Below are 112,960 nucleotides of genomic sequence, written 5' to 3'. Positions count from 1 at the left end.
GGCGCCGCGCAGGTCCTGGTGCTGCTGGGCGGGGTGCTGCTGCTCAGCTGGACCGATTCCTGGCCGAAGGTCGGCACGTTCTTCAGCACGCTGACCGTCGGCGGCGTGAGCGGGGTGCTCGCCGTGCTGGTCTGCCTCGCGGGGGTGGGCGGATTCGCCACGATGCGCCGCGTCACGGTCTGAAACCATTCCACACCAAGGAGTTCCGTGATGGCCGTGACTCATGTGGTGCTGTCGGTACTGCTGGCCGCGATCTTCGCCGTGCTGGGGGTGGCGAAGATCCTGCGTCAGCAGGCGTTGGTCTCCCGGACCGGGAGGCTCGGCTTCTCGGTCCGGGAGATCCAGGGGATCGGCGCGCTCGAACTCGCGGGAGCGGCGGGCCTGGTGGCCGGGTTCTTCTGGCGGCCGCTCGGGGTCGCGGCGGCGATCGGCCTGATGGCGTTGCTGATCGGCGCGGCGGTCTTCCACGTGCGGGCGGGCGACGGGATCAAGGACGTCGCCCCGCCGATCTGGCTCGCGCTGGTCTCGGCTGCGGCCGCCATCACCGCGATCGTTTCCGCTTAGGCCGTGTCCGGCAAGTCTTGCCCGCGGTCTCCGCGCCCAAGTGGTCCCTGACGGCACGGGCGGACGCGGCCGAGTACGACCCGACACGAGGCCGATCCGCCCGCACCGCCAGGCACCACCTGGATCACGAAGCCCATCGAACAGACTTACCGGACACGGCCTAGGCCACAAGCGTTTCACGGGCTCGGTCGCGAACGCGTCCGACCACGACGGACCGCCGCCAGGCGCGCGTGACCTCCACCAGCCACGCCGCTTCGGTGGCGATGTCCGGCTCGTCGAGGTAGGTCGCCGGAACGTCGTCGGGGGCGTACCGGCGGCCCGCCTCGGAGGCGACGAGCGCGGCGGCCAAGGCCGCGGCCTCGACCGTCGCGGCGATCCGGGCTTCGGGGATCTTCGCCTTGCGCGCTTCGGCTTCCGCGACCGCCGGGACCTCCGGATCGAAGTAGGGCCGCAACGCGAGAAGACCGTCCCGGATCTCGATGACCCTGCGGTACAACGCGAATTCGACGCCGCCCGGCATACCGGGGCCCGGATCCAGCGCGATTCCCGGGACGGCTTCGCGCAGCGCGGTCCACAACGGTTCGATCCGGCGGTACGTCCGGTACGCGCCGATCAGCCGGAACGGCGCGGCCAGCGCGGGCCCCCACACGCTGAGCGTCGCGCCGGCCCCGGCGAGCCCGACACTCAGCGCCGCCAGGATCGCCGAGAACGTGTCCTCACCGGCGTCGACCGCACCGGTCGTGGCGAGGATGTAGATGTCGTCGACGTCCCAGAAAGTCCAGCCCAGCGCGGAAACCCCGCCACCGACGAGCAGCCACAGCCCGATCCGGAGCGGACCGGGGTCGGCATGACGCGCGAAGCGGGCGAAGACGATCGAGAAGGTCAGCAGGCTGATCAGACCGTAGACGAGGAAAAGGACGTTGTACGCGACGAACCAGCCGAGCTTGCCTGGCCCGGCGGCGGTGTGGTCGCCTACCCGGTAGCTGTCGGACAGGAAGAAGAGCGCGGTTTCGGCGACCACCACGGTCCAGGAAAGCACCGCGTGCCAACCGATCCGCTTGCCCTCCCCCAGTTTCAGCGAACGCGCGAACGCGACCGCGAAGGCCATCGCGCCGATCTTGAGCAGGTCGGCCGCCAGGTTGAGGAGGCTGCCGATGGGTTCTTCGACACCGACGGCGTTCTCCATGGCCGGGGTGAGCAGCATGATGCCGCCCGCGATGCACATCCCGAAGCCGCTGAGGAACCACATCCGCCGTGACGGCTGGGTGTGGCGGGCCTGGATCAGCTTGTAGCCGAAGCCCGCGAAGGCCACCACGCAGCAGAAGTACGCGATGGTCTCGGTCACGGCAGGCGCCGTTTCCGGCTGCCGAAGAGGTCGTCGACCCTCGCCATCCCGCCGGCGAGATCGCTCCCGCTCTCGTCGGGACGCGCGGCGCCGCGCACCGTCGTCCGCGCGACACGGTGCGCGAGGAGACTGGCGAGCAGTTCGGCCTCCTGCTCCTCGACGGCGCTGTAGCTCGTGCGGCCGAGGACACGGCGGACGAGGTCCGGCGACAGGTTCGGCATGAGGGCCTTTCCGGCGGCGGCGTCGAGCACGATCCCGTCGGCCCCGGCGTCGGAGCCGACGTGGCCGCACACCAGGTGGCCGACCTCGTGCAGCAGGATATGCCGTCGGTGCAGGGCGGTGGTGTTGGTCGGATAGAGGATGTAGTCCGCGCGTTCCGTGCTCATCAGCAGCCCGCACGGGCCGCTTGAAGGGACGCTGACCTGCATCAATTCGATGGGGCGGCCGCGTTCGGCCGCCAGTTCCGCGACGAAGGACTCGGCGTCGAAGGGCTCGGGAAGAGTGACGCCGTCGGCGAGACTCCGGCAGCGGCGCCACAACTCCTTACGGCGACGGTCCACTCACGACTCCTTCTTCGGGCCGCCCCGTCCGGATTCCCTGCGGGCGATCGCGTCGATCATGTCGCTGATGGTGTCGAGTCCGTCGGGGGAAAGCGTTACGGCCCGCAGCGCGACGTCGCGGACTCCCGCGTCGCGAAGGGCGCCGAGGAGCGCGAGTTCCTCGGCGATCTTGGCGCTCTGCTCGTCGTCGAAGAAGTACGCGGGCGAGACGCCGAAGAACTGCGCGAGCGCCTCGAGATGGCGTTTCGTCGGATTGTCGCGACGCCCCGTGCGCAGCTGCCACAGGTACGTCGTCGAGAAGCTTTCGCCGGTCGCCTCGCGGCAGGCCTTGGCGACCTCCTCGTGGCTGTACGGCTCGCGATCGGGTCTCAGCACGATCCGGAACAGCTTGTCGATCTTCTCGGCGAGCGTCGTCTTACCGGGCTCGGTCGCGGCCACCATCCCACTCCCTACATGTCGTGCCCGTTCATGCTAGTTGACGCGGAGCCCGCGGCGTACACGACAGTTTTCACCTCGCGCGCGGCTTCGGCTGGCACCGCGGGCAGGAGAACGACGACCGGTTCATGAAGGGGTCGCGCCGGATGGCCGTCCCGCAGCGGCCGCAGGGCAGTCCTTCCTGGCCGTAGGCGTCGAGTGACCGGTCGAAGTAGCCGGACTCGCCGTTGATGTTGACGTAGAGCGCGTCGAACGACGTCCCGCCGGCGACCAGCGCCTCGGCCATCACGTCACTGGCGGCGGTGAGCACGGCGCGGCCGTGTGCCGCGGTGAGTCTGTCGGTCGGGCGGGCCCAGTGGAGCTTGGATCGCCAGAGTGCCTCGTCGGCGTAGATGTTGCCGATCCCGGAGACGAGGGTCTGGTCGAGCAGGGCGCGTTTGAGCTCGGTCCGCCTCGACCGCAGCGCGCGGACGGCCTGGTCGAGGTCGAACCGCGGATCCATCGGGTCGCGGGCGATATGCGCGATGGTGCCCGGCAACGCCGTCCCGTCGACTTCGGTGAGTTCCGCGAGCGCCAGCCCTCCGAAGGTCCGCTGGTCGACGAAGCGCAACTCCGGCCCGTTGTCGGCGAAGCGGAACCGCACGCGAAGGTGTTTCTCGTCGGGGGCGTCATCGGGCTGGACGAGCATCTGGCCGCTCATGCCGAGATGCGCGAGCATGGCCTGACCGTCGGAAAGCTCCAGCCACAGATACTTGCCGCGGCGGCGGGCGGCGGCGATCTTCACCCCGGAAAGCCGTCCGCCGAAGTCCTCGGCGCCGAGTTCGTGGCGGCGGATCGCGCGGGCGTGGAGGACTTCGACCTCGGTGATCGTCCGGCCCGAGACATGCGCCTCGAGCCCGGCACGGACCACCTCGACCTCGGGGAGTTCGGGCATGCCGTCGATTCTCCCACCGGCCCTCGTGAGTGGTGAGGACGGTCGGAAAGCAAAGTCCCGCTGAGGAGGACTCAGGTCGTCTTCGGGGCCTGTTCGACGTCGAGCTCGGCCGAAAGCTGTCGCCAGGCCGTCTCGGCGGCCTTCTGCTCGGCTTCCTTCTTGGTCGTTCCCGAGCCGTAGCCGAGTTCACGCCCGCCGACGAGGACGGTGGCGCTGAACTCCTTGCGGTGATCGGGCCCGGTGTCCTCGACCTTGTACTCGGGCACGCCGAGCCCGGCCGACGCCGTCAGCTCCTGGAGGCTGGTCTTCCAGTCCAGACCGGCGCCACGCAGCGGCGCCTCGGCGAGCAGGTCGTCGAACAGGTGGTGCACGAGCTTGCGCGCGACGTCGATGCCGTGCTGCTGGTACGCGGCGCCGATGACGGCTTCGAGCCCGTCGGCGAGGATGCTCGCCTTGTCCCGGCCGCCGGTGAGCTCTTCGCCCTTGCCCAGCAACAGGTGCTTGCCCAGCCCGCCCTCACCGAGGCCGCGCGCGACCCTGGCCAGCGCGTGCATGTTGACCACGCTGGCCCGGAGCTTCGCGAGCTGTCCCTCGGCCAGTTCGGGATGGGTGTTGTAGAGGTGGTCGGTGACGACCAAGCCCAGCACCGCGTCGCCGAGGAACTCCAAACGCTCGTTCGGCGGCAACCCACCGTTCTCATAGGCATAAGAACGGTGGGTCAGCGACAGCGTCAGCAGCTCGGGTTCGATCGTGATCCCGAGAGCTTCGAGCAGTGGTGCGGGGTCCGCGGGTGGTCCACCGGCAGATTTGCCCCCCATGTCGTCGGCTGCCGATCAGGCGGGCTCGACGACCTGGCGACCGTTGTGCTGGCCGCAGGCCGGGCACGCGATGTGCTGGAGCTTCGGCTGCTTGCAGGCGCGGTTGGAGCAGGGCACCAGCTGAACCGGAGCCGCCTTCCACTGGCTGCGGCGCGCGCGGGTGTTGGATCGCGACATCTTCCGCTTCGGGACGGCCACGAGTAGATCTCCTTCAGACGGTCTGCCCGCGGTCGCGAGCGAACTTGCTTCTCCGGAACGAGCTGGTGCTCGTCAGGCTTGCTTTCCGGGGCCATCGGCCTGGTCGTCGTCCGTTTCGTCATCGAAACGATCGACCAGCGCGGCCCACCGAGGGTCTATCTTCTCATGCCCGTGCCCGGGCTCGAGATCGGCCCACTTGACACCGCATTCGGTGCACAGTCCCCGGCAGTCCTCGGTGCACAGCGGGGCCAGCGGCAGCGCCAGCACCACCGCGTCTCGGACCGTCGGCTCGAGGTCGATCCGGTCGTCCACCAGGCGAGGGATCTCGTCCTCGTCGGTGGTCTCCTCGGTCGCGGAGCCGGGGTAGGCGAAGAGCTCGGTCAGGTCGACCTCGACGTCCTCGGTGATCGGGTCGAGGCACCGCGAGCAGTGCCCCGTCGCGACGGCGGACGCCGTGCCGCTGACGAGCACGCCCTCGACGACGGACTCGAGGATCAGGTCGAGTTCGAGGGCGGAACCGGCGTCGATGGTGATGACGTCGGGCACACCGAGCGCGGTCTCGATGGGGATCGAGCGTTGGACGGCCTTGCTCAGGCCGGCGTGACGGCCGAGTTCGCGGGTGTCGAGCACCCACGGGCTCCGGCCGTCCAGTTGCGCAGGCCTGGCCTGCGGCGACTTGTTCTCAGACATCGATCACCAGGGTACGCAGTGCCCGCCACTTACTTTCGGGCGCGGTCGGCGAAGTCCGTGAAGGCCTCCTTCACGACCTCCCTCGCGAGGGGCCTTCAGGTACTTCGGCGATCAGGACTGGTAGTCGTACAGCGACGTCCGGCTGTTGCCCGGCAGGTTGACCGGGGACCGCAGGTGGTTGCGCCCGGAGTCGACCGTCCGCAGCGTGGTCGCCAGCAGCTCGGAGAACTCGGCCAGCTTCCCGTCGACGTAGGCGTCGCAGTCGCCGCGCTGCTTGTCGGCCTCGACGTGCGCCTCGTCGACGATGCGGGCCGCCTCGCCGTGCGCGGCCTGGACGACCTCGGTCTGGGCGACGAGCCGGGCCTGTTCGGCGCGGCCGTCCTCGATGGCGCGCTCGTAGGCGTCGCGGCCGGCCTGGATCATCCGCTCCGACTCGGCGCGGGAGCGGTCGGTGAGATTCTGGAACTCGGCCTGCCCGGCGGCGACCATGCGCTCGGCCTCGGCGTGCGCGTCGCCCATCATCTGCTCGGCGCGGGCGCGGGCGTCCGCGAGGATGCGCTCGGCCTCGGCCTGCGCGTCGGAGACCGTGCGGTCGGCCTCGGTGTTCGCCGTGGCGACCGTCTCGGCCGCTTCGGTGCGGGCGGTCTGGATCAGCTGATCACGCTTGTCGAGGACGTCCTGGGCGTCGTCCACCTCGCCCGGCAGCGCGTCGCGGATGTCGTCGAGCAGTTCCAAGGTGTCCCCACGCGGGACGACACAACTGGAGGTCATCGGCACGCCGCGGGCTTCCTCCACGATGGTGACGAGCTCGTCGAGCGCCTCGAAAACCCGGTACACGGCCCACTCCCTACCTACTGCTACAGCGATCCCCACATTCCCTGAGATCAGTTTGCCCTCATCGCCGCCGTAAGGGGTGAAAGCGCGCGGTACCGGGCGTGTCCCCGCCGGTACCGCGCGCCGCCTACCGCAGGTCGAGCCCGGGATCGGTGACCAGTCTGATCAGCTGGTCGTCGGACGATGGCGAGCCACCGTCGATCGCGCTGTCCGTCACGGTCACCGACGTGCCGTCGGCCCGGTACACGACCGCCCCGCGCGTCGCCTCGACTTCACCGGGAGGCAGTGACGGGACGATCCCGGAGAGGACGACGGTGCTTCCGTCGGCTTGGGGCAGCTTCACGCAGTCCACCGGTTCGCCGCTCGTCACGCCGGAGATGTCCGCGTCGAGCCCGGCGACGGCCTTTCGTCCCGGCTTACAGCTGTCTGCGAGGGAGAAACCCAGCTTGGCCGCCTCGGTACCGCTGATCGTGAGGACGAGGACACGGGCGAAGCCGCCGGCGTCCCGGTACCCGGCCGTGGCGACGAGGACGTCCCAGTCCTTCACGGTCCGCAGCTGGTGGACGGAGCGGACCTGAATGTCACGGGCCCCGGTCAGCACGGCGGGCAGGATGGCCGTCAGATGCCTGGTGATCCGCGCTTTCTCAGCCGTCAAATCCAACTTCGGCGATATCGGCGGCTTCGCTGGAACAGTGACTTGAGATGTCGGCCCGGCGGGCGTGACCACGGGATCGTCTCCCGGCGCCGCGAACACCACCGCCGCCGCGATCACCGCCAGCGTGGCTCCCCCGGTCAGCGCCACCGCCCGCCGGTTCCGCGTCTTCTTCGCCGCCGTCACGGCGACCTCGTCCGGGTCGAAGCCGAGCGGGGGCTCGGCCAGGGTGATCCCGCGCAGCCTGTTCTCGAGTTCGTCCATCACGCGCTCCTCCCGGAGACAGCCTCGTCGTGCTGTCTCTGCAGGGCCGCGCGGAGGACATCGAGTCCTCGCGCGGCCTGGCTCCTGACCGTCCCTTCCGAACAGCGCAGCGCGACGGCGACCTCCGCGACCGGGAGATCGGCGCAGTAGCGCAGCACGACGGCGGCGCGCTGTTTCGGGGGAACTTCGGCGAGGGCGCGAAGCAGCGAATCCGAGATCCCGGCATCGGCCGGGACGGCCGGCTCTTCGGGGACGACGCCATCGCGGTTCTCTCTGCTCCGCCATGGTCGTCGCCGCTCGTCGAGCCAGCAGCGCATCAGGATCTGCCTCGTGTAGTTGTCGACGGGCCCTTTCCGGCGGACCTTCGACCAGACCCGGTACAGGCGTATGAGCGCGGTTTGGACCAGATCCTCCGCGAGGTGCCAGTCGCCGCAGAGCAGGTATGCCGTCCGCCGGAGCGGTAGCGCCTTCTCCCTGGCGAACTCCCTGAAGCTCGCATCGTCCCCAGACCGCATCGTGCCTCCTCGTCCGTGTTCCGGTGTATCTCACGGACGGGGAGGCGCGAAATGTTGCACGGAGCGGATCAACCGGCGAGGTTCACCAGTTTGAAGGTCGTGTAGCGGTCCGGCGTGTAGACGATTTCGCCGCCCTTGCCGGAGATCACGCGGTCGCTCGTGCCCACCGGGAACAGCTGGTAGTACCCGGCGGCGCACGACGGCAGCACGCCTTCGCGGTTCTCGTAGACCGTGCCGGTCGCGCCGCCGCGCGCGGAGTCCACCACGGACTTCGCCGCGGAGGACAGCGTCGAGTAGCCGATCTTCGTCAGCTTCGAGGTGTCGCCGCAGGACGGCGCCGGGGTGCCGTCGGCGTCGATCACGGAGAAGGTCTTGTAGTGGTCGGCGGTGTAGAAGTGCTCGCCGGCGTTACCGGTGACGATGCGGCGCGCACCGCGATCGGGCGAGCCCGGCGTCGGGACCGTGTACTCGCGGTAGTAGCCCGACGCGCACTTCGGAAGGATGTTCTCGCGGTTCGAGAAGACCGTGCCGTCCTTGTCCGGGTACGGGAACGGGCCACCCTTCTGGATGAGGTCGTAGGTCGTCGTCGCCTCGGCGGGCAGCGACGACAGCGACACGTGCTTGAACCCGGTGAGATCCCCGCACGGGTTCTGCTGGATGGAGACGGGGGCGGCCGTGGCCTGCGCGGCACTCAGCCCACCGAAGAACGTGACAAGCAGAACGAGCAGCGCGGCGGCGATCCGCGATCGTTTGTTGGTCATTTTCGGACCGTAACCCGATCGTGTATTCACCAGAAGGCGCCGAGATGAACTCTCGCCGCCTACCGACCAACGGCTTCGGCCGTTCGGGTCAAGCTCGTTCGGAGTACTTCTCCGAGAGGCGTTTGAACACTACCGGCGGCACCAGGTGCTCGATGTCGCCACCGAGCGCGGTGACCTCTTTGACCAGCGAGCTCGACACGAACCCGTACGTCGGATTGTTGGCCATCAGCAGGGTTTCGAGCCCGGTCAGCTCGCGGTTCATCTGCGCCATCTGGAGCTCGTAGTCGAAGTCGCTGACCGACCGCAGGCCCTTCGCGACCGCGATGATGTCGTTCTCGCGGCAGTAATCGACCAGGAGTCCTTGCCACGAGTCGACGCGCACGTTCGGCAGCTTCGCGGTGATCTCGCGCAGCATGTCCATCCGCTCCTCGGTGGTGAACAGGCCCTTCTTGCTCTTGTTCACCCCCACCGCGACGACGACCTCGTCGAACAGCTTGGCCGCCCGCTCGATGATGTCGAGATGTCCATTGGTGGCCGGGTCGTAGGACCCGGGACAGACTGCACGCCGCATGGCGCGGACGCTACCAAGGCCGACGGTCTCCTGCGCGCTTTCCCGGTGCGGCGTCACACCTGATATTCGGCCCAGTAGAGCGCGGTGTCGCCGTAGCGCTTCGTCCGCATCGGCTCGAAGCCCGGCGGCCAGTCCGGCTCGCCGTCCCGCGCGGCGCGCTCGATCACCACCAGCGCGCCGTCCGTGACCCACCGGCCCGCCGCGAGCGCGGCCATGACCTCCCCCAGACGGGTGGAATCCACAGCGTAGGGCGGATCGGCGAGGACGATGTCGAACGTTTCCGTCGCCGGAGCGGCCACGACCGACTCGACGGCTCCGGCCCGGACCGTGCCGCCGAGCCCCAGCGCGGCGACGTTCCCCTTGAGCACTTCGACCGCGCGCCGGTCCGACTCGACGAACAGCGCGCCGGACGCGCCGCGGGACAACGCCTCCAGCCCGAGCGCGCCCGAACCGGCGTAAAGGTCGAGGACCTGGGCGCCCTGCAGCTCGCCGGCGACCTCCAGCGCGTTGAACAGCGCCTCGCGCACGCGTTCCGACGTGGGTCTCGTGCCCTTCGGCGGGACCTTCAGCCGCCTGCCGCCCGCGGTCCCCGCCACGATCCTGGTCATGCGTGCATCGTGCCTCAACGCCTTCCGCCGTGACGTTGGCCGGGACTTGGTGAAGCCGCCGCCCAGCTCGCGTAGAGTCGTCCTTCGCCCTCGGAGGCGATAGAAGCGTTTAGGAGCGTTGCGTGTCCGAACCTCGGGTCAGACGGGCCGAGATCGCCATCGAGCAAGCCCATGTGGACACCGTCTACACCCGGCTCGCCGAACTGCGAGCCCAGGCTGAGGCCATGCGTACCAAGGGCTATGAGATCGGCCATGGCGCCGGGCGGGAAGCCATTTTCGAGCAGGCGTCCATGCTGTTCGAACGGGACATGATGGTGTTCCACGCCAATCAGACCCTCCAGACCCTCGACGCGGAGTACGAGGGGCTGGTGTTCGGCAGGCTCGACCACCTCGACAACGACCACATCTACGTGGGCCGCCTCGGTATCCGCGACGCCGAGTTCGACAACCTCGTCACCGACTGGCGCGCGCCCGCGGCCGCGGCGTTCTACCAGGCGACGGCCGAGGAGCCGATGGACGTCGTCCGGCGCCGGGTGATCCGGTGCTCCGGCCAGAACGTGCTCGACGTCGACGACGACGTCCTGATCGCCGACGCGGTCCCCGACAGGATGCAGATCGTCGGCGAAGGCGCGCTGATGGCCGCGCTCGGCCGGTCGCGTGGCGAGAAGATGCGGGACATCGTCGCCACCATCCAGAAGGAACAGGACGAGGTCATCCGGGCGCCGTGGCGCGGGGTCACGGAGATCACCGGCGGCCCCGGCACCGGCAAGACCGCGGTCGCGCTGCACCGCGCGGCGTACCTGCTCTACCGTCACCGCCGCCAGCTCGGCGGCGCGGGTGTCCTGGTGATCGGCCCGTCCGGGGTGTTCACCAGCTACATCTCGCGGGTGCTGCCGTCGATGGGTGAGACGAACGTCGAACTCCGGGCGCTCGGTGAGGTCCTCGACGGCCTCGAAGCGACGCGCCAGGACCCGGCTCCGCTGGCGGCGATCAAGGGATCGCTGCGGATGCGCAAGATCCTGCTGCGCGCGCTGCGGGACACGCCGGAAGAGGCGCCCCAGGACATGAAGATCGTCTACCGCGGCGAGGTGCTGCGGCTCGACGCGCGCGAGCTCGACAAGGTGCGCCGCAAGGTGCACACCGCGGGTGGGCCGCCGAACCGGTCGCGGATCCGCGCCGCCGAACTGCTGCTCGACGCGCTCGCCGCGAAGGCCGAGCAGCACGCGAAGGACGACGGCCGTCAGCTCGACAAGGCCGAGCTGATCACCGAACTCGGTGAGCGCATCGAGTTCCACCGGTTCCTGGTGGTCTGGTGGCCGATCCTGTACCCGGCGCAGATCCTGCGCTGGCTCGGCACCGAGAAGCGGCTCGCGGCCGCGGCGAAAGGCCTGCTCAACCGCGGTGAGATCAGCCTGCTCGCGGCCGATTTCGCCGATCGCTCGCGCGGCTGGACCATCGCGGACATCGCGCTCCTCGACGAGCTTCGCGTCCTGATCGGCCCGCCGCCGAAGAGCAGGCGGACCCGCCAGAGCATCGAGGTCAACCCGGAGCGCGGCGGCGCCCCGACCCGGCCCGAGCACTACGACGAGTACTCGCACGTGGTCGTCGACGAGTCGCAGGACCTCTCGCCGATGCAGTGGCGGATGGTCGGGCGGCGCGGCAAGTACGCGAGCTGGACCGTGGTCGGCGACCCGGTGCAGAGTTCGTGGCCGGATCCGGCCGAGGCCGCGATGGCGCGGGACCAGGCCTTCGGGCTCAAGACGACCCGGCGCCGGTTCACCCTGCGCACCAACTACCGGAACTCGGCGGAGATCTTCGACCTGGCCGCGAAGGTCGTCGCCGGGCACGCGGAGGCCGACGAGCTTCCGCGCGCGGTGCGGCAGACCGGCATCACGCCGGAGGTGCGGCCCGTCGAGGCCGCCGGGCTGGAGGCGGCGACGCAGGCCGCGGTGAAGGAAATGCTGGGTGTCGTCGAAGGCACCGTCGGCGTGATCACCGCCATGGACCGGGTGCCCGAGGTCGAAGGCTGGCTCGACGGGCTGTCGGACGAGCGGCTCAAGGTCGTCGGCAGCCTCGACTCCAAGGGCCTCGAGTACGACGCCGTCGTCCTCGTGGAACCCAACGACCTCATCACGGAGTCGACCACCGGGCGCCGGGTGCTGTACGTCGCGCTGACCCGCGCGACCCAGCAGCTGACGGTCCTGGCCTCGAACCCGGACTGGATCCCGGCCGTCTGACCCCTCACGCGTTTCGTCCTCTGGATGCGCGAGTTCGCCGCCCAATCACGTGAGATACGTGCCTGATCACGCGAGTTACGTCCCTGATCACATGAGTTACGTCCCCAAGCACGCGAGTTCGGCGGCCCGGGATGGACGACACACGTGATCGAACGGACGACACACGTGACTGGACGGACGACACACGTGATTAGACGGACGACACACGTGACTGGATGGACGACACGCGTGATTGGGGGCGTAGCTCGCGTGACGGGGGTGGAAAAGCTGAAGGGCTCCTTCAGGACACTGGTGAATGCCCTGAAGGAGCCCTTCAGACCCCCGGTGAGTGAACGATGTGGGGACGCATCGCACGTCCAGGGGTATTTCTAGCGCCTCTTCGTTGTTCGGTGTCACGGCGATCTCACCGAACAACAACGCCGAACAACGAATCGACCGTGGTCACGGGCACGGAGGCCGGTAATCGAGCCCCGGCAGGTGTTGTTCCCACTCCTCGGCCGTGATCCGCGGGTACACCGTCGCGCAGATCCGTTCGGCGGCCCGTTCGGGACTGGTCTCCCACAACCGCACGCTGCCGTCCGCCACCGAGCCCGCGAGGGTGTGGCCATCCGGCGCGAACGCCACGGCGTTGACCCGGTCGACGTCGTCGGTCAGGTTCGCCGATTCGCGGACCGATCCCGGATCGGAGACATCCCATAGTCGCACGGACCGGTCGTAGCTGCCGGTCGCGAGGGTCTTCCCGTTCCCGCCGAAGGCGACGGAGATGACGTTGTCGGTGTGCCCGGCCAGCAGCGCCGCCTCCCGCGGGGCCGCGGGATCCGTCACGTCCCACAGCTTGCCGGTGCGATCGGCGCTGCCGGTGGCCGCGAATTTGCCGTCCGGGCTGTAGGCGACCGAGAACACCGTGTCGGAATGCCCCTTCAGCACCGACAGTGGCTTCGGTGTCTTCGCCATCGAGACGTCCCACAGCCGGGCGGTGTGGTCCCACCCGCCGCTGAGCAGCGTGCGGCCGTCCGGGCCGAACGCGAGCGAATGGACGTCGTCCTCGTGTCCGGTGAGGGTCGCGAGTTCGACCGGCCGCCGGATGTCGGCGACGTCCCACAGTTTCACGGTGTGCCCGCTGCCCGCGGTCGCGAGCGTCCGGCCGTCCGGGCTGAACGCGACGGGGTCGATCTCCTCCGACGGCCGGTAGAAGACGCCGGTGTCGACCGGCTTTCGCGGATCGCTGACGTCGATCAGCCGCATCGTGTGGTCCCAGGAGCCGGCGGCGAGCGTCCGCCCGTCCGGACTGAGCGCGAGACCGCAGACGCCCTGGCCGAAGCCCGCGACCTTGCCCACCTCACGCGGGTTCCGGGTGTCGGAGACGTCGACCAGGCGCACCACTCCGTCCTGGCTGCCGGTGGCCAACAGCCTCCCGTCGGAGCTGAACACCGCCCGGCAGGCCGACCTCGAGGGGCCGCTGATCGCGGGACCCGGCAGATCCCACATCCGTACCGTCTGGTCGTCGCTCGCGGTCACCAGCGTGCGGCCGTCGGGCGAGAACACCGCCCAGACCACGGCCGCGGTATGCCCGACGAGCGCCGGTTTCTCGCGCGGTTTCGCCGGGTCGGTCACGTCCCACAGCCGTGCGGCGCGGTCGAAACCGGTCGTGACCAGCGTCGCCCCGTCCGGGCTGAACGCCACGGACCGCACGATGGTCTTGTGCGCGGCCGTGGTCCCCAGCGGCGACGGCGACATCGGGTCGGCGACGTTCCACAACCGCGCGGTCTGGTCGATGCTCGCGGTGGCGAGCGTCCGGCCGTCCGGGCTGAACGTCGCGGAGTGGACACCGGCGGTGTGCCCGTTCGCCACGCCGAGCGGCCTGGCCTTGAGCGGGTCGGCGACGTCCCACAACCGCGCGGTCTTGTCGGCGCCACTCGAGACGAGCGTCCGCCCGTCGGGGGCGTAGGCGAGACCGTTCACGTTGCCGGTGTGCCCGGGGAGGGTGGCCGCCAGAACCGGTTTCGCGGGATCGCGGACGTCGAACAGGCGCACCGTGCCGTCACCGTCCGCGGTGGCGAGCACCGCCGCCTTCGGGCTGAACGCCACCGCGTTGACCCGGCTCGGATGCGCCCCGACCAGGACGCCCGGCCCGGGTTTCGCCGGATCGGCGACGTTCCACAGCCGCGCGGTCTTGTCCCAGCCCGCCGTCGCGACCACGGCGCCGTCGGCGCTGAAGGACACCGAGTTGACGTTGGCGGTGTGCCCGGAGAGCGTGGCCAGTTCGTTCGGGCGGTGGGGGTCCTTGATGTCCCACAGTTTGGCGGTGTGGTCCCAGCTGCCGGTGACCATCACCTGGCCGTCCCCGCGCAGGGCGGTCGCGTTGACGCGGTGACCGTGCCCGCGGACCCGGGTCGAGTACGGCGACTCGAACATCCCGAGCACGCTGCCTCGGGTGTCCACACTCGGATCGACGCGGTACGCCGCCAGCGCGAGCTGCGCGGCCAGCGCCGGATTCGTCGTGCGCATCTCGATGGCCTGTCCGGCGACCTTCTGCGCCAGGGCGCTGTTGCGCTGGCTGGTGGCGGTCTGTTCGGCGCGGACGGCGTACGCCATCGCGGCCGTCGCCAGTACCAGCAGGACGGCCAGGAGGGCGACGAGCTGACGCAGCCGCCGGGTGCGGCGCCGGGCGACGGCCTGCTCGTGGTTCTCGATCGCGACGCTCGCGTCGAGAAACCGGCGTTCACGCTGGGAAAGCGCGCTGTCGTGCTCCGCCGCCCACTCCCTGGCGATGGCCAGCCGCGCGCCGCGGTAGAGCCAGCCGTCGTCGCGGCCGACGGATTCCCACGCGTCGGTCGCCTCGGTGAGCTGGCGGTGCACGCGCAGGCCTTCACGGTCCTCGGCGAGCCATTCGCGCAGGCGCGGCCAGCCCCGGATCAGCGCCTCGTGCGCGATCTCGATGCCGTTGTCGTCGAGCGTGACCAGCCGCGAAGACGCCAGCCTGTCCAGCACGACGGCGACGTCCGGGTCGTCGGCGTCCACCTCGTCGCGGGTGATGCGGCGTTTGGTGTCCTCGGTGCCTTCGCCGAGCGCGGTCATCCGCAGGAAGATCTGGTTCGCCAGCCGCTGCTGGTGTTCGGTCAACGCGGTGAAGGTGTGCTCGGAGGTCTGCGCGACCGACCGTTCGATCCCGCCGGTGGACTCGTAGCCGGTGAGGGTGAGGGTGTTGCCGTGACGGCGGCGCCAGGTCTCCAGCAGCGCGTGCGAGAGCAGCGGCAGGACACCGGGCTGCCCGGTCGCGTCGGCGACGAGCCGCGAGACCAGCGCGTTCTCGACGCGGTACCCGGCGTCGATCGCCGGCCGCGAGATGGCCTGCCGCAGCTCTTCGGTGCTCATCGGGCCGACGAGGATCTGCGCGTCCTGCATGGCCTCGACCAGCTCGGGATGCCGCGCGCAGTGGGTGTAGAAGTCGGTGCGGATACCGAGGACGACCCTGGTCCGGCTCTCCGGCTCGGTCGTCGCGGTGACCAGCGCCGACAGGAAGGCCGTCCGTTCGTCGGCGTCCTGGCAGAGCGTGAAGACCTCCTCGAACTGGTCGACGACCAGCACGACGTCTCCGTCGCGGTCGGCGACCAGCTGACGGGCGGCGAGGCCGAGGTTGCGCGGATGCCCGGTGAATTCCGCGAGCAGCCCGCCGGGCGCGAGGCCGAGCGCGGCGCCGAACTGGACGGCGCACTCCTGCAGCGGCCGCGATCCGGGAGTCATCAGCAGGGTGACGGAAGTCTCGGCGAGCGCCGGGAGGAGACCCGCCCGGAGCAAGGACGACTTACCGGAACCCGAAGCCCCCAGAACGGCCAAGAATCGTTGGCCCGAAAGCCTCGTGACGAGTTTTCCGACAAGTCGTTCGCGACCGAAGAATCGGCTCGCGTCATCCGGCCCGAATGCGGTCAGACCGATATAAGGGACCGATTCCCCATTCAGCGGGGCAACCGGTGAATCGCCGACTCCGGGGCGCGTCCGCTCGGTCACGTCGTGCCATCGCGCCTCCCACTCCTCCTCGGGGCCGCCGCACGCCCGGACATAGGCCAACGTGACCGCCAAGCTGGGCATCTTCTTCCCGCCGGCGGCTTCGGAGAGGGTGCCCGCGGAGTAGTGGGCGCGCCTGCCCAGCTCCCGGTACGTCGGATTTCCGGCCTTCTCCCGCAGACGCCGGAGATCGGCGGCGAACCCCAGCAACGGATCGTCCCCGGGGTCCAGCGGTCGTTCCGGACGCGGCACCTTCAATCCTTTCTTTTCAGTGGTTTTCCCACGCTCGCATTAGGGGGCAACCGTACCGTGGAAACGGGAGAACTCCGCCCAGTACCGGGTACGTCGAGTCGGTTAATTTCGATCGATCGACAGGCACGGGAAGGGATCGGGGGCCCGCGGCGTTGTACCGACGCGTGACCTCCTTGCCTGACATCCCGCTGTCCGTGCTCGACCTCTCGCCCGTCGTGGCCGGAGGCGGTGTCGCGGATTCACTGCGCAACACCCTCGACCTCGCGCGCCGGACCGAAGCCCTCGGCTACCACCGGTACTGGCTCGCCGAGCACCACAACATGCCCGGTATCGCGAGTTCCGCGACCGCCGTGATGATCGGCCAGGTCGCGGCCGCCACCGAACGCATCCGGGTCGGCTCCGGCGGGGTCATGCTGCCGAACCACGCGCCGCTGGTGGTGGCCGAGCAGTTCGGCACCCTGGAGGCGTTCCACCCCGGCCGGATCGACCTCGGCATCGGGCGTGCCCCGGGCACCGACCAGCGGACCGCGCTCGCGCTGCGCGGCCCCGGCGGGCTCACTGCGGAGAACTTCCCGCAGCAGTTCGCGGAGCTGCTGGCCTACTTCGAGCACTCCGACCAGCGCGCCGTCAACGCCGTGACCGCCGAAGGCAACAAGCCGCCGGTGTGGCTGCTCGGGTCGAGCGGCTTCAGCGCTCGGATGGCGGGCGAACTGGGCCTGCCGTTCTCGTTCGCGCACCACTTCAGCGCCGAGAACACGCTCCCCGCCGTGGCGCTCTACCGCGACTCGTTCAAACCGTCGGACGTCCTCGACGAGCCGTACGTGATGCTCGGCGTCTCCGTGGTGGCGGCCGAGACCGACGAACGCGCCCAGTACCTCGCCGCCCCCAGCGGCCTGACGTTCCTCAGCCTGCGCAAGGGCCGCCCCATCCCGCTGCCGACGCCGGAAGAGGCCGCGGCCTACCCGTACACCGACATCGAGCGCGTGTTCATCGAGGACCGGGCCGCGAGCAGCATCATCGGCTCGCCCGAGACGGTCCACAAGGGACTCGAGACCCTGCTGGCCGACACCGGCGCGAACGAGCTGATGATCACTACCATGGTGCACGACCAGGCGGACCGGGTGCGGTCGTACGAACTGGTCTCCGAACTGGCTCGCTGAGGCGGCCGTCCCCCGTGCCATGAAAGGTCCTTTCCTTGCGAATTTTGCAAGGAAAGGACCTTTCATGGCATCCGGAGGCGGGCCGGCGGCGCGTCCAAGCGACCCAGGCGGACCGGCTCTCACCCACCCCCGCGCCACGAATGGACCAACGCGCCGCCGGACACGAAAGAACGGACAAGGCCCGAGCCCGCCTTTGTCAGAAAAGGACAAGAATTCTCCGGTTACCAGGACGTGACGTCTTGATCACACCGAAGTTCTTGTCACCAGGCAGGCGCGTGATTAGCGTACCGACCAGTAGCAAACAGCACGGTAACGCCCCGTTGATACTGTTCAACGATTCCGTTCCGCCATTCGGAGCAAAGGAATTGCGCAAGCTGGGGTGTATTCGCCGTGCCCGGAAAACGGGAGGGTCGGCGTGGGCGTCCGGACTAACGCACCCTCATTCCCCGGCGCGGGTGCGATCCGGGAGACCGGAAGGCTCTACTCACTCGGCCTCGATGTCGTCCGCCTGACCTTCCGGCGGCCGTTCCAGGCACGCGAGCTGATCCAGCAGTTCTGGTTCATCGCGAGTGTGTCGATCCTGCCGACGGCGCTGGTCGCGATCCCGTTCGGTGCGGTGATCGCGCTGCACATCGGTTCGCTGACCGCGCAGATCGGGGCGCAGTCCTTCACCGGCGCGGCCAGTGTGCTGGCGATCATCCAGCAGGCCAGCCCGATCGTGACGGCGTTGCTGATCGCGGGCGCCGGCGGCTCGGCGATGTGCGCGGACCTCGGGTCCCGCACGATCCGCGAGGAGATCGACGCGATGGAGGTGCTCGGGGTCTCCCCCATCCAGCGCCTGATCGTGCCGAGAGTGCTCGCCGCGATGGGGGTCGCCGCATTCCTCAACGGAATGGTCAGCGTGGTCGGCGTCCTCGGCGGCTATTTCTTCAACGTCATCATGCAGAACGGGACACCGGGTGCGTATCTGGCCAGTTTCTCCGCTCTCGCGCAGCTTCCGGACCTCTGGATCAGCGAGATCAAGGCGGTCATCTTCGGTTTCGTCGCGGCGATCGTCGCCTCTTATCGCGGGCTCAATCCGAAAGGCGGCCCGAAAGGCGTCGGTGACGCGGTGAACCAATCCGTGGTCATCACCTTCCTCCTCCTGTTCCTGTTGAACCTCGTGCTGACGACGCTTTACCTGCAGCTCGTCCCGGCGAAGGGCAGCTGATGGTCACGACGACACCTCCCCCCACGAGCACCCGGGCGACGCGGGTCCGCGAGGCCGTCGATCGCCGGTTCGGGTTCCTGGACACGCTCGGCGACCAGATCCTCTTCTTCCTCAAGGCGCTCGCCTGGGTGCCGCGCGCGGTGCGCCGCTACCTGCGCGAGATCACCCGCCTGCTGGCCGAAGTCAGTTTCGGCAGCGGCGCGCTCGCGGTCATCGGCGGCACGATCGGCGTGATGATCGGGATGACCGTGTTCACCGGCACGGTCGTCGGGCTCCAGGGGTACTCGGCGCTCAACCAGGTCGGCACGTCGGCGTTCGCCGGGTTCGTCTCCGCGTACTTCAACACGCGCGAGATCGCGCCGCTCGTGGCCGGGCTGGCGTTGTCGGCCACGGTCGGCTGCGGTTTCACCGCGCAGCTGGGCGCCATGCGGATCTCCGAGGAGATCGACGCGCTGGAAGTGATGGGCATCCCCAGCGTCCCGTACCTGGTGACCACCCGGATCATCGCGGGTTTCCTCGCGGTCATCCCGTTGTACGCGATCGGCCTGCTGACCTCGTATCTCGCGTCACGCCAGATCACCGTCTGGTTCTACGGCCAGTCCGCGGGCACCTACGACCACTACTTCCTGCTGTTCCTGCCACCGGGTGACGTGCTCTGGTCGTTCGGCAAGGTGCTGGTGTTCAGCGTCGTGATCGTGCTCGCCCACTGTTACTACGGCTTCCGCGCGAGCGGCGGCCCGGCGGGCGTCGGCGTCGCCGTCGGACGCGGGGTGCGGACGGCGATCGTGGCGGTCAGCGTGCTCGACTTCTTCCTCAGCCTCGCGATCTGGGGCGCGACCACGACGGTGCAGGTGGCCGGATGAGCCGGCGCGGGCTGCGCAAAGCCGGGGTCAGGACGGCCGGGGTGCTGTTCCTCGTGGTGATGTCCGCCCTCGTGCTGCTGTCGATCAAGATCTACCGGAAGGATTTCGTCGACTCCGTGCCGGTGACACTGCAGGCGGACCGCGTCGGCAACCAGTTGCGCACGGGCGGGCAGGTCAAGGCCCGCGGCGTGGTGGTCGGCGAGATCCGTGACGTCCGCGCGACGCCGGGCGGCGCGGAGATCGATCTGGCCATGGAGCCCGGCAAGATCTCGAAACTGCCCAAGAACGTGTCCGCGCTGCTCGTGCCGAAGACGCTGTTCGGCGAGCGGTACGTGCAACTGTCCATTCCGGACGGTTCGACCGCGGCACCGCTGGCCTCCGGCGACGTGATCGGCCAGGACCGTTCGGCCAACGCGATCGAGCTGGAGCGGGTGTTCGACAATCTGCTGCCCCTGCTCAAGGCCGTGCAACCGCAGAAGCTCGCGACCACGCTGACCACCGTCGCCACCGCGCTGGAAGGCCGGGGCGACCAGATCGGCGACACGCTCGCCACCGCGGCCGCCTATCTGAAGGACTTCAACCCGAACCTGCCGAAGCTGAACGACAACATCCGCGATCTGGCCACGGTTTCGCGGCTGTACGGGGACATCGCGCCGGATCTGCTCGACGCGCTGAGCGCTTCGGCCGTCACCCTCGACACCGTCAAGGAGAAACGGGCCGAGCTGGCTACGGTGTACCAGCAGGTGACGGCGTCCTCCCAGCAGATAACGACGTTCCTCGCCAACAACCGCGCCAACATCATCGCGCTCGCCGCCGACAGCCGCGCACCGCTGGAGGTCGCCGCGAAGTACTCGCCGAGTTTCGCCTGCACGCTGGACGCGCTCGCCAAGCTGAAACCGCAGATGGACAAGGTACTGGGCGCCGGAACCGACGAACCGGGCCTGCACGCGGAGATCACCGTCACCGAGCCCCGCGGCAAGTACCTACCGGGCAAGGACGACCCGGTCTACAACGCCACCGGCGAACCGCGCTGCTACCCGTCGAACGGCCTGATGAGCCAAGGGATCGTGGCGACCGGTGAGCGGACCGCGGCGCTCCCTGGCGCGCAGGGCGATCTCGGCCTGGCGAATTCGCCGCAGGAACGGGAACTGATCTCCACCCTGGTCGCGCCGTCCATCGGCGTCCCGGCGGCGCAGGTCCCCGCCTGGGGCAGCGTGCTCGTCGGCCCGCTCTACCGGGGCACGGAGGTGACCCTGCGATGAGGAATTTCGTGAGCCCGCTGATCAAGGGGCTGATCTTCGTCGTCGTCACGACGCTGGCCACGGTGCTGCTGGCGGTGTCCATCACGAACACCGGCCTCGGTGACACGAAGACCTACAGCGCCAAGTTCCTCGACGCCACGTCGCTCAACGTCGGCGACGACGTCCGGATCTCCGGGGTCCGGGTCGGCCAGATCGAGGAACTCGAGATCGCTGACCACAGCCTGGCGCGCATCCGGTTCTCCCTCGACTCCCAGCGCAGGCTGCCCGCCGACGTGACCGCGGTGATCAAGTACCGCAACATGGTCGGCCAGCGCTACATCGCGCTCGAACGCGGCAAGGGCACCCGCGAGTTCCTGGAACCCGGCGCGGAGATCCCACTGGAGCGCACGACGCCCGCGCTGGATCTCACGGAACTGTTCAACGGCTTCAAACCGCTGTTCCAGGCGTTGTCGCCCAAGGACGTCAACCAGCTCTCCGGCGAGATCGTGCAGGTGCTGCAGGGCGAAGGCGGCACGGTGGAAAGCCTGCTGGCGCACACCGGTTCGCTGACCACCACGCTCGCCGGCCGCGACAAGGTGATCGGCGACGTGATCACGAACCTGGACACCGTGCTGAAGAGCATCAACGGCAAGGGTGACGCATTGTCCACTTTGGTCTCCACGCTGAAGGAGCTGGTGGCCGGGCTCGCCGGTGACCGCACCGAGATCGGGGAGGCCGTGTCCGGGCTCGCGGATCTCACCACCGCCACGGCCGGTCTGCTCGAACAGGGCAGGAAACCGCTCAAGGACAGCATCGAAGGCCTCGGCCTGCTCTCCGGTCAGCTGACGACCGACGAAGGCAAAGCCGAAGTCGACCGCGTCCTGACCGAGCTCCCGGGGAAGCTGAACGACCTCGGCCGGATCGGCTCCTACGGATCGTGGATGAACTTCTACCTGTGCTCGTCCGTCCTGCGGACCCAACCTCCGCGCGGGGTACCGGCGACGGCGGAGAGGTGCACGTCGTGAAACCCTTCAAGGAGCGGAATCCGATCGTCATCGGCGTCGTCGGCAGCGCCGTCGCGGCCGCGCTGCTGACCGCGACGCTCAACTACGAGAACCTCCCGATCATCGGCTCCGGAACCACCTATCAGGCCGAATTCTCCGAAGCGGCAGGGTTGCAGGAGGACGACGAGGTCCGCATCGCCGGGATCAAGGTCGGCGAGGTGAGCGACGTCCGGCTCGCCGAAGACCACGTGGTGGTGAGCTTCCGGGTCAAGGACGCCTGGATCGGCGACAGGACCGCCGCCGAGATCAAGATCAAGACCTTGCTGGGCCGGAAGTTCCTCGCCCTGCGCCCGACCGGCGAGACGGTGCAGAACCCGAGGCAGCTCATCCCGCGTACCAGGACCGTGACACCGTACGACGTCACCGAGGCGTTCAACGGGCTGGCCGACACCGCGGGCGCCATCGACACCGACCAGCTCGCGGAGAGCTTCACCACGCTGAGCGACACGTTCAAGAACTCGCCCGCGCATATCAAGAAGGCGCTCGAAGGGCTGACCTCGTTGTCGAAGACCGTGTCCTCCAGGGACACCGAGCTCGCCAGCCTGCTGTCCAACGCGCACGGCCTCACCACGACGCTCGCGAACTCGAACGACGACTTCGCCAAACTCCTCTCGGACGGCAACCTCCTGCTGACCGAACTGGACAACCGGCGGCAGGCGATCCACGACCTGCTGACCGGCTCGCAAGAGCTCGCCACCCAGCTTTCGGGACTGGTGAAGGACAACAAGGACCAGCTCGGCGGAGCGCTCAGACAGCTCGGAGAGGTGACCGACATCCTGCGGCGGCAGAACGACAATCTCGCCAAGAGCCTCGACCTCGCCGCGCCGTACTTCCGCGTGGTGAACAACTCGCTCGGCAACGGGCGCTGGGTGGACGGCTATCTGTGCGGGCTCGTCCCGGAGAACCGGGATCCCTGCACCGCGCCGATCCCTGGAGGTGGCCGGTGACCAGCAGATTCGTCACCCTCGCGCTCGTACTCGCGCTGGCCGTCGTCGGCGGTCTCTGGTGGATCTTCTCCGGCAGCGGGCTCGACCGTGTCACCGTGTACTTCTCACGCGCCGTCGGCGTCTACAGCGGATCGGACGTGCGGGTGCTCGGCGTCCGCGTCGGCCAGGTCGAATCGGTGGACCCGGAAGGGGAGCGGGTCAAGGTCGTCCTGACCGTCGAGGGGTCGACCCCGATCGCCGCCGACACGAACGTCCTGGTCGTGGCGCCGAGCGTGGTGGCCGACCGCTACGTCCAGTTCACCAAGCTCACCCGCGCCGGGAACCGGCTGGACGACGGCGCGGTGATCCCGGTCGAGCGCACCGGAACGCCGGTGGAACTCGACCAGCTCTACTCCAGCCTCGACACCCTCGCCAAGGCGCTCGGCCCCAAGGGCGCGAACGCCGACGGCGCCCTCTCGGAGCTGCTCCGCACCGGCGCGAAGAACCTTCAGGGCAATGGCAAGCCGTTCAACGAGTCGGTGCGCAACTTCGCCGACCTCGCCAGGACCCTGTCGGGGAACTCGCAGAACCTGTTCGCCACCGTCGACGAACTGCAGCGGTTCACCTCGATGCTGGCCACCAACGACCGGAACGTCAGCGAGGTCAACAAGCAGCTCGCCTCGGTGACCGGCACGCTCGCGCGGAACAAGGACGAGCTCGCCCGTGCCCTCAACGGCCTCGGCGGCGCGCTGGCGGAGATCCAGCAGTTCATCAAGGACAACCGCGCGCTGATCAAGTCCAATGTGGACAAGCTCACGGTGACCACCGGGACGCTGGTCGACAAACGCGCGGCGCTGGCCGAAACCCTCGACACGATCCCGCTGGCGGTGACGAACGTGCTCGAAGCCGTCGACCCGAAGACCGGCAAGCTGCAGACCCGCGGCAACCTGCTCGAATACGCCCCGCTCCCGCTGCCCGTCGCCGGCGCCACCTACACCGGGGGGCGTTGATGGCCACGAACCGGGCGATCGCCGCGCTCGCCGCGTGCTGTGTCGCGCTCACCGCCTGTTCCTCGGATTTCAAGGGCGTCTACGACCTGCCGCTGCCCGGCGGCGCGGACATCGGCGACCATCCGTACCGGGTGACCGTGCGGTTCGCCGACGTCCTCGACCTGGTCCCGCAGGCCGCGGTGAAGGTCGGTGACGTCCCGGTCGGCCGGGTCGAGACGATCAAGCTCGGCGAAGACGGCTGGACGGCCGAGACCGTTCTGGCGGTCAACGGCGACGTCCACCTGCCCGCCAACGCCATCGCGCGGCTGCGGCAATCCAGCCTGCTCGGCGAGAAGTTCATCGAACTCGCCCCGAGCGCGGCGAAGGCCGAGGGCAGGCTGGGTGAAGGCGGGGTGATCCCCGTCGCGAGCACGAACCGCAACCCGGAGTTCGAGGAGATCTTCGGCGCGCTGTCCCTGCTGCTCAACGGCGGCGGGATCGGTCAGTTGCAGACCATCAACCGGGAGCTGTCGAAGGTGATGGACGGCAACGAGGAGGAGATCCGCTCGTTCCTGTCCACTGTGGAACAGCTGGTGTCCAACCTGGACACACATCGCTCCGACATCACCTCCGCCCTCGACGGGCTCAACCGGCTCTCGACGACCTTGGCGAACCGGAAAAAGCAGGTCGAAGGCGCACTCACCGATCTCACGCCCGGCCTCCAGAGCCTGTCCGACCAGCGCACCCAGCTCGTCTCGATGCTGCAGGCGCTGGATCGGCTCTCCGGGGTCGGCGTCGACGTGATCAAGAAGAGCCGGGCCGACCTCGTCGCGGACCTCACCGCGCTCGCGCCGATCCTCAAGCGGCTGGCCGACGCCGGTGAGAGCCTGCCCAAATCGCTGGAGATCCTGCCGACGTTCCCGTTCACCGACGCCGTCCGCGACGGCATCAAGGGCGACTACCTGAACGTCTACGCCTCGGTCATCCCCGCGCCGGGCGTCGAACTCCCTCCGCCGGGCGAAGGGGTCCCGCCGGGGCTCCCGACCTTGCCGCTGCCGTCATCCGGAGGTAGCTGATGCTCACCACCCGTGTCCGGATCCAGGTGATCGCGTTCGTCATCCTCGCGCTGGCGACGACGGCGTTCGTCGGCGCCAGCTACGCGGGACTCGACCGGCTCTTCGGGGCGAGCGGGTACACCGTGAAGCTCGCGCTGACCGACGGCGGCGGTCTGTTCACCAACGGCGAGGTGACCTACCGGGGCGTCGCCGTCGGCCGGGTCGGCGAACTGCGGCTCACCGACGGCGGCATGGAAGCGGATCTGCTGATCGACGACGACGCGCCCCCGATTCCCGCGAACTCGCGGGCCGTCGTGGCGAACCGGTCCGCGGTGGGCGAGCAGTTCGTCGACCTCCAGCCGCGGACCGGCGACGGGCCGTACCTCGCCGAAGGTTCGGTCATCCCGCGCGAGGCGACGGCCCTTCCGCTGCCGGTGCAGCATCTGCTGACGGACCTGGACTCGCTGACCGCGTCCGTGCCGACCGAGGATCTGCGGACGGTGGTCGACGAACTCGACAACGCCCTGCGCGGTTCCGGCGCGAACCTCCAGGTGCTGCTGGACTCCACCACCGACTTCACGAAACAGGCCGCGAACCACCTGCCGCAGACGGAGAAGCTGATCACCGACGGCTCGACCGTGCTGAAGACCCAGGTCGACTCGTCGCAGGCGTGGCGGCAGTTCAGCGGCAACGCCAAACAGTTCGCCGAACAGCTGTCCCGTTCGGACGGTGACCTGCGGCGGCTGATCGTGACCGCGCCCGACGCGGCGACCCAGCTCTCCGGGCTGCTGCGGGACAACGAGCCGGGCCTGCCGATCCTGCTGGCGAACCTGCTCACCACGTCGCAGGTGTTTTCGGCGCGTACCGACGGCCTCCGTCAGCTGCTGATCAACACCCCGAAGGCGGTGTCCGCGGTCGACGCCGCCGTCGACGGGGGGTCCGTGAGGACCGAGATGGTCCTGACCTTCTTCGATCCGATGCCGTGCACCAAGGGCTATGAAGACACAACGATCCGCGACAGCAGGGATCTCTCGCCGCTGTCGTTCAACACCGGTGCCGCGTGCACGCTCGAAAGGGGCAACGCGAGTTCGGTCCGCGGCTCGCAGAACGCGCCGAAGGGCGGCGTCCCGCCCGCCGCGATCCCCGGCGGTTTCGGCGCGAACGGCCAGCCGACGTCCACCAGCCTCGAGGAGATGTTGTGGCTGCGCAACTGAAGATCGCGATCGCCGTGTTCGCCGCGGCCTGCGCGTTCGCCGGATGGGCCGGGTACACCTGGTTCACCGCGACGGGTTCCGAGGCCGTGGCCTACGGGAATTCGCGCGACGAAGCCCTGAAGTCCGGGCGCGAACTCGTCGCCCGGCTGACGAGCCTCGACCACCACCGCGTCGACCAGGGCATCGCCGACTGGCTCGCCGCGTCCACCGGCCCGCTGCGCGATCAGCTCGGCAAGGCCGACGACGCGACGAAACGGACGCTCACCAAGGACGCGACCGTCTCGACGGGCAAGGTGCTCGACGCGGCGATCAGCGAACTGGACGACCACGCGGGGACGGCCAAGATGCTGGCGTCGGTGGAGATCACGATGGCGAAGGAGGGCGCGGCGCCGGCGGCGAAACGCAACCGGTTCGCCGCCGGGCTGACCAGGACGGACGAGGGCTGGAAGCTCAGCGCGCTCGACCAGCTGCCGGTGGGTGCGCGATGACCGCCACCGCCGACGCTTCCGTCGAACCCGATGCCGGACCCGATGCCGAAACCGACGCCGAGGTCGTCGCCGAAAAGCGGCCGCGCCGCCCGAAGGTACCGTTGATCCTGCTGGTCGCGGCGGCCGTCCTGGTGGCGGCCGGGGTGTGGTTCGCGCTGGAGGCGAGGTCGATCTCGGCGACGCCGTCGGCGGCCAACACCGCGCTCACCGACGTCGGCGCGACCGCCGAGGTGAACTCCGCGGTGACCGTGGCGCTCGACAAGATCTTCTCCTATTCCTACGACCGGACCGACGCCACCGAAAAGGCGGCCGCGTCTGTGCTCAGAGGCAAGGCGCTGGAGTCGTACAACCAGTTGTTCGCCCAAGTCCGGGAAAAGGCCCCGGCGCAGAAACTCGTCCTCACCACCCGCGTCTCCTCATCCGCCGTCCAGGAACTCGGCGGCGGTAAAGCGAGGCTGCTGGTATTCCTCGATCAAGCGGCCACCCGAGCCGACAACAATTCTTCGACAACGGCCGCGGCCCAGCTTTCGATCACCGCGGAACGCGAAGGCGACAACTGGGTCATCACCGATCTCGTCCCCCGGTAACCCTCATTCGTCCGCTTTGTAAACCAGGAGAGAAAACGAGGAGAAACCCATGTTCGGTCGAACGCGCCCGAAAACCGCCCGTCGCCGTCTCGGCACGGTCGTCGCGCTCACGTCCGCGCTCGCCATGGCGGGCAGCCTCGCCGCGACCCCCGCCCTCGCGGACGATCCGGTGGAGATCCCGGTGTCCTACACCGTCACCGGGAAGACCACGGTGAAGAAGACCGGCGGCACCCTCGACCTCGGCCCCGGCCAGCTCGACGGCGCACTGGTCATCGACGGTGACAACGTCGGCATCCGCGGAAACCTGTCCCTGCCGCCCTCGACGGCGAACATCTCGCTGGTCTCGGGTGTCTTCAAGATCAAGGCCCGCGTGCGGATCGAGCCGACCGGCCCGGTCACCGGCACGCTCGCCAACGGCGACCTGACCACCCACTCGCAGGCGAACATGCTGATCGACAACATCGTGGTCGGCCTGTTCTGGCCGGTCATCCCGCTGCCGACGGTGCCGAACGCCTGCAAAACGGTCAAGCCGCTGGACCTGACCCTGGTGTCGAAGAACGTCGACCTGTTCGCGCCGACCATCCCGTCTTCGGGGACGTTCACCATCCCGGAGTTCAAGGACTGCTTCATCAACGACCTCGCGCTGGGGGCGTTGATCTCGGGGCCGGACAACACCATCAACCTGAGCATGAAGTCCAACCTGTCCTGACGCCCAGGTCCGTGAAGGCCTCCTTGGCTACCCTCAAGGTAGGGAAGAAGGCCTTCACGGCCGGTCAGCAGAAGTACGGAGCCGTCGGGTCCACCAGGGCGACCCCAGTGCTGTCACCAGCGGAAACGGAGTAGACCGGAGCGCACACGCCGGAGAACTTCCAGAAATCCGTCGGCGGTTCCGTGCTGGTGTCACGGCTTTCCGACTTCACGTTGCTGCCCCAGGCGAAGACGCTCCCGTCGGCTTTCAGCGCGACGTTGTGGTTGAAGCCCGCGTCGATGGCGACCACGCCGGACTGCGCCTCCGGCGGAACCGTGGCCTGGCCGTAGAAGTTGTCGCCCCACGCGAGGACGCCGCCGTTCTTCAGCGCGATGCTGTGCCGGAATCCGGCGGAGACCGCCGACACCCCGGACGTGGCCGCCGCGGGCACGGTGATCTGGCCTTTCCCGTTGCTGCCCCAGGCGACGACGCCGCCGTTCTTGAGCGCCAGCCCGTGATCGCCGCCCGCCGAGATCGCGGTGACCCCGGACGAAACCGTCGTGGGCACGGCCGTCCTCGAACCCCAGCTCAGCACGCTGCCGTTCGTTTTGAGCGCCAGGTTGAAGTACGCGCTGGTGGAGATCGCCGTGACCCCCGACGTCGCGGCCGGCGGCACCACGTTCTGACCGTAGAAGCCGTTGCCCCAGGCGATGACGCCGCCGTTCTTCAGCGCGAGTTCGTGCGCCCAGCCGGCGGCGATCGCCGAAACCCCGGACGTGGCCGCGGACGGGACGGCCAGCTGACCGTAACTGTCGTTCCCCCAGGCGATCACCCCGCCGTCCTTGAGCGCGAGGTGGGTGATCGCACCCGCGGAGACCGCGCTGGCGCCGAGCGCCGCGGCCGGTATGGTCCCCTGCCCGTAGTCGTTGCTTCCCCATGGCCGCGCTTCGCCGGTCGGCGCGGCGCTTGCCGTACCGGAAAGGGAAACCGTTGCGATCATTACGGTAATCGCGACGCCCGCTACCCGCCGTGATCGGATTCGTCGATTCTCGGAAGACATGGGCGGAATGTTAACCCGGTTCCACCGGTCGGCCGCCTCTTTGTCACCCGCGGACAAACTTCATAATCGAATTCAGCGCACGCTGACAAGAAAGAACGGGCCCCGCACCCACTCCGAAACATGTCGACATGAATCCTTGTTACGTACATAACTCGCGGGTAACCTCGGTTTACCCCACCACCGAGAAAGCCGCTCGAGTCGAGCATATTCGATCAGAAAAATCCGCCGAAAGGCGCATGGGGAAAGCCACCCGAGACGTAAACTGGATCAAAGGAGATGACAGGTATGTCCCGCAGACTTGGCAAGTTGTCAGCCGGCGTCGCCACCACCGGCATCGTGTTCGGCGCCGTCGCCGTGCTCACCGCCGGCACGGCCGCCGCCGCGACCACCTACGCCACCGGCACCGTCGCCTACATGTGCAACTTCCCCGGAATCGGCCAGCAGCAGCTGGACGTGAAGGCGAACTTCACCGGACCGGACTCGGTCGCCGCCGGCGGCACCTTCACCCCGGCGTCCGTCGCTGGCTCCGCCACCATCAACGCCACCATCAACGCGCTGCTCAACGCCGCCAACTACGACGGCGTGCGCGGCAAGGCGAACATGCCGGTCACGGTCACCAACGCCTCACCGGCTTCGGCGACGGTGACGAACCTGGACGTCCCGACGCAGATCAACCCGTATGTGCCGGGTCCGCGGACGTTCAACATCGTCCAGGACGCGGGCACGGGCGTCCCGACGTTCACGGCGGGCACCCCCGGTTCGTCGACCGCCTCGCTCGGTACCACGATCAACGCGCCGCTGGACTTCCACAAGAAGGACGGCACCTGGACGGCGTGGAACTTCAACTGCACCGTGAAGAACACCAACCCGGCGCAGAACCGCGCGTTCAGCCCGGCGATCACCATCACCTGATGAACCATCCGTGCGGGGCGGGGACGCCCGCCCCGCACGGCCTCCACCACGTGACGTGAAGGGAATCCCCATGGGACGGCAGGTCCGCCGAGCCGCCACGGCCGCGACCGTCGTGTTCGGCGCGGCGATCCCGATCACGTGACACACCAGCGCAAGGCAGGAGAGGAACACTCATGACGCAGCAGGTTCGCCGGGCACTCGGGAGGTTTCCCGTTCTGGCGGGCGTGATCCTGCTCGCAGGCGTGAGCGGCGCACTGTCCTCTTCGGCCGCCACCGATCCGGCCACACCACCGCCGGAACCGCTGCAAGGCGCCACGTCCGCGCACCAGAGTCTCGCGAACACCTGTGTCTTCCCGGATCCCGCCGGGAAACGACCGGTCACCATGGACGTCAAGGCGACGCTGCCGAAGGTCGTCCAGACCGGAAAGCCCGTACAGGTCAAGGACTTCTCACTGACCTTCACGATCGGCGAAGGATCACTCGGCCCCGTCACCGAGGTCACGGGCGGCGCGACCGTCGAGCTCACCGCCGCGAACGGGGACAAGAAGACCCCGATCCCGGTGACCCTGACGATCCCGACGACGAAGGTGCCCGCCACCGGCGAGCTGAAGCTGATCGCGACCGGCACCGTCCCCGACATCCTGCTGAACGTGCCGTCCGAGCTGCGGCTGAGCACGGGCGCGCCGTCGCTCGCGCTGACCGCCGCCGAGACGCCGCTCGAACCGATCACCTGCACCCAGGCGCCGGACCAGAACACGCTGCTCGGCAGTGTGGCGCTCCTGCCACTCGGGAAGCCCAAGCCACAGTCCGGCAAACCCGGGGAGCCGAACAAGCCCGGGGCCGACGTGCGGGCCGCGGAAGACGTCCACGCCAGCGGCCTGTATCCCATCGCGTTGCAGCCGTTCGAACTTCAGGGCACGTCGTCGATCACGAAACTCGGCGCCTTCGCCCGGTTGAAGCCCGCGTTCATGGTCAACGCGGTGTGGCACGTCGACCTGGAGAACACCGAAGGGCCCGGCAAGATCACCGGCTCCGTGATCATGCCGCCGAGCAAGGTGACCTTCCTCGGGTTCGGCTTCGTCCCGATCACCGCGACCATGGAACTGCTTCCGGAGGACCACGCGACCGGCAATCACATCATCGACGTCGACGGCGTCTCGATCCCGGAACCGGAGGGCAGCTCGACCGTCCTCACCCCGCTCAAGGTCTACGGGAAACTGAGCGGTGTCACCATCAACGGGGTCGGCCTCGACGTCGGTGACAACTGCCTCACCGCCGAGCCGATCAAGATCAATCTCCGCGGGGAGAAGTACGGCATGTTCACCGGTGGCGTCGTGCGCACCGATCCGAAGTGGACGGATCCCGCCTATCAGGACTTCACCCTGCCCCCGTTCTCGGGCTGCGGCGTGAAGGAGGATCTCGACTCGCTGTTGAGCGGGATGGCGTCAGGGCCGGGGAACCAGGCTTGTGTCGGGGTCAACCAGGTGGGGTTGCCCTGGGACCTGGAGCGCAAGTGCCCGAACGTCGATCCGCCGGTGGCGCGCCGCTGACTCGTTCGACCCCGATGTTCCGTAAAGGCCTCCTTCCCTACTCTCAAGGTAGGGAAGGAGGCCTTCACTGCGAGGCCTAAGATCCACTCGGTGTCCACTGTGGACTCTTGCGCGGCACCGGAAGCACCTCCGGCAGCGTGAATCCCGCTGACGCCGAAGAAGGACTGACACCAGCCCGCAGTGCGAGTTCCATCTCGAACCGCGCCCCCGGGTCACGCAGGTGCTCGCCGAAGGTCGCCTGCAGCTGCCGCATGCGGTATCGGACGGTCTGCGGATGCACCTGGAGACGCTCGGCGATGTCGACGACGTTGCCTTGGCTGTCGAGCCAAGCCCGCAGGGTTTCGAGCAGCCGTTCCCGCTGCTTCCCGGTCATCTCCGCGAGCGGGGCGAACAGGCGATCTCGGAGCTGGCAGGTCAGCGCGGCGTCGGCGTTCACGAGCAGGGTGGCGAGGTGTTCTTCGGCGCGGATCACCCGGCGGGCCTGGATGATGCCGCGTTCGGACAGGTGCAGGGCCTCGCGTGCCCAGCGGAGGGAATCGGCGACGGAGTCCAGCGGCCGGCACGGGCCGATCGAGAGCCGGTAGTCCGGCAGCGCGGCCTGCAAAGTGGCCAGGCGGGCGATGGAGAGCTCGCCGGGGACGAGCACACGCGGCTCGGCGCAGTCGAGTTCGGCGAGGACGTCCGAATCCACCGCGTTGTGCCGCCGGGGCCTGACGGTGTCGCCGATCGGGTGCAGCACCACCGGCGTCGCGCGCTCGGGCACCGGCCAGCCGGTCAGCTGCGCGAGTTCCGCGATCGCCTTCGACGGCGCGGGCGGTGTTTCCAGCACCAGGTGCAGCAGTTTGCGGCGCCACGTGTCCAGTGCCCCCGCGGTGCGCGCCTTCGCTTCGAGGTACCCGTCCAGCGCGACGGACGCGAGTTCGTCCATGAACGCGAGCATCGCGTCGGCCAGTTGCGACATCACCGCCGACGAAAGGCCGCTGCGGCGGCCGACCCGCATGATGCGCCGCCACGAAACCCTGGCGCCGACCCGGTACGCCGACTGGAGGGTGTCGAGGCTGCGACCTTCCCGCATCTCGTTCTGCCCGAGCCGGTGGTGGACCTCGTGCGACTGTTCCTTGGAGACGCTCGGATCGGCGATCTGGGCGACGAACAACGTGATCGCGTACTCGACGCCCGCGCGGATCGACTTGCCGTACGGCCCGTCGAGCGGGCGCGCGTACGCGGGGATGGTCGCCCGGATCTCGTCGACGATCTCGTTGGCGAGACTGCCCAGTTCCGGTCGCAAAATGTCGGCGAGCTTGCGGGGAAGGGCCGCAGGGGGCTGCGCAGCGTGTTCGATTCCGCGCTCCACCGACATCGCAGCTCCTTTGCTCCGCCCAGCGTCCGGACATCCCACGATCGTCGTGGGGTGACAACGAACACATCGTGAAGTCGCTCGTGAATGTGTCACCTTTCGCAGAAGAAACCGATTTCTTGTCATCATCGTGACAAAATCACGGGTCGTCCCTGAACTTTGATGACAAGTGCCCGGCAAACGCCTCGCACGGTTCGTACGAACGGCCGATGAGTACGGAGCGTCACTGCTTTCCGGTGAGCAATTCCCCGAGTACTTCGAGCACGGGCTCCAGCACGCGGACCTCGGTGCCGGCGCATTCGGTGATCCCCGCGCCGACGACCTCGAACCCGCTCAGCCCGCGAAGCATCGCCACCAGGCGCTCGATCGTCAAGCCGCCGGGCTCCGGATAGTTCAGCCCGTCGAACTCCGCCGGGTCGAGCACGTCGAGGTCGAGATGGATGTAGACCTTGTCCGCTCCGGCCAGGCCGGAAGCGGGATCGGTCTCGACGACGAGCCCGCGCTCGACCACGGCCCGCTCGGCGTCGTCGAAGGCCCTCGTTCCCGCGAGGACGACGCGCCCGGGTTCGACCGGCGGATCCGCGGCGAACTCCGGGTCGCCCTCGCCGAGCAGTGACCGCAGCACCATGCCGTGGAACGCGCCCGACGGCGACGTCTCCGCGGTGTTGAGGTCGGAATGCGCGTCGAACCAGGCGACGCCGAGCCCCGGCCCGAAGCGGTAGCGCGCGACCCCGATCGGGATCAGCTCGACGCCGCAGTCCCCGCCGATGGTGAGCACCGGTCCGCCCGGTGCCTCCAGCGCGGCGAGCTGCGCGGCCCGGTTCGCGCCGGTGAGCACCGCGCGGTTGGCGATGCCGTCGACCACGGGCGACGTCTCGCGGCTCTGCCGGATGTGGTGCACCGGCGCGCCCAGCACGTGGCCCGCCAGCTCGGCGAGCGCGACACAGCCTTCGGGCAACTCCGGCGCGCGCTCGGTCAGAGCGCCCTGAAACTGAGGTACGGCGTTGATCAGCACCGGTCCACGTTAGCGGCGGCCGCAAGCGCGTGAAGGCCCCCTTCCCTCGGCTGAGCCGAGGGAAGGGGGCCTTCACGCGCAACGGCGGCTACTCCAGGACGAGGAGCAGGTCCCCGCCTTCCACCTGCTGGACGGCGTTGATCGCGCGCCGCGACACCTTGCCGCCGGTCGCCGCGGTGATCGACGCCTCCATCTTCATCGCCTCGATGGTCGCGACCGTCGCGCCGGCCTCGACCTCGTCGCCCTCGGACACCTGCAGCGTGACCACCCCCGCGAACGGCGCGGCGATCTGCTTCGGGTCGCCCTTGGCGGCCTTCTCCGTCGCCGGGATGTCCGACGCGATCGAGGTGTCGCGGACCTGGATCGGGCGCAGCTGGCCGTTGAGCGTCGACATCACCGTGCGCAGCCCGCGCTCGTCGGCCTCGCCGATGGCTTCCAGCTCGATCAGCAGCCGGACACCCTGTTCCAGGTCGACCGAGTACTCCTCGCCCGGCCGCAGGCCGTAGAAGAAGTCCTTGGACGGCAGGACGGAGGTGTCACCGTACTGCTCGCGGTGCGCCTCGAAGTCCTTCGTGGGCCCGGGGAACAGCAGCCGGTTCAGCGTCGCGCGCCGGTTCTCCGCCAGCCCCTTGAGGTCCTCTTCGGACAGTTCCTGCACCGGCTTCGGCTGCGCGCGGCCTTCGAGGGCCTTGGTGCGGAACGGCTCCGGCCAGCCACCGGGCGGGTCGCCCAGTTCGCCGCGCAGGAAGCCGATCACCGAGTCGGGGATGTCGAACTTGTTCGGCTCCGCTTCGAAGTCGGACGGCGAGACACCCGCGCCGACGAGGTGCAGCGCGAGGTCACCGACCACTTTGGACGAAGGCGTGACCTTGACCAGGTGCCCGAGGATCCTGTCCGCGGCCGCGTACATCGCCTCGATGTCCTCGAACCGCTCCCCGAGACCGAGCGAAATCGCCTGGGTGCGCAGGTTCGACAGCTGACCGCCGGGGATCTCGTGGTGGTACACGCGTCCGGTCGGGGAGGAGAGCCCCGCCTCGAAGGGCGCGTAGATCTTGCGCACGCTCTCCCAGTACGGCTCCAGGTCGCCGATGGCCTGCAGGTCGAGCCCGGTCGGCCGGTCCGAGTGGTCGGTGGCAGCGACGAGCGCGGAAAGCGACGGCTGCGACGTCGTGCCCGCCATGGACGCGACGGCACCGTCGACGGCGTCCGCCCCGGCCTGGATCGCGGCCAGGTACGTCGCCAGCTGGCCACCCGCGGTGTCGTGCGTGTGGATGTGCACGGGGAGGTCGAACTCCTTGCGCAGCGCGGAAACCAGCCGCGCCGCCGCCGGCGCCCGCAGCAGGCCCGCCATGTCCTTGATGGCCAGGACGTGCGCCCCCGCGCCGACGATCTGCTCCGCCAGCTTGAGGTAGTAGTCCAGCGTGTACAGCTTCTCCGACGGGTCCGACAGATCCGAGGTGTAGCAGAGCGCGACCTCGGCGACGGCGGTCCCGGTCTCGCGGACGGCTTCGATCGCCGGGCGCATCTGCTCGACGTCGTTGAGGGCGTCGAAGATCCGGAAGATGTCGATCCCGGTGGCCGTCGCCTCCTCGACGAAGGCGTTGGTCACCTCGGTGGGGTACGGCGTGTACCCGACGGTGTTGCGGCCGCGCAGCAGCATCTGCAGGCAGATGTTCGGGACCGCTTCCCGCAGCTTCGCCAGCCGCTCCCACGGGTCCTCCGCCAGGAACCTCAGCGCGACGTCGTAGGTCGCGCCGCCCCAGCATTCCAGCGAGAGCAGCTGCGGCGTGGTCCGCGCGACGACCGGCGCGACCGCGAGCAGGTCCTTCGTCCGCACGCGGGTGGCGAGCAGCGACTGGTGCGCGTCACGGAAGGTGGTGTCGGTGACGCCGATGGTCGGCGACTCCCGCAGCCAGCGGGCGAACCCGGCCGGGCCGAGTTCGGTGAGCTTCTGCTTCGACCCGGGCGCCGGTTCGAGATCCTTGGGCAGCTTCGGCAGCTTGACCTGCGGGTCGAGGGTGCGCGGACGCTCGCCGTGCGGTTTGTTGACCGTCTTGTCGGCGAGGTAGGTCAGCAGCCTGGTCCCGCGGTCGGCCGAATGGCGCGCGGTGAGCAGATGCGGGCGCTCCTCGATGAACGACGTCGTGACGCGGCCTTCGCGGAAGTCCGGGTCGTCGAGGACGGCCTGCAGGAACGGGATGTTCGTGGCCACACCGCGGATCCGGAACTCGGCGACGGCCCGGCGGGCGCGGCCGACGGCGGTCTTGAAGTCGCGGCCGCGGCAGCTGAGCTTCACCAGCAGCGAGTCGAAGTGCGCGCTGATCTCGGTGCCGGCGAACGCCGTCCCGCCGTCGAGGCGGATACCGGAACCGCCGGGCGAGCGGTACGCGCTGATCATCCCGGTGTCCGGGCGGAAACCGTTGGCGGGGTCCTCGGTGGTGATGCGGCACTGCAGCGCGGCGCCGCGCAGGTACACCTTGTCCTGCGACAGCCCGAGGTCGTCCAGCGTCTCGCCGGAGGCGATGCGCAGCTGCGACTGGACGAGGTCGACGTCGGTGACCTCCTCGGTCACCGTGTGCTCGACCTGGATCCGCGGGTTCATCTCGATGAAGACGTGGTTGCCGTCCCGGTCGAGCAGGAATTCGACGGTGCCGGCGTTGCGGTAGCCGATCTGGCGGGCGAACTTCACCGCGTCGGCGCAGATCCGGTCGCGCAGTTCGGACGGCAGGTTCGGCGCCGGGGCCAGCTCGATGACCTTCTGGTGGCGCCGCTGGACCGAGCAGTCGCGCTCGTAGAGGTGGATCACGTTGCCCTCGCCGTCGGCGAGGATCTGGACCTCGATGTGACGCGGCTCGACGACGGCCTTCTCGATGAACACCGTCGGGTCGCCGAAGGCCGATTCGGCCTCGCGCGCGGCGGCCTCGATGGACTCGCGCAGCTGCGCGGGGTCCTGGACGCGGCGCATACCGCGCCCGCCACCGCCGGCGACGGCCTTCACGAAGACCGGGAAGCCGATCTTCTCGGCGGCGGCGGCCAGCGCGTCGACGTCGGAGGACGGTTCGGAAGAACCCAGGACCGGTACGCCCGCCTCGCGCGCGGCCTTGACCGCGCGGGCCTTGTTGCCGGTCAGCTCGAGGATGTCCGCGCTCGGTCCGACGAAGGTGATGCCTTCGTCCTCGCACGCGCGCGCGAGGTCCGGGTTCTCGGAGAGGAAGCCGTAGCCGGGGTAAACGGCGTCCGCGCCCGCCTTCTTGGCGGCCGCGACGATCTCCTCGACCGACAGATAGGCCCGCACCGGGTGACCGGGTTCGCCGATCTCGTAGGCCTCGTCGGCCTTCAGCCGGTGGAGCGAATTGCGGTCTTCGTGCGGGAACACAGCCACCGTGCCCGCGCCGAGCTCGAATCCGGCGCGGAACGCACGGATGGCGATCTCACCCCGGTTGGCGACCAGTACCTTGCGGAACATGCCGGTCCTTCCCATCATCGGATCGGTAGGTGAGGCACGTTACCTGTTCGGTCCCGCAGGACGGGAGCTGTTGCCCAGGTGATGGACATCATCCCTGGCCGAGTTGCGCCCCGGGACTCTGCAGCACCCGGTTCGCGGTGCCCTCGTGGACCCCGGTCAGCACGTCGACCGCGGCGAGGTCCACAAGCGCCTTCGCGACGTCCGGCGCGGAGGCCGCGGGATGCAGGGACCGGTAGAGCGCCGCCACCCCGGCGACGTGCGCGGCGGCCGACGACGTCCCGCTGAGCATCCTGCCGCCGCTGCCCCCGGCGTCGGGTCCCGGCACGTCGACGCCGGGTGCGAACAAGTCGACGACTTCGCCGTAGTTCGACGTCGACCCCACCTGATCGCTCGCGTCGGTCGAGCCGACGGTGAGCGCTTCGGTGACCCGGCCGGGTGAGAACTTGCCCGCGTCGGTGGCCTCGCCGCCCGCCGGGAGGGCGACCGGGACGACCGCCGCGAGCGCGCGGACGGCGGCGTCGAGCCGGTCGTTGGCCGCGCCACCGATGCCGAGGACGGCGACGGCGGGCTGTTGTGCGTTCTGCGTCACCCAGTCGATACCCGCGATGATCTTGTCCGTCGCGCCGCCGCCCTGCGCGTCGATCACCCGGACCGGGACGATCTGCGCGCCCTTCGCGACACCGAAAGTCCTCGACGCGGCGACACCGGCCAGGTACGTGCCGTGACCATTGGTGTCGGTGGTATCCGTGCCACCGTTGAGGAAGTCCTTACCGGGTTTGACCCGGCCGCCGAAGTCCGGGTGCGCCGCGTCGACCCCGCTGTCGATCACGTAGACGGTGACGTCCTTCGCTTCGATCTCGTAGTGGTAGAGCTGGTCGAGACCCGTTCGCTGGTCGATCCGGTCCAGCCCCCAGTTCGGCGGGTTCTGCTGGACTTCCGTCGCGGAGGCGGGCGGCGCCACCAGCACCAGGAGCGCCAGCGCGGCCATGACGCGTACCAGTCGAATGATCATGCCTTGGCTCTACGCCTCTGCACCGGGGGCGGCAACCCCGGAGTGTCACCCGTTCGACTGGTCTTGGCCGATATGACCGCTGACCGTCGACTTCGGGAAGCAGACCAGCGCGTCGAAAGCGTCGGCGACGTCGACGGCGTTGAACAGATGCGCGTGCCGGATGCTCCGCGGTCCGGCGGTTCCCCGTCGTGCGCGGAGATCCACCAGCCCTGGGCCCTCGGCTTCGACGCTGTCGTCCGCGGGTGCTTCCAGTTCTTGGCGGTGGACGGTGAAACCGAGCCGTGCGGCCGGATCGGGCTGGAGCCCGGTGGTCTCGCCCTCGACGGCGGTGAGCCCGAGCGCGAAGTAGTCGTCACCGAATTCGGCGGCCAGATGTGTGCCCGCCGAAGGTGAGGTGAGCCCGGGGAACGGCGAGAACGGGACGCGCTGGAGGTGTCCGTTGTGGAGCATCACGACGATCTTCGTGTCGTCACCGTGCGACCGCCGGATCAGCCGGACGGTCTCCGCCATGTACGCGTCGCGCGAACCGCTCTGCCGGGCGGGCGCGTCGCCGGACATCATCGCGGCGACCTCGGCGAGGTACGCGTCGACGCGCAGTGCGCCTTCGACGTGGTGCTCCGCGACGACCGTGTTCCCGTAGACGGGACGCAACGACGTCAGGTGCGTCTTGAGCCGGGTGAGCGCCGCGGTCGCTTTGTCCTTGGCCGCCGTGTCGAGGGCGGCGTACTTGGCGGGCGCCTCCGCGCTGCTGACCGACGCGTACCCCTTGGTCGCCTCGATCGCCGCGTCGACCAGGCCCGTGGCGGCGTCGTCCACAGTGGACAGGTAGGCGCGGACCGCGTCGAGCGAGGGCGCCGGCGAGCCCGCGGAACTCGGCACATCGAGGCCGTAATATCGGACGTCGCCCCGCTCGCGGAGCCACGCGAGCATTTCGTGGGCCTCCGGCGACTCCCCGAGCGAGAAGGTGAAGCCTTCGCGGCCGATGTCTGCGACGTCGCCCGGAGCGCCGTTCAGCCAGTCCTCGACGAGCTTCCCCTCGGCGAAGCCGGATTCGAAGGCCACGACCCGGAAGCCGTGCTGCTCGACGAGATGCCGGAGGAAACGATTGCGCAGGTCGCCGAATTCGTGGATGTGGTGGTTGTTCTCACCGATGGCGACGATCTTCGCGTCCCCGATGAGTTCGGCGATCTTCGCTGGGTCTGACATACTGCCCACACTAACGCAACAGGAGTAGCAATTGGCAACCTCCGGTACCCAGCGGCCCGGCGGCCGGACCGAGCGCACGCGCCAGGCCGTCCTGCACGCCACCCTCGACCTGCTGGCCGAACGCGGGTTCGGCGAACTCACCGTGGACGCGGTCGCCGAGCGATCCGGGGTGCACAAGACCACCGTGTACCGGCGCTGGTCCTCGCCGGACGGCCTCGTCGCCGCCGCGCTGCAGATGGGCGCGGAGGACGACTGGACGGCGCCCGACACCGGTTCGTTGGAGAACGATCTGTACGAAGTGGCCGCGGAGGTCGTGCGGTACTTCACCGAGCCCGCGCTCAAGGAACTGCCCACGGCGTCGGTGCTTGCCGCGTTCCAGTCGCCGCAAGCGGCCGAGGCCCTGCACGACTTCTACGCCGACCGGCACGTGCGCATGGCGCCGATCACGGAACGGGCCGTCGCGCGGGGTGAGATCCCTTCCGGCACGGACGGGGACGAACTGGTGCGGGCGGTATGCGGGCCGATCTTCTACCGGCTTTTTCTGTCGCGGGAGAGTGTCACGGTGGCGGAGGCGCGGGTGACGGCGCGGGCGGTGGCGGTGGCGGCGCGTGAGGGCGCTTTTGTGCGGTCAGAGGATTAGCCCCGGGGCGGGGTTCCGCTTGGACCGCGGTGGCTACGCATTTGGTTTTCTCGATGCGGTGGGGGTCCTGGTCGCCGGTCCGTGAAGGACTTCTTAAGGGACTCAAAGTTCCCCTTACGGTGCGGAACTCTCAGTGGCACCCACCAGTCGCAATGGAGCGAGCGAAGGCCTTTTTTCCTTGCGCCTGGGCCTTCATGCACTTCAGTCCGTCGGGAGGGATCGGCAGGTAGTGAAGGCCCTTTTTTCCCTACTCTCAGGGTAGGGAAAAAAGGGCCTTCACGGAGCATTGGGCATGGCGAGGGGCCCGTCGCCGGGTGGCTGGCGGGCTCCTCGGGGTTCAGACGTGATGCAGGGTGTTGCGACGAGGTTGTCGGAGCGGATCTCGGTATTGGGGTGGGATGAATTCCGGTAAGCCGTCGGCGGCCATGCGGACTTGCCAGTCGCCGTGGTGGATCAGGCGGTGATGGAACCCGCAGAGCAGCACCAGATTCCGAAGATCGGTAGGGCCGCCGTCTGCCCAGTGGTGAATGTGGTGAGCGTGGCAATTCTTCGGCTTCCGGTGGCAGCCGGGGAACGCGCAGCCGCCGTCTCGGATGTTCAGTGCCCGGCGTTGACCTGGGGTGACGAAGCGTCTGAGTCGTCCGACGTCGAGGGGTTCTCCGGCGGCGCTCAACACGACCGGCAGCATCAGACAGTCACAGGCAGCCAGCCGGGCTTCCCGGGCGGTCATCGTCCCGACGAAATCCAAGCACGCGGTCCCGAGACCGGACTTCAACTCCTCAAGGCCGATGGTGACGTTCACCAACGTCCGATACCCGCTGGTGCCGGGCTGGTCGGGGCAGGCGATCGCCAGGTCGAGGAGGTCGACCCACGCATCACCCATGCGTTCGCATTTCATCCGCAGGTCCGCCTGGCCGAATTCGTCGACGGGTCGTGGCTGGGCGTAGGCCTCCAGCGCGGCAGCCGTGCGGGCTCCGGTCTCGTCATCCAGGAGACCGGTGAGCTTCCAGAACCCGTCCTTCCGGCGCTCCAGGGTGATCTCCCGACGCGGCTCCTTCGGTTCCGGGTCTTTCGGCTCCTTGCCGTCCGGGTCCAGCAACGCCAAAAGTTTCGCCTCGGCCTTGGCCAGCTGCCGGGGACCGGCACTCGGGGTGAGGTCCGCGAGAATCTTCTCCGCGTTCGCCCGATCCTCCGCCGAGATCTCGGCCGGAAGCCTCTTCAAGATCTCCAGGATCTGATCGATCCGCTCATCACCGACCAACCCCTCGGCCGCAACCGCAGCGGTCGTGGGCAGCGCGGCCGGAACCTCAGTGCCATCCAACGCACGGGACGGGTTCAACGCGATGGCCCGCTTCACCACCGCACCCGCCTCACCAACCGACAACCCCGCCACATCCGCGAACCATGCAGCCGTACGGCCATACCCGTACAAATCCTTGACACCCCGAGACTCGACCTCCGCCAAATACCGCCCCAAACCCGCGGTAGCCATCCGAATCACCCGCAAAGACTGCTGCACGCCATGAGCAAGCTCCAGCTTGCCAGCACGCCACAACTCCTGCGGCATCTCGGGAAGGAAGGTCTCGGACACACCCCCAGAATACCGCAATCAACCGAACACGTGTTCGTAATTTTGGGTAACTATTAATTGGCGCATTTACCACTGGCGGGTGATTTGAGTGCGAAACGACGACTACGCCAAACAACTAGGCGCTATCCGGTAACTCACGTTCGCGGGCTTCGCGCCCAGATTGGCCCCTGACGGCCTGGGTGAACCCGGTACGAGGCCGCCCGCACTGTCAGGGACCACCTGGATCACGAAGCCCATCGAACAGATTCACAGGAACACGGGCCAGCGGGGTGATCGAGCCCGAATGGGCAGCCACACCCCGGGAGACCACTGCGGGATGCGGACAGTTTTACCGTCAACGCCAACGCCTTCCAGGCCCCAGACTGACCTCTCCGTGCCAAGAGAGGGGACCGTCATGACCGAGGAAGTCCGGAACCGGCCGGTGGAGATGCCGGGCAGGCTCAAGATCGTCCGCGCTTTCCTTTGGGTGCAGGCGGTCCTCAACGTCCTCGCGAGCGCGCTCGTGACCGCCCTCGCGATCAACGAGCTCGAGCACGGCAACGAGGAGGCAGGCCTCGCGCTGGCGCTGGCGCTCCTCGGTTTCGTGGTCGCGGTCGTGCTGATCGCTTGCGCGATAAGGATTTCCCGTGGTTCGCCGTGGGTGCGGCCGACGGTCGTCGTCGTGGAAGGACTGGTCGTGGTCATGGGGCTGGTCAGCCTGGTCAACGGCGGGGCGATCACCCAGCTGATCGGGATGGGCATCGCCGTCGGCGTCATCGTCGTCCTCAACAAACCCGAGGAAAGCGCCTGGTTCAGGCGCTGACGAGGTCGATCCGGTAGCGCACTTCGGAAAGCGGGACGTCCTCGCCGGGCATGGTGTCGGTCTTGGTCGCCCCGTCCGGCGCCCAGCCCCCGGCCACGTAGAAACGCTGGGCACGCTTGTTGGTGTCGAGCACCCAGAGTGTCGCCTGGCGGTGTCCCGAGTCCCGCAGCTCGGCGACGGCGGTGTCGAGCAGCTGCCTGCCCAGTCCCGTGCCCCAGCGGCCGGGTTCGAGGTAGATGGCACGCAGTTCGCCGCGGATCCGGTCGACGGCGGTGAAACCGAGGAGCGATCCGTCTTCGACCAGGACCAGGATGTCGCCCTGGTTGGCGGGATCGGCGAGGGTCCGCTGCCAGCGAGCCGCCCTGCCCTCGACGGAAAGATCGCGTAGGTAGAGCTCGGGCAGCAGGCCCTGATACGCCGCCTGCCACGACCGCACGTTCACTTCGGCGATCGGCCAGGCGTCCTCGACGGTCGCGGGGCGGATCGTGGCCATCGTCAGCCGTTCTCTTTGCGGACGGCGAGACCGGTCACGATGGCGAGCACGAGCACCATCGACAGCGCGATCCCCCAGCCGGCGCCGGTCACGCTCGAACTGCTCGGCATCGCGTAGAAAAGCATGCACACCATGACGATGCCGCCTCCGGCCACGCCGCCGAGGAACGCGATCCCGAACGCCGCCGGCCGCAGGAACACGCCGAGCAGCGTCCCGGCGAGGAGCGTCACCGAGACCACGAGGTAGACCGCGCCCTCGTCGGCCCGGGTCCCCGAGTAGCCGAAGAGTTCGATCGCCTGCACCACGAGACCGAGTGCGCCGCAAGTCCCGGAAGCGAGAGCCGTAACGGCGAGCGCGCCCCGTGGCTTCCCCAGCCCGAGCCGGAAACTCCGGTCACGCCGCACCGACACCAGCGCGCAGACGGCCGCGGCGACCAGGCAGCCGTCGGCGAGGACGAGAAGGACCGGGCCGGACGGGATCGCCGAGAGCAGCGTCAGCCCGCACAGCGCCCCCGGCCCCGCCATCCGGCGCGTCTTTGGCAGGAACATCGCGATCCCCGCCCCGATCGCGAAGAGGACGAGCGGCACGACGGTCCAGCCGCCGTCTTCGAAGAAATCCTCCACGCTGCTGCTGAGCGGGAACGCGATGACCACCAGATACACCGCGGCCGCGAAGGCGAGCAGTCCGGCGGCGACGGCGAACGGGTCTGGCCTCGGTCGCGCGGGCACGGCCGGTTCAGGCTTCGGAAGTACGGGTGGATCAGGGTTCCTGGAAGGCTCCGGGGTCGGCGCGGGCGTATGCACCGGCCGCGGTTCGGGCGCGGGTTCCCGGACGACCTGCCCCTCGACCCGCACCACCACGTCACCGGTCGGCCCGGTCACCGTGACCCGCGCCTCGAACGCCCCGAGTTCTGTCTGCTCCAACAGGATCTCGGCCCCGTCGTCGTCCTCGGTCACCCGCAGCCAGGTGTGCGAAGACGCGAACCGGCATGCCCGCGCGATCGGCGGGCCCTCCAGCCGGATACGCGCCACCGGCCGCGATCCCCGGACGACCTCACCGAACCGGACCACTTCGGGCTCGGCTCGCACACGCGCGTCCCGCCGCGCCAGGTCGGCGGCCTCGGCGATATGCCGGATGTCGGTCTGCGCCATCGTGGTGAGCACTTCGTGCGCGCCGATGGCGACGGAGAGATTCTCGCTCGTGAGCCGCCGCTGGAGTTCCGTCACCGCGCCGAGGCGGGTGAACATGTTCTGGTCCTCGCTCGCCGCGCGCAGATCGGCGGGGACCGGCGACGGTTTGATCCGGCGGCGCCTGCTCCTGGCCAGGTACAGCTCGCCCTGCATCTCGATGTCGCGGCTGGGTGTCTGGTTCGGGTTCCGCTCCCGGACGCTGTCGAACAGGTAGTCGTACAGTTCGCCGAGCGCCACCCAGCCGTCCTCGTCGCGGTCCGCTTCGCCGGTCCGTAGCCCGTCGACCAGGGCCGAGGTGAACACCGACGGGCGGGCGTGGTCGTCGGCGAGCTGGTCACCTTCGAAGGCGTACTCGATGGAGTTCGACGCGGTGATCACCGCACGGCCGCGGCCGCCGAACCCGCCGACCGGGAACGCGTCGAGCACGTTGGCCTCACCGGTGGCGCGCACGGCGACCCCCTGACCGAAAGCGCCGCCGTAGCAGCAATCCAGCAGGAGGACGATGCTCCGGGACCGGCTCATCCGCATGCAGCGCTGGACGAAATCGGCGGGGACGGCACTCGACGCGAGCCGCTCCGGCCGGGTGTTGCGGGCGGCGAAGAACAGCTCACCCGACTCGCTTTTCAAGCCATGGCAAGAGAAATGCACCAGCAGGACGTCGTCCGGCGCGCTGTCGGCGAACAGGTCCTCGACCCGGCCCGCGATCACGTGCGCGGTCTCGTCGCGCACCACCTGGACGTCGAATTCGCTGATGGCGCGGTCGGCGAGGACTTCGGCGAGCGCTTCGGCGTCGGCGGCCGGGGACCGCAGCGCGCTCAGCCCCGGATTGTCGTACTCCCCGTTGGCGATGATCAAGGCACGCCGCTCGCCGGTCATGGCGAATGCCTGCTCACGAAGAGGTCGACGAGCTTGTCCTGATCGGTGAGCGTCGCTTCGGACAGTTCCAGCACGTCGCCGTCGATCTCCAGCCGCACCGTGCGCTTCACCCGTCCGCCGCGCGAAAGCCAGTCCCGCACGGCCGCGACGACCGAACGCAACCCCTCGGCCGACTGCCCCAGCGTGACCAGCAGCCCGCCCACCGTCGCGACGTCGAACCCCCGCGAACCGGGCGGCGCCGGGCCTGCCGTCAGCGCCCTCACGTCGGCGATCCCGCGTTCGACCAGCGCTTCTCGAAGGTACCCGGCGAGCTGGTCGACCCGTTCCGCGTCGGCCCCGTCCTCCCCGAGCCGGACCCGCACCGTTGCTGTCATCCCCGGCCTCCCTCGCCCGTACGGAACGAGGAAAGCCCCTTTGCCCGTCCGGCGGCAAGGTCCGAACGGGCAGAGCTGTTCACGTCAGCTTTTTTCCAGGTACTCCACGCGATCTTCGTCGACGACGTCGGCGATCATGTGCGCCAGTCCCAAGTAATTACCCAAGGCCGGGTCCTTTTCGACGATTTCCAACGCGCGGGCCCTCGCCTCGGCGATCACGTCCTCGTCGCGCAGCAGCGACAACAGTTTCAGGGTCGACTTCTTCCCCGACTGCGCGGCGCCGAGGATGTCGCCCTCTCGGCGCAGTTCCAGGTCCATTCTGGACAGTTCGAAACCGTCCGTCGTGGACTCGACGGCGGCCAGGCGCTCGCGGGTGGTCGTCCCGTCCAGGGCTTCGGTGACCAGCAGGCACAGCCCCGGCACACTGCCCCGGCCGACCCGCCCGCGCAGCTGGTGCAGCTGGCTGATGCCGAACCGGTCGGCGTCCATGATCACCATCGCGGTCGCGTTCGGCACGTTCACGCCGACCTCGATCACGGTGGTGGCGACGAGCACGTCCAGTTCGCCTCTGGAGAACGCCTGCATCACGGCGTCCTTGTCGTCGGCGGGCATCCGGCCGTGCAGGACGCCGATCTTCAGCCCCTTCAACTGCCCTTCGGCCAGCTCGGGCGCCACGTCGAGGACCGCGAGCGCGGGCCGCTTGTCTCCCTTGTCCGACGCCGGTTCGTCGCCGATACGCGGGCAGACGATGTACGCCTGGTGGCCCTTGCCGCATTCCTCGCGGACCCGCTGCCACGCCCTGTCCAGCCAGGCGGGCCGCTCCGCGACCGGCACCACCGAAGTCTTGATCGGCGACCGGCCGACCGGCATCTCGCGCAGCGCGGAGATCTCCAGATCGCCGTAGACGGTCATCGCGACCGTGCGCGGGATGGGCGTCGCCGTCATGACGAGCACGTGCGGGCTGGTCTCGTCGGAGCCGCGGGAACGCAGCGCGTCCCGTTGCTCCACCCCGAAGCGGTGCTGTTCGTCGACCACGGCCAGGCCGAGATCCGCGAACGACACCGTGTCCTGGATGAGCGCGTGCGTGCCGACGACGATCCCGGCCTCGCCGCTGACCGTCTCCAGCAACGCCTTCTTGCGTTCCTTGGCGCCCATCGACCCGGTCAGCAGGGTCACGCGCGTCGCGTTCTCCGCGCCGCCGAGCTCGCCGGCCTGCCCGAGGTCGCCGAGCATTTCGCGCAACGACCGGGCGTGCTGCGCGGCGAGGACCTCCGTCGGCGCGAGCATCGCCGCCTGCCGTCCGGAATCGACGACCTGCAGCATGGCGCGCAGCGCGACCACGGTCTTGCCGGAACCGACCTCGCCCTGCAGCAGCCGGTTCATCGGATGCTCGGTGGCCACATCCCGCGCGATCTCCTCGCCGATCTCCTGCTGCCCCGACGTCAACGCGAACGGGAGCCGCTTGTCGAAGGCGTCGAGGATGCCGCCCTCGGTGTGCGGACAGGCTTTCGCGGGCCGCGAGACCAGGGAATGCCGTCGCTGCGCGAAAATCAGCTGCACGGCCATGGCCTCGTCCCATTTGAGCCGGTCGCGCGCGGAGTTCAGCGCCTGCCAGCTCGACGGACGGTGGATGCCGCGCAGCGCGCTTTCCAGGCTGGGCAGGCCGTACCGGGCCAGCAGCTCGATCGGCATCGGGTCCTCGTCGACCTCCAGCACGTCCAGCACCTGCCGGACGGCCTTCGCGATCACCCAGGTCGGGATCCCCTGCGCCGCCGGGTACACCGGGATGATCTCGGCGAGGAAGTCGTCCATCGCCTCGGGTGCGCGATCGGCGTCGAACAGCTCGTACTCGGGGTTCGCCAGCTGCAGAACGTCACGGAAGGCGGTGACCTTGCCCGCGAAGAGCCCGTTCTTGCCTGGCACGAGTTCCTTCTCGCGCCAGGCCTGGTTGAAGAAGGTGCACTGCAGACGGCGTTTGCCGTCGGTGATCACCATTTCGAGCAGGGTGCCGCTGCGCGCCTTCATCCGGCGCTTGTTCACGCGCTCGATGCGCGCCATCACGGTGGCGTGCTCGCCGAGTTCGAGCCCGGCGATGTCGGTGAGCTGGCCGCGCTCGGCGTACCGGCGCGGGTAGTGCCGCAGGAGGTCGCTGACCGTCTCGATCTTGAGGCCCTTGGCGAGCGCCTTCGCCGTCGCCGCGCCGACGACCAGCTTGAGGTCCGCGCGCAGGTTGGTCATGCGGTCACTCCACCCCCATCAGCAGCACGGCGTCGGTTTGGCCGCCCGCGTAACTCGTCACTTCGACCTCGGGATGCTCCCGGCACAGCTGATCGGCCAGCTCTCCGGGCAGCCGGACCGGCGCGTCCGGCCCCGTCAGCACGGTGACCAGCTCGCCGCCGAGGGCCAGCATCCGGTTCAGCACGCCGACCGCCGCCGCGACCAGGCTCGTCTCCGAGGCGGGCGCGGGCTCGATCAGCACGACCTCGCCGTCGACGAGACCGACGACGTCACCGGCCTGCGCCCGGCCCACCCAGGTTAGCGACTCCTCCCGCGCGATCCTCAGTTCGCCACGCCTGGTGGCGGCGGCCGCTTCGGCCATCGCGACCACGTCGTCGTTGGTGCGGCGGTCCTGGTCGTGGACGGCCAGCGCGGCGAGCACCTGGACGGGTGACACACACGGGATGACGACGACGTCGCGGTCCGCGGCCATCGCATGACCCGCGGCCGCGTCGGCCGCCGCGGTGAGCTCCTGGCCGCCGGGAAGGACGGTGACGTGATGCCCGGCGGCCTCGTTGATCAGGCCCAGCATCTCCTCGACCGTCGGCTGGACGCCGTGCGGGACCGAAAGCACCGCGACCCCCTCCGCGCGGAGGAGTTCGGCCAGCGGCCCGCCGTGGACCACCGCGACCACCGAACGGTCGATCCCGCCGCCGACCTCGACCGGGGTGGGCGTGATCAGCGGCTCGACCCGCACCCGGCGGGGGCGGCCGAGTTCGATCCCGGCCTCCAGCGCCGCGCCGATGTCCGCGCAGTGGACGTGGACGGCATACGCGCCGGCGCCGTCCCCGGCGACCGTGACGCTGTCGCCGAGGCCGCTGAGGGTCTTGCGAAGGCCGGGAAGGCTGGTTTCGTCGACGCCGTCCAGGAGGTACATGACCTCCCAGGCCGTCGGCGCGTCGATCGTCGCGTGATGGTGATGCGCCTCGAGCGGGTGCTCCGGCTCCGTGAGTCCGCCGGAGATCACGCCGGAAAGAGCGTCGAGGACCGCGACCAGCCCGCGGGCACCCGCGTCGACCACGCCGGCCACCGCCAGAACCGGCAGCTGTTTCGGCGTCTCTTCGAGGGCTTCAGCGGCGACGGCGGCCGCCGCGGTGGCCACCTCTTCGAGTGACCCGGTCGCCTCACGGACGGCGGCGGCGACGGTGTGGAGGACGGTGAGGATCGTCCCCGCCACCGGGCGGCTCACCGCTCCCGTGGCGGCCCGGTCCGCGCACCCGAGCGCCTCCGCGAGCCCGGGCCCGTCGATTTCCCTGGCGGCCGCCGCCTCGGCGATCCCGCGCACGACCTGCGACATGATCACGCCCGAGTTGCCCTTGGCCGCCGCGACCGCGCCCTTGGCGAACACCGACAGCGCCTCGGCGGCCGTCGCGGGCTCGGCCTCCGCCAGCGCGTCACGGGCCGCGGTCATGGTGAACAGCAGGTTGGAGCCGGTGTCGGAGTCGGCGACCGGGTAGACGTTGATGCCGTCGATGGCCGGCCGGAGCACCGCCAAGCTGTGCACACAGGCCGCCGACCAGGCCGACACCGCCGCCACGTCCAGCACCCGCACCCCGTAACCTCCTAGCTGTTCCAGCGAGGGTATCGACCCGGTGCCGGAGGGCTCTGAGCCACTGGTTACTATGGTCGAGTTGCCCAGCATGCTGGGCGCATCATTCTTTGTCCCAGATCCAGAGGAGTTCGACGTGGCTGCCGTGTGCGACGTCTGTGGCAAGGGACCGGGCTTTGGCAAGTCGGTCTCGCACTCCCACCGGCGTACCAACCGCCGGTGGAACCCGAACATCCAGACCGTTCACGCCAAGATCGGTCTTTCCCAGCGCAAGCGCCTGAACGCCTGCACCTCGTGCATCAAGGCGGGCAAGGTCGTTCGCGGCTGAGCCGGGTTTTTGGGGAATGGCGGGTGCTCTTCGGAGCACCCGCCATTTTTTGTGCGCGGGTCGGCTCGCGGGGCGCGGGGCGGGAGGTTGCGAAAGCCACTTTCGCAACGTTGAAGGTTGCGAAAGTGGCTTTCGCAACGTGGCCCGCCCGGCGACGTTACTCCTGGGACCCGAGTAGCCAGTGAGATACCTGAGGTTTCGCCGGAGTCCGTGAAGGCCTCCTTGAGGGACTCTGGGTCCCTCAAGGAGGCCTTCACGGACTTTTGGGCGGCGCCCAGTACATGAAGGCCCCCTTACTTGCGCCTAGGTACAGGAAGGGGGCCTTCACGCGCAACACAAGAAGGTCAGGGGAGCTTCCAGTCCACGGGGCCGGCGCCCTGCTGCTCAAGCAGCTGGTTCGCCCGGCTGAAGGGCCGCGAGCCGAAGAAGCCGGCGTGCGCCGAAAGCGGGCTCGGGTGCGCCGACTCGATGCACGGCACCTTTCCCAGCATCGGCTTCAGGTTCCGCGCGTTGCGGCCCCACAGGATCGCCACCATCGGTTCGTCCCGCGCGGCGAGGGCCTTGATGGCCTGCTCGGTGACCGCTTCCCAGCCCTTGCCCTGGTGCGAGTTCGACTTCCCGGGCTGCACGGTCAACGACCTGTTGAGCAGCAGCACACCCTTCTCGGCCCACGGCGTCAGGTCGCCGTTCGACGGCAGCGGGTGCCCGAGGTCCTCGCAGTACTCCTTGTAGATGTTGATCAGGCTCTTCGGGATCGGCCGGACGTCCGGCGCCACCGAAAAGCTCAGCCCGACGGCGTGCCCTGGCGTCGGGTACGGGTCCTGGCCGACGATCAGCACCCGCACGTCGTGGAACGGCTGCTGGAACGCCCGCAGCACGTGTTCACCCGCCGGGAGATAGGTCCGGCCGGCGGCGATCTCCGCGCGGAGGAACTCCCCCATCGCGGCGACCTGCGGCGCCACCGGTTCGAGGGCCTGCGCCCAGCCTGCTTCGACGATGTCCTGCAGCGGTCGTGCGGTCACGGCGTGCGAGCTTACTCACGTCCGTCGAGTCGCCGGAGTTCGACCCGGAACCTCGCCGCCCGCTCGACATAGCCGTCGACGACGAGCTTGATCATGTCCGGGCCGAACGACGTGTTCGGCCGAGTCTTGGCCGGGACGCCCAGCGCGATGTGTCCACTGTCCACATAGGACCCGTAAGAGAGAACCGCGCCCGCGCCGACCATCCCGCCGTCCTCGACGACGGTTCCGTTCAGGACCACCGACCCCGAAGCGATCAGGCAGCCCTCGCCGATCCGCGCGCCTTCGATGTGCACCGAATGCCCGACGGCGGACGACTTCCCGATGATCGTCGGCTCCTTGCGGGTGCAGTGCAGCACGCAGCCGTCCTGCACGTTGGACCGCTCGCCGATCTCGATGTAACCGTGGTCGCCGCGCAGCACGGTCTGCGGCCACACCGACGCGAACGCCGCGATCCGGACGTCGCCGATCACCGTCGCGTCGGGATGGACGTAGGCGTCCGGGTGGATCGACGGTTCGAGGTCGCCCAGCGCGTAGATCGGCATACGTTCTCCTAGACCAGCGGCTTGCCGAAGCAGATGCTCTCCGGTTCGTCCTTGTAGTACCCGAAACCCGGGATTTCCCGGTACCCCGCCGACAAGTACAGCGCGATGGCTTCCGGCTGCCTGTCCCCGGTCTCCAGCACCATACGCAGCCGTCCGGCCTCGGCGGCCGTCCGTTCCAGATCGGCGAGGATCGCCCTGGCGAACCCGCGGCCTCGCGCCGAAGCCATCACGAACACGCGTTTCATCTCGGCATCGCCCGGCAGCAAGGGGTCCGGGCCGTCGTGCGCGCGCCAGGCACCGCACGCGACCGGGACGTCGTCGAGGTAGGCGGCCATGAACAGCCCCCTCGGCGGGGCGAACTGCGCCGCGTCCATCGGTGTCTCGTCTTCGCTGCCGTACCGGGCGGCCAGCTCGAGCTGCGCTTCGGCCAGCAGCTTCACCGCGTCGGGGTGATCGTAGGCCAGCACACGAAGGTCCATGAGCGCGAGATTAGCGAGAAGACTTGCCATTCCCCAAAGTAGATTGCGGCCATGTCGATCGAGACGTCCCTGCGCCAGGCGCGCAATTCCGCCGCGTTCTGGGCCGCGACCGGCCGGTCCCGCGGCCACGAGGTGATCCGCCGTCGCGGCTTTCTCGCCGTCGCCGGTGACGAACGCGCGGGGCTGCGCGTCCTGATCCAGGAGCCCGATCTCACCGACGGCGAGCTGGCGGAAATCACCGAGCTCGCCGCACGGGCGACCGGGCCGGTGGAGGCCGAGGATCCCTTCAGCGTCACCGATCTCAACCATCTCGGGGACCTGCGCAGCTGGCAGATGCCCGTCATGCTTCGCCCACCCGCCCCGGTCGGCGAACCCGCGATGGAGGTGGTCCGGGTCCGCGGAGAGGCGGAGCTGCGGGCCGCCGAACGCGCGGTGATCGACGGGTTCGAACTCGCGCGGTTCCGGCCGGGTGAGATGTTCCCCACGGCCCTCCTCGACCAGCCGGGCGTCGACGTGTTCGTCGCACGGCTCGACGGCGAGGTCGCCGGGGCGTGCGTGACCGTCGTCGACAACGGCTTCGGCAGCCACTACTGGGTCGGCACGCCGGCCGCTTTCCGCTCGCGCGGCGTGGGGCGAGCCGTGATGCTCGGCTCCCTCGCCCCGCTGGCGGGGCTGCCCGTCACCCTCACCGCGTCCCGGCTGGGCAGACCGCTGTACGAATCCCTCGGTTTCACCGTCGCCGCGCCCTCGACCTGGTGGGCCTCACGTTCCTAGCGCCAGTGCTGCCAGCCGCTGTCGTGCCCGTATCGCTTCCCGTCCACCGTCACCCCCGAATCCGGCATGGTGACGACGCCGATCTCGGTCCAGCCCTCCGGCAACTCGACGAAGGAGGGGAAGGTGGCCGCGAACGCGTGGTCCTCGCCGCCGGTGAGGACCCATTTCAGCGGGTCGGCGCCGAGCGCGGTGCCGACCTCGGTCAACCTGCTCGACACGTCGAGGTCCGCCGTCCGCACGTCGATCCCGACGCCGGAGGCCTCGGCGATGTGGCCGAGGTCGGACAGGAGCCCGTCGGACACGTCGATCATCGACGTCGCGCCGCCGTCGGCCGCGCGGATACCCGCCTCGTAGTCCGGCTCGGGGCAGCGCTGCGCGTTGACCACGCTGACCGGGGAACGGAACCCCCGCCCGAGCACCGCGAGCCCGGCGGCCGCCCAGCCGAGCCGTCCGCAGACCGCGACGACGTCGCCCGGACGCGCGCCGGACCGCGTCACCGGTTCCCGGCCGCCGAGGTCGCCGAGGGCGGTGACACTGATCACGATCTGGTCGGCGCGCACCATGTCGCCGCCGACGATCCCGATCCCCGCGCGGTCGGCTTCGAACCACATGCCCTGGGTGAGTTCGGTGACGAGCGACGTCGGTGTGTCCGAGGGGCACGCGAAACCCATGAGGACGGACGTCGGGCGCGCGCCCATGGCGGCGATGTCGGTGAGGTTGACCGCGACCGCCTTGCGCCCCACCTGCTCGGCGCTGGACCAGTCGAGCCGGAAGTGCACGCCCTGCACGAGGACGTCGGTGGACGCCACCGTCCGCCCGTCCGGGGAGGCCACGACGGCCGCGTCGTCCCCCGGTCCGAGCAGTGTCGTCTCCGGCTGTTTCCGGCCGGCGGTCACCGCCTCGATCAACCGGAATTCACCGGTCCCGGCGACCGTGCCGTCGTTCGGTGACACCCGTCACCTCCACTTTCCCTTGTCCGGACAAATATCGATCACCGATAGTCGGAAGCCCTAGGTTTTTCCCGGGGCTGGCGATACGTTGCTACAACGTTCCTACCTTGAGCCGACTTTTACGAAGGGGCGCGCCGTGGTCCACGCATACATCCTCATCCAGACCGAGGTCGGCAAAGCCGCCGCGGTCGCCGCGGAGATCTCCACCATCTCCGGTGTCACCAGTTCGGAGGATGTCACCGGCCCGTACGACGTCATCGTCAAGGCCGCGGCCGACACCGTCGATCAGCTGGGCCAGCTCGTGGTCGCCAAGGTGCAGAACGTGGAAGGCATCACGCGGACGCTGACCTGCCCGGTCGTGCACCTCTGAGTGCCTGTCGGCGGAGCTGAGGACGCACTCCGAAAGTGCCCATACGCGTGAAACCGCCCTGGCCGAAGGCCCCGCTATCGCGGTGGCAGGACGCCGTCTCCGCATCGGCGACGTGAACGATCGGGCAGCGTCCTGCCGACGTCGATCGCGGACGCGGGTTCACCACCGAAATTCCGAGGTGGTGTAGTTGTCCGGTGGCTGACACGGACACCGGCGCACCGCCGAAACCCCTGCTGATCGCGGCCGCCTGCCTGGCGATCCTGCTCGTCGCGGGTGTGGCCGTCTTCGGGCTGACCCGCGGCGCGGAATCCGGCGCCCCGGCCGCCGACGGTCCGCTCCCGCTCGTCCCGGTCCCGGCACCGCAGTCGGGGTCACCCGAATGCGCGAAACTCGTCGGCGCGCTCCCGCACGAGCTCGCCTCGTCCGGGAACACGCTGGTCCGGCGCACGCTGGCCGATCCCGCCCCCGAGGCGACGATCGGCTGGGGCACCGGCGACCCGGTGGTCCTGCGGTGCGGTCTCGGCAAGCCGCCGGAACTCACGCGGACCTCGCAGCTGCGGACGATCAACGGCGTCCAGTGGCTGCAGGTCGAGGGTGAGGGCACCGCGACGTGGTTCGTGGTGGACCGTCCCGTCTACACGGCGCTCACCGTGCCGGACACCGCGGGGACCGGGCCACTGCAGACCGTTTCCGAGGTCATCGCCGCCACTCTCCCCGCGGTGCCGCTGCGCTTTTGATCAAGGCAGCAGAAGACTCTTCCCGGTGTATCGCCGCGCTTCGATGTCCGCGTGCGCGGCGGACGCTTCCGCCAGCGGGTACGTCCGGCCGATGATCGGCGTCAGCCTCCCGTCGGCCGCCTGCCGCAGCACTTCCCGCACGCGGAACGCGTTGTCGGGCCAGAACCCGACCAGCTGCGCCATGTCCACAACGGACAGCCGGGCACGGTCGGTGTCGTCGATCACGGTCTCCGCGCCGCTGGACATGCCGTAGCCGGAGAAGCGGCCGCCGTTCCTCAGCAACGCCAGCGAAGCGGCGCCGAGTTCGCCGCCGACGCCGTCGAAGACCACGTCCAGACGGGGGCCGCCGGTGCGGGCGAGGACCTCTCCCGTCCAGTCCGCCGCCGAGTAGTCGACCGGCTCGGCCCCCAGTTTCCGTGCGATAGCCGCCTTTTCGTCACCGCGGACCGCCGCGAAGACGGTCGCGCCCGCCGCGCGGGCGAGCTGCACCAGAACGCTGCCGAGCCCGCCGACGCCCGGCGCCACCAGGATCCGCTCCCCGGCCGCGACCGGGGTCTTCTCCAGCAACGCCAGCGCGGTACTGCCGTCGTCGAACAGGGCCACCGCGTGCCGGGGATCCAGCCCGTCCGGAATGGGGAACGTGTCGTCCGGCCGCGCGACGACCGTGTCCGCGTATCCCCCGCCGTACCCACCGGGCGCGCGGCTGAGGACGTGGCGGCCCAGCCAGGTTTCGTCGACTCCGGCACCCACCGCGTCGACGGTGCCCGCGACCGATCCACCCGGCACGTACGGCGGCTCGACCGCGAACAAGTCGGGACCGTCACCTCGCCGGATGAGGGCGTCGAGCCAGCCGACCCCGGCCGCCGTCACCGCGACGCGGAGCTCACCCTCCGCCGGTTCGGGGGTCGGCACCTCGACCTGCTCCAGCACTCCGGGATCGCCGAACCGGGACACTCTGATCTCACGCATGAGCGCAAGCTATGACCTCCAGTTCGCTGGAGGTCAAGCGAGCACGGCGATCAGCGGTTCGAGCGCGGAGTGCAACGCCTCGCGCGAACAGCCCGCGTACCCGATGAGGTTCCCGAACACCGTCGGCGTCCCGGCGAAATGCCGGGCGAGCCCGTCGAGCCGGATCCCGGCGCGTTCCGCCGCCGCCATCCGCGCCGCCTCGGCGGCGGCCGATCCGTACGGGACGACCAGATGCGCGCCCGCGTCGTCGCCGAGCACCGGGATCCCCGCCGACGTCAGCGCGGCCGAAACCAGGGACCGGCGCTCGGACAGTTCGCGCCGGAGCTTCCGCAGATGCCGTCCCAGATCGCCGTGCCGCGCCAGTTCGGCGAGCACCCGCTGCCCGGCGGGCGAAGGACGCGTGCCGGTCGCTTCGCGGTACTCCAGTACCGAGGCCGCGACCTGGGACGGCGCGACCATCCAGCCCGCGCCCAGCGCCGGCGTGAGGATCTTGCTCGTGGTCCCGAGATGCGCGACGACGTCGGGCGCGAGCGCGGCCAGCAGCGGCAGCGGCGCGACGTCGAACCGCAGCTCTCCGTCGTAGTCGTCCTCGATCACCAGCATGCCGTTGGCGCGGGCGAGTTCGACCAGCTCGACGCGGCGGGACGCGCTCATCCGGCTGCCGAGCGGGTACTGGTGCGCGGGCGAGCAGTACACCGCGCGCACGTCGGCGGGGACGGCGTCCGGGCGCAGGCCTTCTTCGTCGACCGGGACGGGCACGACCTCCATCCCCGCCCGCCGAAAGGCCTGCACCGCGCGCTGGTAACCCGGCTCCTCGATCGCGACCCGGTCACCGCGCGAAAGCATCGCGCCCGCGAGTTCGATCACCGCGGCCGTCGTCCCGCCGGTCGCGAGCACCGTCCCGGCCGCGAGGCCGCGGTGCCGCAGCAGATGCTCGGACACGGCGTCGCGGTACGCGGGCAGACCGGCCCTGTCCTCGCGAGAGGTCGGGCGCGGGTCGGCGGCGGCCCGCCACGCGCGGCGCCAGGCGGCTTTCTCGATGCCGTCGGCCCACGGGACGCCCGGGGTGAGGTCGACCAGCGTGGGCGGCTTGGCGGGGGTGCCCGGCGCGGGTCCTTTCGACGGCCTGTCCGCGGGCGGCGTGGTGGTGACGTACGTGCCGGAGCCGTGACGGCCGGCGATCCAGCCCTCCGCGTGAAGCTGTTCGTACGCCGCCGACGTCACCGTGCGGCTCACGCCGAGACGGCTCGCGAGCGCCCTCGTCGAGGGCAACCTGTCGCCGCCGCGCAGATGTCCGTCGCCCGCGGCCGCGCGCAACGCGTCGGCCAGCTGGACCGCGAGCGGGACGAGCGAATCGCGGTCGAGGCTGACCGGCAGAGCGGTGTCGGACATGGTGTGCTCCGCAACTTTCCCGAAGTGGCCTTCTCAAGTATAGGAGAATTGGACATTATTACAGGCCACTCTCCTGGGTGAGGCTACTCGCATGTCCACGCCGCTCTCCCCTACCGACCGGACCACCCTCGGCCGCAAGAAGAACCGCGCCCTCACCGACCGCTCGGCGCTGTACTCGGTGCTCGACGAAGGCCTGATCTGCCATCTCGGCGTCGTGCGCGACGGCGTCCCGCTGGTCATCCCGACCGGCTACGGGCGCGACGGCAACACGCTCTACCTGCACGGATCGACCGGTGCGAAGAGTATGCGCGACTCCGACGGCGTCGAGGTCTGTGTCACGGTGACGCTGCTCGACGGCATCGTCTACGCGCGATCGGTCAACAACCACTCGATGAACTACCGCAGCGCGGTGATCCTGGGCAGGGCGGCCGCGGTCACCGACGCGGACCGGAAGATGCACGGCCTCCGCGTGCTGACCGACCATCTCGCGCCCGGTTCGTGGGAGCACGCGAGGGACGTCAACGCGAAGGAGTTCGCGTCCGTTTCGGTGCTGGAACTGGACCTCACCGAGGCTTCGGTGAAGATGCGCGGCGAGGGTCCCGACGATCCCGAGGACGAGGTCGCGGCCGATCTCTCGTGGGCGGGGGTGCTGCCGGTGCGGACCGTGTTCGGGGAACCGGAGCCGTCGGCCGATCTCGTCAGTGACTGGACGGTGCCGGACCACGTGAAGCGGCGGGTCGGGTAGCGGATCTCATGAGCCCGTGCGCCGTGCGGTTCCTGGCCGGCTGGGTTGCGAAAGCCACTTTCGCAACGTTGAAGGTTGCGAAAGTGGCTTTCGCAACGTCGGCCCCAAGCCGTTGCGCATGAAGGGACTCGCGACCGATCACCACTCGCGAGGTCCAGCAACGGCGATCACACGTGATTGGACGGACGACACGTGTGATCCGGCGGACGACACGTGTGACTGGATGGACGACACGACCGCGGCTGGGTTCCGCCAGAGTCACCCCTGGCGGTGGCGCGGCAGCCGCACGGTGAACGTCGTCGCCCCCGGCACGCTCTCGACCTCGATCGTCCCGCCGTGCGCCGAAACCAGCGAGAGCACCACCGAAAGCCCGAGCCCGGTCCCGCCGTTGCCGCGCGTGCGGGCGGTGTCGACCCGGTAGAACCGGTCGAAGATCCGCTCCCGCGCCTCCGGCGGGATCCCGGGCCCGGCGTCGCTCACCCGCAGGACGACCTCCGAGTCCGAAGCCGAAGCCGACAACGTCACCGGTGTCCCCGGCGGCGTGTGCACCGCGGCGTTGGCGAGCAGATTGTCGAGCACCTGCCGCAGCCGCACCGGATCCGCTTGCAGGACAACACCTTCCGGTAGCGGGCCGATGATCAGCGGATGCTCCGGACGGCCGGCGGCGCAGGCCTCCCCCGCGTCGGTGATCAGCTCGGCGACGTCGACGTCGACCAGCCGCAGCGGCGCCTCGGTCTCCGGCGCGTCGAGGCGCGCGAGGAGCAGGAGGTCGTCGACGAGCACGCTCATGCGTTGCGTCTCTTCCCGGATCTTCGACAGGTGCGCCTCGCGTTCGGCGGGTTCGTTCGCCGCGGCGTAGCGGAAAAGCTCGGCGTAGCCCCGGATCGACGTCAGCGGCGTGCGTAGTTCGTGGGAGGCGTCGGCGATGAAGCGCCGGAGCCGCTCGTTCGCCTCCCGGCGCGCGACCAGCGAGGAATCGAGGTGCGCCAGCATCACGTTGAACGCCGTCCGCAGTTCCTCGACCTCGGCACCGCCGCCGCTCGCCTGCGCGCGCACCGGGAGATCGGCGTTCGCCGTGAGGTCGTGCGAAGCGATGTCGTGCGCGGTCCCGGCCATGTCGCTCAGCGGCCGCAGCCCGCGCCGCAGCACCAGCCGTCCCGCGATCACCAGCACCGCCAGCGCCAGCAGGAACGCGACGACCTCGACCATGATCAGCTGGCTGACCGTCCGGTCCAGATCGGCCTGCGGCGCGGCGCTGACCAGCACGATATTCCGCGCCGGTTCGATCGGGCAGGCCCGGACGCGGTAAGTGCCCTTGTCTTCGATGTAGACGGTGCGCAGGACCTCGGTCCGCGTCGCGTCTTCGGCGACCTTTTCGAGCGCCTTCGTGTCCGGTGGCAGGGAACCGCCCGCCTGCGGCAGCGCGTCCCCGTTCTGTACCGCGAAAACGGCGGAGAACCAGCCGTAGGCCTGCTGCGGTTTCCCGCCGTGCGTGGTGCGCAGCGACGGCACCTGGCTGATCTGGGTCTTGGCGAGCTGTTCGTCGAGCCGGTCGTTCAGATAGCCCTTCATGATGCCGACCATCACGGTCCCGACGACGGCGAACACGACCAGCGCCAGCGCGCCGAGCCCGAGCGCCAGCCGCGTGCCGAGCCTCGACCGGCGCCAGGCGTCGTACCACCGGCGCAGTATCTTCATCTCGCCGCCTGCCGGACGACGTAGCCGACGCCGCGCACGGTGTGGATCAACGGCTCGTCGCCGGTGTCGAGTTTGCGGCGCAGATGCGAGATGACGAGTTCGACCACATTGGACCGGCCGCCGAAATCGTATTCCCAGACGTGGTCGAGGATCTGCGCCTTGGTCAGCACCGAAGGCGAACGCCGCATGAGGTAGCGCAGCAGTTCGTACTCGGTCGGGGTCAGCTCGGCGGGTCTGCCGCCGCGGGCGACCTCGCGGGTGTCCTCGTTCAGGGTCAGGTCACCGACTCGCAGCACCGCCGCCTTGGCCTGGTTGGTGCTCCGCCGCAGGACGGCGCGCAACCGCGCCATCAGTTCCTCGACCGAGAACGGCTTCACGAGGTAGTCGTCGCCGCCGCGGGTGAGCCCGGCTACCCGGTCCGCGGTCGCGTCCTTCGCGGTGAGGAAGACCACCGGCACCGCGGTCCCGGACTCGCGGAGCTTGTCCAGCACGGTGAACCCGTCGATCCCGGGCAACATCAGGTCGAGCACGACGATGTCGGGCCCGAATTCGGCGGCGCGCTCGAGCGCGGCCTCACCCGATCCGGCGGTGACGGCCTGCCAGCCCTCGTAGCGGGCGACGGTGGCCACCAGGTCGGCGATATGCGGCTCGTCGTCCACCACCAGCAAGCGGACGGGGTTCTCGGTGTTCACAACGCCATCCTCCGTGAACGCGCGCGCGAGGGCGAGGCGGGCGCGCACACGACAGGAAGCCGACAGGTTCCGCCAAGAAAGGTCACCGGGCGGCACCGGTTGAACCGGACCGGAAGGGGCCACGTGTGACCACCATGACGCAGACCGCCGCGAGACCGCGCCCGGCGATCCGTCCCAGGATCGCCGCGCGCGCCGGGCTCTTCCTCTTCCTCGGCGCCAACGTGGCCGCCGTGACCACGCTCTTCTTCGCCGCCGGGCCGTCGGACAACGTGCTCATCGGCATCGGCAGGCTCGCCGGGCTGTACGGGGCGCTGGCGATGGCGTTCCAGCTGCTGCTGGTCGCCCGGCTGCCATGGCTCGACCGCCGCCTCGGCATGGACCGGCTCACCGGCTGGCACCGCTGGACCGGCTTCGGCCTGCTGTGGACGCTGCTCGCCCACTTCGTGTTCATCGTCTTCGGCTACGCGCAGGTCGAAGACACCGGCGTGGCCGACGAGTTCGTCACGATGGTGACCGCACTGGAGGGGATCCTGCGCGCGGTCGTCGCGTTCGCGCTGATCCTGCTCGTCGGCGCCGTTTCCGCCCGGTTCGCCCGGCGCCGTCTGGCGTACGAGACCTGGCACTTCCTCCACCTCTACACCTACGCGGCGGTCGTGCTGGCGTTCAGCCATCAAATCGCCCTGGGCGGATCGTTCGCGTCGTCGCCGGGAGCCCAGGTCTACTGGTGGGCAGTGTGGGGCGTCGCGCTCGGCTCCGTCGTCGCCGGCCGGGTGGTCCTGCCGCTGGCGCGTAACCTGCGTCACCGGCTGAAGGTCGTCGCCGTCGTCCCCGAATCCCACGACGTCGTCTCGGTGTACATCTCCGGCAAGCACCTCGACAAGATGCCCGCGCGGGCGGGCCAGTTCTTCCTGTGGCGCTTCATGACCCGGGACCGCTGGTGGCAGGCGAACCCGTTCTCGCTCTCGGCCGCACCGGACGGCCGCACGCTCCGGCTCACCGCGAAGGCCGCCGGTGACGGCAGCGCGTCCCTGCGGTCGCTGAAGGTCGGCACCCGGGTGTTCGCCGAAGGCCCGTACGGCGCGTTCACCACGATGCACCGACAGAAACCGGACGCGCTGCTCGTCGCGGGCGGCGTCGGGATCACCCCGGTCCGCGCGCTGCTGGAGGAGATCTCCGGACATGTCGTGGTGCTCTACCGCGTCCGCGACGAACGCGACGCCGTCCTCCTGCCCGAGCTGATCGGCCTGGCGCGGGCACGCGGCGCCGTCGTCCGAGTCCTCAGTGGACCGTCCGATCAGGCCGGTCCGGTCCTCGGCGCACCCAACCTGAGGCGGATGGTGCCGGACATCACCGACCGGGACGTCTTCGTCTGCGGCCCGCCGGGGATGACCTCGGCGACCCTGCGCGGCCTGCGGGAGCTGCGCGTGCCGTCACAGCAGGTCCACGCCGAACGCTTCAGCCTCGCCGCCTGATTCAGGGAGTCCCGATCATGAAAAAGACCATCGTCGCCGCCACGGTCGCCCTTTCGGCCGCCGGCTTCCTCGGTGTCTGGCGGTACGAACCCGGCCCGCTCGGCTCGGAGACCGTGGCCGTCGCCGCGGCGCCCAGTTCGTCTACTTCGGACGGTGGCGTCTCGGAGGGTGCCGAGCGCACCATCGACGGTTCGGTGGAGAGCAACCGGTACGGCACCGTCCAGGTGCGGCTGGTGATCTCGGCCGAGGACAGGATCTCGGAAGTCCGCCTGCTGCAACGGCCGACCAGCGGCCGCGGGGTCGCCGCGCTCCCGATCCTGCAGGAGGAGACGCTGACCGCGCAGAGCGCCGACATCGACACCGTCTCCGGGGCCACGTCGACGAGCGAGACGTACGTCGATTCGCTGCAGGCGGCGCTGGACGCCAGATGAACCGCGTCGAACAGGTGATGGGGCTGCCGGTCTCGGTCGACGTCCGGGCGGGCGGCGCCCTCGTCGAACACGCGATCGACGGCGTTTTCGGCTGGCTGCGGGAAGTCGACGCGCGGTTCAGCCCCTTCAAGGCCGACAGTGAGGTGTGCCGTTACGACCGCGGCGAACTCGCGCCTTCCGAACTGAGCGACGACCTCCTGGAAGTCCTTTCGCTGTGTGATCACTACGAACGGTTGTCCGGCGGGGCGTTCACCGCCCGGCTCCCCGGGCGAAGGCTCGATCCGAACGCGGTGGTGAAGGGCTGGGCGGTGCAACGGGCGGCGTCCCTGCTGCTGGCCGAGGGCTTGGACGTGTTCTGTCTCAACGCCGGCGGGGACGTCGTCACCGCCGGCGAACCGGAACCCGGCCGCGCCTGGCGGGTCGGCATCCGGCATCCCGAACGGCCCGGCGCGGTCTGCGCGGTGGTGGAGTCGTCCGGCGGCGCCGTCGCGACTTCGGCGGAATACGAACGCGGCGCGCACATCCTGGACGGAAGGACCGGGCGTCCGCCCGTCGGGCTGCTCAGCGTCACGGTCGCGGCCGGCGACCTCGTCACCGCGGATTCCCTCGCCACGGCCGCTTTCGCGATGGGGACCGAGGGGATCGCCTGGGTCGCCTCGCAACCGGGGTGCCAGGTGCTGGTCATCGACGCGGAACGGCAGGTGCACCGGTCGCCCGGACTGCGGCTCGCTTAAACCGTTGGCCGGGTTTCGCGGGCTCAGGCAGACTGCGGCGTCATGACCTCTGTCGTACAGAACTTCTTCTTCGACTGCGCCGACGCCTACGAACTGGGCCGGTTCTGGAGTGGTGTCGTCGGCAAACCGATGGCCGACGACGACGTGCCGGGCGATCCCGAGGCGATCATCGAGATGGACAACGGAGTCACGTTGTTCTTCGGGCAGGTCCCGGAACCGAAGACGGTGAAGAACCGGATCCACCTCTGCCTCACGCCGGACATCCCGCGCGACGAGGAGGTGGAGCGCCTGCTGGAACTCGGCGCGACCCTCCTGCACGACCGGCGAAATCCGGACGGCACCGGCTGGGCGGTCCTCGGCGATCCCGAAGGCAACGAATTCTGCGTGCTGCGCAGCGCCGCCGAAAAGGCCGCGACCTCGTGACGGACTACCTGACCGTCAACCGGGCGAACTGGGACGAACGCGCTCCGGCACACGCCGCTTCGGCGGACTACGGCTACGAGAAGTTCGTCGCGAATCCCACGCACCTCAGCGGCGTGGTCACCTTCGACCGGCCGCTGCTCGGTGACGTTTCCGGCGCCCGTGGCGTGCACCTGCAGTGCCATATCGGCACGGACACGCTGTCCCTGTCCCGCCTCGGCGCCCGGATGACCGGCCTCGACTTCTCCGCGCCCGCGCTGGAGATCGCGCGGCGGCTGGCCGCCGAGACCGGCGCGGAGATCGACTACCACGAGTCCGATGTGTACGGTGCCGCCGACGTGCTGGGCGCCGGGGAGTTCGACCTCGTCTACACGGGGATCGGCGCGCTCTGCTGGCTGCCCGACATCGCCCGCTGGGGACAGGTCGCCGGGAAGTTGCTGAAGCCGGGCGGACGGCTGTTCATCCGGGATATGCACCCGATGCTGGGCACCCTCGACGAGACGCAGCCGCTCATCACGCCGCGCTACCCGTACTTCGAGCAGGCCGAACCGCTGATTTTCGACGAACCGGGGACCTATGTGGACACCGACGTTTCGTTCGAGCACAACCGGACGCACGAGTGGAACCACGGGCTCGGCGAGATCGTCACTTCGCTGCTCGACGCTGGCCTGACCCTGACGCGGCTGGTGGAACACGACAGCGTGCCGTGGAACGCGCTGCCCGGGTTCATGACCCTGAACGAGGCGACCGAGGAATGGCGGCTGACGGAGGAGCCTCGGCGGCTGGCGGCCAGTTTCACGATCGAGGCCGTGAAGGCGGCCTGAGCCTCGGACGTCACAACTGTCCCAATGGCACCAGTGATCACACGGTGAGTAGTGAAGGGCCCTTCCCTACCGTCAGGGTAGGGAAGGAGGCCTTCACGGCCAGCCGCGACCGTGACAAGGGAGGCCGCCACGCCAAATTGACTTACCCCTCGATAAGTGGCCTGCAAGTACATGAAGGCCCCCTTCCTGTACCTAGGCGCAAGGAAGGGGGCCTTCATGTACTTCGGGAAGGTGCGAAGGTCGAGTTTCGTCGGCTGAGCCGGGGGAAGGGGGGCCTTCACGCGCAGTCGTTGTGACTTGTGGGGCTTGGTGGTGTTGCTGGGGCTGCGGATGGCGATCCGAAGTCCGTGAAGGCCTCCTTGAGGGACTCTGGGTCCCTCAAGGAGGCCTTCACGGACCGTCCACCCGACACGACACGTTTGCCTTACCCCTCAATAGAACCGTCCTTACCACTCACGAGACTTTGGAAGAATGTCCGCATGAGCGTCTCCCCTGAGAAACGGCCCCTTGTCGCCGTCGCCGCCCTGGGCGGCACCATTTCGATGGTCCCCGGCGACGGCGAAGACCACGCCGTCCCCCGGCTCACCGCCGCCGACCTGCTCGGTGACCTGGGCGAGAACCTCGAGATGGACGTCCGCGCGGAGACGCTCGCGGGGATTTCCAGTGCCTCGATGGATTTCGCGACCCTGATCAGGACGCGGGATTGGGCGGCCAAGGCGGTCGACGAAGGCGCTGAAGGTGTCGTCGTGGTCCAGGGCACGGACACGCTCGAAGAGACCGCGTACTTCTTCGAACTGACGTGGGCTTCCGACGCGCCGATCGTGATCACCGGCGCGATGCGCAATCCCAGCCTGCCCAGCGCCGACGGCGCGGGGAACCTGCTGGCCGCGCTGACCGTCGCCGCCGATCCCCGCAGCCGGGGCCGCGGCTCGCTGGTCGCGTTCAACGACGACGTCCACGCCGCGCGCTGGGTCCGCAAGACGCATTCGAGCCACGTCGAGGCGTTCTCCTCGAATCCCGCCGGGCCGCTCGCGCTGCTCAGTGAGGGCCTGGTGCACTACTTCCACCCGGTCGCCGCCCGCCCGGCCGCGTTGTCCTTGGCGGACGCGGACTTCTCGGGACTGGTGCCGATCGTCGAGAGCGGTGTCGAGGACACCGGTGAGCTCCTGGAAACGCTGGTCAAGGCCGGGGTGAAGGGCGTGGTGCTCGCCGCGAACGGCGCCGGGCACGTTTCGGCGGGGTCCGCCGAGGTGATCGAGCGGGTCCTGCCCGAGGTGCCAATCGTGGTCGCCGGCCGCACCGGCGCCGGGCCGACGTTCCGCGGCACCTACGGCTTCCGCGGTTCCGAATCGGATCTGATCGCGATGGGCGCGACCATGGCGGGCTGGCTGGACCCGCGCAAATCACGGCTCCTGCTGCACACCCTGCTCGCCACCGGCGCTTCGCGAGACCGCGTCGAGGCCGAATTCCGGCTCCGGGGCGACCTCGCCTGAGCCGCGTTTCGTCCTCTGAACGCGGTAGATGCACGCGCAAGGACCGCATTCAGAGGACGAAATGCGGGAGGTATCAGGCCCGTACCGGGCCCGAGACCGGGTCCAGGTGGTACGGCCGCATCGCGCGGGGCCGGTGCCGGTAGACGTGCACGCTGACGGCGGGATCCGGGCCGTCGTTGCGCACTTCGTGGACGTAGCCGGGGCCGAAGACGCGAGACTGGCCCTCCGACAGCGAATGCAGCTCGGTCACGGCCCGCCCGTCGACGGCGCGCCGGGCGACGGTCTCGCTCAGCTTCCCGCTGACCACGGTGAACGCGCCCGCGGCGAATTCGTGGTCGTGCAGGTCGGTGCGCTGGCCGGGCAGCCAGCTCATCAGCCAGATCTCCTGCAGTTCGTCCGCGTCGACGAGCGCGGAGAAACGCTCCTCGGGGTCGTAACGCAGCAGGTGGCGCCAGCGGTCACGATCCGCGGCGAACTCGAGCGCGACACGCACCGGGTGGCGCAGGGCGGGGTTTTCGGGAATGACGAGCGTGTTGTCCGGGACGGCGAACATGAAGAGGTCCTCGCAAAGGAAAGAAGGTGTCGAGCTGGGCCGGGGGCTTGGTTCACCGACAACAGCGACACGACGCACACGAGACGGCGCCAAGACCCGAGAGGCCCCGCGACACAGTCATCCCACGTGCGAACATGCGCCCAGCGAACCAGCACGGAGCCCGGCGGTCAACCGCTCTCACTGCGTGGACTGATCAGGACCACTCGTGCTTCTGCGACCGTCCGAGCAGTTCGGCTCCCGCGCGCCGCGGGTCGACCCCTTCGTGGCAGACGCGGTGCATCGCGTCGGTGATCGGCATGTCGACACCGAGGCCCATCGCGAGCTCCCGGATCGACGTGCACGATTTGACGCCCTCGGCGACCTGTCCGCCGGTGGCCGCGAGCGCCTGCTCCAGCGTCTCGCCCCGGCCGAGCCGCTCGCCGAAGGTCCGGTTCCGCGACAACGGCGACGAGCACGTCGCCACCAGGTCGCCCACGCCGGCGAGCCCGGCGAAGGTCAGCGGGTCGGCGCCCAGTTTCGCGCCGAGCCGGGCCATCTCGGCCAGCCCGCGGGTGATCAGGGTGGCCACGGTGTTCGCGCCGAGCCCGAGCCCGGCCGCCATCCCGCAGCTGAGCGCGATGACGTTCTTGCACGCCCCGCCCAGCTCGCAGCCGACGACGTCGGTGTTGGTGTACGGCCGGAAGTACTGGTTGAAGCTCGCCTGCTGGATCGCCTTGGCGTTGTCGTGGTCGGTGCAGGCCAGCACCGCCGCCGCCGGCTGCCCCAGCGCGATCTCCTTCGCCAGGTTCGGCCCGGACACGACCACGATCTGCCCGGCGTCGACGCGGGCGATCTCGGCGATGACCTCGCTCATCCGCTTGAGCGTGCCCAGTTCGACGCCCTTCGCGAGACTCACCAGGATCGCGTCGGAGGGCAGCAGACCGGACCACTCCGACAGATTGGTCCGCAACGTCTGGCTCGGCACCGCGAGCACCACGGCCTGCGCGCCGTCGAGGGCCTCGGCCGGGTCCGCCGTCGCGGTGATCCGCTCCGGCAGTTCGATATCGGGTAGATAGGACGAATTGCGATGCCGTTCCCGGATGTCGGCCGCGACCTCGGGCCGCCGGGCCCAGATGGTCACGTCGCGTCCGGCGTCGCCGAGCACCTTCGCGAACGCCGTCCCCCACGAGCCGGCGCCGAGCACGGTCACCCGCTGGACCTCGGCCATCAGGCGTCGTCCTCCGGTTTCTTCGCGGGCGGTTCCTCCTGGCGGATCTCCGCGAGCAGCGCGGTGATCTCGGTCATCATCAGCTCGGTGACCTCGCGCAGCTTGGACGCGCTGCGGGTCGAACCGTTCTTGTACGCGGAAAGGTCCAGCGGCTCGCCGACCAGGTGCGTGATCGTCTTGCGCGGGAACGGCGTGAACTTCTTCGTGTAGCCGTTGAAGATGTGGTTCGTGCCCCAGCGGGCGATCGGGATCACCGGCACGTCGGTCTCCAGCGCGAGCCGCGCCGCCCCGGTGAACGGCTTCTTCGGCCAGCCGTCCGGGTCCTTGCTGATCGTCCCCTCCGGATAGATCACGACGACCTTGCCGTCACGCAACGCCTGGTGGGCGGCCTTGAGGCTGTCACCGGCGGCGGCCGAACCGCGCGAGACGGGGATCTGGCCGGCGCCGACGAAGATCTTGCCGAAGAGCGGTGCCCTGGTCAGGCTCTCCTTGCCGAGGAACCGCGGCACCCGCTTCTGGCGGTGCACGAACACCGCGTCCACCGCCGGGTCCATGTGGGACACGTGGTTGAGCAGGAGCAGCGCGCCACCTTCGCGGGGGATCCGCTCGACGTTGCGGTAGATCCGCTTGCCGATGGCCGTCGCCGGGTAGAACAGTGCGGCGGCGATGCCCACCCAGATGCCACCCTTCTCACGCCGGGCCAATTCGTCCTCCTCGAAGTCACACGTGTCGTCCCAGGCCACTGATCCTGCCGCGCGCAGCCGAGCGCGGTCCAGGGAGGGTCGGGTAAGAATGCAGATGTGGACAGTGTGGGCTTCGACCTGATCGTGCCGATGAAACGCCCCGCCGAGGGCAAGTCCCGGCTTCGCGGCGCGGTCGTGCCCGAGCGGCACCCCGAACTGGTGCTGGCGCTGGCCTACGACACGCTGTCCGCGGCGACCTCGGCGGACGGGGTCCGCCGGGTGCTCGTGGTCGCCGCCGACCCGGCGTCGGTGGCGGATCTCACCGAGCTGGGCGTCGAGATCGTCACCGAACCGTCGCGTGGCGGATTGAACGCGGCCCTGCGTTACGGCGAAGAGCTGCTGCGCCGGGACACGCCGTCCGCTCTCGTCGGCGCGCTGCAGGCCGACCTCCCCGCGCTGCGGACCGAAGACCTCACCGCCGCCCTCGCCGAGGCGGCCGGGCATCGGGCGTTCGTCGCGGACCGGCAGGGAACGGGCACGACCCTGTTGCTGGCGGGCGCGGGCCGCGCGTTGGAACCTCGGTTCGGCGCCGGTTCCGCGCGGGCGCACACCGCTTCCGGTGCGACCCCGCTCACGATCGCCGCGGAATCGCTCAGGGCCGACGTGGACACCGCGGATGATCTCGCTCACGTTCGCACCCTGGGTGCCGGAAAGCGCACTTCAACGCTGTTGGGAACACCCTGCGTGGTGATGTGACGAGAGTTCACCCTGGCGACCCGCGCGCGGCGCACATAATCGCCCCGAGTGGTGAACAATGAAGCCCGTGAGCACAAATGACGGCGGCACCCCGAACTCGGCAAGGAAGCGGAAGACCTCCGCCGCGAAACCGGAACCGGACAACGGCACGGCGAAACCCGCCAGGGCGCGGAAGACCACTCCAGCGGCGAAGACCACCCCGCGCGCGACGCGCGGCGGTTCGGCGAGCCGTCCCGCGCAGGAGTTCCGCACGCTGCCCGCCGCGCCTCCCGCGGTGACTTCGGCGCCCACCGCCGTCGAAACCCTGCCCGACGACCGGTACTTCAACCGTGAGCTGTCATGGCAGGACTTCAACGCGCGCGTGCTCGCGCTGGCCGAGGACGAGTCGCAGCCGCTCCTGGAACGCGCCAAGTTCCTGGCGATCTTCGCGTCCAATTTGGACGAGTTCTACATGGTGCGGGTCGCCGGGCTGAAACGCCGCGACGAGACCGGGCTCCCGGTCCGCAGCGCGGACGGGCTCACCCCGCGCGAACAGCTGGCCTACATCGCCAAACGCAACCAGGACCTGGTCGAGCGGCACACGAACGCCTTCGAACTGCACCTGCGGCCGCAGCTGGCGGAAGAGGACATCCTCATCGTCGGCTGGAACGACCTGACCGGCGCCGACCAGCTCCGGCTGTCCAACTACTTCAGCGAGCAGATCTTCCCGGTGCTCACACCGCTGGCCGTGGATCCCGCGCACCCGTTCCCCTACATTTCCGGCCTTTCGCTCAACCTGGCCATCACCGTCCGGGACCCCGAAGCGGGCACGGAGCGGTTCGCGCGGGTCAAGGTGCCGAGCAACGTGCCGCGCCTGATGCGGATCGAGCAGCAGCCGCGGGAGAGCCGCACCGCGACGTTCCTTCCGCTGGAGGAACTGATCGCCGCCCATCTCGGCGAGCTGTTCACCGGCATGGAGGTGACCGAGCACCACGCGTTCCGGGTCACCCGCAACGCGGACTTCGAGGTCGAGGAAGACCGGGACGAGGATCTTCTCCAAGCGCTGGAACGCGAACTGGCCCAGCGCCGGTTCGGCCCGCCGGTGCGGCTCGAAGTGGCGCAGGACATGAGCGAGCACATGCTCGAACTGCTGCTGCGCGAATTGGAGGTCGACCCGCGCGACGTCGTCGAGGTCCCCGGTCTGCTGGATCTCACCTGTCTGCACCAGTTGTCCGGGGTCGACCGGAAGGAACTCAAGGACCGCCCTTTCGTTCCCGCCACGCATCCGGCGTTCGGTGAGCGCGAGACGCCGAAGTCGGTGTTCGCGACGCTGCGCGAGGGCGACGTCCTCGTGCACCACCCGTACGACTCGTTCTCCACCAGCGTCCAGCGGTTCATCGAACAGGCCGCCGCGGACGACAAGGTGCTGGCGATCAAGCAGACGCTGTACCGCACCTCCGGCGACTCCCCGATCGTCGACGCGCTGATCGACGCCGCCGAGGCGGGCAAACAGGTCGTCGCGCTGGTCGAGATCAAGGCACGGTTCGACGAACAGGCCAACATCACCTGGGCCCGCACGCTGGAACGCGCGGGCGTGCACGTGGTCTACGGGCTCGTCGGGCTCAAGACGCACTGCAAGGTGTCGATGGTGGTGCGCCAGGAGGGTTCGACCATCCGCCGCTACTGCCACATCGGCACCGGCAACTACAACCCGAAGACCGCGCGGCTGTACGAGGACCTCGGCATCCTGACCGCGGACCCGACGATCGGCGCGGACCTGACGGATCTGTTCAACGTGCTGACCGGGTACTCCCGCCAGGACACCTACCGCAACATCCTCACGTCGCCGCACGGGATCCGCCGCGGCATCGTGCGCGCGATCGGCGAAGAGATCGAACTCGCCCGCGCCGGCCAGACCGCCGGGATCCGGATCAAGTGCAACTCGCTCGTCGACGAGCAGGTGATCGACGCGCTGTACCACGCTTCGCAGGCCGGGGTGCCGGTCGACATCGTGGTGCGCGGGATCTGCTCGCTGAAACCGGGTGTGGAGGGACTGAGCGAGAACATCCACGTGCGGTCCATCCTCGGCCGCTTCCTGGAGCACTCGCGCGTTTTCACCTTCCTCGCGGGCGGTACGCGGTGGATCGGCAGCGCGGACATGATGCACCGCAACCTGGACCGCCGGATCGAGGCGCTGGTGCGGGTCAAGGATCCGAAGCTGACGGCGCAACTGGACTACATCTTCGAATCCGCGCTGCACCCCTCGACCCGATGCTGGGTGCTGAACTCGACCGGCGAGTGGAGCCCGTTCCCCGCCTCCGGCGACGACGTCCGCGACCACCAGGTCGAGCTGGCGAAGCGGCACGGGGCGGCGGGATGAGCGGGGTCATCCGGGCGGCTGGGGCCGTTCTCTGGCGTCGTGACCGGGACCGGATCGAGGTCGCGCTGGTCCACCGGCCGCGCTACGACGATTGGTCGCTGCCGAAGGGAAAGCTGGATCCGGGCGAGACCATCGCGGGCGCGGCGGTCCGGGAGATCGAAGAGGAGACCGGATTCGACGCGGTGCTCGGCCGCTATCTGGTCCGGACCGAATACACCGTGGCGGGCGCGCCGAAGACCGTCGACTACTTCTCCGCGCACGCCGTTTCCGGCGCTTTCGAGCCGAACGAGGAAGTCGACGAGCTGCGCTGGCTCGACGCGGAAGCGGCGGAGAAACTGCTGACCCGGCCCGAGGACGTCCGGGTGCTGCGCGAGTTCTCCGCGCTGCCGCCCGAACTCACCACGGTGATCCTGGTGCGGCACGCCAAAGCGGGAAAACGCGACGAGTGGAACGGCGACGACGATCTGCGGCCGCTGTCGGACGCGGGCCAGCGCCAGGCCGAAGCGCTGCGTTCCCTGCTGCGGCACTACGCGCCAGGCAGGGTGCTTTCGGCGCCGCGGCTTCGTTGCGTCCAGACGGTGAACGGGCTCGCCGAAGACCTCGGGGTCGAGGTCCGGCACGAGCCGCTGCTGTCGGAAGAGGGCTACTGGCCGGACCCGGTGCTCGGGGTCGCGCGGCTGCTGGCCATCGCGGGTGACGGCGGGACGCCGGTGATCTCCAGCCAGGGCGGGGTGATCCCGGACGTCGTCAGCGCGCTGGCCGACCGCGACGGCGTCGACCTGACCGCCGCGCGCGGCGGTCAGGTGCCGTCGAAGAAGGGTTCGTTCTGGGTGCTGTCGTTCCGGGCGCCGACCGAACAGGACGGGCCGGTGCTGGTGGCCGCGGACTACTTCGCGTCGCCTTTGCCCACGCCCGCTCCCGCCCACCCCTGACGCTTCGCTTTGCGCGTGAAGGCCCCCTTCCCTCGACTGAGCCGAGGGAAGGGGGCCTTCACGCGCTACAGGGGGATTTGAGACTGGCTGGGCCCTGTCTGCCCGCCACCCCACGTTGCGAAAGCCACTTTCGCAACGTTGAAGGTTGCGAAAGTGGCTTTCGCAACTCCTGCTGAGCGAGGCCGGGGCCTGCCCAACCCCACGCTTCGCCTGCGCCTATTCACCGAACACGCGTGCTTGGAGCCGTAACTCGCGTGACTGGAGCCGTATCACGCGTGCTCGGAGCCGTAACTCACGAGTTCGTCTTCCAGTCACGCGAGCTACGGCTCCGATCACGCGAGTTACGGCTTCGATCACGTGAGTTCCGTCTTTGATCACGTGAGTTACGGCCTCCATCACGTGAGTTCCATCTTTGATCACAGGTGTTCGGCGTCTGGACACAGCAAAAGCCGTGCGGCTCCCCCACGTGGGTGACGCGCCTACTCCGGCTGTGTCGACGCGAACCCGCGCTCATCGCTCCACTGTGGAGCCAGCCACCGGAAAGGCGCGTCCATCGGGGTGAAGCCGGGTCGAAGCGGATTCTTTTCCGCGACTTCGCTCACTGGCACGAGAATCGCGTCACATCCGCCACTGAGCGGCCGCGGATCCATTCCGGGACATGAATCCCCAAGACGCCCGAAGCGAGCGCGTCGGGGGAAACCAGGCGGCCGCACGGCATACCGGCCGGAAAATGCGGCAGGGCCCCGCGCCGTGCGCGGGGCCCTGCCGTTGGCTCGCTCGTGACGAGAGAGCTTACTTCTTCTTCGCGGCGGCCGAAGTCCGCTTGGCCGGAGCCTTCTTCGCGGGAGCCTTGGCAGCGGTCGCCTTGGCGGCCGGCTTCGCGGCGGCCTTGGTGGCGGTCGCCTTCTTGGCCGTGGTGGCGCGAGTCGTGGCCTTGGCGGCGGTCTTCGGCGCGGCCTTGGCGGCGGTCGTCTTGGCCGCCGTCTTGGTCGCGGTCGCCTTGGCGGCCGGCTTCGCGGCGGCACGCGTCGACGTGGCGGCGGCGCGGGTCCGCGTGGTCGTGGAACGCGTCGCGGCCGGGCGGCTGGCGGCCGTCCGGGTCGTCGTCGCGCGGGTGGCGGTGGTGCGAGTGGCGGTGCCGGCGGTCGCGCGCTTCACAGCGGTGGCCTTCGGCAGCTTCTTCGAACCACTGATGACGTCCTTGAAGGTCGTGCCGGCGCGGAACGCGGGCACGTTGGTCTTCTTGACGCGAACGGTCTCACCGGTGCGCGGGTTCCGCGCGGTGCGGGCGGCGCGGGCGCGCTTCTCGAACACACCGAAGCCGGTGATGTTCACCTTCTCGCCCTTGTTGACCGTCCGGATGATGATGTCGACAAGGCCATCGACGGCCTCCGACGCGACCTTCTTGTCGCCCAGGCGCTCCGACAGCGCCTCGATCAGCTGGGCCTTGTTGGCCATTCCAGTCCTCCAAGAAGAACTACTTGTACACGGCCCCGTCGGCCGACTTAGCGCACACGGTATTACCAATGCAGCACAAATTCCAAACGACGCGCGGAAATTTCCCTTGTCTCGGGGGCTGTTCCGCCTCCCGAGGGACCCCTTCAGGGCCTCTCGAGGTGCCGTTCGGTGTGGTTTCGGGGCTGGTGTGGAGGACCCCGGCCGGGGTGCGGATTCCCTGCTCAGCAAGGGAATCCGCCCCCTTCGGCCGGCCTTAGGAGTGGGCCGCCGGGAGGGTCACCGGCTTCCAGGAGGGGCGCTGGGTCTCGAAAGTGTCGATCTCCTCCGCGTGGCGGAGTGTCAGGGCGATGTCGTCGAGCCCTTCGAGGAGCCGCCAGCGGGTGTAGTCGTCGATCTGGAAGGGCGCGGTGAAGTCCTTGGCTCGTACCGTCTTCGACTCGAGGTCCGCCGTGACCTCCGTCCCGGGCTCGTTTTCGAGCAGCTTCCACAGCAGTTCGACGTCCGCCTGCTCGACCTGAGCGGCGACAAGGCCCTGCTTGCCCGAGTTGCCGCGGAAGATGTCCGCGAACCGGGAGGAGATCACGACCCGGAATCCGTAGTCCATCAAGGCCCACACCGCGTGCTCGCGGGAGGAACCGGTGCCGAAGTCCGGGCCCGCGACCAGGACCGACCCGTTCTTGAAGGGCTCTTGGTTGAGGATGAACGACTCGTCGGAACGCCAGGCGGCGAAGAGTCCGTCCTCGAAGCCGGTGCGGCTCACGCGCTTGAGGTAGACCGCCGGGATGATCTGGTCAGTGTCCACGTTGGACCTGCGCAGCGGGACCCCGACGCCGGTGTGGTGGGTGAACGCGTCCATGTTGGGAACTCCTTCGCGGATGTCAGCGATGTCAGTGCCGTCAGCGCCGTCAGCGAGCGACGGCGGGCTGCAGGTCTTCGGGGCTGGACAGCGTGCCCCGCACGGCCGTGGCGGCCGCGACGAGCGGCGAGACCAGGTGCGTACGGCCGCCCTTGCCCTGCCTGCCTTCGAAGTTGCGGTTCGACGTCGACGCGCTCCGCTCGCCCGGCTTGAGCTGATCCGGGTTCATGCCGAGGCACATCGAGCAGCCCGCCTGACGCCATTCCGCGCCCGCTTCGGTGAAGACCCGGTCCAGCCCTTCGGCTTCGGCCGCCTGGCGGACGCGCATCGAGCCGGGGACGACGAGCATCCGGACCGAGTCGGCGACCCTGTGCCCGCGCAGGACGTCCGCGGCGGCCCTCAGATCCTCGATCCGGCCGTTCGTGCACGAGCCGAGGAAGACGGTGTCCACCGCGATCTCGCGCAGCGGCGTGCCCGGTTTCAGGTCCATATAGGACAGGGCCTTCTCAGCGGCGATGCGCTCGTTCTCGTCGCCGATCCGCTCCGGGTCGGGCACCTCGGCGCCCAGCGGGAGCCCCTGGCCCGGGTTCGTGCCCCAGGTCACGAAAGGCGTGAGCTCGTCGGCGTTCAGCCGCACCTCGGCGTCGAAGACGGCGTCGTCGTCGGTGCGCAGTTCGCGCCAGTTTTCGACGGCGGCGTCCCAGTCGGCGCCCTGCGGAGCGTGCGGACGGCCCTTCAGATACGCGAACGTCGTCTCGTCCGGCGCGATGAGCCCGGCGCGCGCGCCGGCTTCGATGGACATGTTGCACACCGTCATCCGGGCTTCCATCGACAGCTTTTCGATGGCTTCGCCGCGGTACTCGAGCACGTAGCCCTGGCCGCCGCCGGTGCCGATCTTCGCGATCACCGCGAGGATGACGTCCTTCGCCGTGACACCGGGGCGCAGTTTGCCATCGACCGTGATCGCCATCGTCTTGAATGGACGGAGCGGCAGCGTCTGCGTGGCCATCACGTGTTCGACCTCGGAGGTGCCGATGCCGAACGCCATGGCGCCGAAGGCCCCGTGCGTCGAGGTGTGACTGTCGCCGCACACCACGGTCATCCCGGGCTGCGTCAGGCCCAGCTGCGGGCCGATGACGTGCACGATGCCCTGCTCGGCGTCGCCCATCGGGTGCAGCCGGACGCCGAACTCCTTGCAGTTGGCGCGAAGGGTGTCGACCTGGGTGCGGGACACGGGATCCGCGATCGGCAGCTCGATGTCGATCGTCGGGACGTTGTGGTCCTCGGTCGCGATGGTGAGGTCGGGGCGGCGCAGTTTCCGGCCCGCCAGGCGGAGTCCGTCGAACGCCTGCGGGCTGGTGACCTCGTGCAGCAGATGGAGATCGATGTAGAGCAGATCGGGCTCGGCCCCCTCGCCGCGCCGCACCAGGTGCGACTCCCACACTTTCTCGGCCAGTGTCCGGGGCATTTCCGGCTCCTCACATGCGGTGAAATCGGTACTTCCCACCATCTGGACATCTCAAACTTCGGGAAGATAGTATCGGCTTGTGGGACAGCATAGCGGTATCGGAGTACTCGACAAGGCCGTGGCCGTGCTTCAGGCCGTGGCCGAAGATCCTTGTGGCCTGGCGGAACTGTGCACGCGGACCGGTTTGCCGCGCGCGACGGCGCATCGGCTCGCGGTCGGCCTCGAAGTGCATCGCCTGTTGCGCCGCGGCCCCGACGGGCGCTGGCGTCCGGGCACCGCGCTCGCGGAACTGGCGGGCGGTTCGACCGACCCGCTGCTCGACGCGGCGAGTTCGGTGCTGCCGAAATTGCGCGACATCACCGGCGAAAGCGTTCAGCTGTACCGCCGCGACGGCGTCCAGCGCGTCTGCGTTTCGACCGCGGAGCCGCCCAGCGGGCTCCGTGACACGGTGCCGATCGGTTCACGGCTGCCGATGACCGCGGGCTCCGGCGCGAAGGTGCTCGCCGCGTGGTCGGACCCGCACACCCAGCGCACGATCCTCACCGAGGCGGTGTACGGGGAGCGCACCCTGCTCGAAGTCCGCCGCCGCGGCTGGGCCCAGAGCGTGGCGGAGCGGGAACCCGGTGTGGCGAGTGTCTCGGCGCCGGTACGGGATTCGACGGGCACCGTCGTCGCCGCGGTGTCGGTTTCCGGGCCCATCGAACGCATAGGGCGTAAACCGGGGGCGCGCTGGGCCGCGGACCTCCTCGCCGCCGCGGACGCGCTGCAGGAGCGTCTCTGAGCTCGAAACGAGTGAAGGCCCCCTGCGGCTGCAGGGGGCCTTCACCGTTCCCGTCCCGAAAGGACGGGCAGGATCAGAACTCGTCGGCCTTGGTGAGCTCGTGTTCGAAGGTGTCGGCACGCGTGACGAGGGCCTTCAGCGGGTGTTCGAACTCGTTGACCAGGTTCAGGTCGACCAGCGGGATCGTGTGCTTGAGCAGCGCGACACCGTCGACCACCGCCGCGCCGCCGACCGAATCCCCGCCCGCCAGTTCGAGCAGGCGCCGCAGATCGATCTTGTCGGCCCAGCCCACCGGAGACGAGATCTCCACCCATTCCGCGCCGTCGTGGTCGGGCAAGTGGTGCAAGGACACCTGCTGGCCGCGGCCATCGCCGGTGTCGACCCGGAACCGGAGCCAGCCGTCCCGCTCTTCGAGCACCTCGTACCGCGCCCGGACGAAATTGATCACGCCTGCCCAGATGGACACCCTCGTCACCTCTCGGTTTCGCCGCCTCGTGCGCTGTCGAGCATGGCACATCCAGGGCGGATGGAGTGTCGACGGTCTCGTTCGGGCGGGGTTTCGGGCGGGCTGGGAGCGACCGGACGTTGCGAAAGCCACTTTCGCAACGTTGAAGGTTGCGAAAGTGGCTTTCGCAACCCGTCACGGCGGGGTGGCCGCGAACGGCGGACGGGCGACCGTGCCGCGAAAGTGGCTTTCGCGACACACCTCGGCCATGGGGTTCACCAAGGGCAACCTGAGCGGGGTCGCACGTTGCGAAAGCCACTTTCGCAACGCTGAAGGTTGCGAAAGTGGCTTTCGCAACCCGTCACGGCGGGGTGGCCGCGAACGGCGGACGGGCGACCGTGCCGCGGAGCTAGAGCGGCGCCATCCGGTAACCCGACCCCCGCACGGTGTGGATCAGCGGCGGGTCCTTGAGCTTGCGCCGCAGCCGCGCGATCACGACGTCCAGCACGTTGGACGCCGGATCGGCCATCTCGTCCCACGCGTACCGGATCAGTTCCCGCCGCGAGACCGGCCACCCGGTCGCGGCCATCAGCCGCTCCATGACGAGATACTCCTTGCGCGTCACGGTGAGCAGCACGCCCGCCCGGGAGATCTGATGCCTGCCGGTGTCGAGTTCGACGTCGGCGCACCGCAGGACCACCGCCTGCCGGGCCATGTCGCGGCGGCACAGGCTGCGCACCCGCGCGATCAGTTCCGGCATCGCGAACGGCTTGACCAGGTAGTCACCGCCGCCGACGCGCAAGCCGTCGATCCGGTCGGCGACGCTGTCGCGCGCGGTCAGGAACAGCACGGGCATCGGCCAACCGGCGCCGCGCCGATTGCGCACATAGGCCAGCGCGTCACCCGAAGGCAGCATCCGGTCGAACACCGCGCAGTCGTAGGCGTTCACCATCAGCGCCTCGTCCGCGCCGGGGAGGTCGGCGGCGGTGTCCACCGCGAACCCGTCCCCGCGCAGCGCGAATTCCAGCGCCACCCGCAAGTTTTCGTCGTCCTCGGTCACCAGCACCCGCACCGGGGAACTCTAGCCTTTACTGGTGAACCCGTGTCAGCGATCGACCTTCCGCGGGGCGTCATCGCGTGATGGCCGCCTCCACATCGGCCACGTGCAACCCGCGCAGTTCTTCGAGCGCGGGCATCCGGCCCAGCAGCCGCAAGCGTTGTGACTGAGCCGTACGCGCCTTCTCGAACAGCAGGCGCGCGTCCCGGGCGTTGCCGAAGTTGACGTCGCCGGAAACGCGCCGGAAGTGGCTGGTGAGCACCGGGCCGGCGGCGGGATCGACTTCGTAGTCACCGGCCGACGCCATCCGCCCGAAGATGGCGAGCAGTTCGTCCGGGCTGTAGTTCTCGAACTCGATCGTCTTGCCGAAGCGGGACGCGAGACCGGGGTTGGCGGCGAGGAAGTCGACCATCTCACCGGTGTACCCGGCCACGATCACGGCCACTTCGTCGCGATGTTCCTCCATCAACGGGACCAGGGTGTCGATCGCCTCCTGGCCGAAATCGCCGCCGGAGCCGGCGAGCCGCGTCAGCGTGTACGCCTCGTCGATGAACAGGACGCCGCCCTTGGCCTCCTCGAACACCGTCGCGGTCTTCTCCGCGGTGTGCCCGATGTACTGCCCGACGAGATCCCGGCGGGACACCTCCCGGAACTGGCCGACCGGCAGGACTCCCAGTGCCTTCAGCAGTTTGCCGTAGATCCGCGCGACCGTCGTCTTCCCGGTGCCGGGCGCGCCCGCGAAGATCAGATGGTGCCCGGCCGCGCCGACCGGCAGCCCGGCCCGGCGGCGCCATTCGTTGACCTGCAACTCGTCGACCAGCGAGCGGACCTCTTCCTTGACCCCGGGAAGGCCGATCATCGCGTCGAGTTCGGCGAGCATCTCGTCCAGCGCGTTGTCCCCCACGGTGCCGGGATCCGCGGCGTCGGCGATCGTCGGCGTCGCCCCCTCGGCGATCGCGATCCCCGGTTCCGCGGTGTTCGAGACCCGGCAGCCGGAGATCTCGCCACCGCAACCGGACGCGAAGGCGATCCCCGGTCCGCGGGTGTCGGTGACCGTGCACCGCTTGAGGACCGGCACCCCGTGGTGCGCGACGGCGATGCCTTCGTGACCGGTGTGCGAAACGGTGCAGCCTTCGACGACCGGCCGGGCGTATTGGTAGACGTAGATTCCCCGCAGCCCGCACCCGGTGACGGTGCAGCGGAGCACGATCGGATCGGCGCCCTGGCCGAGGGTGATGCCGTCGCCCGTCACGTCTTCGACGGTGGTGTCTTCGATCCGGCCTGGCGAGCCGTCGACGACGATCCCCTGTTCCGCCCCCGAGATCACGCACCCGCTCACGGTGAACGCCGTCGTGCCGCGGATCGCGATCGCCGGGCCGCGTCCGCCGGAGACGGTGCAGTCCCGGACCGCGAGTTCCGTGTCGTCGGCCTGGATCGCGGACGCGCCGCCCGCCAGCACTTCGATCCCTTCGAGGACGAGCGCCCCGCCGGTGCCGCGGAAAACGGGCCGGTCCGCGCCCCGTCCGTCGACGACGACGGTGGCGCCGTCCGCCGCGGCCAACGTCACCCGGAGGCCGGTCAGTTCGACGGTTTCCGCGTATTCACCGCCGGCGATGGTGATGACGGCGCCGTCGGACGCTTCCGTCAAAGCGTCGCCGATGGTCGGATACGCGCCTGGCCGCTGGGCCACCAGCAGGACACGGCCGGGAGTCGAAGTCGTCATCAGCCCGCCTTCGCCATCAGCCAGCCGCGGTCGACGGCCTTGGCGCCCGCTTGGAACCGGCTGCGGGCGCCGAGCCGGTTCATGATGTCGGCGACCATCCGGCGCACCGTGCGCACGGAGACACCGAGGCGTGCGGCGGCGGATTCGTCGGTGGTACCGGAGAAGAGCAGCGTCAGCAGCTCCTGCTCGCGGCAGGTCAGGATCGAGGCGTTCCCGGTGTCCGGGAGATCCAGCGGCACGAGCGGGGCGGCGGCCTGCCAGATCCGCTCGAACAGCCCGACCGTCGCGGTGACCACGCCGGGCAGCCGGAACACCGCGGAACCGGCCTGCCTGCCTTCCGCCGGGAGGACGACCGAGGTGCGGTCGATCACCAGCGCGTCCATCGGCACCTCGGCGTCCGTCCGCACTTCGGCGCCCGCCCGCGACATGCGGTTGAGCGCGCCGGACATCCGCGCGGAGTCGGGGAAGAGCACCTTGTGCCGCACGCCGGGGCGCACGCATCCGAGCGCGATCCGCTGGAAGGCGGTGTCCGTTCCCGTGCTCATGACGAGCACCTCGCCGGTCGCTTCCGCGAGAAGCTCGCCGAGCCCCGCCCGGTCGCCACCCTGGCCCGTTCCCGTGACCAGGCTGAGCTGGCCGGTCTGCACGGTCATCGCAGGTACCTCCCTCTTCCCCCGGCGCGGTGCCGCCGACGACGTCCTGTTCATGCCAGTTCCCCGCCGCCCGGGCGGCCGGGGGCACCCGACGCGTTAGCGTTCAGGGGCTCCGGGAACTGCACGCGTCTACTTTCGCTGTCCGAACATGAGGTTTTGATGACACGGGTGATGGTCGTCGAAGACGACGAGAATCTGCGGCTCGCGCTGGTCACGCAGCTCCGCGCGGCCGGCTACGTCGTCGGCGAGGCGGGTGACATCGCGACCGCGGACCGGCTGTTGCGCGGAACGCACCACGACTGCGTGGTGCTGGACCGGATGCTGCCGGACGGCGACGCCATCGAGTACGTCCACATGCGACGGCAACTGGGCTGGCGGGCGCCGGTACTGTTCCTCACCGCCCGCGACGCGCTCGCCGACCGGGTGGCCGGGTTCGAGCACGGCGGTGACGACTACCTCGTGAAACCGTTCGTGATGGCCGAGCTGACCGAGCGGGTGGCCAACCTGTGTCACCGGTCGGCCTTCGACCGGCCCTCGGTGCTGCATCACGAAGATCTGGTGATGGACTGCGCGCGGCGCGAAGTGCGCCGGGCGGGCGTGCTGCTCACCTTGACCCACAAGGAGTACGCGGTGCTCGAATATCTGCTGACCAGGGCGGGCCTGCCGGTGCAGCGGGCCGACCTGATCGAGCACTGCTGGGACGCACAGGCCGATCCGATGTCCAATGTGGTCGATGTGGTGGTGAAGCGGTTGCGCCGCAAGCTGAAGGAACCCGAACTGATCCACGCCGTCCGAGGCCTCGGCTACCGGCTGGGCTCGCGGTGAACACCCACTCCTCGGCCGATCGGCTGCGCAAGCTGCGCTGGACGCTGACCGCGTTGTTCACCGTGATGAACACCCTCGGGCTGGTCGTCTTCGCGTGGCTGCTCATCACCGAGGACGGTGACCAGGGCGAGGAACGGATCGACGCCGCGCTGAACCAGGTCACGTCGTCGGTCAGCAGGCTGGTCGCCTACGACGACGGCACCGTCGGCTTCGGTCTGGTCAACACCGACGTGCTGAACGACCGCTGCCCCCAGTTCGCGATCCTGCCCGGCGGGGCGCCCGCGTTCCAGCCGCACTTTTCGCGGGCGAACTGCGTCCCGATGAGCGCGCACCTGATGAACGGCCTCGCCACCGAGGCGGTGAAGACCGGCAAGCTGGTGCAAGGACATCAAAGGGCCGACGACGGCGACATGGTCAAGGTGCGCGCCGAACCGCTGCGCGGCGGCGACGGCAAGACGTTCGCGGCCGTCGTCGCGGTGCAGTCCACCGAGGCCGAAGACGCCGCGCACACCCGGTTCAAGCTGCTGGTGATCGGCGGTTCCGTGCTGCTGGTCGCGGTATTGGGCTTCGCGGGCCACCTGCTGTCCGGCCGCTCGATCCGCCCCGCCGCGGCGGCCTTGCAGCAGCAGGAGGTCCTGCTCGCCGAAACCGCGCACGACCTCCGCACCCCGGTCGCCGCCCTGCGCGCGCTCGCCGAAACCGCGATGGCCAACCCCGCGCAGTCGGCGGAACTCCTGCCGCGCACCGTCCGGCTCGCCGCGAGAATGGGCGGGATCATCGACGACCTCCTCGTCCGCGCCCGGCTCGCCGCCGGAGTGGAACAGCTGAGCATCCAGCCGATCTGGCTCGACCAGCTGGTCGTGGGGATCGTCGAGGACACCGCGACCGAAGGCGCCGAAGTCACCGTCACCGCCGCGCCCACCAAGGTCAACGCCGATCCCGCACTGCTGCAACGGGCGATCGGCAACCTCCTCGACAACGCCATGCGCTACGGCCGCCACCCCGGCTCGAAGGCGTTCGTGCACCTGACCGTCGCCGGCGGCACCGTGACCGTCGCGGACCACGGGCCGGGTATCGACACCACGATGGCGGGCGACGCCTTCGACCGGTTCGCCAGCACCGGCGGATCCTCCGGGCTCGGGCTGTCGATCGTGCGGTGGGTCGCGCAGGCGCACGGCGGCACGCTCGCGGTGTACAACGCCGACGAGGGCGGCGCGATCTTCGAACTGCGATTCCCGGTCAGCCCGAACTGAGCGCGCTACCGCGTCGCCTCACTGGTTGTTCGTGCCCGCGGCGGCCAAGCCGCGTTTGAACCATTCCGGCATGTACGCCTCGTCGCGAGGGAACCGTTCCTGTTCCAGCGCGAACTCGTCCGGGGCGGGGTACGGCTGGAAGTCCGGCTCGTTCAGCCAGTTGTACTGCACGCGGAATCGCGACGGTGGTTCGATGACGAGCCTGGCCGAGAACCAGGTTCCTTCGCCGTCCTGGTACATCCCGCCGCGTAGCCGCTGGAACATGCGCCACGTCTCGACGGACGGTTCCCACACCTGGTAAGAACCGTTCGGGTCGAGCACGCCGACCGCGACGTCGATGTTCTTGCCGACCGCCCGGTAGTCCAGCATCACCTCACGCCACCCCGGCGGCAATGCACCGACCACAGACAGGGTGATCTCGCCCAGAAGCTCGTTCTGGGCGATGGGGTCGAGCTGAGGCCATTGAGCAGCCATCCGGTACGTCCTCCCGTTCAACCGTCACCGATCAGGCACGGCGTTTCATCATGGCACGGGACCGTTCAGCCCCGGGTCTCTCGTTCCCGCTCGAGTTCGGCGCCTTGGACGAGCAGATCCCGCAACCACTGCGGGATATTTGTCTCATCGCGAGGAAAGGCTTCCAAATCGCGGGTGAAGGCGGTCGGGTGCAACGGGGGCCACCACTGCGGGTCCTCGTCGAAATTGAACGAGAACTCCGGGGGCGCACCCTCTTCCAGCACCAACGTCGCCGAGAACCAGGTCCCACGATCCTGTTCGTACATCCGAGCGCGCAGCTCCCGAAAGCCGCCGCGCACTTCGGGGGGCAGGTCGACGTCCCCGTTCCGGCCATCGGCCAGCTGGATTTCGGTGGCGTAGTCGTAGGCCATCACGGTCGCGGACACCGTGAGGCTGATGCGCACCCAGGCATCCGGTGCGGCCTCCAGCAGCGCGGACGCGATGCCGCCGGTGAGCTCGTCGGTCATTCGTTCTCTCCGTATCGCGTGCGTGGGCCGTAGTTGATGTTGGAAGGATCGTTCGGGAAGTCCCGCTGTCTGGTCACCCTGGAAAGCTCGACCGGTTTACCGTCCGGGCCGAGGACGAGATCGCCCTGGCCGTCGACCTTGTGCACCACTTCTTGCCAGCGCATGGTCACGTTCTCCGGAACGCCGTTGCTGTCGCCTTCCATCCGGACCTGATAGTTCTCGATCTTCTGGCCCGGGCCGTCGGCGAACTTGCCCAGCTCCGCTTCCTGAGCCCGCCAAGACGCCTCATGGATCCACCCGTCCTTGTAGTGGCCGCTGTTGGACGCGGCCATCTGGGGGTGCATGTTGACGTACTCGCCGGGGCCACCCATCTCATGCGCCGCCAAGTGGCCACCCGCCCATTTGACGTGCCCGAACAGCTTCTTGTACACGGGGTGGTTCTTGTACGACGCCTCTCCTTCTTTACCCGACCTGTTCTGTGACGCGTTGTCGCGGAAGTCGTCGTGCTTTCCCTTGAAGACGGGTTCGCCGGTCATCGCGATCGGCTTCCGGTTCTCACCGACCTCGAAGGTCCAATGCTTGTTCGGATCATGGAAGTTGGGCACGCGATACTGCGTATTGGGCTGCAAGGGATGACGTAGATCAGGGTTGTGAAAGGGCTTCTTGTGCGCAAGTGTCGTCTCGACGTGCGTCACCTTGCCGTCGGCGTCGGTGAAGAAGCGGCTGCTCGCACCGTTCTTGTACCGGACATCGTATTCGGCGTTCGCCGCCAGCGGTTTCTCACCTCGCAGCGGCTGCGGGATCCCATCGGGATGCGGCTTGCGGTTCCGCGTGCGCGGTTCGACCTCGTCGATGACCTTGGGCGAGTCGATCGGTCCGTGGCCATCAGGTCGTTCCCTCGGCCCGTCGAACGTCGAGTCGTCCGGACGATTCCAGTCCGCGAACCGCTCGGAGAACTCCGGCGAGTCCGGGTCGATCGTCCGGGGCTTCGGTACCTCGTCGTACGGCGGGCGCCCGGTGTCATCGGGGACATGCGTGTCCTCGTGCGGAGTGTGCTGGTCCCCACGGTCGTCACCGTCACGGTGGCCGCCTTCGTGCGGTCCCTCTGCGTCGGGATGCGCCCGCGCCGGCTCCGGGTTGATGGCGGAGTCGATGTCGCGTACCGGAGGAACGTGCTCCTCCGGAGCCCGTGGCGGAGGAACGTCCCCGTCGGGTGTGCGTGCCGGCTGCGGATGCCGGGGATGGTCGCCCCCTCGAACGGGGGGCTTCGACGACCCGGAATGCCGGTCCAGGAAAGGATCGCCTATCGGCATCCTCGAACCCGGGCGGCGCGGCCCGGGTTCCGGCCACAGGCCTCCCGAGCCCACGGGCGAGCGGGTGGGCGGCCGCGGTGTCTCCGGCACCGGACCTTCCGCGCGTGCCGCCGGCCCGGCCGAAGGAGTTTGCCCGGCCAGTTCGGGGTCGCCCTTCGGGGGCGGTGTGTCCGGATGCTCGGCCGGGCGAGGTTTACCGGCGTCCAGGTCGACGTCGACGAGGGTGGTGTCAGGCCGCGGCGGTAGTCCGGGATCACCGTCCGGCAGGGATTTGGGCGGGACCGTCTCCTCGGGCGCCTTTCCCTTGTCCTTGTCCTTCGGGGTGGTTTCCTTGGGCGGAGGCGTATCCGTCGGCTTGCTGGTGGGCAGCGCGGAGTGACCTGTGGCGGCATCTTCGACGGTGTGCACGAGGCCGAGCACCCTGGCGAGCGTGTAGAGGCCCTTCTGCCTCGGCGTCTGTGGGTTGACCGGCGTGCTCCCCGCCCAATCCTCCTGCGCCTTCCGGACGGCTTCCTTCTCCGGGGGCCCCAGATGTTCCCGTGTGTCGGCCGGGTCGACCCGGTCGGACAACCTGACTTCACCGGTCTCGGGGTTGATGGTGGCCGTCGGTTCGTCGGCGTCCCGCGCGCGATGGCCTGTCGCTTCGGGACTCCCAGTCTGGGAATGATGAGACGGCGCTTCGGAAGCGGCGGGGTTCTCGGCGCGGGCCGACGGTGCCTCGTTCGCCTTGGGGGCGGGGGAACCCTGCTCGGTTCCGGGGGTGCGGTGTGAGCCGGGGTCCATAGCTTCGCCGACCGAACCGGGTCGTGTCGGAGGCTCTGGCGGGGTGACGGGCTCGGGCCGCGTCGGCGGGTCCGGACGGGGCGAAGGTTCAGGCCGCGTCGGCGGGTCGGGCCGGACCGACGGTTCAGGGCGACCGGAGGGTTCGGGCCGGCGTACCGGGGCCGGTTCGTCGGGAGCCCTGCTCGGCCGCCGTTCGTCGGGAACGTGGTCCGGTGTCCGGTCACCGGGCGGCCGGTTCGGCGGTCCCTCGGGCGGCGGCCCGTCCGGCCTCCGATCACCGGGCGGATTCGCCGGTGGTGTCTCGTCGGGGGTACGCGGGGTGTGCGGTGCGGGCGGGGTGTCCCCGGCATGAGCCGGCACCCCGGCGGGCGATTGCCCGAGCCCGACCTTCGCGAGCAGCGAGTCGACACCCGGGATCTTGCGGACGGCTTTCGCGGCCAGTTCGGTTCCGGTGGGGATCTTCGTGATCGCCGTACCCGCCTTTTCGGCGACGCGGCCCGCGGCCGCGACGGTACTGATCTTGCTCCCGGCCGTCGCCGCGCCCGCACCGCGGATCGCCGCGCCCGCGCCCTTGGTGCCGAGCACCGCGCTGGCGATGTTGAAGGTGGTCTTGCCCGCCGCCCGGGACGGATCCTCGCTCCAGGTGTCCCAGGCGACCATCGTCTTGCCCGCTTCGACCAGCGTCGAGCCCATTTCACCGCGGTCGAACCCCGGGAGACCGACGGTCTGGTCGAGCTGGGCCAATCCCGGGGTCGCATAGGTCGCCACGGCGAGGCCGAACTTGCCCAGCCCCTTCCACGCCTCACCGAAAGTGTTCCAGGAGAAGTGGCCGTCACCGTAGCCCGCCAGCGCGGCGAAGCCCACGAACATCTCGACCGCGCCTTCCCACATACCGGCGAAGAACGAACCGACCTCTTCCAAGCTGTCGACGAGTCCGCCGAGAAATCCCTCTCGCGGCTTCTTCGGCGGTTTGGTCTCCTCACCCGCCGGTTTGCCCACCTTGCCCGCGTACTCGGTCAGCAGGGTGCTGAGCTGATGGGCGACCTGGATGGCGAAAACCGTCCGGGACGCCCAGCTGGTGCATCGGTCGAAAAGTTCGTTGTTGTCGGAGATGTGCTTCCTGATCGCGTGTTTCGCGGCGACGATGAGGTTTCCGTACTCCCGGCAGGCCGCGGACAGGCTGTCCATCATGACCGCCATCTCCTTGACCCCCGGTTCACCGAGCGAACCGTTGTTCAAGGAGTGAATGGCGTAGAACAGCTCGAAACCGGCGGCGTCCGACCAGACCTTGCGCAGCTCCGCCGCGGCACTGTCGGAAAGCTGGACGGCGGCACGCAGGGCGTTCGCGGACGCGGTCCACGCCGTCGCCAGATCCCAGGCGGCGGTCTCGCTGTCCGAGGGCCAGATGGCTTCCTTGGTCTGGCCGCCGTTCTGGACCACCCAGTCCCAGAGGACCCCGTCCGGCTCGACGATATCGGTCATGTCACCGGGCGAACCGGCCGGCGACGGTGCTGTCGACGGCTTGGTAGGCCTGCACCGCCTGGCCGCCGTTTTCCGCCAGCTGCCGGTAGATCCCCGGGACCTGGTCCATGGCAGAGGCCACCGCGGTCCTCGGTGTCGTGTAGAGAGCGGTGAAGGCGCGCCCCAAGGGGCCGGTGCCGATCTGCCCGGGAACGTCGATCTTGCCCCGTTGGAGCAACCAGGCCGGGTCGAGATCGTCTCCCGCGGCGCGCAGCCTGTTCAGCTGTCCCACCGTCTCTTCGGGGAGCATGTCGATCTTGCCGTCGCCGTCGCGGTCGATGCCGGTCATCGAAGCCTCCGGTCCAGTTCGTGCAGGAGCGGGTCGAAGCGCAGGTCCGCCGTCTCGGGAGTGGCGTCGGCGGGCAGAAAGCCCGCGACGATCTCCATGACCTCTTCCTGGGACCGTTCGACGGCCCGGTGGAAGGTCTCGGTGATGTCCCGCGCCAGCGCGGCCGAATCGGGCGCCCGGTAGATCCGCGGGTCCAGCCACAGTTCGATGAGCTCACCGGCCCCGCCGACGGTCACGCCGATCAGCCCGTCGTCCGATTCGGCGGTGGCCCGGATCCCGGCCATTCTCCCTTGCGTGGAACGGATGTCCTGGGCCAATCGCCCGTACTCGGCCCGCATGTCCAGCTGGAACGGCGAATCCATGGCACCTCCTCTGTTCGCGTCCGGATCAGCTTGTCCGCGTCCGGCGCCGTACGGGGCCGCGTGACCTGTTGCTGTCACGCGGGTTCGTCGCGTCGCTTCGCGCACGACCATGGGGGACGAGGGAAAGGAGCCGACCGGATGACCTTCGACGTCGTCGGCCTGTGCCGCCGGGAACCCGATGCCGAGACGCTGATCTCGGCGATCCGGGCCGCGAGCCCACTGTCCGAAGTGGAAGTGGACGAGGACCGCATGCTCTTCCTGCTGCGGAATCCCGGCGGGCGGGTGGTGCTGACCATCGAGAACGGCAGGTCGGTCCGGGTACCGGGAGAAGCGCGGCGGCTGCTCGGGATCGACGTGCCGCCGCCGGTGTGGTGGGTGGAAAGCCGGGCCCCGGACGGTGACGCCGATGCGGAGACGGCCGCGCGGGACTTCACCGCCGCCTTGGTCGCCGCGACCGGCGGACCGTCGTGGTCGAGCCGATGAACGGACCTCCCGCAGCCGACCGCGCCACGTCCGAAGCGATCGTCGTCGAACAGTTCCGTGCCGTGGTCCCGGCTTCCACCTGGCTCGTCGACGCGGCCAAGACCGCCGTCGAAAGCGGACGAGTGCTGCAACTCGTCACCGGTGAGCGAAGCGGCCTCACCTTCCCGCTGGAGTCACTGCTGGGCGACGCGCGCGCCGGCTGGGTCGTCCGTGACGGAAGCGGTGGGCATCGCGACGGCTTCCTGGGGCTTCCCCTGGACTGGAACGGCACCAGGTTCGTCCCCGAGGCCGGCGCGACGATCCCTCCGCCGCGTGAGTACTCACCGGGCAGCGGGGACCTCGAAGTCCTGATCAGCACCCCGTTCCCGGCGGGGGAACCGCTCCGGCTCGGCAGGAGCACCGAAATCGCGATGCGTGCGCTCACCGGGGCCGGGCCGCACGGCTGGGGTGTCGCGGAACCGGTCACGGAACCCTGGTCCGCCACCGGCATCTCGGCCCATTGTCTCGCCCGGGCGCCGAGACCCGTTTCACTGGTCGTCGTCGGAGAGGGGGTGACCGGACGGCTGCGGGTGTCCCGAGTGGACGACGACGTCGTCGAGGAGCTCCGGATCAGCGGACCGGCCGCCGGATCCGTGGATACCCGCCGCATCGAAGACCTGGCCGCCGAATGCGCGGGCACCGCGAGACGGATGACCGTCGGCGCGGCACCCGGACGGACCGGCGGCGTGCGTTCCACGATCCCGGCGCCGCCCGCGTTGCCCTACGGCGTCCTCTTCGGACATGAACTCGTCTCCGCCGTCGGAGTCGCGCACGCGCACCGGACACCGGCCGCGCGGGTGCGGCTCCTGGGCGCCGGCGACCGCAAAGCCGTCTGGTGCCGGTTCGACGGGGGCGCTTCGGCGCCGTTCGAGCAACTCACCGACATCCTCCACCACTACGCGACGCCCGTCGGGAGTTGAACCCATGAAACGCACTCTCGCGGCCGCCGCACTGGCCGTGACCGCCCAGTTCGTCGTAGCCGCGCCCCTCGCCCAGGCGGCGCCCCCGCCGGGTGCCTGTCACAACCCGGAACCGGCGAGGTCCGCCGTACCGGCGCAGCCCTGGGCACAGCAGGTGCTCGATCCTCAGCGGGCATGGCCGCACAGCCGAGGCGACGGGGTCCTCATCGCGGTGGTCGACTCCGGTGTCGATGCCGACCATCCGCAACTCCAGCGGGCGGGAAAGGTTCTCCCCGGCCGGGACTTCTATCTCGCCGGAACCTTTCCAGGCTCGTTCGACTGCGTCTCCCACGGCACCGGGGTGGCCGCCATCGCCGCCGCGGATCCCGTGTCCGGTATCGGTTTCCACGGAGTCGCGCCGGACGCGCGGATCCTGCCGGTGCGGATCAGCGATCGCGATGTCGGCGACCAGGGCGAGTCGCTGCGGATCGACCCGCAGGTGGTGGCCAACGGGATCCGGTACGCCGCGGACCAGGGCGCCAGGGTGATGAACCTTTCGCTGTCGGGCCACGAGGACTTCGCCGTCATCCGTGACGCCGTCGCCTACGCGGTCGCGAGAGACGCCCTGGTGGTGGCCGCGGCGGGCAACGGACAGCGGGACGCGAACACCGAACTGCCGTCGTATCCCGCTTCCTACCCCGGTGTGCTCGCGGTGGGCGCGGTGGACATCGACGGCGCGCGGATCCAGGGTTCCCAGGTCGGTCGCTATGTCGACCTCGTCGCCCCCGGAGCCAAGGTGCTGGCCGCGACGAGAGCGGCAGGCCACGCCTATGTCGACGGCACGAGTTTCGCCGCCCCGTTCGTCACCGGCACCGCCGCACTGGTGCGGTCCGCCTGGCCCCGGCTCAGCGCCGCCGAAGTCGCGCAACGGCTGGTGGCCACGGCGAGCCCGGCCCGCGGCGGACGGGGCAGCCCCGCCTACGGGGCCGGTCTGGTCGATCCGTATCGGGCGGTGACCGACGGGCTCGATCCGCAGAAACCCGCGGCCCTGCCCGCTTTCGTCCCGTCACCGCCCGACAAGGCGCGGCTCGACAGGGAAGCCGCCGACGAGCGCGCGGCGGGGATCGCGAAGTGGCTCACCGTCGCCGCGGTGACCGGAATCGTGCTGACCGCGCTGATCGCGGTCGTCGTGCCGCGCGGGCGCCGCCGTCGCTGGCGGCCCGCCCGAGCGGAGACGGTGCCCGATCGGCCCGCCGTAGTCGAACCGCCGGAACAGGTCTTCCTGATCTCCGAGCCCTGATTCCCTCGCCCATGAAGAATCCCCGGAGCGATGTGCTCCGGGGATTCTTCATGGGCGAGGGATCACGCCCGGCCGAACAAGGCACTGCATTTCAAGACGGTGTCGTGATAGCCGTCGGCCGCTCCGTTGGTGACCACGCCCTTCTGCTGGCCGCGCTCGATGTCCTCGCCGGCGAGCTTCTGGTCGCACATCAGCGCCGCGTAACCGTCGGTGTTGTTCTGGCCCTGCCAGTAGTCCTCCATACGCAGCGCCTCGTGGCGCTGGTCGTCCAGCGACTGGCCGTGCTGAGCCATCGTGCTCTGCAGGTTGCCCGCGATCGCACGCAGGTCTTCGAACCTCGCCGAGATGAGTCCGTCAGGCATTTGATCTTCCTTTCAACCGGTACGTCAGCCGATGACCGAGCCGATGGCGTTACCCCACTCGCTGTCCACGTCGTCGTAGTTGACGTGCACCTGAGTGATGTTGTCGGACATGAGGTCCACGTTCTGGGTGTTCCTCCCCCAGTTCTCGTGCCTGGTGATCTCACCGGCCTCGGACATCCGGCTCGCCTGTCCCTTCCAGCTCGCGCTGTAGCCTTGGACGCTGCTGAGGCTCGACTGCAGCTGAGCGTTGATGTCCTCACCGATCGCCCGCGTCTTCGCCGCGTACGCGGCCATCGCCGCGGTTTCGCCGTAGAGATCGAAGCTCATTTCATCCTCCATTCCACGACACAGGTGTTCCTTACCTTGGCCAAGTTAGTGAGCGATCGAGGCACTTTCCGGTGCTCGGCAGCTTCCTGCCAGCGCGGTCCCGGAGCCATCGCCGTGGCCGACGATCGTTGTCGTGTCGACAGTCGTGGTGAAGCGCCCCACCCGCAGGCCGGGCCCGGAGATGCCGTCCGGTGAGCTGATCCTTCAGCCGCCGCCCGAGATCCCGCCCCCGCCCGCGCGGCAGTGGGCCCAGGTGCTGATGGTGCTGCCGATGGTGGCGATGACGGCCGGGATGCTGCTGATGTACTCCGGCAGCATGAACGGGTCGATGCGCTTCGCGATCTACGGGATCATGGGCGTCGGCATGCTCGGCATGGTCGTCATGGGCTTCCTCCAGGGCGGTGGCCCGAGCAAACGGGAAATGGGGCACGCCCGCCGGAAGTACCTGCGGCATCTGGCCCAGCATCGGTTACGTCTACGGCGTTCGATCCGCAAGCAGCGCGAGGCGATGGAGTACCTCCACCCGGACCCGGCCTCGTTGTGGTCGCTGGCGGGAAGCTATCGCCTTTGGGAGCGCCGCAAGGAGGATCCCGACTTCGGTGTCGCCCGCATCGGGCGGAGCGCCCAGAACCCGGCGACCACCCTGGTCACTCCCGACACCAAACCGCTCGAAGAGCTGGAGCCGTTGTCCGCGCTGGCGCTGCGCCGGTTCATCACCACCTATTCCACTGTGGACAGACTGCCGATCGCCATCGCGATCAACGGCTTCAGCCGGATCTACCTGCGTGGAGACCGGGAAGCCGTCCTCGGCATGCTGCGCGCGACACTGGGGCAGCTGGCCACCCTGCACTCCCCCGACGACCTGCGCGTCGCGGTCTGCGTGAACGAGGAACACCGGGCCGCCTGGGAGTGGACCAAGTGGCTGCCGCACGCGCTGCACCCCGAGCGCTCGGACGCTCTCGGCCCGCTTCGCCTGGTGGCGCCGAGCATCCAGGCGCTGGAGTCGATGCTGGAGGAGGAACTGGCCAAACGACCGAGGTTCGACCCCGAAGCGGACGTCCGGCTGGCCGGACCGCATCTGGTGGTGGTGCTCGACGGCGGCGCGGTCGCCGGCTCGTCCCATCTCATGACCGGCGGCGGTGTCGAAGGCGTGACCGTCGTCGACCTGACCACGATGCCGCCGAGGGCCTTGGACCGCACCACCGTCGTGCTCGCCGTCGACGCGGACGGTGGACTGCTCAGCGAGACGATCGACGGTGAGGCCCCACTGGGGAAAGCCGACCTGATGGGCGCCGTCGCCGCCGAAGGGCTCGCCCGTCAGCTGGCGCCGCTGCGGCTGACCGCGGGCCTGCGGGGCGAGGCCCCGATGAGCACCGAACTCGGGCTGGCGGAACTGCTGGAACTGGGTGATCCGTACGAATTCGATCCGGCCGACACCTGGGAGCCGAGGCCGAACCGGGACCGGCTCCGGGTTCAGTTCGGCATCCAGGCCGACGGCGCCCCGATCGAACTCGACCTCAAGGAGCCGGCGCAGGACGGCATGGGGCCACACGGCCTGCTGATCGGGGCCACCGGTTCCGGGAAGTCGGAACTGCTGCGCACGTTGGTCCTCGCGCTGGCGGTCACCCATCCGCCGAGCTCGCTGAACTTCGCGCTGGTCGATTTCAAGGGCGGCGCCACCTTCACCAGGCTGGACGCGTTGCCGCACACCAGCGCGGTGATCACCAACCTCGCCGACGAACTGCATCTGGTCGACCGGATGACCGACGCGATCAACGGCGAGCTGATCCGCCGTCAGGAACTGTTGCGGGCGGCGGGCAACTTCTCCTCCTTGCGCGACTACGAAAAGGCACGGGCCGCGGGCGCACCGCTGCCCGAAGTGCCGACGTTGCTGGTGATCTGTGACGAGTTCTCCGAACTGCTGTCCGCCAAGCCCGACTTCATCGACATGTTCGTCCAAATCGGACGGGTCGGGCGTTCGCTCGGCGTGCATCTGCTGCTCGCCTCGCAACGCCTCGAAGAAGGCCGGTTGCGTGGCCTGGAAACCCATCTGTCCTACCGGGTCGGGCTCCGGACGTTCTCCGAGATGGAGAGCCGGGCGGTACTCGGGGTCACCGACGCCTTCAAACTGCCGCGCGCACCCGGGCACGGGTTCCTCAAGGTCGGTACCGAGCCGATGGACCGGTTCCGCTCCGCCTACGTCTCCGGGGTGTACCAGCGCGCGACCGGGGGCAGTGTGCCCACGAACCCGGGGGAACGCCTGGTGCTGCAGGAGTACACCACGGCCTACGTCGCCGAGGAATTCGACGTCGAGCCGGAGGAGTCCACCGAGCCGGACGACGACACCGCCGTCGGCGAAACGTTGCTGGACATCCTGGTCGATCGGCTCGAAGGGCGGGGAACCCCGGCGCATCAGGTCTGGTTGCCACCGCTGGCGGAGTCCCCGACCCTGGACGCGCTGCTGCCCCCGCTGGTCACCGATTCCCGGCGCGGGCTCTCCGCCGGTGCGAGCGGTTCGCTGCGGCCGGTGCTGGGCATCGTGGACCGGCCGTTCGAGCAGCGACGCGACCCGCTGGTGCTGGATCTGGCAGGCGCCGCCGGGCACGTGCTGGTCATCGGGGCTCCGCAGACCGGGAAGAGCACGGTGCTGCGGACGCTGATCGCCAGCCTGGCGCTCACACACACTCCCCGCGAAGTCCAGTTCTACTGCCTCGATTTCGGCGGGGGAACGCTCGCCTCCATCGCGGGCCTGCCGCATGTCGCCGGCGTTTCGGGCAGGCTCGACACCGGTGCCGTCCGGCGGACGGTGGCCGAGGTGTCGACGATCCTGGCCCAGCGGGAACGGCTGTTCGCCGAACAGCAGATCGACGGCATCGTCACCTATCGCAAGCTGCGTGCCGAAAACCGGTTCCCCGCGGAACGGCACGGCGACGTCTTCCTCGTCATCGACGGCTGGCAGACGCTGCGCGGTGATTTCCCGGAACTCGAAGAGACGGTCGGCGACATCGCCGCGCGCGGCCTTTCCTACGGCGTCCACGTCGTGGCCGGGTGCTCCCGCTCGTTCGATCTGCGGATGAACGTCCGTGACCTGTTCGCCAGCAGGCTGGAGCTGAAGATCGGCGATCCGATCGACTCCGTCATCGACCGGCGTGCCGCGATGAGCGTTCCGGCCGACGCGCCAGGACACGGAATCGCCATGAGCGGGCACCAGATGCTGATCGCGCTGCCCCGTATCGACGGCGTCACGGAGGCGGACGACCTCGCCGACGGCATCGGCGCGCTCGTCGAAGCGGTGAAGACGGCGTGGCCGGGCGAGCCCGCGCCGTCGGTCCGGCTGCTGCCGGGAATCCTGCCGTACGACGAGCTTCCGCCCAGCGATGGCGTTGCCGGCGCGGACGGCGAGGCACCTGGGCTCGCGGTCGGGATCCACGAAAGCGACCTGTCCCCGATGCGGCTCGACTTCGCCAAGGACCCGCACTTCTTCGTGCTCGCCGACACCCAGAGCGGCAAGACGTCGTTCCTCCGGGTGCTCGCCAAACGGATCCAGAAGGCCTACCGGCCGGACGAAGCCCGCATCATCCTGGTCGACCATCGCCGGAGCCTGCTCGGCGAAGTGGGCGAGGAACACCTCCTCGGTTACGGCACCAACGACGAGCAGAGCGGGCGAATGCTCCTCGAGACGGCGAAGGCCCTGTCGAAACGGCTGCCGGGACAGGACGTCACCCCCGAGCAGTTGCGGAAGAGGAACTGGTGGGAGGGGCCTGAGATCTTCGTGCTCGTCGACGACTACGACATGGTGGCCACGCACAAGGAACACCCGCTCATGGCGTTGCTGCCGCTGGCCGCACAGGGCTCGGACATCGGACTGCACGTGGTGCTGGCCCGCCGGACCGGTGGCGCGGGCCGCGGCCTGTTCGAGCCTTTCCTCGGCAGGCTGCGGGAAGTGGGCACGCCCGGCCTGATGATGTCCGGCGATCGTGACGAAGGCCCGCTGCTGGGCGGAATGCGAGCGCAGGTCCTGCCCCCGGGACGTGGCTGGCTGGTGGACCGCCGCGGCCAGAAGGGGCTGGTGCAACTCGCCTGGCTCCCGGAGCGGGAATGACCTGTTCCTGTCGCCACCCCCGGAGGAGAGCCCGGAAGTGGTTGCCTTTCCGCAAAACGACGTGAGGAGTGACGATGAGCGGTGACGAGATCAACGGCGACACCGACGCCATGCGGGAATTCGCGTCCCGGATCATGGGCAGCCTCGACACGCCGCCGGTCAGCAACATTTCCCGGATCGACAGTACGACACCATGCTTCGGCGGGCTGGACGACTTCTGCATGCATCTCACCGCCGCGGAAAACGAGAGTATCGGCAGGCTCCAGACCTTCATCACACAGGCCGAACAGGGATTCGCCGCGTACAGCGCCTTCGTCCAGCAGACGGCCGCGAGCTACCTCCGTGCCGACGAGACGGCCCGCCAGGAGATCTTGAACACCTTCGTCTCGCAGCGCCCTCAAGGCCTCCCGGCGATCGATCCCCGGCTCCTCACCCCGCAAGACGGACAGCGCTGAGGGGATCTTATGGCCTCCATCGAGGAAATGTACGGACAACTCACGGCCGAGGTGCACACCCACGTCCCCAAGCTGGTGGCCACCGGCTACCTGTGGCGGGACGCGAGGGCCTGGATCGACGGGCAGGCGACGCTCCTCCACCAGCAGGCGAATCAGCTCGTCACCCAGGATCGGTGGCCCGACGCCGCCGGACGCCAGTTCATGGCACGGGTGACCCGGGACATCACCGTCATGCGGAGTTGGATCGACCCGAGCGGGATCGTCACGTCGATGGCGACCGTCGGGCTTCCGATACCGCAGAAGCAGACCACCGCGTCGGAGGTGCTCGACAAGGTCAACAGCCTGAACCTGGCTCTTTGGGCGGCCCTGAACACCGCGAAGGACCAGGTCGACCACTACAACAGACTGTCCGAAGAGGACAGGGGGAAACAGCGGCAGGCCATCGAAACGAAGATCGCCGACGAGATCACCAAGCTCGGCCCGAAATACCAGGACGCGGCGCTGGCCATGAAGAACGCCATCGGCCTGCCCTGGGAAGGCCCGCTCGCCGCGACGTCCGGACAAGGACGCCCCGGACCGGCCACGAACGGCGTTCCCGCCTCCGGCGCAGCGTCTCCCGGCACCGCGCCCTCACCTTCTTCCCCGCAGCCGCAGGAACCCACCCCCACGGAGGAAGAGGTCCCGGAGGCGACGGATCCGGTCAAGGACGCTCTCGAAGCGGCACCCGGTGCCCTGGACGCGTTGAGCCAGGCGATGCAGTCGGCACAACAGCTGCTGGGCGGTGGCACCACCTCCCCGAGCCCGACGCCGCTCGGTCCGCTCGATCCGATCGATCCACTCGGGCCGGGAGGCTCACTCACCCCCGCGGAGATCGCGGACCGGCTCGCCCGGCTCGACGGTGGGTCGGGCCTGCCGAGCCTCGCCGGGGGCGGGGTGAGCCCGGTCGGTGGTCCGGCGGGTGGAGCCGGTGGGGCGACTGCCCCGACGACGCCGATCAGCCAGTCGACACCCGGCGGCGCCGGCAATGCCGCTTTCCCGGTGGCGGCTTCCTTTTCGGCCACGGGTTCCGGCGGCACCGGCGCGGCAGGCACTCCCGGCGCGATGCCGCCGGCACAGCAGCAACCGCAGCAAGGCGGAGCGAAGACCGGCAACGGCATCAAACCCGGCGCGGCCGAACACGCCGCCACCGGACGGTCACGGGACCGCAAACCCGGTACGACGCCGGGGGTTTCACTGCTCGGCCGGTCCGGACGTGGCCGTCCGGTCGACCGGGCAGGCGAACCGGCTCCCGCGCCGCGGCGGTGGGACCGGGAGAACGACACGGTCCAGCTGCTCGACGAGGAGTTGTGGCAGGTCAACCAGGAAGACAGTGGTCCGCGCTATCGCGCCGGACAGTGAGGAGGGGTAGATGCCCGATCAAATCAACGCGGACACCGAGTCGATGAGCGCTTACTCGAGCAAGCTCACCGCCCCGGAAATGCCGCCGTCGCTGGCACGGCTGGGGACACCGCCGAATCTGACCGGTCTCTTCGAAGGTATCGCGATGTCGGTACTGGACAAGGCCGCCACCGCGAGTGTGGCCGCGTTCATGACGAAGATGACCGAAGAGATGGTCACCGACTCGACGAAGGTCAAGACCGCCGCGATCACCTACAGCGCGGCGGACGTCACCAGTGCGCTCGAACTGGCCACCTCCGCCACCAAGGTGCTCAAACAGGGCATCGATCTGGTGAAGCAGACGGCGGGCTCCGTGCAACAACCGTCCACCACCACCGAAAAACCGGCCGACCCGGCCGCGGGCGGCGCCCCGCAGGACCTGGTCTGAGGAGCTGATCATGGCTGTTCCCTACAATCTGCTGCCGATCGAGGCGCATCTGGCGATGATCACCGCCGAGCAGGCCAACGTCGCCGTTCTCACCGACGCCGCCCGTATGTGGACCGAATCCCGTGCCTGGATCGAGAACGCGTCGACCGAACTGCACACCCGCGTGGGCGAGCTTTCGCCGACGTGGCAGGACGACGCGGGTCGAGCCCACGAAGAACGGGCGCAACGCTCACTCGCCGAACTCCGGTTCTGGGGTGAGCGGATCGATCTGGCCCAGCCCGCCGAAACGCTGACGACGCTGGCGAGCGGCATCCAGGAGACGATGCAGGAGGTGTCGTTCCTGCACAGCCAATACATGGCGGCGATGACCAGCCCGCTGACCGCTTGGGCGGCTCCGCTCTTCCAGCAGGCCTCCGGCGCGCGGATGACCGCGCTCGGCGCGCAGTTCGACATGTCGATGCTCAAGGTCGTCTCGGCTTCCGGGATCGAGCAGCCCGACCATCTGATGCCCGAGACACCGCAGGCGTCCGCGGAGGGGAACTCGCCCGCCGACTTCATCAAGGCGGCCGAAGCGGGAATGAACGCGCTGACGGAAGTGCAGGGGCTGGCCGAGTCGCTCGGTGTCGGCGGCGGGAGCACTGGGACCGGGACGGACGTCTCGATGCCGGAAATCCCCGGCTACGACGGGACGTCAGGTGTTTCGCTCGCCGGGCTCGCCCCCCTCCCGACCGCGGCCGGGGCGGTCCCGGGTCTCGGTGGGGTCCCCGGCGGCTCGGGCGCCCCGCCGGTCCCGACGGGGCTGCTCGGCGGTATCGGCGCGGCGGGCGGGCTGGCCGGTCTCCCGGTCGCGGCGAAGCCGATCGGCACGAAGAAGGCGCCCAGCCTGGCCGCCGAAATCCAGCCGGCGGCAGCGAGCACGTCCACCGCGAAGGCGGCGACGGGCCCGATGTCACCGATGTCACCGCCGCACGCCGGCGGGCAGAACACGGCGAGCACGCTCCGGCCGTCGTCGAACGACCAGCCGGTCGGGCGGAACGGGTCCGGTCGCCGGGCCTCCTCCGGGGGAAGCGACGGCGTCCCGGCGAAGCTGCGCGGCCGGGCCGCCAACGGCAATCCCGACGCGGGGTTCACGCTGGCGCGCGGGCAGCGGCCGGGTGAGTCGGAGTCGGGTTCGGTGCAGATGCTCGACGAAGACCTCTGGCGGCCGAACTCCCGCTGAACCGCTTGTCCGTGAAGGCCCCCTTCACTGCGCTGGACGCAGTGAAGGGGGCCTTCACGTCGTTCCCGTAACTCGCGTGTCTGAAGGCGTAACTCGCGTGATTGGAGGCGTAACTCGTGTGTTACGCCTTTAATCACGCGAGTTACGCCCAGGATCACGCGAGTTACGGGTCAGCCGCCCAGGGTTTGGCGCCGTGCGGCGGCCGGGTCGAGGCTCGGGCCCTCGGGCAGCCTCGCGACCAGGCCGGCGGGCAGCCGCACCGGGCGCGCCGACGGGTAGCCGAGCATCTTCAGCACGTCGGGTGAAGCCAGCGGGTAACGGCGCCCCATGTCGGTCACGACGGTCAGCGTCCCGGCCGGGGCCTGCGCGGAGGGCATCGCCTCGACGACGATCGCGCTGCCGGGCGGCACGTGGACGCGGTCCGCGAGCGGCGTCCCGGTGGCGGTTCGGCGGGCGGTGGTGGACATCGGGTCCGCGGCGGGCAGGACGGGGTCGACGGTCAGCGCGGGGGCCGCGGAACCGTCGCCGAAGGTGGCGCAGACGGTGGCGTCCTGGTCGCGCAGGCGCGCGATGGCCGGACGGGTCACGGGCGCCGCGCCGGCGTCGGCACGGACCGGGTCCAGCTGCCGGGACATGGTCGCCAGCGAAGGCGGCAGCGGCACGGTTTTCGGCTCCGTGCCGGGATAGGCGGCCACCATCTGGGCGCTCGCGCGCTGGACGTCGTACTGCAGTTCGGTGATGGGCCGCAGGGCGTCCCGTTCGGCGAGGTAGTGCTGCTGCCCGCCGCCGGAGGTCTGCACCATCAGCAGCATCCCGTTCCGGATGTCGGTCCGGCCAGGGACCGCGATGGACACCTCGCCCGCCGCCGCCACCGGCAGCGGGCCGATCGGCGTCCCTTCCGGGAGCACGTCGAGCCACGCCCGGCCCACCCGCGCCCACGGTTCGGCGGTGAGCGCGAGCCCGGTGCCGACGGCACCGTAGTCGGTGATCCGGTGCCGATGTCCGCGCCATACGACGAAGCGGTCGCCGGTCGACGTCGATTCCACCAGCAGCGCCTGGTCTCCCAGCTCCGCGCCGCCCGACGGCGAAGCGCCCGCCAGCAGTACCGATTCCTCGATCCGGCTGCCCGCCAGGTCGCTCGCGGGCGCCGAGCACAGTGACCACGCTCCGGTGAGCAGCTTTCCGGGGCCGGGCAAGCCGTCCGGGGCGTCGGCGATACCGATCCGGGGCCCGCGCGGGACTCCGGCGAGCGATTCGCGCGAAACCCGTTCCGTGGTGCCGTGTTCGCCGAGCAGCAACAGCGCGGACGCGTAGTTCGCGACGGGGTGCAGCCGTTCGTCGAGATAGACGTACCGCGTCCCGCTCTCCTTCTCCACGATGACGGCGGCGTTCTTGCGCCAGGCGTTGTTCCCGCCGGGCACGATCATCCCGTAGACCCCGACGCACGCCAGCGCCACGATCGCCAGCGCGACACTGGCGAACGCGGCGCCCGACGGACGCCGGAAAGGTGGCTGCTCCGGGTCGGTCTCCCTCGTCACGAGCGCGGAGATCGCGCGCTGCACCAGGAATTGGTACGCCTGCAGTTGATCCCGTTTGGACGCCATGGTTCAGCCCCCCAGCCCGCGCACGTAGCCGTACAGGCCGAGCACCGAACACGCCACCGGGACGACGGCGATCGTCACCAGGATCTCGAAGTACTCGGCGATCCGGCCGAGATAAGGGTTCGCGGCGCGGGTGCTCAGCACGACACCGGAGGCGATCACGCCCGCCGCCACCGCCAAGGACAGCGGTCCGGCGAGGACGAGCAGCATCGAGCGGTCCGCCATGAGCGGACCCGCCAGCAGGCAGCCGGCGCCGAAGATCCCGGTCACCAGCACCAGCAGCCGCTGCCGCAGGATCGGGTACAACCGCGCCCGCACCAGGAAACCGGCCGCGAGCAGGGCGACGAGCACGACCGCGGCCTCGCTGTCGCTGCGGATCAGCTGCAACTGGCAGTACATGACGACGATCGCCGCGCCGCCCAGCATCCCGGTGAGCAGCGCGTCCGCTCTGGCGACGGCGGCGTGCACGAGATCGAGCGGCGGCTGGGGATCGTCGCGGACCAGGTCCGCGGTCGAGCGCGGCAGCACCGGCATCGGCACCCGGCCGAGCCGCAGCGCCAGCGGCGCGAACGTGGTCGAGAGCACGAGGACCCCGCCGCCGATCACGGCCGCCGACCGGTAACCGGCCAGATCGTCGAAGGTGGCGAGCCAGCCACCGAGCACCCCGAGCAGGCCGACGGTGGCGGCCCCCGCGAACAGTTCGGGGGCGGCGATCACGCCGAGATGGCCGACGACGGCCGCGAGCAGCAACGCCGCGCTCGCCAGCAGCAGATGGCCGGCGGACAGCGCGCCGATCGGGTCGTCGCCCGCCAGCAAGAGCCCGCCACCGGCGAAGGCGAACGGAAGCGCGACGGCGGCGAGCACCGCCCCGGCACCGGCGTCGCGCATCGCCCGCGCGAGCAGGACACCCGCGGCCAGCAGCAGCGCGGAGACCGCCAGCGCCCAGGACGCCGGTGCCGTCCACGGCGGACCGGCGCGCAGTACGGCGAGCAGCCCGAAGGACATCGCCACCCCGCCGACGGCCAGTCCGGCCTGCCGCGTATGCCTCGGCCCCCAGGCCTTGCCGGTGCGGCCGGAACCGGTGGCGATCGCGTCCACGAGGTCGTCGTACTCGGGTTCCGGCCATTCGGCCCGATGCGGTGTCAGATGGAGGATCTCCCCGTCCCGAACCCGGTGCGCGCCCAGCGTCCGGTCCGGATCGAAGGGTGTCCCGTCGGCGCGGCGCAACTGCCAGCCGCCGCCGGCGACCCCGTCGTCCGCCATTCCTTCGCCCGCCCGCGCGAGCAGGCCGGGAAGGATTTCGGCGACGGACGCGTGTTCCGGCAGCGCCATGTCGATGCGCCGGTGCGGAGTGGTGATGGTGACCCTGACCAGGCCGGCAGTCTGCATGGGAAAAGGGTCGGCCAGCGGCCCGCCCGCCGGGCCCCCGCGGCAGGAACCTGCCGCCGGGAAAGTACTCCGGATCCGGTCTTCTTGCGCGACAATGGGGTCATGAGCATCGAGACAGGAGTCGGCGGACCGAGGCTGCTCGCCAAGGGCCCCATCGCCACCGTCTACGCGGGCCGGGATCCCGCCACGGGCAACGACTTCGCGATCAAGATGTTCCCCGGCGCCTTCGACCGTGAGACCTCCGCGTGGCTGGAACGCGAGCGGAAGGCGCTGGCCGCCGTGCGCGCGACGCGATCGGTGCTGCAGATCGACGACGTCCTGACCGACGCGGGCGGCCGGTCCGGTGTCCGCCGCGAACTGTGCCCTGGTTCACTCGCCGGCGTGCTGGATTCCGGTGCCAGGCTGGGTGTTCCCGACGTGCTCGCCCTCGGCGCCGCGATCGCGTCGGCACTCGCCGCGGCGCACGGCGCGGACGTCGTGCACGGCGGGGTGAGCCCGCACAACGTGCTGTACCGCGCCTCCGGCGAATTCGTGCTCGCCGACTTCGGGGTCGCCCTGCGGCGGCGGTTCCCGCGCGATCCGATGTACGCGGTCGAGTACACCGCGCCGGAAACCCTGCGCGACGACACGCTTTCCCCCGCGTCCGACCTTTATGGACTCGGCGCGGTGCTCTACGCCGCGTTGACCGGCACACCGCCCTTTCCGCGCCACACCGGGCAACAGCCCGGCGAACGGATCCTCCAGGTGCTGCGGGAACCGGTCGCGCCCATACAGGCCCCTGGCGTCCCGAGGGAGCTTTCCGCCACGATCCTCCGGTTGCTGGCCAAGGAACCGGCCGACCGGCCGCAGGACGTCGCGTCGCTGGCGCGGCTGTTCACGAAGCTGCGGCAGCCCGGCGGCGAAGTCGTCACCGGGGAACCCGTCGACGTACCGGCCGAAGAAGACGCCGACGTCGAGTTCGACGACTTCGCCGTGGTGCGGCAGCCCGCCGCCCCGTCGCCGGTCCAGGTGGTGCAGGCGCCGCCCTCGGGCGGCCGGACCCTGATCCGCGAGTTCAGCGGCCCGCTCAAGACCGAGCGGCGGTTTCCCTGGAAACCCGTCGCGCTGGCCGGCGCCGGAGTGCTCGCCGCCGGGCTGGCCGTGGTGCCGCTGGTACTCGGCCCGGCGGAGGTCGGCGGGCAGGCCGTCCCGGTCGCGGCCGCGATCCCGCCGCCCGCACCGGTTTCCGCTCCGGCGCCGGACGTCAAGCTGGCGCTCGCCCCGCCGCGCGACCAGAGCGATCACGTGCAGCTGACCTGGACCGCGGAAGGCGAACTGGACTTCGTCGTGATCATGGCGGGCGAGCGGCTCGAGACGAAACAGCTCGTCGCCCACCGCCAGCGCAGCCTCGACGTCCCGGTCGACCCGGCGCGCCGGTACTGCTTCCAGCTCAGGGCGACCGACGGCCGTCACATCTACACCACCGAGCCGGTCTCGATCCGCGGCGCCCGCTGCAACCCGTGAGCCGAAGGGTGACAACGCTCGTTCTCTTTGAGGGGTACGGCGAACATGGCGTGTTGCGAAAGCCACTTTCGCAACGTTGAAGGTTGGGAAAGTGGCTTTCGCAACGGTCCGCGGACCGCTTCAGTCCTCTTTACGGCCCTTGACCGGCACCAGGGTTCGCGGCTCGAGTGCCGCCAGCACCCGAGCCGCGAACGGTCGGGTGGCCAGGCCGCGACGCACTTCGCCGACTTCCTGCCACGCCCTCCGGACCGCACCGTCGCCGACCGGGACGCCGGACCACAGCGTCACGTCCAGCACCTTGGCCAGCCTGGCGACCGGCTCGCGGATCCCTTCCCCGGCAAGCGATCCGGCCGATTCGGCGAGATCGCGCGGGGTCATCCCGATCCGGAACGGCACTCCGTGCGCGCGCAGCCGGTCGCGGATCTCGTCCCAGGCACCGAGCACCCCTTCCTCACCGGTCCGGCGGCGACGCCGTCGGGCGCGGACCGCCTTCGCCGCCGGAACCCCCAAGAGCCACAAGAGTCCGAAAAGGACGATCGCGCCGGCGAGGGCGGGCCACCACCAGTTCACCCCCGCCTCCGCGTTCTGGTCTTCGGTGGAGTCGGGCTGCGTGCCCGGCGGCAGCTGAGGCGGCCGCAGTTGCTGTTCGGCGGGCAGCTGGGCCCTCGCCTTGGCGACCGCCTTGCCGGGCCCCGCCTGGTTCCGGCTCGACCCGACCGCCGCGGCGGTGGGATCGAGCGCGACCCAGCCCGCCCCGGCCACCGCGACTTCGGGCCACGCCAGGACATCACGGTTCCGGACGACGTGCGTGTCGCCGTCCTTCTCGGCCGCACCGCGGAACCCGACGACGAGCCGCGCCGGGATTCCGTTCATCCGCGCCAACACCACGTACGCGGCGGCGAACTGTTCGCTCGTCCCCCGCTTGCTTTCCAGCAGGAAGTGCCGGAGCTGCGGCCAGCCGTGCCCGGTCGGCAGTTCCTCCGTGCCCGTCGCGACCTGATAGTTCGTGCTGAGGAGCCGTTCCAGCTGCAACGCGGACTGGAACGTCGGGCGCAGCCCGCGCACGGCGTCCTTCGCCACCTGCTCGACGTCGGGCGGCACCGCGCCGAGTCCGCCGAGCCCGCCCGGTGCGCGCGCGTCGATCTCACCGGAACCGAGATCGATCTCGGGAGAGGACCAGTTGAGCCGGTAGTCCCGCACCGAGCCGGCCGACGGCGATTCCAGCATCAGCGTGCCCGCGGTCTGGTCCACCAGCGGGGTCAGCCCGTCCACCCCGGTCAGATCCCGATGGCTCGGCAGCCAGGGGCCCGAAAGCCCGCGCACCTTGAGTTCGGCGCTGCCGCCGGCACCACCGGGAGCGCCGTCCAGACCCACGCCGAGCCGGTGGAGCCGGGAATCGGACAGCCAGTTCGCGCCGTCGAAACCGTTGAGCACGATCAGGCGCCATTGGTCGACCGGGGTGTCGCCGCGGTAGCGGAACACCTCCTCGCCGGGCCGGATGAGCCGCTGGGCGATCTCGTCCAGCGGGTTGCCGACCCTGCTCTTGGGCGGCGGCGCGGCCTGAGTGTCCTTGAGCGTCAGCGGATCGCGGCCGACGGGATCGAGCGCGGCGAACGCGACCGACCCGGCGACCAGGGCGACCACAGTGGACAGTGCGGGCCAGATCACCGACCCCGTCACCCGCCACGAACGCGGCACGCCGGGTGCCCGGCTCACGGACCGGACGCGGCGCCCCGACCACAGCAGGAGCCCGGCGGGCAGCGCGAACCCCAGCGCCGCCGCCACCGCGACGGGTCCCGTCAACGCCTGATACGCCTGCGCCAACCCTGCGACGACCAGGCTGGGCACGAGCGCCACCAGCGGCTTCTTCAAGCGCAGCACGAGTTCCAGCCCGAGCACGACGGCGAGCAGGACCGACAGCGGGACGAACAGCAGTTGCTCGGGGACCGGCAGCGCGGGCCAGGTGGACTGCAGCGTGAGCCGCCAGCCTTCGGTGAAGCCGCGCGCCAGCCCGCGCACCGAAGCGCCGGTCGGCAGCGCGGCGAGCGTGGTCGACGTCAGGACCGACTCGATCAGCCCGAGCAGACCGAGCACCGCGACGAGCAGCGGCCGATACGGCGTCAGCTTGGGGAACTTCGCGGTGAGTTCGACGCAGCCGTACGCGACCACGACGACCACGAGCACCGGCACGAGCAGTTCCGCCCAGCCGAACACGGGCGCGAACAGCAGCCCGGCCACCCCCGTCGCGCCGAGCAGCCCGGCGACCGCGAGCCGATCGAACGGGGCGCTCATGCCTTCCCCACCAAGGAGTTCCATCGGGCCGCGGCGCCGGCGGCGTCGACCGCGACGATCACGCCGCCGGAGCCCGCCGACGGCCGGAGGTCACCGAGCCGCACCACGGTGTCGGGCCGCCAGCGGGCCGCGTGACCGAGATCGGCGTCCGGGCCGGTGATCACCACGAGCACCCCGCCGGGGCGTTCGGCGGCGGCGAGGGCCGAGGGCAGCAACGGCGCGTCGTCCGTCGCGTCCTGTGTGACGAGCGCGAGTTCGTCCAGCAACGTCCTCGCCGCGCGCACCCCGCTGTCGGTCAGCGTGTCCGCGCCGGCCGAGGTGATCAGGCGGCAGTGCTGCCCCGACGACGCCGACGCGTAGAACAGCGAAGCCGCCATCTCGACGGCCTCCTCGAAAACGGCGGGGGTCATCGACGCGGGCCGCGTGTCGAGCACGGTGGTGAACCGGGGCTGGGCGGGGTCGGCGTACTCGCGCACCATGAGCCGCCCGGTCCTGGCCGACGCCTTCCAGTGCAGATGCCGGACCTCGTCGCCGATCACGTACTCCCGCACCGAGCGCAGATCCGCCGAACCACGCAGCGGCGGGTCGGTGATCGGGCCTTCGTGGTGGTGCCTCGGGTGCCCGGCCTGCGCCGCGCGTACCGCGTGCCGTCGCGGATGCACCCACAACCACGCGGAATCCCCGACCGTCCGGTCACCGCGGGCGAGGTCGAACAGGTCGGGTCGGTGCACCACGAGCGGGCCGACGCGCAGTTTCCCGCGTGTCGTCGTCGGAAGCTCGTAGTGGTACGTCGCTTCGGCGCCGGGCGCGAGCGGGCGGACCCGCAGGCGGTGCGTTTCGGTCCCGATCCCGTCCCCCGCGGCGAAACCGCCGTGCCGCCGCGAGCCGGTGTTGCGCACGACGAGCGAGGCCAGCGCGGGTTTACCCCGCTCGACCCGGTCCGGCTGGACGGTCCGGCCGATCTCCACCCGCGGCCGGAACCTGGTGGTGACCAGCGCGATCAGCACCGCCCCCGCCGCGATCCCCGCGAAGGCACGGAAAAACGTGTATCCGGCCAGTTCGCCGAGGGCGTAGGACCCGGCGGCGAAGGCCAGCACGATGACGCCGCGGCGGGTGAGCCGCACGCCTACCTCCCCATCGCGGCCATGGGAGCGGCCGTCGCGCCCAGGAGTTCGTCGACGATGTCGGCGGTCCGCCGCTGGTTGAGTTCCGCGTCGGGGGTCAGCACGAGCCGGTGGTCGAGGACCGGATGCGCGACGTCCTTGACGTCGTCAGGGGTGACGAAGTCGCGGCCGAAGGTGGCGGCGAGCCCTTGCGCCGCGCGGATCAGCGCGATGCTGCCCCGCGGGCTCGCGCCGTAGCGGACGTCCGGATGCGACCGGCTCGACGCGGCCAGCCGCACCGCGTAGTTGACGATCTCCGGGGCCAGGTGGGACTTCCGGACCTCGTCGATGACCGACTGGACGTCGGCGATGCCCAGCACCGGCTTCAGTTCGTCCGGCGTCACCCCGGCGCAGTCCCCCATGACCACGCGCATCTCGGATTCCACATCCGGGTAGCCGACCGAAATACGCATGAGGAACCGGTCCAGCTGCGCCTCGGGCAGCCGGTAGGTGCCCTCCAGTTCGATCGGGTTCTGCGTGGCCACCACGAGGAACGGCCTCGGCACCGCCTGGCCGACCGAATCGACGGTGACCCGGCGTTCGGCCATCACCTCCAGCAGCGCGGCCTGCGTCTTCGGCGTACCCCGGTTGATCTCGTCCGCCAGCACCACGTTGGCGAAGATGCCGCCGGGGTGGAACTGGAAACGTTCGGCGTTCTGGTGATAGACCATCACGCCAGTGATGTCGCCGGGCAGCAGGTCGGGGGTGAACTGGATCCGGCTCCACCGGCCGCCGATACTGGCGGCGACACAGCGCGCGATCGTCGTCTTCCCGACGCCGGGCACGTCCTCCATCAGCAGATGCCCTTCGGCGAACAACGCCGCCACGGTGAGCCGGACGACCTCCGGTTTACCGCGCACCACCGATTGCACGTTCTCGGCGATCTGCTCGTAGGCGACCCTGGGCGTGAGCGTCACAGAAGTTCCTTGTCCTTTCGTCGGCGCAGGCCCACCAGTGCCATCGGGCCGAGCCAGAACAGCGCGCCACCGTTCACCGACGGCACGCCTCTCCAGCTGTCCGAGGCGGTACCCGCGGAGGTCCTGATGGTCGCGGTGATCGTGATGGCGCCGAGCCAGGTGACCTCGGAGATGGTCAGGGTGGTGGCGCCGGAACACACCTGCGGTTTGGTCTCGCTGAAGAATTCGGCGGTGCAGGTCGCGGAGGCGCCCTTGCCGTCGGCTCTCACGGAGACGAGCAGCTTGTCGTCCTTGCCCCGCACCTGGGTGATGGTGATCGTCGGCGGCCCCGAAACGACCGGGACGGTGACCTTCCTGCTGCCGGTGGCCCCGGTGAGCGTGGCGGAACCGAACTTCGTCACCGCGCGGACCGTGACGGTCGCGGCGCCGCTGACCCCGGTGAATTCCGCGGACGTGGCAGAAACCGTGCGCTGCCCCTTGCCCGTCACGCTGACCAGGTAGTGCACCAGCGTGCCGCCGCGGAGGTCGGGCTGGGTCCAGTTCACCGACACCTTCCCGTCCGCGGAGGCGTTCGCGGTGACGACCGGTGCCCCGGCCGGCCGGTTCGCGGGTCCCGGAATGACCGCCTTGGCGCTGGCGCCGGGGCCGATCCCCGCCGAGTTCTCCGCGACCACGGTGAGCACATACGGGGTTCCGTTGGTCAGCCCGGAAATCGTCGCCCCTCGTGACGATCCACCGACTCGCATGGACCCTCCGGTCCAGGTCACCCGGTAGCCGGTGATCCGCGCGCCGTTGTCGGCGGCCGGGCTCCACGAGACCTTGATCGAGCCATCTCCCGAGGTCGCGCTCACCTTCCTCGGCGCACCGGGCGGAGTCGCCTTCGCCACCGGCGGGGGCGCTTTCTGGGTGATCGGCGGAGCCTGCTGTTGTTGTTGTTGTGGCGGCGGGGGCTGGCCGCCGGACGGTTCCGGACCGGCCGACGGCGCGCCCGCGGTCTGGCTGTTGGCCGCCTTGTCGACGTCGACGTCGACCACCGTGCCGTCGTCGCCGTTGACGACCAGGACGTGCGAGCCGTCGGCGCTGTCGACGTAGATCCGGTTGTCCTCGCCCTTGGCCAGCCTCGGCGCCGTTCCCTGACCCGGCACCTTGGTGGTGGACCGGAGCTTGCCGGTGGCGTCGTAGGTCAGCACCTCGCCGCGGGTCTCGTCGACCATGGCGACGACGTTCGACGAGGAGAGCGGGCCGTTGAACCGGCTGCCCTTGGACAGCTCGACCGAAATCGGCTTCGCGGACGGGCGATCCTGGTCGAGACCGCTGATGTCGATGAGGTGGAGCTGGTTGCGCTCCGGGTCGGCGATGGCCAGCCGGTCACCGACGGCGCTGTTCGCGACCTGCGCCGACGGCGAAAGCTTGATGCCGAGCGGGAGTCCGTCGCCGAGCCCGTCCGGTCCGACGCGGTGGAGGCTGTCGCCGGTGGTGTCGAGCACGACCGGCCGGTCGCCGACGAGCGTCAGCCCGCCGCCGTGTCCGGGCGGGAGCTGCGCGGGGCAGGTCATGACGGCGGCGCTCTTGGGCAGTTCGCAGACCGAGCCGTTGTCGACGCGGTGCGTCCACACCGTTCCCTCGGTCGTCGCGACCGGCCGGGACAGTGGCCCCCCTGCGGGCACTGTCGCGGCCGGGTCCCCGAGTCGCACGATCTGGCCCGCGTTGCGGTAGACCAGGTACGGGCCGCCCGCGATCTCCAGCACGAACGGGGTTTCCGGCGCGGGCGGCGGCACGGACTCCTCCACGCTCAAGGTCGCCTTGTCGAACTCCGTGATGCGGTTCCGCTCGACCACGTATCCGGAGCCGTCCCCCTGCGCGACCTGGCTGCCGTTCGCCGCCGGCACGTCCGCGCGCGCGTCGACGCGGTTCGTCGAACCGTCGACGTGGAACGCGGACTGGGCGGCGTCGTTGTAGACCCAGTGACCGACCTGGACGAACTCCAGCCGTTCCGGGGTCGCCGCCTGTCCGGTCACGGCGAGGCCGACCAGCGCCAGGCAGCCCGCGACCACCAGCGCCACGGCCATTCTCGTTCTGGCCACCGCGCTGAACCGCTTTTCGGTGTTCACGCGATCAAGCTAGAGAGCGACCATGAAATTTCGATGAAACAGCTCGTCTCGCCGCGCGCGGGCGCCGTGTCATCGAAACCTCATGTTGGCCGGGGCAGCCTGAGGCGACACGGTTGAGGAGGCAGGACGATGACCGATCCCGGCGCGGCCAGGACGAGCGGGCGGTACCACGCGCCGCCCCCGCCGCTTCCCCGAGTCGCACCGGCCGCACCGCGGGCCGCGGCCGTACCCGATCCGCTCGCCTACGCCGCGCCCGCCGCGCGGGCGGCCGCACGTGAAGCCGCGCTGGCGGCGCTCACCGCCGCTCGCCAGGCGGAGCAGCGACCGCGCTGGTCCGCGGCGGTACCCGTCCCCGCCCCGGCGCCCGGTGCGCCACGACCGGATCCGCCGGCGCCCGTCCCGGTGCGGCGATCCGGGCGGTTCGGGGGGATCGGGGTGCCGCAGATCGTCTGCTGGCAACTCGTCCTCGTCGCGGTCGTCCTGGTGGCGGGGCGGCCCTGGCCGCTGGTGGCCGCGGTGCTCACCGCCGCCGTCGTGGTCCTCGCGCTGACCGCCGTGCGTATCCGCGGACGCTGGCTCTACGCCTGGCTCGGTTCGGCGTCCGGCTATCTGACGCGTGACCGCGACCGGGATCTCCGGAACGCGGGTGAAGCGGGCCGGGCGCTGCTGCGCCTGCTGTCGCCGGAAGCGACGGGGACGGCGGGCGAAATCGGCGACGAGACGGTTTTCATGGTCAGCCGCGCCGACGGCATCACCGCCGTGCTGCAACCGAAATCGGCCGCACGCGAGCAGCCGATGCCGTCACCGCTGACGTTGCTGCCCCCGGCCCGCGAACAGGCGTCGGACGTCGCCGCGCAGGTCATCCACCACGTCGGCGCGGACCGTTCACGGCCGCCGCGGGGCTGGGTCGCGTTGCAGGCGCTGCGCACCGTCGACGTCCACCGCGACGCGGACGTGCGGCAGGCACTCGGGAACACGGTCCGGCGGGTGCGGCGTCAGCTCCGTCGCGACGGACTGCCGGTGCGGGCGCTCGCCGAAAACGAGGTCCTCGGCGTACTCGCCTCGCTGGCGCACGTCACGGCCGGCCGGGCGCGTATCCGCGAGGACTGGCGGTTCTGGCACAGCGGGCCGATCTGCCAGGCGACCTTCCGCCTCGACGGCTGGGACGCGCTTTCGCCGGTCCTCACGGCGGATCTCTCGCGACGGCTGCTCGCCGCCGCCCCCGGTTCCGCGGTGACCCTCGCCGTGACCGCCCGGCGGAGCGCCGCCGAGACCGAACCGCGCGTCAGTGCCTCGATCCGGATCGCCGCCGCCGGACCGCAGGCGGTGGACCACGCGGTGCGGGATCTGGAACTCGCCGCCCGCCGGGGCGGGCTCACCCTGGACCGGCTCGATGGCAGGCACGCCAAGGGAGTGGCGGCCACGCTGCCACTCGGGGTCAGTTGAGCACGACGATCGCGGCGGTGAGCGCGGTCGCGTACAGCGTCCAGGCGAGGTACGGCAGCAGCAACGCGGCCGAAAGCCGGGACGACCGGCGGAAGTACAGGGCGGTGACGACGATCGCGACATCGAGCAGGACGATGTCGGCCAGGGCCAGGCCGTAGGCGCCGGCCGCGAAGAACAGCGGCGTCCACGCGGCGTTCAGGAGCAGTTGGAGAACATACCAGTTCAAAGCGCGGCGTTCGCCACCGGATTTCCAGTACAGCCAGCCCGACACCGCGATGGCGAGGTACAGGACCGTCCACACCGGACCGAACAACCAAGCGGGCGGCGCGAACGACGGCCGTTCAAGTCCACTGTAGACAGAGCGGGCGTCGGCCGCGGCGAGCCCGCCGACGAGCGCGACCACCGCGACCGCGGCCAGGAACGGGAGTAACGCCAGCGGCGCGCGGAGTCGTCCTGGGATCGCGGTCATCTTTCGAGGGTAAGGCCGCGGACACGCCCTCGCGCGCTCAAAACCCGGTCGCGCCCGCGCGGGCTCGACCCTAAGCTCGTCCGCGCGATGAACGACGACACTTTCCTTGCCCACGTGGCGGACACCCTGGCCGCGCTCCCCGCGGTGCACGCCGTCACCCTCGGCGGATCACGCGCGCAGGACACCCACGGCCCCGGCAGCGACTGGGATTTCGCCGTCTACTACCGCGGCGGCTTCGACCCGGCGGACCTGCGCGCCGTCGGCTGGGACGGCGAGGTCTCCGAACTCGGCGCGTGGGGCGGCGGCGTGTTCGACGGCGGCGCCTGGCTCACGATCGACGGCAGGCAGGTCGACGTCCACTACCGCGATCTCGGCTCCGTCGAACACCATCTCGCCGAAGCGCGGGAAGGCCGGTTCCACTGGGAGCCGTTGATGTTCCACCTCGCGGGCGTCCCGAGCTACCTGCCCGTCGCCGAACTCGCGGTCAACCGGGTGCTGCGCGGCGACCTGCCGCGGCCGGACTTCCCGGAAGCGCTGCGGGAAACGGCTCCGGCGATGTGGCGAGGCCGTGCCGATCTGACGCTGCGTTACACCCGCGGCGCCTTCGTCCCGCGCGGGCAGGCCACGGAGGTCGCGGGCGCGCTGGCGACCGCCGCGATGGAGACGGCGCACGCGGTCCTCGCGGCCCGCGGCGAGTGGGTCACCAACGAGAAACGGCTGTTGCAGCGCGCGGGATTGCGCGAGATCGACACGGTCGTCGCGGGGTTGCGCACGGATCCGGACGCCCTCGCCAAGGCTGTGGACGACGCGGAGGCGCTGTTCCGGGCGACCGCCTGAGCCTTGTGGCGCTGTTCCGGGCGACTGCCAGAGCCTTGTGGCGCTGTTCCGGGCGACTGCCAGAGCCTTGTGGCGCTGTTCCGGGCGACTGCCAGAGCCTTGTGGCGCGCGTCACGGAATGACCGGCGATCTTCAGCGCTACAGAGAGATAAGACCCGTTCCGTACCAAGGGAGTGACATGTCCGCCACCGCCACGCCGGAAGAAACCACTCTGGCCGTCCCCGCGCTCGACGACTTCGATTTCCCGCTCACCGATGGCGCCGCCTGCCGCATCGACGACCCGGACTGCGAAGCCTGCCAGTAGGGCTTGTACGTGAAGGCCCCCTTCCTTGCGCCTGGCGCAGTGAAGGGGACCTTCATGTACTTGGACCGCCGCGAAGGCCGAGTTTCCTCGGCTCAGCCGAGGGAAGGGGGCCTTCACGCGCACCTGTTGTGACTCCTGGTGCGCAGGGGGCGATCGCCGAGTACGTGAAGGTCCCCTTCCTTGCGCCAGGCGCAGTGAAGGGGACCTTCATGTACTCGGACCGCCGCGAAGGCCGAGCTTCCTCGGCTCAGCCGAGGGAAGGGGCCTTCACGCGCACCTGTTGTGAAGGCCTCCTTCCCTACCCTGAAAGTAGAGAAGGAGGCCTTCACGGCGCTTCCGGACTGAGTCGGCCGAGGGTCGCGAGCGCGCCCCACCTGCGCGATCGGCCCCGCCGGCCGGCCACGCACCACCACCACCACCGACGTTGCGAAAGCCACTTTCGCAACGTTGAAGGTTGCGAAAGTGGCTTTCGCAACTCACCCACTGCTCC

General features: G+C 69.7%; 106 protein-coding genes (1 of these 106 cut by a window edge). 48 read left to right on the top strand and 58 right to left on the bottom strand.

Annotation, left to right across the window (positions count from 1 at the left end; translation table 11 throughout):
• Together ACLJQ7_RS21065 and ACLJQ7_RS21060 are read left to right on the top strand one after the other, a co-directional pair.
• On the top strand, positions 1-183 hold the final stretch of the coding sequence (locus ACLJQ7_RS21065) for an ABC transporter permease (RefSeq protein WP_410649919.1). 507 nt of this gene lie to the left of the window's left edge; only the last 183 of its 690 coding nucleotides appear in the window; its start codon lies off the left edge, out of view; the stop codon is at positions 181-183.
• 27 nt (positions 184-210) lie between these two features.
• Positions 211-564 (top strand): DoxX family protein, encoded by a 354-nt coding sequence (locus ACLJQ7_RS21060; protein ID WP_410649918.1) that lies wholly within the window; start codon positions 211-213, stop codon positions 562-564.
• Between the two features lie 160 nt (positions 565-724).
• Here the strand turns inward: ACLJQ7_RS21060 and ACLJQ7_RS21055 are convergent, their stop codons facing one another.
• The 13 genes from ACLJQ7_RS21055 to rsmD all read right to left on the bottom strand — a co-directional run bounded on the left by ACLJQ7_RS21055 (position 725) and on the right by rsmD (position 9,749).
• Positions 725-1,909, bottom strand: coding sequence for an MAB_1171c family putative transporter (locus ACLJQ7_RS21055; protein ID WP_410649917.1), 1,185 nt, complete (start codon positions 1,907-1,909; stop codon positions 725-727).
• On the bottom strand, positions 1,906-2,469 hold the full coding sequence (locus ACLJQ7_RS21050; protein WP_410649916.1) for a hypothetical protein: 564 nt from the start codon (positions 2,467-2,469) through the stop codon (positions 1,906-1,908). Before ACLJQ7_RS21050 ends, ACLJQ7_RS21055 begins: the two co-directional genes overlap by 4 nt.
• Positions 2,470-2,910: an XRE family transcriptional regulator gene (locus ACLJQ7_RS21045; protein WP_410649915.1), complete on the bottom strand. Its 441-nt coding sequence runs from the start codon at positions 2,908-2,910 to the stop codon at positions 2,470-2,472.
• A gap of 67 nt (positions 2,911-2,977) precedes the next feature.
• Positions 2,978-3,838: a bifunctional DNA-formamidopyrimidine glycosylase/DNA-(apurinic or apyrimidinic site) lyase gene (gene mutM, locus ACLJQ7_RS21040; protein WP_410649914.1), complete on the bottom strand. Its 861-nt coding sequence runs from the start codon at positions 3,836-3,838 to the stop codon at positions 2,978-2,980.
• A gap of 71 nt (positions 3,839-3,909) precedes the next feature.
• Entirely contained in the window at positions 3,910-4,656 is a 747-nt protein-coding gene (rnc, locus tag ACLJQ7_RS21035) for a ribonuclease III (protein WP_410649913.1), read from the bottom strand.
• A 15-nt stretch (positions 4,657-4,671) separates the two neighbouring features.
• Positions 4,672-4,854, bottom strand: coding sequence for a 50S ribosomal protein L32 (gene rpmF / locus ACLJQ7_RS21030; protein WP_005160412.1), 183 nt, complete (start codon positions 4,852-4,854; stop codon positions 4,672-4,674).
• A gap of 72 nt (positions 4,855-4,926) precedes the next feature.
• Positions 4,927-5,544 (bottom strand): YceD family protein, encoded by a 618-nt coding sequence (locus ACLJQ7_RS21025; protein WP_410649912.1) that lies wholly within the window; start codon positions 5,542-5,544, stop codon positions 4,927-4,929.
• 111 nt (positions 5,545-5,655) lie between these two features.
• Positions 5,656-6,381, bottom strand: a complete 726-nt coding sequence (locus tag ACLJQ7_RS21020) for a DivIVA domain-containing protein (protein WP_410649911.1) — start codon at positions 6,379-6,381, stop codon at positions 5,656-5,658.
• A gap of 124 nt (positions 6,382-6,505) precedes the next feature.
• Positions 6,506-7,294: a hypothetical protein gene (locus ACLJQ7_RS21015; RefSeq protein ID WP_410649910.1), complete on the bottom strand. Its 789-nt coding sequence runs from the start codon at positions 7,292-7,294 to the stop codon at positions 6,506-6,508.
• Positions 7,294-7,809, bottom strand: coding sequence for a SigE family RNA polymerase sigma factor (locus ACLJQ7_RS21010; protein ID WP_410649909.1), 516 nt, complete (start codon positions 7,807-7,809; stop codon positions 7,294-7,296). The genes ACLJQ7_RS21015 and ACLJQ7_RS21010 overlap by 1 nt, the downstream gene beginning before the upstream one ends.
• A 68-nt stretch (positions 7,810-7,877) precedes the next feature.
• Positions 7,878-8,570, bottom strand: coding sequence for a ribonuclease domain-containing protein (locus ACLJQ7_RS21005; RefSeq protein WP_410649908.1), 693 nt, complete (start codon positions 8,568-8,570; stop codon positions 7,878-7,880).
• An 88-nt stretch (positions 8,571-8,658) separates the two neighbouring features.
• On the bottom strand, positions 8,659-9,141 hold the full coding sequence (gene coaD, locus ACLJQ7_RS21000; RefSeq protein WP_410649907.1) for a pantetheine-phosphate adenylyltransferase: 483 nt from the start codon (positions 9,139-9,141) through the stop codon (positions 8,659-8,661).
• A 53-nt stretch (positions 9,142-9,194) separates the two neighbouring features.
• Complete coding sequence (gene rsmD / locus ACLJQ7_RS20995; RefSeq protein WP_410649906.1) at positions 9,195-9,749, bottom strand: 16S rRNA (guanine(966)-N(2))-methyltransferase RsmD; 555 nt, start codon at positions 9,747-9,749, stop codon at positions 9,195-9,197.
• Positions 9,750-9,871: 122 nt separating this feature from the next.
• On the opposite strand from rsmD, the gene ACLJQ7_RS20990 reads away from it, so the two are divergent.
• Positions 9,872-11,986, top strand: coding sequence for a HelD family protein (locus ACLJQ7_RS20990; RefSeq protein ID WP_410649905.1), 2,115 nt, complete (start codon positions 9,872-9,874; stop codon positions 11,984-11,986).
• 441 nt (positions 11,987-12,427) lie between these two features.
• Here the strand turns inward: ACLJQ7_RS20990 and ACLJQ7_RS20985 are convergent, their stop codons facing one another.
• Positions 12,428-16,222: a helix-turn-helix domain-containing protein gene (locus ACLJQ7_RS20985; protein ID WP_410650286.1), complete on the bottom strand. Its 3,795-nt coding sequence runs from the start codon at positions 16,220-16,222 to the stop codon at positions 12,428-12,430.
• A gap of 185 nt (positions 16,223-16,407) precedes the next feature.
• Here ACLJQ7_RS20985 and ACLJQ7_RS20980 point away from each other — a divergent pair, with 185 nt between their 5' ends.
• The 12 genes from ACLJQ7_RS20980 to ACLJQ7_RS20925 all read left to right on the top strand — a co-directional run bounded on the left by ACLJQ7_RS20980 (position 16,408) and on the right by ACLJQ7_RS20925 (position 27,749).
• A complete protein-coding gene (locus ACLJQ7_RS20980) occupies positions 16,408-17,403 on the top strand; it encodes an LLM class flavin-dependent oxidoreductase (RefSeq protein ID WP_257485072.1) in 996 nt (331 codons plus the stop codon).
• Between the two features lie 415 nt (positions 17,404-17,818).
• Positions 17,819-18,613 (top strand): MlaE family ABC transporter permease, encoded by a 795-nt coding sequence (locus ACLJQ7_RS20975; RefSeq protein WP_020630757.1) that lies wholly within the window; start codon positions 17,819-17,821, stop codon positions 18,611-18,613.
• Positions 18,613-19,476 (top strand): MlaE family ABC transporter permease, encoded by an 864-nt coding sequence (locus ACLJQ7_RS20970; protein ID WP_034320451.1) that lies wholly within the window; start codon positions 18,613-18,615, stop codon positions 19,474-19,476. The genes ACLJQ7_RS20975 and ACLJQ7_RS20970 overlap by 1 nt, the downstream gene beginning before the upstream one ends.
• Complete coding sequence (locus tag ACLJQ7_RS20965; protein WP_410649904.1) at positions 19,473-20,738, top strand: MCE family protein; 1,266 nt, start codon at positions 19,473-19,475, stop codon at positions 20,736-20,738. The genes ACLJQ7_RS20970 and ACLJQ7_RS20965 overlap by 4 nt, the downstream gene beginning before the upstream one ends.
• The gene (locus ACLJQ7_RS20960) at positions 20,735-21,742 is read left to right on the top strand and encodes an MCE family protein (RefSeq protein ID WP_410649903.1); all 1,008 of its coding nucleotides are present in this window, start codon (positions 20,735-20,737) and stop codon (positions 21,740-21,742) included. The genes ACLJQ7_RS20965 and ACLJQ7_RS20960 overlap by 4 nt, the downstream gene beginning before the upstream one ends.
• Complete coding sequence (locus tag ACLJQ7_RS20955; RefSeq protein ID WP_410649902.1) at positions 21,739-22,728, top strand: MCE family protein; 990 nt, start codon at positions 21,739-21,741, stop codon at positions 22,726-22,728. The genes ACLJQ7_RS20960 and ACLJQ7_RS20955 overlap by 4 nt, the downstream gene beginning before the upstream one ends.
• The gene (locus tag ACLJQ7_RS20950) at positions 22,725-23,717 is read left to right on the top strand and encodes an MCE family protein (protein ID WP_410649901.1); all 993 of its coding nucleotides are present in this window, start codon (positions 22,725-22,727) and stop codon (positions 23,715-23,717) included. Before ACLJQ7_RS20955 ends, ACLJQ7_RS20950 begins: the two co-directional genes overlap by 4 nt.
• On the top strand, positions 23,717-24,772 hold the full coding sequence (locus ACLJQ7_RS20945; RefSeq protein ID WP_410649900.1) for an MCE family protein: 1,056 nt from the start codon (positions 23,717-23,719) through the stop codon (positions 24,770-24,772). The genes ACLJQ7_RS20950 and ACLJQ7_RS20945 overlap by 1 nt, the downstream gene beginning before the upstream one ends.
• Positions 24,772-25,965 (top strand): MCE family protein, encoded by a 1,194-nt coding sequence (locus ACLJQ7_RS20940; protein ID WP_410649899.1) that lies wholly within the window; start codon positions 24,772-24,774, stop codon positions 25,963-25,965. The genes ACLJQ7_RS20945 and ACLJQ7_RS20940 overlap by 1 nt, the downstream gene beginning before the upstream one ends.
• Positions 25,950-26,453: a hypothetical protein gene (locus ACLJQ7_RS20935; RefSeq protein ID WP_410649898.1), complete on the top strand. Its 504-nt coding sequence runs from the start codon at positions 25,950-25,952 to the stop codon at positions 26,451-26,453. Before ACLJQ7_RS20940 ends, ACLJQ7_RS20935 begins: the two co-directional genes overlap by 16 nt.
• Positions 26,450-27,040, top strand: a complete 591-nt coding sequence (locus ACLJQ7_RS20930; protein WP_410649897.1) for a hypothetical protein — start codon at positions 26,450-26,452, stop codon at positions 27,038-27,040. The genes ACLJQ7_RS20935 and ACLJQ7_RS20930 overlap by 4 nt, the downstream gene beginning before the upstream one ends.
• Before the next feature lie 49 nt (positions 27,041-27,089).
• Positions 27,090-27,749, top strand: coding sequence for a hypothetical protein (locus tag ACLJQ7_RS20925; protein WP_410649896.1), 660 nt, complete (start codon positions 27,090-27,092; stop codon positions 27,747-27,749).
• 64 nt (positions 27,750-27,813) lie between these two features.
• On the opposite strand, the gene ACLJQ7_RS20920 is transcribed toward ACLJQ7_RS20925, so the two are convergent.
• Positions 27,814-28,728, bottom strand: coding sequence for an RCC1 domain-containing protein (locus ACLJQ7_RS20920; protein WP_410649895.1), 915 nt, complete (start codon positions 28,726-28,728; stop codon positions 27,814-27,816).
• A 345-nt stretch (positions 28,729-29,073) separates the two neighbouring features.
• On the opposite strand from ACLJQ7_RS20920, the gene ACLJQ7_RS20915 reads away from it, so the two are divergent.
• Positions 29,074-29,700 carry a DUF6801 domain-containing protein gene (locus tag ACLJQ7_RS20915; protein WP_410649894.1) on the top strand — a complete coding sequence of 209 codons (627 nt, stop codon included), beginning with the start codon at positions 29,074-29,076 and terminating at the stop codon, positions 29,698-29,700.
• A 173-nt stretch (positions 29,701-29,873) separates the two neighbouring features.
• Entirely contained in the window at positions 29,874-31,250 is a 1,377-nt protein-coding gene (locus ACLJQ7_RS20910) for a DUF6801 domain-containing protein (RefSeq protein WP_410649893.1), read from the top strand.
• 76 nt (positions 31,251-31,326) lie between these two features.
• Here ACLJQ7_RS20910 and ACLJQ7_RS20905 read toward each other — a convergent pair whose 3' ends face one another.
• The 5 genes from ACLJQ7_RS20905 to ACLJQ7_RS20885 all read right to left on the bottom strand — a co-directional run bounded on the left by ACLJQ7_RS20905 (position 31,327) and on the right by ACLJQ7_RS20885 (position 39,306).
• Entirely contained in the window at positions 31,327-32,610 is a 1,284-nt protein-coding gene (locus ACLJQ7_RS20905) for a PucR family transcriptional regulator (RefSeq protein ID WP_410649892.1), read from the bottom strand.
• A 220-nt stretch (positions 32,611-32,830) separates the two neighbouring features.
• Complete coding sequence (locus ACLJQ7_RS20900; protein ID WP_410649891.1) at positions 32,831-33,622, bottom strand: arginase family protein; 792 nt, start codon at positions 33,620-33,622, stop codon at positions 32,831-32,833.
• A gap of 88 nt (positions 33,623-33,710) precedes the next feature.
• Positions 33,711-37,088 (bottom strand): pyruvate carboxylase, encoded by a 3,378-nt coding sequence (locus ACLJQ7_RS20895; protein WP_410649890.1) that lies wholly within the window; start codon positions 37,086-37,088, stop codon positions 33,711-33,713.
• An 88-nt stretch (positions 37,089-37,176) separates the two neighbouring features.
• Positions 37,177-38,076 carry a S8 family peptidase gene (locus tag ACLJQ7_RS20890; protein WP_410650285.1) on the bottom strand — a complete coding sequence of 300 codons (900 nt, stop codon included), beginning with the start codon at positions 38,074-38,076 and terminating at the stop codon, positions 37,177-37,179.
• Positions 38,077-38,145: 69 nt separating this feature from the next.
• Positions 38,146-39,306 carry an erythromycin esterase family protein gene (locus ACLJQ7_RS20885; RefSeq protein ID WP_410649889.1) on the bottom strand — a complete coding sequence of 387 codons (1,161 nt, stop codon included), beginning with the start codon at positions 39,304-39,306 and terminating at the stop codon, positions 38,146-38,148.
• A 31-nt stretch (positions 39,307-39,337) separates the two neighbouring features.
• On the opposite strand from ACLJQ7_RS20885, the gene ACLJQ7_RS20880 reads away from it, so the two are divergent.
• The gene (locus ACLJQ7_RS20880; protein WP_410649888.1) at positions 39,338-39,946 is read left to right on the top strand and encodes a TetR/AcrR family transcriptional regulator; all 609 of its coding nucleotides are present in this window, start codon (positions 39,338-39,340) and stop codon (positions 39,944-39,946) included.
• A gap of 337 nt (positions 39,947-40,283) precedes the next feature.
• On the opposite strand, the gene ACLJQ7_RS20875 is transcribed toward ACLJQ7_RS20880, so the two are convergent.
• Positions 40,284-41,537, bottom strand: a complete 1,254-nt coding sequence (locus tag ACLJQ7_RS20875; protein WP_410649887.1) for a DUF222 domain-containing protein — start codon at positions 41,535-41,537, stop codon at positions 40,284-40,286.
• A gap of 394 nt (positions 41,538-41,931) precedes the next feature.
• On the opposite strand from ACLJQ7_RS20875, the gene ACLJQ7_RS20870 reads away from it, so the two are divergent.
• Entirely contained in the window at positions 41,932-42,339 is a 408-nt protein-coding gene (locus ACLJQ7_RS20870) for a hypothetical protein (protein ID WP_410649886.1), read from the top strand.
• On the opposite strand, the gene ACLJQ7_RS20865 is transcribed toward ACLJQ7_RS20870, so the two are convergent.
• The 5 genes from ACLJQ7_RS20865 to ACLJQ7_RS20845 form a co-directional block, all read right to left on the bottom strand.
• Positions 42,329-42,832, bottom strand: a complete 504-nt coding sequence (locus tag ACLJQ7_RS20865) for a GNAT family N-acetyltransferase (protein ID WP_410649885.1) — start codon at positions 42,830-42,832, stop codon at positions 42,329-42,331. The genes ACLJQ7_RS20870 and ACLJQ7_RS20865 overlap by 11 nt on opposite strands.
• Before the next feature lie 2 nt (positions 42,833-42,834).
• Positions 42,835-44,898: a caspase, EACC1-associated type gene (locus tag ACLJQ7_RS20860; RefSeq protein WP_410649884.1), complete on the bottom strand. Its 2,064-nt coding sequence runs from the start codon at positions 44,896-44,898 to the stop codon at positions 42,835-42,837.
• Positions 44,895-45,272, bottom strand: coding sequence for a hypothetical protein (locus tag ACLJQ7_RS20855; RefSeq protein ID WP_410649883.1), 378 nt, complete (start codon positions 45,270-45,272; stop codon positions 44,895-44,897). Before ACLJQ7_RS20855 ends, ACLJQ7_RS20860 begins: the two co-directional genes overlap by 4 nt.
• 84 nt (positions 45,273-45,356) lie before the next feature.
• Complete coding sequence (recG, locus tag ACLJQ7_RS20850; protein ID WP_410649882.1) at positions 45,357-47,510, bottom strand: ATP-dependent DNA helicase RecG; 2,154 nt, start codon at positions 47,508-47,510, stop codon at positions 45,357-45,359.
• Between the two features lie 4 nt (positions 47,511-47,514).
• Positions 47,515-49,101 carry a DAK2 domain-containing protein gene (locus ACLJQ7_RS20845; RefSeq protein WP_410649881.1) on the bottom strand — a complete coding sequence of 529 codons (1,587 nt, stop codon included), beginning with the start codon at positions 49,099-49,101 and terminating at the stop codon, positions 47,515-47,517.
• A 133-nt stretch (positions 49,102-49,234) separates the two neighbouring features.
• Here ACLJQ7_RS20845 and rpmB point away from each other — a divergent pair, with 133 nt between their 5' ends.
• A complete protein-coding gene (gene rpmB / locus ACLJQ7_RS20840; protein WP_007031450.1) occupies positions 49,235-49,426 on the top strand; it encodes a 50S ribosomal protein L28 in 192 nt (63 codons plus the stop codon).
• A 344-nt stretch (positions 49,427-49,770) separates the two neighbouring features.
• Here rpmB and ACLJQ7_RS20835 read toward each other — a convergent pair whose 3' ends face one another.
• Genes ACLJQ7_RS20835 through ACLJQ7_RS20825 form a run of 3 tightly spaced genes read right to left on the bottom strand, consistent with a single transcriptional unit; the run spans position 49,771 to position 51,469 of the window.
• Entirely contained in the window at positions 49,771-50,448 is a 678-nt protein-coding gene (locus tag ACLJQ7_RS20835) for a uracil-DNA glycosylase (protein ID WP_410649880.1), read from the bottom strand.
• An 11-nt stretch (positions 50,449-50,459) separates the two neighbouring features.
• Positions 50,460-50,990: a gamma carbonic anhydrase family protein gene (locus tag ACLJQ7_RS20830; RefSeq protein WP_037342086.1), complete on the bottom strand. Its 531-nt coding sequence runs from the start codon at positions 50,988-50,990 to the stop codon at positions 50,460-50,462.
• An 8-nt stretch (positions 50,991-50,998) separates the two neighbouring features.
• On the bottom strand, positions 50,999-51,469 hold the full coding sequence (locus ACLJQ7_RS20825) for a GNAT family N-acetyltransferase (protein ID WP_410649879.1): 471 nt from the start codon (positions 51,467-51,469) through the stop codon (positions 50,999-51,001).
• Positions 51,470-51,520: 51 nt separating this feature from the next.
• On the opposite strand from ACLJQ7_RS20825, the gene ACLJQ7_RS20820 reads away from it, so the two are divergent.
• Positions 51,521-52,243: a GNAT family N-acetyltransferase gene (locus ACLJQ7_RS20820; RefSeq protein WP_410649878.1), complete on the top strand. Its 723-nt coding sequence runs from the start codon at positions 51,521-51,523 to the stop codon at positions 52,241-52,243.
• Here the strand turns inward: ACLJQ7_RS20820 and ACLJQ7_RS20815 are convergent.
• Positions 52,240-53,196 (bottom strand): thiamine-phosphate kinase, encoded by a 957-nt coding sequence (locus ACLJQ7_RS20815; RefSeq protein WP_410649877.1) that lies wholly within the window; start codon positions 53,194-53,196, stop codon positions 52,240-52,242. The two genes, ACLJQ7_RS20820 and ACLJQ7_RS20815, sit on opposite strands and share 4 nt — an antisense overlap.
• Positions 53,197-53,329: 133 nt before the next feature.
• On the opposite strand from ACLJQ7_RS20815, the gene ACLJQ7_RS20810 reads away from it, so the two are divergent.
• Both ACLJQ7_RS20810 and ACLJQ7_RS20805 read left to right on the top strand, forming a co-directional pair.
• Positions 53,330-53,563, top strand: a complete 234-nt coding sequence (locus tag ACLJQ7_RS20810; RefSeq protein WP_005160289.1) for an Lrp/AsnC ligand binding domain-containing protein — start codon at positions 53,330-53,332, stop codon at positions 53,561-53,563.
• A gap of 194 nt (positions 53,564-53,757) precedes the next feature.
• Positions 53,758-54,300: a DUF3515 domain-containing protein gene (locus ACLJQ7_RS20805; protein WP_410649876.1), complete on the top strand. Its 543-nt coding sequence runs from the start codon at positions 53,758-53,760 to the stop codon at positions 54,298-54,300.
• Here the strand turns inward: ACLJQ7_RS20805 and ACLJQ7_RS20800 are convergent, their stop codons facing one another.
• Positions 54,301-55,269 carry a zinc-binding dehydrogenase gene (locus ACLJQ7_RS20800; RefSeq protein ID WP_410649875.1) on the bottom strand — a complete coding sequence of 323 codons (969 nt, stop codon included), beginning with the start codon at positions 55,267-55,269 and terminating at the stop codon, positions 54,301-54,303.
• 33 nt (positions 55,270-55,302) lie between these two features.
• Positions 55,303-56,661 (bottom strand): PLP-dependent aminotransferase family protein, encoded by a 1,359-nt coding sequence (locus ACLJQ7_RS20795; protein WP_410649874.1) that lies wholly within the window; start codon positions 56,659-56,661, stop codon positions 55,303-55,305.
• A 91-nt stretch (positions 56,662-56,752) separates the two neighbouring features.
• Here ACLJQ7_RS20795 and ACLJQ7_RS20790 point away from each other — a divergent pair, with 91 nt between their 5' ends.
• Positions 56,753-57,406 carry a pyridoxamine 5'-phosphate oxidase family protein gene (locus tag ACLJQ7_RS20790; protein ID WP_410649873.1) on the top strand — a complete coding sequence of 218 codons (654 nt, stop codon included), beginning with the start codon at positions 56,753-56,755 and terminating at the stop codon, positions 57,404-57,406.
• A 258-nt stretch (positions 57,407-57,664) separates the two neighbouring features.
• Here ACLJQ7_RS20790 and ACLJQ7_RS20785 read toward each other — a convergent pair whose 3' ends face one another.
• Both ACLJQ7_RS20785 and ACLJQ7_RS20780 read right to left on the bottom strand, forming a co-directional pair.
• Positions 57,665-59,104: a sensor histidine kinase gene (locus ACLJQ7_RS20785; RefSeq protein WP_410649872.1), complete on the bottom strand. Its 1,440-nt coding sequence runs from the start codon at positions 59,102-59,104 to the stop codon at positions 57,665-57,667.
• Positions 59,101-59,796: a response regulator transcription factor gene (locus tag ACLJQ7_RS20780; protein ID WP_410649871.1), complete on the bottom strand. Its 696-nt coding sequence runs from the start codon at positions 59,794-59,796 to the stop codon at positions 59,101-59,103. The genes ACLJQ7_RS20785 and ACLJQ7_RS20780 overlap by 4 nt, the downstream gene beginning before the upstream one ends.
• Positions 59,797-59,921: 125 nt before the next feature.
• Between ACLJQ7_RS20780 and ACLJQ7_RS20775 the strand changes: the two genes are divergently transcribed.
• The 6 genes from ACLJQ7_RS20775 (at position 59,922) to ACLJQ7_RS20750 (ending at position 65,170) form a co-directional block, all read left to right on the top strand.
• On the top strand, positions 59,922-61,268 hold the full coding sequence (locus ACLJQ7_RS20775) for a ferric reductase-like transmembrane domain-containing protein (RefSeq protein ID WP_410649870.1): 1,347 nt from the start codon (positions 59,922-59,924) through the stop codon (positions 61,266-61,268).
• 17 nt (positions 61,269-61,285) lie between these two features.
• Entirely contained in the window at positions 61,286-61,699 is a 414-nt protein-coding gene (locus tag ACLJQ7_RS20770; protein ID WP_410649869.1) for an FMN-binding protein, read from the top strand.
• Positions 61,696-62,433 carry an FAD:protein FMN transferase gene (locus ACLJQ7_RS20765; RefSeq protein ID WP_410649868.1) on the top strand — a complete coding sequence of 246 codons (738 nt, stop codon included), beginning with the start codon at positions 61,696-61,698 and terminating at the stop codon, positions 62,431-62,433. The genes ACLJQ7_RS20770 and ACLJQ7_RS20765 overlap by 4 nt, the downstream gene beginning before the upstream one ends.
• A gap of 42 nt (positions 62,434-62,475) precedes the next feature.
• The gene (locus ACLJQ7_RS20760; RefSeq protein WP_410649867.1) at positions 62,476-62,856 is read left to right on the top strand and encodes a VOC family protein; all 381 of its coding nucleotides are present in this window, start codon (positions 62,476-62,478) and stop codon (positions 62,854-62,856) included.
• Positions 62,853-63,677 carry a class I SAM-dependent methyltransferase gene (locus ACLJQ7_RS20755; protein WP_410649866.1) on the top strand — a complete coding sequence of 275 codons (825 nt, stop codon included), beginning with the start codon at positions 62,853-62,855 and terminating at the stop codon, positions 63,675-63,677. Before ACLJQ7_RS20760 ends, ACLJQ7_RS20755 begins: the two co-directional genes overlap by 4 nt.
• 479 nt (positions 63,678-64,156) lie before the next feature.
• The gene (locus tag ACLJQ7_RS20750) at positions 64,157-65,170 is read left to right on the top strand and encodes an asparaginase (protein ID WP_410649865.1); all 1,014 of its coding nucleotides are present in this window, start codon (positions 64,157-64,159) and stop codon (positions 65,168-65,170) included.
• A gap of 73 nt (positions 65,171-65,243) precedes the next feature.
• Here ACLJQ7_RS20750 and ACLJQ7_RS20745 read toward each other — a convergent pair whose 3' ends face one another.
• The 3 genes from ACLJQ7_RS20745 to ACLJQ7_RS20735 all read right to left on the bottom strand — a co-directional run bounded on the left by ACLJQ7_RS20745 (position 65,244) and on the right by ACLJQ7_RS20735 (position 67,673).
• Entirely contained in the window at positions 65,244-65,723 is a 480-nt protein-coding gene (locus tag ACLJQ7_RS20745; protein ID WP_410649864.1) for a cysteine dioxygenase, read from the bottom strand.
• Positions 65,724-65,916: 193 nt separating this feature from the next.
• Positions 65,917-66,930, bottom strand: coding sequence for an NAD(P)H-dependent glycerol-3-phosphate dehydrogenase (locus tag ACLJQ7_RS20740; RefSeq protein WP_410649863.1), 1,014 nt, complete (start codon positions 66,928-66,930; stop codon positions 65,917-65,919).
• Positions 66,930-67,673 (bottom strand): lysophospholipid acyltransferase family protein, encoded by a 744-nt coding sequence (locus ACLJQ7_RS20735; protein ID WP_410649862.1) that lies wholly within the window; start codon positions 67,671-67,673, stop codon positions 66,930-66,932. Before ACLJQ7_RS20735 ends, ACLJQ7_RS20740 begins: the two co-directional genes overlap by 1 nt.
• 66 nt (positions 67,674-67,739) lie before the next feature.
• Between ACLJQ7_RS20735 and cofC the strand changes: the two genes are divergently transcribed.
• From cofC to ACLJQ7_RS20720, 3 genes are read left to right on the top strand one after another with little or no spacing between them, the layout of a single operon-like run.
• Positions 67,740-68,369 (top strand): 2-phospho-L-lactate guanylyltransferase, encoded by a 630-nt coding sequence (gene cofC, locus ACLJQ7_RS20730; RefSeq protein ID WP_410650284.1) that lies wholly within the window; start codon positions 67,740-67,742, stop codon positions 68,367-68,369.
• 58 nt (positions 68,370-68,427) lie between these two features.
• A complete protein-coding gene (locus tag ACLJQ7_RS20725) occupies positions 68,428-70,728 on the top strand; it encodes an RNA degradosome polyphosphate kinase (RefSeq protein ID WP_410649861.1) in 2,301 nt (766 codons plus the stop codon).
• A complete protein-coding gene (locus tag ACLJQ7_RS20720) occupies positions 70,725-71,660 on the top strand; it encodes an NUDIX hydrolase (protein WP_410649860.1) in 936 nt (311 codons plus the stop codon). Before ACLJQ7_RS20725 ends, ACLJQ7_RS20720 begins: the two co-directional genes overlap by 4 nt.
• A gap of 792 nt (positions 71,661-72,452) precedes the next feature.
• Here the strand turns inward: ACLJQ7_RS20720 and ACLJQ7_RS20715 are convergent.
• The 3 genes from ACLJQ7_RS20715 to leuC form a co-directional block, all read right to left on the bottom strand.
• The gene (locus tag ACLJQ7_RS20715) at positions 72,453-73,118 is read right to left on the bottom strand and encodes an HU family DNA-binding protein (protein ID WP_410649859.1); all 666 of its coding nucleotides are present in this window, start codon (positions 73,116-73,118) and stop codon (positions 72,453-72,455) included.
• 253 nt (positions 73,119-73,371) lie between these two features.
• On the bottom strand, positions 73,372-73,974 hold the full coding sequence (gene leuD, locus ACLJQ7_RS20710) for a 3-isopropylmalate dehydratase small subunit (protein WP_410649858.1): 603 nt from the start codon (positions 73,972-73,974) through the stop codon (positions 73,372-73,374).
• A gap of 49 nt (positions 73,975-74,023) precedes the next feature.
• Positions 74,024-75,442: a 3-isopropylmalate dehydratase large subunit gene (gene leuC / locus ACLJQ7_RS20705; protein ID WP_410649857.1), complete on the bottom strand. Its 1,419-nt coding sequence runs from the start codon at positions 75,440-75,442 to the stop codon at positions 74,024-74,026.
• Positions 75,443-75,521: 79 nt separating this feature from the next.
• Between leuC and ACLJQ7_RS20700 the strand changes: the two genes are divergently transcribed.
• Positions 75,522-76,223 (top strand): IclR family transcriptional regulator, encoded by a 702-nt coding sequence (locus tag ACLJQ7_RS20700; RefSeq protein ID WP_007031477.1) that lies wholly within the window; start codon positions 75,522-75,524, stop codon positions 76,221-76,223.
• A 73-nt stretch (positions 76,224-76,296) separates the two neighbouring features.
• Here the strand turns inward: ACLJQ7_RS20700 and ACLJQ7_RS20695 are convergent, their stop codons facing one another.
• The 4 genes from ACLJQ7_RS20695 to ACLJQ7_RS20680 all read right to left on the bottom strand — a co-directional run bounded on the left by ACLJQ7_RS20695 (position 76,297) and on the right by ACLJQ7_RS20680 (position 80,101).
• On the bottom strand, positions 76,297-76,689 hold the full coding sequence (locus tag ACLJQ7_RS20695) for a hypothetical protein (protein WP_410649856.1): 393 nt from the start codon (positions 76,687-76,689) through the stop codon (positions 76,297-76,299).
• A 388-nt stretch (positions 76,690-77,077) separates the two neighbouring features.
• Complete coding sequence (locus tag ACLJQ7_RS20690) at positions 77,078-77,740, bottom strand: winged helix-turn-helix domain-containing protein (protein ID WP_410649855.1); 663 nt, start codon at positions 77,738-77,740, stop codon at positions 77,078-77,080.
• A 58-nt stretch (positions 77,741-77,798) separates the two neighbouring features.
• Positions 77,799-79,448 (bottom strand): right-handed parallel beta-helix repeat-containing protein, encoded by a 1,650-nt coding sequence (locus ACLJQ7_RS20685; protein WP_410649854.1) that lies wholly within the window; start codon positions 79,446-79,448, stop codon positions 77,799-77,801.
• Positions 79,448-80,101 carry a LuxR C-terminal-related transcriptional regulator gene (locus tag ACLJQ7_RS20680; protein WP_410649853.1) on the bottom strand — a complete coding sequence of 218 codons (654 nt, stop codon included), beginning with the start codon at positions 80,099-80,101 and terminating at the stop codon, positions 79,448-79,450. The genes ACLJQ7_RS20685 and ACLJQ7_RS20680 overlap by 1 nt, the downstream gene beginning before the upstream one ends.
• Before the next feature lie 159 nt (positions 80,102-80,260).
• Between ACLJQ7_RS20680 and ACLJQ7_RS20675 the strand changes: the two genes are divergently transcribed.
• Complete coding sequence (locus tag ACLJQ7_RS20675; protein WP_410649852.1) at positions 80,261-80,926, top strand: response regulator transcription factor; 666 nt, start codon at positions 80,261-80,263, stop codon at positions 80,924-80,926.
• Positions 80,923-82,179, top strand: coding sequence for a sensor histidine kinase (locus ACLJQ7_RS20670; RefSeq protein WP_410649851.1), 1,257 nt, complete (start codon positions 80,923-80,925; stop codon positions 82,177-82,179). Before ACLJQ7_RS20675 ends, ACLJQ7_RS20670 begins: the two co-directional genes overlap by 4 nt.
• Before the next feature lie 18 nt (positions 82,180-82,197).
• On the opposite strand, the gene ACLJQ7_RS20665 is transcribed toward ACLJQ7_RS20670, so the two are convergent.
• The 5 genes from ACLJQ7_RS20665 to ACLJQ7_RS20645 all read right to left on the bottom strand — a co-directional run bounded on the left by ACLJQ7_RS20665 (position 82,198) and on the right by ACLJQ7_RS20645 (position 87,427).
• Complete coding sequence (locus ACLJQ7_RS20665) at positions 82,198-82,653, bottom strand: hypothetical protein (protein WP_410649850.1); 456 nt, start codon at positions 82,651-82,653, stop codon at positions 82,198-82,200.
• Positions 82,654-82,718: 65 nt separating this feature from the next.
• Positions 82,719-83,159 (bottom strand): hypothetical protein, encoded by a 441-nt coding sequence (locus ACLJQ7_RS20660; protein ID WP_410649849.1) that lies wholly within the window; start codon positions 83,157-83,159, stop codon positions 82,719-82,721.
• A complete protein-coding gene (locus ACLJQ7_RS20655; protein WP_410649848.1) occupies positions 83,156-86,737 on the bottom strand; it encodes a hypothetical protein in 3,582 nt (1,193 codons plus the stop codon). Before ACLJQ7_RS20655 ends, ACLJQ7_RS20660 begins: the two co-directional genes overlap by 4 nt.
• 1 nt (position 86,738) lies before the next feature.
• Complete coding sequence (locus ACLJQ7_RS20650) at positions 86,739-87,065, bottom strand: hypothetical protein (protein WP_410649847.1); 327 nt, start codon at positions 87,063-87,065, stop codon at positions 86,739-86,741.
• Positions 87,062-87,427, bottom strand: a complete 366-nt coding sequence (locus tag ACLJQ7_RS20645) for a YbaB/EbfC family nucleoid-associated protein (protein WP_410649846.1) — start codon at positions 87,425-87,427, stop codon at positions 87,062-87,064. The genes ACLJQ7_RS20650 and ACLJQ7_RS20645 overlap by 4 nt, the downstream gene beginning before the upstream one ends.
• A 138-nt stretch (positions 87,428-87,565) precedes the next feature.
• Here ACLJQ7_RS20645 and ACLJQ7_RS20640 point away from each other — a divergent pair, with 138 nt between their 5' ends.
• Genes ACLJQ7_RS20640 through mycP form a run of 3 tightly spaced genes read left to right on the top strand, consistent with a single transcriptional unit; the run spans position 87,566 to position 90,148 of the window.
• On the top strand, positions 87,566-87,910 hold the full coding sequence (locus ACLJQ7_RS20640) for a hypothetical protein (RefSeq protein ID WP_410649845.1): 345 nt from the start codon (positions 87,566-87,568) through the stop codon (positions 87,908-87,910).
• The gene (locus tag ACLJQ7_RS20635) at positions 87,907-88,869 is read left to right on the top strand and encodes a DUF6177 family protein (RefSeq protein WP_410649844.1); all 963 of its coding nucleotides are present in this window, start codon (positions 87,907-87,909) and stop codon (positions 88,867-88,869) included. The genes ACLJQ7_RS20640 and ACLJQ7_RS20635 overlap by 4 nt, the downstream gene beginning before the upstream one ends.
• 4 nt (positions 88,870-88,873) lie before the next feature.
• Complete coding sequence (gene mycP, locus ACLJQ7_RS20630; RefSeq protein ID WP_410649843.1) at positions 88,874-90,148, top strand: type VII secretion-associated serine protease mycosin; 1,275 nt, start codon at positions 88,874-88,876, stop codon at positions 90,146-90,148.
• A gap of 62 nt (positions 90,149-90,210) precedes the next feature.
• Here the strand turns inward: mycP and ACLJQ7_RS20625 are convergent, their stop codons facing one another.
• A complete protein-coding gene (locus ACLJQ7_RS20625; protein ID WP_410649842.1) occupies positions 90,211-90,510 on the bottom strand; it encodes a hypothetical protein in 300 nt (99 codons plus the stop codon).
• 24 nt (positions 90,511-90,534) lie between these two features.
• Positions 90,535-90,837: a hypothetical protein gene (locus ACLJQ7_RS20620; protein ID WP_410649841.1), complete on the bottom strand. Its 303-nt coding sequence runs from the start codon at positions 90,835-90,837 to the stop codon at positions 90,535-90,537.
• A gap of 133 nt (positions 90,838-90,970) precedes the next feature.
• On the opposite strand from ACLJQ7_RS20620, the gene eccCa reads away from it, so the two are divergent.
• The 5 genes from eccCa to ACLJQ7_RS20595 all read left to right on the top strand — a co-directional run bounded on the left by eccCa (position 90,971) and on the right by ACLJQ7_RS20595 (position 98,438).
• Positions 90,971-94,939: a type VII secretion protein EccCa gene (gene eccCa / locus ACLJQ7_RS20615; protein WP_410649840.1), complete on the top strand. Its 3,969-nt coding sequence runs from the start codon at positions 90,971-90,973 to the stop codon at positions 94,937-94,939.
• 74 nt (positions 94,940-95,013) lie between these two features.
• On the top strand, positions 95,014-95,394 hold the full coding sequence (locus tag ACLJQ7_RS20610) for a hypothetical protein (RefSeq protein ID WP_410649839.1): 381 nt from the start codon (positions 95,014-95,016) through the stop codon (positions 95,392-95,394).
• Between the two features lie 9 nt (positions 95,395-95,403).
• Entirely contained in the window at positions 95,404-96,792 is a 1,389-nt protein-coding gene (locus ACLJQ7_RS20605; RefSeq protein WP_410649838.1) for a hypothetical protein, read from the top strand.
• Positions 96,793-96,802: 10 nt separating this feature from the next.
• Positions 96,803-97,219, top strand: a complete 417-nt coding sequence (locus ACLJQ7_RS20600; protein WP_410649837.1) for a hypothetical protein — start codon at positions 96,803-96,805, stop codon at positions 97,217-97,219.
• 10 nt (positions 97,220-97,229) lie between these two features.
• Positions 97,230-98,438 carry a hypothetical protein gene (locus ACLJQ7_RS20595; RefSeq protein ID WP_410649836.1) on the top strand — a complete coding sequence of 403 codons (1,209 nt, stop codon included), beginning with the start codon at positions 97,230-97,232 and terminating at the stop codon, positions 98,436-98,438.
• A gap of 170 nt (positions 98,439-98,608) precedes the next feature.
• Here the strand turns inward: ACLJQ7_RS20595 and eccB are convergent, their stop codons facing one another.
• Together eccB and eccD are read right to left on the bottom strand one after the other, a co-directional pair.
• Positions 98,609-100,042 (bottom strand): type VII secretion protein EccB, encoded by a 1,434-nt coding sequence (gene eccB, locus ACLJQ7_RS20590; protein ID WP_410649835.1) that lies wholly within the window; start codon positions 100,040-100,042, stop codon positions 98,609-98,611.
• 3 nt (positions 100,043-100,045) lie between these two features.
• On the bottom strand, positions 100,046-101,428 hold the full coding sequence (gene eccD / locus ACLJQ7_RS20585; RefSeq protein ID WP_410649834.1) for a type VII secretion integral membrane protein EccD: 1,383 nt from the start codon (positions 101,426-101,428) through the stop codon (positions 100,046-100,048).
• Positions 101,429-101,530: 102 nt separating this feature from the next.
• Here eccD and ACLJQ7_RS20580 point away from each other — a divergent pair, with 102 nt between their 5' ends.
• Positions 101,531-102,931, top strand: a complete 1,401-nt coding sequence (locus ACLJQ7_RS20580; RefSeq protein ID WP_410649833.1) for a serine/threonine protein kinase — start codon at positions 101,531-101,533, stop codon at positions 102,929-102,931.
• A gap of 120 nt (positions 102,932-103,051) precedes the next feature.
• Here ACLJQ7_RS20580 and ACLJQ7_RS20575 read toward each other — a convergent pair whose 3' ends face one another.
• From ACLJQ7_RS20575 to ACLJQ7_RS20560, 4 genes are read right to left on the bottom strand one after another with little or no spacing between them, the layout of a single operon-like run.
• A complete protein-coding gene (locus ACLJQ7_RS20575) occupies positions 103,052-105,223 on the bottom strand; it encodes a DUF3488 and DUF4129 domain-containing transglutaminase family protein (RefSeq protein WP_410649832.1) in 2,172 nt (723 codons plus the stop codon).
• Positions 105,220-106,347 carry a DUF58 domain-containing protein gene (locus tag ACLJQ7_RS20570; protein ID WP_410649831.1) on the bottom strand — a complete coding sequence of 376 codons (1,128 nt, stop codon included), beginning with the start codon at positions 106,345-106,347 and terminating at the stop codon, positions 105,220-105,222. Before ACLJQ7_RS20570 ends, ACLJQ7_RS20575 begins: the two co-directional genes overlap by 4 nt.
• A 2-nt stretch (positions 106,348-106,349) precedes the next feature.
• On the bottom strand, positions 106,350-107,303 hold the full coding sequence (locus ACLJQ7_RS20565; protein WP_410649830.1) for an AAA family ATPase: 954 nt from the start codon (positions 107,301-107,303) through the stop codon (positions 106,350-106,352).
• Positions 107,300-109,414 carry a fibronectin type III domain-containing protein gene (locus ACLJQ7_RS20560; protein WP_410649829.1) on the bottom strand — a complete coding sequence of 705 codons (2,115 nt, stop codon included), beginning with the start codon at positions 109,412-109,414 and terminating at the stop codon, positions 107,300-107,302. Before ACLJQ7_RS20560 ends, ACLJQ7_RS20565 begins: the two co-directional genes overlap by 4 nt.
• Positions 109,415-109,543: 129 nt before the next feature.
• Here ACLJQ7_RS20560 and ACLJQ7_RS20555 point away from each other — a divergent pair, with 129 nt between their 5' ends.
• Entirely contained in the window at positions 109,544-110,860 is a 1,317-nt protein-coding gene (locus tag ACLJQ7_RS20555) for a type VII secretion protein EccE (protein ID WP_410649828.1), read from the top strand.
• Here ACLJQ7_RS20555 and ACLJQ7_RS20550 read toward each other — a convergent pair.
• Entirely contained in the window at positions 110,853-111,329 is a 477-nt protein-coding gene (locus ACLJQ7_RS20550) for a TspO/MBR family protein (protein WP_410649827.1), read from the bottom strand. The two genes, ACLJQ7_RS20555 and ACLJQ7_RS20550, sit on opposite strands and share 8 nt — an antisense overlap.
• Positions 111,330-111,416: 87 nt before the next feature.
• On the opposite strand from ACLJQ7_RS20550, the gene ACLJQ7_RS20545 reads away from it, so the two are divergent.
• Complete coding sequence (locus ACLJQ7_RS20545; RefSeq protein WP_410649826.1) at positions 111,417-112,166, top strand: nucleotidyltransferase domain-containing protein; 750 nt, start codon at positions 111,417-111,419, stop codon at positions 112,164-112,166.
• A gap of 178 nt (positions 112,167-112,344) precedes the next feature.
• On the top strand, positions 112,345-112,470 hold the full coding sequence (locus tag ACLJQ7_RS20540; RefSeq protein WP_005159680.1) for a hypothetical protein: 126 nt from the start codon (positions 112,345-112,347) through the stop codon (positions 112,468-112,470).
• Positions 112,471-112,960: the final 490 nt, after the last annotated feature.

The organism is Amycolatopsis sp. cmx-4-54, assembly GCF_046548895.1.
Lineage (GTDB): Bacteria > Actinomycetota > Actinomycetes > Mycobacteriales > Pseudonocardiaceae > Amycolatopsis.
This window is presented reverse-complemented; position numbering and strand designations above follow the sequence as displayed.

Bases quoted from the DNA above. Each gene is read 5' to 3' on its own strand.
- ACLJQ7_RS20765 (WP_410649868.1), top strand. From the start codon at position 61,696: ATGAACCGCGTCGAACAGGTGATGGGGCTGCCGGTCTCGGTCGACGTC.
- ACLJQ7_RS21060 (WP_410649918.1), top strand. From the start codon at position 211: ATGGCCGTGACTCATGTGGTGCTGTCGGTACTGCTGGCCGCGATCTTC.
- ACLJQ7_RS20915 (WP_410649894.1), top strand. From the start codon at position 29,074: ATGTCCCGCAGACTTGGCAAGTTGTCAGCCGGCGTCGCCACCACCGGC.
- recG (WP_410649882.1), bottom strand. From the start codon at position 47,510: ATGACCAACCTGCGCGCGGACCTCAAGCTGGTCGTCGGCGCGGCGACG.
- ACLJQ7_RS20820 (WP_410649878.1), top strand. From the start codon at position 51,521: ATGTCGATCGAGACGTCCCTGCGCCAGGCGCGCAATTCCGCCGCGTTC.
- ACLJQ7_RS20940 (WP_410649899.1), top strand. From the start codon at position 24,772: ATGCTCACCACCCGTGTCCGGATCCAGGTGATCGCGTTCGTCATCCTC.
- mycP (WP_410649843.1), top strand. From the start codon at position 88,874: ATGAAACGCACTCTCGCGGCCGCCGCACTGGCCGTGACCGCCCAGTTC.
- ACLJQ7_RS20685 (WP_410649854.1), bottom strand. From the start codon at position 79,448: ATGACGACTTCGACTCCCGGCCGTGTCCTGCTGGTGGCCCAGCGGCCA.
- ACLJQ7_RS20785 (WP_410649872.1), bottom strand. From the start codon at position 59,104: ATGAAGATACTGCGCCGGTGGTACGACGCCTGGCGCCGGTCGAGGCTC.
- ACLJQ7_RS20580 (WP_410649833.1), top strand. From the start codon at position 101,531: ATGAGCATCGAGACAGGAGTCGGCGGACCGAGGCTGCTCGCCAAGGGC.
- ACLJQ7_RS20575 (WP_410649832.1), bottom strand. From the start codon at position 105,223: ATGAGCGCCCCGTTCGATCGGCTCGCGGTCGCCGGGCTGCTCGGCGCG.
- ACLJQ7_RS21015 (WP_410649910.1), bottom strand. From the start codon at position 7,294: ATGGACGAACTCGAGAACAGGCTGCGCGGGATCACCCTGGCCGAGCCC.
- ACLJQ7_RS20740 (WP_410649863.1), bottom strand. From the start codon at position 66,930: ATGGCCGAGGTCCAGCGGGTGACCGTGCTCGGCGCCGGCTCGTGGGGG.
- ACLJQ7_RS20720 (WP_410649860.1), top strand. From the start codon at position 70,725: ATGAGCGGGGTCATCCGGGCGGCTGGGGCCGTTCTCTGGCGTCGTGAC.
- ACLJQ7_RS20970 (WP_034320451.1), top strand. From the start codon at position 18,613: ATGGTCACGACGACACCTCCCCCCACGAGCACCCGGGCGACGCGGGTC.
- eccB (WP_410649835.1), bottom strand. From the start codon at position 100,042: ATGGCGTCCAAACGGGATCAACTGCAGGCGTACCAATTCCTGGTGCAG.
- ACLJQ7_RS20640 (WP_410649845.1), top strand. From the start codon at position 87,566: ATGACCTTCGACGTCGTCGGCCTGTGCCGCCGGGAACCCGATGCCGAG.
- ACLJQ7_RS20725 (WP_410649861.1), top strand. From the start codon at position 68,428: ATGAAGCCCGTGAGCACAAATGACGGCGGCACCCCGAACTCGGCAAGG.
- ACLJQ7_RS20680 (WP_410649853.1), bottom strand. From the start codon at position 80,101: ATGACCGTGCAGACCGGCCAGCTCAGCCTGGTCACGGGAACGGGCCAG.
- ACLJQ7_RS20925 (WP_410649896.1), top strand. From the start codon at position 27,090: ATGTTCGGTCGAACGCGCCCGAAAACCGCCCGTCGCCGTCTCGGCACG.
- ACLJQ7_RS21005 (WP_410649908.1), bottom strand. From the start codon at position 8,570: ATGACCAACAAACGATCGCGGATCGCCGCCGCGCTGCTCGTTCTGCTT.
- ACLJQ7_RS20930 (WP_410649897.1), top strand. From the start codon at position 26,450: ATGACCGCCACCGCCGACGCTTCCGTCGAACCCGATGCCGGACCCGAT.
- ACLJQ7_RS21010 (WP_410649909.1), bottom strand. From the start codon at position 7,809: ATGCGGTCTGGGGACGATGCGAGCTTCAGGGAGTTCGCCAGGGAGAAG.
- ACLJQ7_RS20885 (WP_410649889.1), bottom strand. From the start codon at position 39,306: ATGTCAGACCCAGCGAAGATCGCCGAACTCATCGGGGACGCGAAGATC.
- leuD (WP_410649858.1), bottom strand. From the start codon at position 73,974: ATGGACGCGTTCACCCACCACACCGGCGTCGGGGTCCCGCTGCGCAGG.
- ACLJQ7_RS20945 (WP_410649900.1), top strand. From the start codon at position 23,717: ATGGCCACGAACCGGGCGATCGCCGCGCTCGCCGCGTGCTGTGTCGCG.
- ACLJQ7_RS20910 (WP_410649893.1), top strand. From the start codon at position 29,874: ATGACGCAGCAGGTTCGCCGGGCACTCGGGAGGTTTCCCGTTCTGGCG.
- ACLJQ7_RS20825 (WP_410649879.1), bottom strand. From the start codon at position 51,469: ATGGACCTTCGTGTGCTGGCCTACGATCACCCCGACGCGGTGAAGCTG.
- ACLJQ7_RS20905 (WP_410649892.1), bottom strand. From the start codon at position 32,610: ATGTCGGTGGAGCGCGGAATCGAACACGCTGCGCAGCCCCCTGCGGCC.
- ACLJQ7_RS20555 (WP_410649828.1), top strand. From the start codon at position 109,544: ATGACCGATCCCGGCGCGGCCAGGACGAGCGGGCGGTACCACGCGCCG.
- ACLJQ7_RS20895 (WP_410649890.1), bottom strand. From the start codon at position 37,088: ATGTTCCGCAAGGTACTGGTCGCCAACCGGGGTGAGATCGCCATCCGT.
- rsmD (WP_410649906.1), bottom strand. From the start codon at position 9,749: ATGACCAGGATCGTGGCGGGGACCGCGGGCGGCAGGCGGCTGAAGGTC.
- ACLJQ7_RS20540 (WP_005159680.1), top strand. From the start codon at position 112,345: ATGTCCGCCACCGCCACGCCGGAAGAAACCACTCTGGCCGTCCCCGCG.
- ACLJQ7_RS20965 (WP_410649904.1), top strand. From the start codon at position 19,473: ATGAGCCGGCGCGGGCTGCGCAAAGCCGGGGTCAGGACGGCCGGGGTG.
- ACLJQ7_RS21045 (WP_410649915.1), bottom strand. From the start codon at position 2,910: ATGGTGGCCGCGACCGAGCCCGGTAAGACGACGCTCGCCGAGAAGATC.
- leuC (WP_410649857.1), bottom strand. From the start codon at position 75,442: ATGCCCCGGACACTGGCCGAGAAAGTGTGGGAGTCGCACCTGGTGCGG.
- ACLJQ7_RS20715 (WP_410649859.1), bottom strand. From the start codon at position 73,118: ATGGCCAACAAGGCCCAGCTGATCGAGGCGCTGTCGGAGCGCCTGGGC.
- ACLJQ7_RS20960 (WP_410649903.1), top strand. From the start codon at position 20,735: ATGAGGAATTTCGTGAGCCCGCTGATCAAGGGGCTGATCTTCGTCGTC.
- ACLJQ7_RS21025 (WP_410649912.1), bottom strand. From the start codon at position 5,544: ATGTCTGAGAACAAGTCGCCGCAGGCCAGGCCTGCGCAACTGGACGGC.
- ACLJQ7_RS20890 (WP_410650285.1), bottom strand. From the start codon at position 38,076: ATGGCCGCGCTGGCGCTCCTGGTGCTGGTGGCGCCGCCCGCCTCCGCG.
- ACLJQ7_RS20605 (WP_410649838.1), top strand. From the start codon at position 95,404: ATGGCCTCCATCGAGGAAATGTACGGACAACTCACGGCCGAGGTGCAC.
- ACLJQ7_RS20790 (WP_410649873.1), top strand. From the start codon at position 56,753: ATGTCCACGCCGCTCTCCCCTACCGACCGGACCACCCTCGGCCGCAAG.
- ACLJQ7_RS20620 (WP_410649841.1), bottom strand. From the start codon at position 90,837: ATGAGCTTCGATCTCTACGGCGAAACCGCGGCGATGGCCGCGTACGCG.
- ACLJQ7_RS20745 (WP_410649864.1), bottom strand. From the start codon at position 65,723: ATGTTCGCCGTCCCGGACAACACGCTCGTCATTCCCGAAAACCCCGCC.
- ACLJQ7_RS20600 (WP_410649837.1), top strand. From the start codon at position 96,803: ATGCCCGATCAAATCAACGCGGACACCGAGTCGATGAGCGCTTACTCG.
- ACLJQ7_RS20870 (WP_410649886.1), top strand. From the start codon at position 41,932: ATGACCGAGGAAGTCCGGAACCGGCCGGTGGAGATGCCGGGCAGGCTC.
- ACLJQ7_RS20645 (WP_410649846.1), bottom strand. From the start codon at position 87,427: ATGGATTCGCCGTTCCAGCTGGACATGCGGGCCGAGTACGGGCGATTG.
- ACLJQ7_RS20675 (WP_410649852.1), top strand. From the start codon at position 80,261: ATGACACGGGTGATGGTCGTCGAAGACGACGAGAATCTGCGGCTCGCG.
- ACLJQ7_RS20550 (WP_410649827.1), bottom strand. From the start codon at position 111,329: ATGACCGCGATCCCAGGACGACTCCGCGCGCCGCTGGCGTTACTCCCG.
- ACLJQ7_RS20650 (WP_410649847.1), bottom strand. From the start codon at position 87,065: ATGACCGGCATCGACCGCGACGGCGACGGCAAGATCGACATGCTCCCC.
- ACLJQ7_RS20660 (WP_410649849.1), bottom strand. From the start codon at position 83,159: ATGACCGACGAGCTCACCGGCGGCATCGCGTCCGCGCTGCTGGAGGCC.
- ACLJQ7_RS20625 (WP_410649842.1), bottom strand. From the start codon at position 90,510: ATGCCTGACGGACTCATCTCGGCGAGGTTCGAAGACCTGCGTGCGATC.
- ACLJQ7_RS20800 (WP_410649875.1), bottom strand. From the start codon at position 55,269: ATGCGTGAGATCAGAGTGTCCCGGTTCGGCGATCCCGGAGTGCTGGAG.
- ACLJQ7_RS20770 (WP_410649869.1), top strand. From the start codon at position 61,286: ATGAAAAAGACCATCGTCGCCGCCACGGTCGCCCTTTCGGCCGCCGGC.
- ACLJQ7_RS20865 (WP_410649885.1), bottom strand. From the start codon at position 42,832: ATGGCCACGATCCGCCCCGCGACCGTCGAGGACGCCTGGCCGATCGCC.
- ACLJQ7_RS20750 (WP_410649865.1), top strand. From the start codon at position 64,157: ATGAGCGTCTCCCCTGAGAAACGGCCCCTTGTCGCCGTCGCCGCCCTG.
- ACLJQ7_RS20655 (WP_410649848.1), bottom strand. From the start codon at position 86,737: ATGACCGATATCGTCGAGCCGGACGGGGTCCTCTGGGACTGGGTGGTC.
- ACLJQ7_RS20860 (WP_410649884.1), bottom strand. From the start codon at position 44,898: ATGACCGGCGAGCGGCGTGCCTTGATCATCGCCAACGGGGAGTACGAC.
- ACLJQ7_RS20610 (WP_410649839.1), top strand. From the start codon at position 95,014: ATGAGCGGTGACGAGATCAACGGCGACACCGACGCCATGCGGGAATTC.
- ACLJQ7_RS20830 (WP_037342086.1), bottom strand. From the start codon at position 50,990: ATGCCGATCTACGCGCTGGGCGACCTCGAACCGTCGATCCACCCGGAC.
- ACLJQ7_RS20855 (WP_410649883.1), bottom strand. From the start codon at position 45,272: ATGACAGCAACGGTGCGGGTCCGGCTCGGGGAGGACGGGGCCGACGCG.
- ACLJQ7_RS20595 (WP_410649836.1), top strand. From the start codon at position 97,230: ATGGCTGTTCCCTACAATCTGCTGCCGATCGAGGCGCATCTGGCGATG.
- rnc (WP_410649913.1), bottom strand. From the start codon at position 4,656: ATGGGGGGCAAATCTGCCGGTGGACCACCCGCGGACCCCGCACCACTG.
- ACLJQ7_RS20795 (WP_410649874.1), bottom strand. From the start codon at position 56,661: ATGTCCGACACCGCTCTGCCGGTCAGCCTCGACCGCGATTCGCTCGTC.
- ACLJQ7_RS20920 (WP_410649895.1), bottom strand. From the start codon at position 28,728: ATGATCGCAACGGTTTCCCTTTCCGGTACGGCAAGCGCCGCGCCGACC.
- coaD (WP_410649907.1), bottom strand. From the start codon at position 9,141: ATGCGGCGTGCAGTCTGTCCCGGGTCCTACGACCCGGCCACCAATGGA.
- eccD (WP_410649834.1), bottom strand. From the start codon at position 101,428: ATGCAGACTGCCGGCCTGGTCAGGGTCACCATCACCACTCCGCACCGG.
- ACLJQ7_RS20760 (WP_410649867.1), top strand. From the start codon at position 62,476: ATGACCTCTGTCGTACAGAACTTCTTCTTCGACTGCGCCGACGCCTAC.
- ACLJQ7_RS20665 (WP_410649850.1), bottom strand. From the start codon at position 82,653: ATGGCTGCTCAATGGCCTCAGCTCGACCCCATCGCCCAGAACGAGCTT.
- mutM (WP_410649914.1), bottom strand. From the start codon at position 3,838: ATGCCCGAACTCCCCGAGGTCGAGGTGGTCCGTGCCGGGCTCGAGGCG.
- ACLJQ7_RS20545 (WP_410649826.1), top strand. From the start codon at position 111,417: ATGAACGACGACACTTTCCTTGCCCACGTGGCGGACACCCTGGCCGCG.
- ACLJQ7_RS20635 (WP_410649844.1), top strand. From the start codon at position 87,907: ATGAACGGACCTCCCGCAGCCGACCGCGCCACGTCCGAAGCGATCGTC.